The organism is Kluyvera sp. STS39-E (genome assembly GCF_040932435.1).
Lineage (GTDB): Bacteria > Pseudomonadota > Gammaproteobacteria > Enterobacterales > Enterobacteriaceae > Kluyvera.
Window position 1 is genome coordinate 403,510 of the sequence record NZ_JBFQGA010000004.1, and the last position, 103,574, is coordinate 507,083.

At 52.6% G+C, this 103,574-nt stretch carries 103 protein-coding genes, 4 tRNA genes and 1 pseudogene (1 of these 108 running past the window's edge); 41 read left to right on the top strand and 67 right to left on the bottom strand.

The window, feature by feature from the left end; translation table 11 throughout:
• Positions 1-190: the 3' end of a YfeC-like transcriptional regulator gene (locus AB4K05_RS11215; protein ID WP_368480052.1), read on the top strand. Its footprint begins 206 nt before the window's first position; 190 of the gene's 396 nt are visible here — the last part of the coding sequence; its start codon lies off the left edge, out of view; the stop codon is at positions 188-190.
• 39 nt (positions 191-229) lie between these two features.
• On the opposite strand, the gene gltX is transcribed toward AB4K05_RS11215, so the two are convergent.
• Entirely contained in the window at positions 230-1,645 is a 1,416-nt protein-coding gene (gene gltX, locus AB4K05_RS11220; protein ID WP_368480053.1) for a glutamate--tRNA ligase, read from the bottom strand.
• 247 nt (positions 1,646-1,892) lie between these two features.
• On the opposite strand from gltX, the gene AB4K05_RS11225 reads away from it, so the two are divergent.
• From AB4K05_RS11225 to AB4K05_RS11240, 4 genes are all read left to right on the top strand, one after another.
• Positions 1,893-1,968, top strand: a tRNA-Val gene (locus tag AB4K05_RS11225).
• A gap of 46 nt (positions 1,969-2,014) precedes the next feature.
• A tRNA-Val gene (locus tag AB4K05_RS11230) sits at positions 2,015-2,090 on the top strand.
• Positions 2,091-2,136: 46 nt separating this feature from the next.
• A tRNA-Val gene (locus tag AB4K05_RS11235) sits at positions 2,137-2,212 on the top strand.
• Between the two features lie 4 nt (positions 2,213-2,216).
• Positions 2,217-2,292, top strand: a tRNA-Lys gene (locus AB4K05_RS11240).
• 108 nt (positions 2,293-2,400) lie between these two features.
• Here the strand turns inward: AB4K05_RS11240 and AB4K05_RS11245 are convergent.
• The 4 genes and pseudogenes from AB4K05_RS11245 to xapA form a co-directional block, all read right to left on the bottom strand.
• The gene (locus AB4K05_RS11245; RefSeq protein WP_368480160.1) at positions 2,401-3,285 is read right to left on the bottom strand and encodes a LysR family transcriptional regulator; all 885 of its coding nucleotides are present in this window, start codon (positions 3,283-3,285) and stop codon (positions 2,401-2,403) included.
• A gap of 56 nt (positions 3,286-3,341) precedes the next feature.
• Positions 3,342-3,491: pseudogene (locus AB4K05_RS11250) on the bottom strand (XapX domain-containing protein); the annotation flags it as partial.
• A 57-nt stretch (positions 3,492-3,548) separates the two neighbouring features.
• On the bottom strand, positions 3,549-4,805 hold the full coding sequence (locus tag AB4K05_RS11255; RefSeq protein WP_368480054.1) for a nucleoside permease: 1,257 nt from the start codon (positions 4,803-4,805) through the stop codon (positions 3,549-3,551).
• 56 nt (positions 4,806-4,861) lie between these two features.
• The gene (gene xapA / locus AB4K05_RS11260) at positions 4,862-5,695 is read right to left on the bottom strand and encodes a xanthosine phosphorylase (RefSeq protein WP_368480055.1); all 834 of its coding nucleotides are present in this window, start codon (positions 5,693-5,695) and stop codon (positions 4,862-4,864) included.
• 225 nt (positions 5,696-5,920) lie between these two features.
• On the opposite strand from xapA, the gene AB4K05_RS11265 reads away from it, so the two are divergent.
• Both AB4K05_RS11265 and AB4K05_RS11270 read left to right on the top strand, forming a co-directional pair.
• On the top strand, positions 5,921-6,685 hold the full coding sequence (locus tag AB4K05_RS11265; protein ID WP_368480056.1) for an outer membrane protein OmpK: 765 nt from the start codon (positions 5,921-5,923) through the stop codon (positions 6,683-6,685).
• An 82-nt stretch (positions 6,686-6,767) separates the two neighbouring features.
• Complete coding sequence (locus AB4K05_RS11270; protein WP_368480057.1) at positions 6,768-7,109, top strand: FlxA-like family protein; 342 nt, start codon at positions 6,768-6,770, stop codon at positions 7,107-7,109.
• Here AB4K05_RS11270 and AB4K05_RS11275 read toward each other — a convergent pair.
• Positions 7,100-8,026, bottom strand: a complete 927-nt coding sequence (locus AB4K05_RS11275) for a LysR family transcriptional regulator (protein WP_368480058.1) — start codon at positions 8,024-8,026, stop codon at positions 7,100-7,102. The two genes, AB4K05_RS11270 and AB4K05_RS11275, sit on opposite strands and share 10 nt — an antisense overlap.
• A gap of 89 nt (positions 8,027-8,115) precedes the next feature.
• On the opposite strand from AB4K05_RS11275, the gene AB4K05_RS11280 reads away from it, so the two are divergent.
• Positions 8,116-9,111, top strand: a complete 996-nt coding sequence (locus AB4K05_RS11280) for a bile acid:sodium symporter family protein (RefSeq protein ID WP_368480059.1) — start codon at positions 8,116-8,118, stop codon at positions 9,109-9,111.
• On the opposite strand, the gene AB4K05_RS11285 is transcribed toward AB4K05_RS11280, so the two are convergent.
• From AB4K05_RS11285 to zipA, 3 genes are all read right to left on the bottom strand, one after another.
• Complete coding sequence (locus AB4K05_RS11285; RefSeq protein WP_052282371.1) at positions 9,108-9,320, bottom strand: DUF3820 family protein; 213 nt, start codon at positions 9,318-9,320, stop codon at positions 9,108-9,110. The genes AB4K05_RS11280 and AB4K05_RS11285 overlap by 4 nt on opposite strands.
• 1 nt (position 9,321) lies before the next feature.
• Positions 9,322-11,337: an NAD-dependent DNA ligase LigA gene (gene ligA / locus AB4K05_RS11290; protein ID WP_368480060.1), complete on the bottom strand. Its 2,016-nt coding sequence runs from the start codon at positions 11,335-11,337 to the stop codon at positions 9,322-9,324.
• Positions 11,338-11,407: 70 nt separating this feature from the next.
• Entirely contained in the window at positions 11,408-12,409 is a 1,002-nt protein-coding gene (gene zipA / locus AB4K05_RS11295; protein ID WP_368480061.1) for a cell division protein ZipA, read from the bottom strand.
• Between the two features lie 230 nt (positions 12,410-12,639).
• On the opposite strand from zipA, the gene cysZ reads away from it, so the two are divergent.
• The 5 genes from cysZ (at position 12,640) to crr (ending at position 17,491) form a co-directional block, all read left to right on the top strand.
• Positions 12,640-13,401, top strand: a complete 762-nt coding sequence (gene cysZ, locus AB4K05_RS11300) for a sulfate transporter CysZ (protein ID WP_368480062.1) — start codon at positions 12,640-12,642, stop codon at positions 13,399-13,401.
• A gap of 157 nt (positions 13,402-13,558) precedes the next feature.
• Positions 13,559-14,530 (top strand): cysteine synthase A, encoded by a 972-nt coding sequence (gene cysK, locus AB4K05_RS11305; protein ID WP_368480063.1) that lies wholly within the window; start codon positions 13,559-13,561, stop codon positions 14,528-14,530.
• Between the two features lie 380 nt (positions 14,531-14,910).
• Positions 14,911-15,168 (top strand): phosphocarrier protein Hpr, encoded by a 258-nt coding sequence (ptsH, locus tag AB4K05_RS11310; RefSeq protein WP_002913505.1) that lies wholly within the window; start codon positions 14,911-14,913, stop codon positions 15,166-15,168.
• A 45-nt stretch (positions 15,169-15,213) separates the two neighbouring features.
• Positions 15,214-16,941: a phosphoenolpyruvate-protein phosphotransferase PtsI gene (ptsI, locus tag AB4K05_RS11315; RefSeq protein WP_368480064.1), complete on the top strand. Its 1,728-nt coding sequence runs from the start codon at positions 15,214-15,216 to the stop codon at positions 16,939-16,941.
• 40 nt (positions 16,942-16,981) lie between these two features.
• Complete coding sequence (gene crr, locus AB4K05_RS11320) at positions 16,982-17,491, top strand: PTS glucose transporter subunit IIA (protein ID WP_052282364.1); 510 nt, start codon at positions 16,982-16,984, stop codon at positions 17,489-17,491.
• A 106-nt stretch (positions 17,492-17,597) separates the two neighbouring features.
• Here the strand turns inward: crr and pdxK are convergent, their stop codons facing one another.
• Entirely contained in the window at positions 17,598-18,464 is an 867-nt protein-coding gene (pdxK, locus tag AB4K05_RS11325; RefSeq protein WP_368480065.1) for a pyridoxine/pyridoxal/pyridoxamine kinase, read from the bottom strand.
• An 84-nt stretch (positions 18,465-18,548) separates the two neighbouring features.
• Here pdxK and ptsJ point away from each other — a divergent pair, with 84 nt between their 5' ends.
• The 3 genes from ptsJ to AB4K05_RS11340 are packed head-to-tail and all read left to right on the top strand — an operon-like array spanning position 18,549 to position 20,982.
• The gene (gene ptsJ / locus AB4K05_RS11330) at positions 18,549-19,844 is read left to right on the top strand and encodes a transcriptional regulator PtsJ (RefSeq protein ID WP_368480066.1); all 1,296 of its coding nucleotides are present in this window, start codon (positions 18,549-18,551) and stop codon (positions 19,842-19,844) included.
• A gap of 13 nt (positions 19,845-19,857) precedes the next feature.
• Complete coding sequence (locus AB4K05_RS11335) at positions 19,858-20,562, top strand: type 1 glutamine amidotransferase (protein ID WP_368480067.1); 705 nt, start codon at positions 19,858-19,860, stop codon at positions 20,560-20,562.
• An 18-nt stretch (positions 20,563-20,580) separates the two neighbouring features.
• Positions 20,581-20,982 (top strand): SgcJ/EcaC family oxidoreductase, encoded by a 402-nt coding sequence (locus AB4K05_RS11340; RefSeq protein ID WP_368480068.1) that lies wholly within the window; start codon positions 20,581-20,583, stop codon positions 20,980-20,982.
• On the opposite strand, the gene cysM is transcribed toward AB4K05_RS11340, so the two are convergent.
• The 5 genes from cysM to AB4K05_RS11365 form a co-directional block, all read right to left on the bottom strand.
• Positions 20,979-21,890: a cysteine synthase CysM gene (gene cysM, locus AB4K05_RS11345; RefSeq protein WP_368480069.1), complete on the bottom strand. Its 912-nt coding sequence runs from the start codon at positions 21,888-21,890 to the stop codon at positions 20,979-20,981. The genes AB4K05_RS11340 and cysM overlap by 4 nt on opposite strands.
• A 99-nt stretch (positions 21,891-21,989) precedes the next feature.
• The gene (gene cysA / locus AB4K05_RS11350) at positions 21,990-23,084 is read right to left on the bottom strand and encodes a sulfate/thiosulfate ABC transporter ATP-binding protein CysA (RefSeq protein ID WP_368480070.1); all 1,095 of its coding nucleotides are present in this window, start codon (positions 23,082-23,084) and stop codon (positions 21,990-21,992) included.
• Complete coding sequence (gene cysW / locus AB4K05_RS11355) at positions 23,074-23,949, bottom strand: sulfate/thiosulfate ABC transporter permease CysW (RefSeq protein WP_368480071.1); 876 nt, start codon at positions 23,947-23,949, stop codon at positions 23,074-23,076. Before cysW ends, cysA begins: the two co-directional genes overlap by 11 nt.
• Positions 23,949-24,782 (bottom strand): sulfate/thiosulfate ABC transporter permease CysT, encoded by an 834-nt coding sequence (gene cysT / locus AB4K05_RS11360; RefSeq protein ID WP_368480072.1) that lies wholly within the window; start codon positions 24,780-24,782, stop codon positions 23,949-23,951. The genes cysW and cysT overlap by 1 nt, the downstream gene beginning before the upstream one ends.
• Positions 24,782-25,798, bottom strand: a complete 1,017-nt coding sequence (locus AB4K05_RS11365; protein ID WP_368480073.1) for a sulfate ABC transporter substrate-binding protein — start codon at positions 25,796-25,798, stop codon at positions 24,782-24,784. The genes cysT and AB4K05_RS11365 overlap by 1 nt, the downstream gene beginning before the upstream one ends.
• Before the next feature lie 197 nt (positions 25,799-25,995).
• Between AB4K05_RS11365 and AB4K05_RS11370 the strand changes: the two genes are divergently transcribed.
• Entirely contained in the window at positions 25,996-26,358 is a 363-nt protein-coding gene (locus AB4K05_RS11370; protein WP_368480074.1) for an endonuclease domain-containing protein, read from the top strand.
• Between the two features lie 111 nt (positions 26,359-26,469).
• Here AB4K05_RS11370 and AB4K05_RS11375 read toward each other — a convergent pair whose 3' ends face one another.
• The 4 genes from AB4K05_RS11375 to AB4K05_RS11390 all read right to left on the bottom strand — a co-directional run bounded on the left by AB4K05_RS11375 (position 26,470) and on the right by AB4K05_RS11390 (position 28,964).
• A complete protein-coding gene (locus AB4K05_RS11375) occupies positions 26,470-27,369 on the bottom strand; it encodes a Dyp-type peroxidase (protein ID WP_368480075.1) in 900 nt (299 codons plus the stop codon).
• 96 nt (positions 27,370-27,465) lie between these two features.
• Complete coding sequence (locus AB4K05_RS11380; RefSeq protein WP_368480076.1) at positions 27,466-28,041, bottom strand: RpoE-regulated lipoprotein; 576 nt, start codon at positions 28,039-28,041, stop codon at positions 27,466-27,468.
• 61 nt (positions 28,042-28,102) lie between these two features.
• On the bottom strand, positions 28,103-28,552 hold the full coding sequence (locus AB4K05_RS11385; protein WP_368480077.1) for a DUF2919 domain-containing protein: 450 nt from the start codon (positions 28,550-28,552) through the stop codon (positions 28,103-28,105).
• Positions 28,539-28,964, bottom strand: coding sequence for a GNAT family acetyltransferase (locus AB4K05_RS11390; protein ID WP_368480078.1), 426 nt, complete (start codon positions 28,962-28,964; stop codon positions 28,539-28,541). The genes AB4K05_RS11385 and AB4K05_RS11390 overlap by 14 nt, the downstream gene beginning before the upstream one ends.
• Positions 28,965-29,177: 213 nt before the next feature.
• Between AB4K05_RS11390 and amiA the strand changes: the two genes are divergently transcribed.
• Both amiA and hemF read left to right on the top strand, forming a co-directional pair.
• Complete coding sequence (amiA, locus tag AB4K05_RS11395) at positions 29,178-30,047, top strand: N-acetylmuramoyl-L-alanine amidase AmiA (protein ID WP_368480079.1); 870 nt, start codon at positions 29,178-29,180, stop codon at positions 30,045-30,047.
• Positions 30,047-30,946, top strand: coding sequence for an oxygen-dependent coproporphyrinogen oxidase (gene hemF, locus AB4K05_RS11400; RefSeq protein ID WP_368480080.1), 900 nt, complete (start codon positions 30,047-30,049; stop codon positions 30,944-30,946). The genes amiA and hemF overlap by 1 nt, the downstream gene beginning before the upstream one ends.
• A gap of 56 nt (positions 30,947-31,002) precedes the next feature.
• On the opposite strand, the gene maeB is transcribed toward hemF, so the two are convergent.
• From maeB to aegA, 4 genes are all read right to left on the bottom strand, one after another.
• Positions 31,003-33,282, bottom strand: a complete 2,280-nt coding sequence (gene maeB, locus AB4K05_RS11405; RefSeq protein ID WP_368480081.1) for an NADP-dependent oxaloacetate-decarboxylating malate dehydrogenase — start codon at positions 33,280-33,282, stop codon at positions 31,003-31,005.
• A gap of 252 nt (positions 33,283-33,534) precedes the next feature.
• Entirely contained in the window at positions 33,535-34,584 is a 1,050-nt protein-coding gene (locus tag AB4K05_RS11410; RefSeq protein ID WP_368480082.1) for a DUF1176 domain-containing protein, read from the bottom strand.
• Positions 34,585-34,688: 104 nt separating this feature from the next.
• Complete coding sequence (gene nudK / locus AB4K05_RS11415) at positions 34,689-35,264, bottom strand: GDP-mannose pyrophosphatase NudK (RefSeq protein WP_368480083.1); 576 nt, start codon at positions 35,262-35,264, stop codon at positions 34,689-34,691.
• 58 nt (positions 35,265-35,322) lie between these two features.
• Complete coding sequence (aegA, locus tag AB4K05_RS11420; protein ID WP_368480084.1) at positions 35,323-37,305, bottom strand: formate-dependent uric acid utilization protein AegA; 1,983 nt, start codon at positions 37,303-37,305, stop codon at positions 35,323-35,325.
• A 324-nt stretch (positions 37,306-37,629) separates the two neighbouring features.
• On the opposite strand from aegA, the gene acrD reads away from it, so the two are divergent.
• A complete protein-coding gene (gene acrD, locus AB4K05_RS11425) occupies positions 37,630-40,743 on the top strand; it encodes a multidrug efflux RND transporter permease AcrD (protein ID WP_368480085.1) in 3,114 nt (1,037 codons plus the stop codon).
• Positions 40,744-40,868: 125 nt separating this feature from the next.
• Here acrD and ypfM read toward each other — a convergent pair whose 3' ends face one another.
• Positions 40,869-40,928: a protein YpfM gene (gene ypfM / locus AB4K05_RS11430; RefSeq protein WP_001386977.1), complete on the bottom strand. Its 60-nt coding sequence runs from the start codon at positions 40,926-40,928 to the stop codon at positions 40,869-40,871.
• 357 nt (positions 40,929-41,285) lie between these two features.
• On the opposite strand from ypfM, the gene AB4K05_RS11435 reads away from it, so the two are divergent.
• The 3 genes from AB4K05_RS11435 to AB4K05_RS11445 are packed head-to-tail and all read left to right on the top strand — an operon-like array spanning position 41,286 to position 43,057.
• Positions 41,286-41,645 (top strand): ArsC family reductase, encoded by a 360-nt coding sequence (locus tag AB4K05_RS11435; protein WP_368480086.1) that lies wholly within the window; start codon positions 41,286-41,288, stop codon positions 41,643-41,645.
• A gap of 53 nt (positions 41,646-41,698) precedes the next feature.
• Entirely contained in the window at positions 41,699-42,826 is a 1,128-nt protein-coding gene (gene dapE / locus AB4K05_RS11440; protein ID WP_368480087.1) for a succinyl-diaminopimelate desuccinylase, read from the top strand.
• Positions 42,827-42,856: 30 nt separating this feature from the next.
• On the top strand, positions 42,857-43,057 hold the full coding sequence (locus AB4K05_RS11445; RefSeq protein WP_368480088.1) for a YpfN family protein: 201 nt from the start codon (positions 42,857-42,859) through the stop codon (positions 43,055-43,057).
• 126 nt (positions 43,058-43,183) lie between these two features.
• On the opposite strand, the gene ypfH is transcribed toward AB4K05_RS11445, so the two are convergent.
• From ypfH to dapA, 6 genes are all read right to left on the bottom strand, one after another.
• A complete protein-coding gene (gene ypfH / locus AB4K05_RS11450) occupies positions 43,184-43,882 on the bottom strand; it encodes an esterase (protein WP_368480089.1) in 699 nt (232 codons plus the stop codon).
• Between the two features lie 76 nt (positions 43,883-43,958).
• Positions 43,959-45,959: a tRNA(Met) cytidine acetyltransferase TmcA gene (locus AB4K05_RS11455; RefSeq protein ID WP_368480090.1), complete on the bottom strand. Its 2,001-nt coding sequence runs from the start codon at positions 45,957-45,959 to the stop codon at positions 43,959-43,961.
• 16 nt (positions 45,960-45,975) lie between these two features.
• Positions 45,976-46,848: a neutral zinc metallopeptidase gene (locus AB4K05_RS11460; RefSeq protein ID WP_368480091.1), complete on the bottom strand. Its 873-nt coding sequence runs from the start codon at positions 46,846-46,848 to the stop codon at positions 45,976-45,978.
• A gap of 209 nt (positions 46,849-47,057) precedes the next feature.
• Positions 47,058-47,771, bottom strand: coding sequence for a phosphoribosylaminoimidazolesuccinocarboxamide synthase (gene purC / locus AB4K05_RS11465; protein WP_368480092.1), 714 nt, complete (start codon positions 47,769-47,771; stop codon positions 47,058-47,060).
• Positions 47,772-47,880: 109 nt separating this feature from the next.
• Entirely contained in the window at positions 47,881-48,915 is a 1,035-nt protein-coding gene (gene bamC / locus AB4K05_RS11470) for an outer membrane protein assembly factor BamC (protein WP_368480093.1), read from the bottom strand.
• Positions 48,916-48,931: 16 nt separating this feature from the next.
• Positions 48,932-49,810 carry a 4-hydroxy-tetrahydrodipicolinate synthase gene (dapA, locus tag AB4K05_RS11475; protein WP_368480094.1) on the bottom strand — a complete coding sequence of 293 codons (879 nt, stop codon included), beginning with the start codon at positions 49,808-49,810 and terminating at the stop codon, positions 48,932-48,934.
• Positions 49,811-49,964: 154 nt separating this feature from the next.
• On the opposite strand from dapA, the gene AB4K05_RS11480 reads away from it, so the two are divergent.
• Positions 49,965-50,537 carry a glycine cleavage system transcriptional repressor gene (locus tag AB4K05_RS11480; protein ID WP_368480095.1) on the top strand — a complete coding sequence of 191 codons (573 nt, stop codon included), beginning with the start codon at positions 49,965-49,967 and terminating at the stop codon, positions 50,535-50,537.
• The gene (gene bcp / locus AB4K05_RS11485) at positions 50,537-51,007 is read left to right on the top strand and encodes a thioredoxin-dependent thiol peroxidase (RefSeq protein WP_368480096.1); all 471 of its coding nucleotides are present in this window, start codon (positions 50,537-50,539) and stop codon (positions 51,005-51,007) included. The genes AB4K05_RS11480 and bcp overlap by 1 nt, the downstream gene beginning before the upstream one ends.
• Before the next feature lie 113 nt (positions 51,008-51,120).
• Here the strand turns inward: bcp and AB4K05_RS11490 are convergent, their stop codons facing one another.
• Positions 51,121-52,194, bottom strand: a complete 1,074-nt coding sequence (locus tag AB4K05_RS11490; RefSeq protein WP_368480097.1) for an AI-2E family transporter — start codon at positions 52,192-52,194, stop codon at positions 51,121-51,123.
• Positions 52,195-52,412: 218 nt separating this feature from the next.
• On the opposite strand from AB4K05_RS11490, the gene bepA reads away from it, so the two are divergent.
• Positions 52,413-53,876: a beta-barrel assembly-enhancing protease gene (bepA, locus tag AB4K05_RS11495; RefSeq protein WP_368480098.1), complete on the top strand. Its 1,464-nt coding sequence runs from the start codon at positions 52,413-52,415 to the stop codon at positions 53,874-53,876.
• 11 nt (positions 53,877-53,887) lie between these two features.
• Entirely contained in the window at positions 53,888-54,247 is a 360-nt protein-coding gene (gene arsC, locus AB4K05_RS11500; RefSeq protein WP_368480099.1) for an arsenate reductase (glutaredoxin), read from the top strand.
• Positions 54,248-54,253: 6 nt separating this feature from the next.
• On the opposite strand, the gene AB4K05_RS11505 is transcribed toward arsC, so the two are convergent.
• A complete protein-coding gene (locus AB4K05_RS11505; protein ID WP_368480100.1) occupies positions 54,254-55,099 on the bottom strand; it encodes a helix-turn-helix domain-containing protein in 846 nt (281 codons plus the stop codon).
• Between the two features lie 166 nt (positions 55,100-55,265).
• Between AB4K05_RS11505 and celB the strand changes: the two genes are divergently transcribed.
• Genes celB through AB4K05_RS11520 form a run of 3 tightly spaced genes read left to right on the top strand, consistent with a single transcriptional unit; the run spans position 55,266 to position 59,006 of the window.
• Positions 55,266-56,582 carry a PTS cellobiose transporter subunit IIC gene (gene celB, locus AB4K05_RS11510; protein ID WP_368480101.1) on the top strand — a complete coding sequence of 439 codons (1,317 nt, stop codon included), beginning with the start codon at positions 55,266-55,268 and terminating at the stop codon, positions 56,580-56,582.
• Between the two features lie 3 nt (positions 56,583-56,585).
• On the top strand, positions 56,586-57,539 hold the full coding sequence (locus AB4K05_RS11515) for a N(4)-(beta-N-acetylglucosaminyl)-L-asparaginase (protein WP_368480102.1): 954 nt from the start codon (positions 56,586-56,588) through the stop codon (positions 57,537-57,539).
• A 3-nt stretch (positions 57,540-57,542) separates the two neighbouring features.
• A complete protein-coding gene (locus AB4K05_RS11520; protein ID WP_368480161.1) occupies positions 57,543-59,006 on the top strand; it encodes a M17 family metallopeptidase in 1,464 nt (487 codons plus the stop codon).
• 238 nt (positions 59,007-59,244) lie between these two features.
• Here the strand turns inward: AB4K05_RS11520 and AB4K05_RS11525 are convergent, their stop codons facing one another.
• The 5 genes from AB4K05_RS11525 to bglK form a co-directional block, all read right to left on the bottom strand.
• Complete coding sequence (locus tag AB4K05_RS11525; RefSeq protein ID WP_072129040.1) at positions 59,245-59,946, bottom strand: DnaA inactivator Hda; 702 nt, start codon at positions 59,944-59,946, stop codon at positions 59,245-59,247.
• Between the two features lie 95 nt (positions 59,947-60,041).
• Positions 60,042-61,331 (bottom strand): uracil permease, encoded by a 1,290-nt coding sequence (gene uraA / locus AB4K05_RS11530; protein WP_368480103.1) that lies wholly within the window; start codon positions 61,329-61,331, stop codon positions 60,042-60,044.
• Positions 61,332-61,419: 88 nt separating this feature from the next.
• The gene (upp, locus tag AB4K05_RS11535; RefSeq protein ID WP_035891452.1) at positions 61,420-62,046 is read right to left on the bottom strand and encodes a uracil phosphoribosyltransferase; all 627 of its coding nucleotides are present in this window, start codon (positions 62,044-62,046) and stop codon (positions 61,420-61,422) included.
• Between the two features lie 174 nt (positions 62,047-62,220).
• A complete protein-coding gene (locus AB4K05_RS11540; RefSeq protein WP_368480104.1) occupies positions 62,221-63,651 on the bottom strand; it encodes a 6-phospho-beta-glucosidase in 1,431 nt (476 codons plus the stop codon).
• Positions 63,652-63,678: 27 nt separating this feature from the next.
• A complete protein-coding gene (bglK, locus tag AB4K05_RS11545) occupies positions 63,679-64,554 on the bottom strand; it encodes a beta-glucoside kinase BglK (protein ID WP_368480105.1) in 876 nt (291 codons plus the stop codon).
• A 287-nt stretch (positions 64,555-64,841) separates the two neighbouring features.
• Here bglK and purM point away from each other — a divergent pair, with 287 nt between their 5' ends.
• The 4 genes from purM to ppx all read left to right on the top strand — a co-directional run bounded on the left by purM (position 64,842) and on the right by ppx (position 70,384).
• Entirely contained in the window at positions 64,842-65,879 is a 1,038-nt protein-coding gene (purM, locus tag AB4K05_RS11550; RefSeq protein ID WP_368480106.1) for a phosphoribosylformylglycinamidine cyclo-ligase, read from the top strand.
• Positions 65,880-66,521: a phosphoribosylglycinamide formyltransferase gene (gene purN, locus AB4K05_RS11555; RefSeq protein WP_368480107.1), complete on the top strand. Its 642-nt coding sequence runs from the start codon at positions 65,880-65,882 to the stop codon at positions 66,519-66,521. It abuts the gene before it with no gap.
• Positions 66,522-66,772: 251 nt separating this feature from the next.
• Complete coding sequence (gene ppk1, locus AB4K05_RS11560) at positions 66,773-68,833, top strand: polyphosphate kinase 1 (protein ID WP_368480108.1); 2,061 nt, start codon at positions 66,773-66,775, stop codon at positions 68,831-68,833.
• A gap of 3 nt (positions 68,834-68,836) precedes the next feature.
• Positions 68,837-70,384 carry an exopolyphosphatase gene (gene ppx, locus AB4K05_RS11565; protein ID WP_368480109.1) on the top strand — a complete coding sequence of 516 codons (1,548 nt, stop codon included), beginning with the start codon at positions 68,837-68,839 and terminating at the stop codon, positions 70,382-70,384.
• On the opposite strand, the gene AB4K05_RS11570 is transcribed toward ppx, so the two are convergent.
• Positions 70,337-72,622 carry an EAL domain-containing protein gene (locus AB4K05_RS11570; protein WP_368480110.1) on the bottom strand — a complete coding sequence of 762 codons (2,286 nt, stop codon included), beginning with the start codon at positions 72,620-72,622 and terminating at the stop codon, positions 70,337-70,339. The genes ppx and AB4K05_RS11570 overlap by 48 nt on opposite strands.
• Before the next feature lie 352 nt (positions 72,623-72,974).
• Here AB4K05_RS11570 and AB4K05_RS11575 point away from each other — a divergent pair, with 352 nt between their 5' ends.
• Positions 72,975-73,178, top strand: coding sequence for a YfgG family protein (locus AB4K05_RS11575; protein ID WP_368480111.1), 204 nt, complete (start codon positions 72,975-72,977; stop codon positions 73,176-73,178).
• Between the two features lie 406 nt (positions 73,179-73,584).
• On the opposite strand, the gene AB4K05_RS11580 is transcribed toward AB4K05_RS11575, so the two are convergent.
• The gene (locus AB4K05_RS11580; protein ID WP_368480112.1) at positions 73,585-74,469 is read right to left on the bottom strand and encodes a LysR family transcriptional regulator; all 885 of its coding nucleotides are present in this window, start codon (positions 74,467-74,469) and stop codon (positions 73,585-73,587) included.
• A gap of 98 nt (positions 74,470-74,567) precedes the next feature.
• Between AB4K05_RS11580 and AB4K05_RS11585 the strand changes: the two genes are divergently transcribed.
• Positions 74,568-75,761, top strand: a complete 1,194-nt coding sequence (locus tag AB4K05_RS11585; protein WP_368480113.1) for an MFS transporter — start codon at positions 74,568-74,570, stop codon at positions 75,759-75,761.
• Positions 75,762-75,972: 211 nt separating this feature from the next.
• On the opposite strand, the gene AB4K05_RS11590 is transcribed toward AB4K05_RS11585, so the two are convergent.
• The 6 genes from AB4K05_RS11590 to AB4K05_RS11615 all read right to left on the bottom strand — a co-directional run bounded on the left by AB4K05_RS11590 (position 75,973) and on the right by AB4K05_RS11615 (position 80,075).
• A complete protein-coding gene (locus AB4K05_RS11590) occupies positions 75,973-76,455 on the bottom strand; it encodes a DUF2514 domain-containing protein (RefSeq protein ID WP_368480114.1) in 483 nt (160 codons plus the stop codon).
• Complete coding sequence (locus AB4K05_RS11595) at positions 76,452-77,078, bottom strand: glycoside hydrolase family 19 protein (RefSeq protein WP_368480115.1); 627 nt, start codon at positions 77,076-77,078, stop codon at positions 76,452-76,454. The genes AB4K05_RS11590 and AB4K05_RS11595 overlap by 4 nt, the downstream gene beginning before the upstream one ends.
• A complete protein-coding gene (locus AB4K05_RS11600) occupies positions 77,068-77,373 on the bottom strand; it encodes a phage holin family protein (protein ID WP_368480116.1) in 306 nt (101 codons plus the stop codon). Before AB4K05_RS11600 ends, AB4K05_RS11595 begins: the two co-directional genes overlap by 11 nt.
• A complete protein-coding gene (locus AB4K05_RS11605; protein WP_368480117.1) occupies positions 77,360-77,764 on the bottom strand; it encodes a putative holin in 405 nt (134 codons plus the stop codon). The genes AB4K05_RS11600 and AB4K05_RS11605 overlap by 14 nt, the downstream gene beginning before the upstream one ends.
• 125 nt (positions 77,765-77,889) lie before the next feature.
• On the bottom strand, positions 77,890-78,270 hold the full coding sequence (locus AB4K05_RS11610; RefSeq protein ID WP_368480118.1) for a tail fiber assembly protein: 381 nt from the start codon (positions 78,268-78,270) through the stop codon (positions 77,890-77,892).
• Positions 78,267-80,075, bottom strand: coding sequence for a hypothetical protein (locus tag AB4K05_RS11615; protein WP_368480119.1), 1,809 nt, complete (start codon positions 80,073-80,075; stop codon positions 78,267-78,269). The genes AB4K05_RS11610 and AB4K05_RS11615 overlap by 4 nt, the downstream gene beginning before the upstream one ends.
• Before the next feature lie 157 nt (positions 80,076-80,232).
• Here AB4K05_RS11615 and AB4K05_RS11620 point away from each other — a divergent pair, with 157 nt between their 5' ends.
• The 3 genes from AB4K05_RS11620 to AB4K05_RS11630 all read left to right on the top strand — a co-directional run bounded on the left by AB4K05_RS11620 (position 80,233) and on the right by AB4K05_RS11630 (position 81,773).
• A complete protein-coding gene (locus AB4K05_RS11620; RefSeq protein WP_368480120.1) occupies positions 80,233-80,529 on the top strand; it encodes a hypothetical protein in 297 nt (98 codons plus the stop codon).
• Between the two features lie 314 nt (positions 80,530-80,843).
• Positions 80,844-81,530, top strand: coding sequence for a Bro-N domain-containing protein (locus tag AB4K05_RS11625; protein WP_368480121.1), 687 nt, complete (start codon positions 80,844-80,846; stop codon positions 81,528-81,530).
• 90 nt (positions 81,531-81,620) lie between these two features.
• The gene (locus AB4K05_RS11630; RefSeq protein WP_368480122.1) at positions 81,621-81,773 is read left to right on the top strand and encodes a transmembrane anchored protein; all 153 of its coding nucleotides are present in this window, start codon (positions 81,621-81,623) and stop codon (positions 81,771-81,773) included.
• A 41-nt stretch (positions 81,774-81,814) separates the two neighbouring features.
• Here AB4K05_RS11630 and AB4K05_RS11635 read toward each other — a convergent pair whose 3' ends face one another.
• The 17 genes from AB4K05_RS11635 to AB4K05_RS11715 all read right to left on the bottom strand — a co-directional run bounded on the left by AB4K05_RS11635 (position 81,815) and on the right by AB4K05_RS11715 (position 98,663).
• The gene (locus tag AB4K05_RS11635; RefSeq protein ID WP_368480123.1) at positions 81,815-82,093 is read right to left on the bottom strand and encodes a hypothetical protein; all 279 of its coding nucleotides are present in this window, start codon (positions 82,091-82,093) and stop codon (positions 81,815-81,817) included.
• A gap of 282 nt (positions 82,094-82,375) precedes the next feature.
• Positions 82,376-84,850: a hypothetical protein gene (locus AB4K05_RS11640; protein WP_368480124.1), complete on the bottom strand. Its 2,475-nt coding sequence runs from the start codon at positions 84,848-84,850 to the stop codon at positions 82,376-82,378.
• A 4-nt stretch (positions 84,851-84,854) separates the two neighbouring features.
• On the bottom strand, positions 84,855-86,657 hold the full coding sequence (locus AB4K05_RS11645; protein ID WP_368480125.1) for a hypothetical protein: 1,803 nt from the start codon (positions 86,655-86,657) through the stop codon (positions 84,855-84,857).
• Positions 86,654-89,170, bottom strand: coding sequence for a hypothetical protein (locus AB4K05_RS11650; RefSeq protein ID WP_368480126.1), 2,517 nt, complete (start codon positions 89,168-89,170; stop codon positions 86,654-86,656). The genes AB4K05_RS11645 and AB4K05_RS11650 overlap by 4 nt, the downstream gene beginning before the upstream one ends.
• Positions 89,170-89,745: a hypothetical protein gene (locus AB4K05_RS11655; RefSeq protein ID WP_368480127.1), complete on the bottom strand. Its 576-nt coding sequence runs from the start codon at positions 89,743-89,745 to the stop codon at positions 89,170-89,172. Before AB4K05_RS11655 ends, AB4K05_RS11650 begins: the two co-directional genes overlap by 1 nt.
• Positions 89,745-90,209, bottom strand: a complete 465-nt coding sequence (locus AB4K05_RS11660; protein ID WP_368480128.1) for a hypothetical protein — start codon at positions 90,207-90,209, stop codon at positions 89,745-89,747. Before AB4K05_RS11660 ends, AB4K05_RS11655 begins: the two co-directional genes overlap by 1 nt.
• The gene (locus AB4K05_RS11665; protein WP_368480129.1) at positions 90,209-92,671 is read right to left on the bottom strand and encodes a hypothetical protein; all 2,463 of its coding nucleotides are present in this window, start codon (positions 92,669-92,671) and stop codon (positions 90,209-90,211) included. The genes AB4K05_RS11660 and AB4K05_RS11665 overlap by 1 nt, the downstream gene beginning before the upstream one ends.
• Complete coding sequence (locus AB4K05_RS11670; RefSeq protein WP_368480130.1) at positions 92,671-93,276, bottom strand: hypothetical protein; 606 nt, start codon at positions 93,274-93,276, stop codon at positions 92,671-92,673. The genes AB4K05_RS11665 and AB4K05_RS11670 overlap by 1 nt, the downstream gene beginning before the upstream one ends.
• Entirely contained in the window at positions 93,276-93,599 is a 324-nt protein-coding gene (gene gp10 / locus AB4K05_RS11675; protein WP_368480131.1) for a capsid staple protein, read from the bottom strand. Before gp10 ends, AB4K05_RS11670 begins: the two co-directional genes overlap by 1 nt.
• Before the next feature lie 48 nt (positions 93,600-93,647).
• The gene (locus tag AB4K05_RS11680) at positions 93,648-94,001 is read right to left on the bottom strand and encodes a hypothetical protein (protein WP_368480132.1); all 354 of its coding nucleotides are present in this window, start codon (positions 93,999-94,001) and stop codon (positions 93,648-93,650) included.
• 10 nt (positions 94,002-94,011) lie between these two features.
• Positions 94,012-94,449, bottom strand: a complete 438-nt coding sequence (locus AB4K05_RS11685; protein WP_368480133.1) for a Bbp16 family capsid cement protein — start codon at positions 94,447-94,449, stop codon at positions 94,012-94,014.
• 53 nt (positions 94,450-94,502) lie between these two features.
• Positions 94,503-95,489, bottom strand: a complete 987-nt coding sequence (locus AB4K05_RS11690) for a major capsid protein (protein ID WP_368480134.1) — start codon at positions 95,487-95,489, stop codon at positions 94,503-94,505.
• A gap of 14 nt (positions 95,490-95,503) precedes the next feature.
• A complete protein-coding gene (locus AB4K05_RS11695; protein WP_368480135.1) occupies positions 95,504-96,199 on the bottom strand; it encodes a peptidase in 696 nt (231 codons plus the stop codon).
• Positions 96,200-96,210: 11 nt separating this feature from the next.
• Positions 96,211-96,453 (bottom strand): head fiber protein, encoded by a 243-nt coding sequence (locus tag AB4K05_RS11700; RefSeq protein ID WP_368480136.1) that lies wholly within the window; start codon positions 96,451-96,453, stop codon positions 96,211-96,213.
• A gap of 4 nt (positions 96,454-96,457) precedes the next feature.
• Positions 96,458-96,751 (bottom strand): hypothetical protein, encoded by a 294-nt coding sequence (locus AB4K05_RS11705; RefSeq protein ID WP_368480137.1) that lies wholly within the window; start codon positions 96,749-96,751, stop codon positions 96,458-96,460.
• The gene (locus AB4K05_RS11710; RefSeq protein WP_368480138.1) at positions 96,748-98,433 is read right to left on the bottom strand and encodes a portal protein; all 1,686 of its coding nucleotides are present in this window, start codon (positions 98,431-98,433) and stop codon (positions 96,748-96,750) included. The genes AB4K05_RS11705 and AB4K05_RS11710 overlap by 4 nt, the downstream gene beginning before the upstream one ends.
• A gap of 14 nt (positions 98,434-98,447) precedes the next feature.
• The gene (locus AB4K05_RS11715) at positions 98,448-98,663 is read right to left on the bottom strand and encodes a hypothetical protein (protein ID WP_368480139.1); all 216 of its coding nucleotides are present in this window, start codon (positions 98,661-98,663) and stop codon (positions 98,448-98,450) included.
• An 819-nt stretch (positions 98,664-99,482) separates the two neighbouring features.
• Between AB4K05_RS11715 and AB4K05_RS11720 the strand changes: the two genes are divergently transcribed.
• Together AB4K05_RS11720 and AB4K05_RS11725 are read left to right on the top strand one after the other, a co-directional pair.
• A complete protein-coding gene (locus AB4K05_RS11720) occupies positions 99,483-99,665 on the top strand; it encodes a hypothetical protein (RefSeq protein WP_368480140.1) in 183 nt (60 codons plus the stop codon).
• A gap of 68 nt (positions 99,666-99,733) precedes the next feature.
• A complete protein-coding gene (locus AB4K05_RS11725; RefSeq protein WP_368480141.1) occupies positions 99,734-100,015 on the top strand; it encodes a hypothetical protein in 282 nt (93 codons plus the stop codon).
• Here the strand turns inward: AB4K05_RS11725 and AB4K05_RS11730 are convergent.
• The 5 genes from AB4K05_RS11730 to AB4K05_RS11750 form a co-directional block, all read right to left on the bottom strand.
• The gene (locus tag AB4K05_RS11730) at positions 100,006-101,478 is read right to left on the bottom strand and encodes a terminase (protein ID WP_368480142.1); all 1,473 of its coding nucleotides are present in this window, start codon (positions 101,476-101,478) and stop codon (positions 100,006-100,008) included. The two genes, AB4K05_RS11725 and AB4K05_RS11730, sit on opposite strands and share 10 nt — an antisense overlap.
• Positions 101,475-102,080 (bottom strand): terminase small subunit, encoded by a 606-nt coding sequence (locus tag AB4K05_RS11735; RefSeq protein WP_368480162.1) that lies wholly within the window; start codon positions 102,078-102,080, stop codon positions 101,475-101,477. The genes AB4K05_RS11730 and AB4K05_RS11735 overlap by 4 nt, the downstream gene beginning before the upstream one ends.
• Before the next feature lie 383 nt (positions 102,081-102,463).
• A complete protein-coding gene (locus tag AB4K05_RS11740) occupies positions 102,464-102,802 on the bottom strand; it encodes a hypothetical protein (RefSeq protein ID WP_368480143.1) in 339 nt (112 codons plus the stop codon).
• On the bottom strand, positions 102,802-103,008 hold the full coding sequence (locus AB4K05_RS11745; protein WP_368480144.1) for a hypothetical protein: 207 nt from the start codon (positions 103,006-103,008) through the stop codon (positions 102,802-102,804). Before AB4K05_RS11745 ends, AB4K05_RS11740 begins: the two co-directional genes overlap by 1 nt.
• Positions 103,008-103,544 carry a hypothetical protein gene (locus AB4K05_RS11750; RefSeq protein WP_368480145.1) on the bottom strand — a complete coding sequence of 179 codons (537 nt, stop codon included), beginning with the start codon at positions 103,542-103,544 and terminating at the stop codon, positions 103,008-103,010. Before AB4K05_RS11750 ends, AB4K05_RS11745 begins: the two co-directional genes overlap by 1 nt.
• Between the last annotated feature and the right edge of the window lie 30 nt (positions 103,545-103,574).

A 103,574-nucleotide genomic window follows, 5' to 3' on the forward strand; every position in this document is an offset into this window, starting at 1 on the left:
CACCGTTAATCAGATTGACGAACCCGCTCGTACCTACAGCACCAATGAAGCGGATCGCCTATGGCAACAAAATGCCGACATCCTGCAAAATCTGCTGCCTATTGAACAACAACGGCTAAACGCCCTACTCAAACGCGAAGGCATTGTCGGATTCATCTCGCGGCTTGGCCTTAGCGACAAACAGGCATAAAAAAAGCGGGTTTCCCCGCTTTTATAACGTAACTTTTGATTACTGCTGGCTTTCACGCTCAGCGATAAAGCCCAGAGCTTTATTAATACGCTCAATGCTGCGGGATTTGCCAATCGCATGAACGGTCACGTCGAGACCTGGTGATTGGCCGGCACCGGTAACCGCAACACGCAGCGGCATTCCAACTTTACCCATACCCACTTCCAGCTCATCGGCGGTCGACTGAATCGCGTGATGCACGTTTTCTGCCGTCCACTCGCTGATGGCGGCAATTTTGTCGCGGACCACTTCTAGCGGCTGACGAGCAACCGGACGCAGGTGTTTCTTCGCCGCATCGGCATCGAACTCAGCAAAATCTTCGTAGAAGTAGCGGCAGCTCTGCGCCATCTCTTTCAGCGTTTTGCAGCGTTCGCCCAGCAGGGTCACCAGCTCGGACAGCTGCGGGCCGACGCGAGTATCAATATTTTCCTGCTCAATGTGCCACTGCAGGTGCGTTGCCACATACTCTGGCGCCAGGGAGTTAATGTAGTGATGGTTCAGCCACTGCAGTTTTTCGGTATTGAACGCACTTGCGGATTTGCTGACCGCGCCGAGAGAGAATAACTTGATCATCTCTTCGCGCGTAAAGATCTCCTGATCGCCGCTGGACCAACCCAGACGCACCAGATAGTTCAGCAGCGCTTCCGGCAGGTAGCCGTCATCGCGATACTGCATCACGCTGACCGCACCGTGACGTTTGGACAGTTTTTTACCGTCGTCACCGTTGATCATGGAAACGTGCGCATAGACCGGCACCGGCGCATTCAGCGCTTTCAGAATGTTGATCTGACGCGGTGTGTTGTTGATATGGTCTTCGCCACGAATAACGTGGGTGATTTCCATATCCCAGTCGTCAACAACCACACAGAAGTTGTAGGTTGGAGAACCGTCGGTACGACGAATGATCAGGTCATCCAGCTCTTGGTTGCTGAATTCAATTGGCCCACGGATCTGGTCGTCAAAAATAACGGAGCCGTCCTGCGGGTTAGCAAAACGCACCACGCACGGTTCATTATCCGCATGATGCTCGTGACCGTGACGGCAACGACCGTCATAACGTGGTTTTTCACCCTTCGCCATTTGCTCTTCACGCAGGGCTTCTAGACGCTCTTTGGAGCAGTAGCATTTATATGCAGTGCCCGCTTCCAGCATTTCATCAATGACCGCATTGTAACGATCAAAACGCTTGGTCTGATAATACGGGCCTTCATCCCACTCCAGGTTCAGCCAGTTCATGCCATCCATGATGGCTTCAATGGCTTCCGGCGTTGAGCGCTCGAGATCGGTGTCTTCAATACGCAGCACAAACTCACCGTCGTGGTTACGTGCAAAAAGCCAGGAATAAAGAGCAGTACGAGCACCGCCGACGTGCAGATAGCCAGTCGGGCTAGGCGCGAAGCGAGTTTTGATTTTCATGAAATGGCCTTACGTTTATAAACATGCCGACAACCGGCAAATCCTGGAAATACAAGTGGGCAATATTCTATCACTCCCACTCGGTTGTTCCCACCGCCAGCGCATGCTTTGCTGATTTTGCTTAGAATTCATACATCATAGGATGTTTTGCGGTCGCTTTGTTTAATTTTACGACGAACGAACAATTTCTTTAGAAAATGCGTTGACTCATTTTCAACTCTCCCTATAATGCGACTCCACACAGCGGGGGTGATTAGCTCAGCTGGGAGAGCACCTCCCTTACAAGGAGGGGGTCGGCGGTTCGATCCCGTCATCACCCACCAACTACTTTATGTAGTCTCCGCCGTGTAGAGTAAGAAATTGAGAAGTGGGTGATTAGCTCAGCTGGGAGAGCACCTCCCTTACAAGGAGGGGGTCGGCGGTTCGATCCCGTCATCACCCACCACTTTCTCGCCAGCTGGATTTCTTGCAAAAATGTGAAGTACCGAAGTGGGTGATTAGCTCAGCTGGGAGAGCACCTCCCTTACAAGGAGGGGGTCGGCGGTTCGATCCCGTCATCACCCACCACTTCGGGGCGTTAGCTCAGTTGGTAGAGCAGTTGACTTTTAATCAATTGGTCGCAGGTTCGAATCCTGCACGCCCCACCAAATTTAGAAAAAAGCGCCTTCAGGCGCTTTTTTTGCTATCTGACGTTTAGATATCTTTCTCCTAGCACCCTTCTCCTAAACCCTTTTCTGCATCAGATTTCCCGTTTGTTATTGAATGAGCGTTTCCACGAGCTTTATCAGCGCGGGCGTAGCCTGCTGGTGTTCATAGACAATATAGAGATCTGCCGGGATCCGCACCGCCAGCGGGCGGAACACCACGCCAGGCCAGTTCATCTGCGCGTAACTATCTGCCATTAAGGTAATACCAATCCCCATACTGATCATCGCCAGCACCGTTTGCGGCTCCACCACTTCACGCACAATCATCGGCGTAAAACCGGCTTGCTGACAGATAATCTGCAAAAATGCCCAATCCGAATGTACTGACGGTAGCGTAACGAAGTACTCGTTACGTAACGCATCCAAAGGAACCCGGTCACAGGCAGCTAGCGGATGTTCTTCCGGCATGGCCACAAGGAAGGCCGCTTCGTGTAGGCGTAAGCTTGTGAAATGCTCAGGCACGAAAGTCGCCATTCTCCAGATCCCTGCATCCAACTCTCGCCTTTCCAGTAGCGCCATTTGCAGACCTGGTGACTTTTCACGGAACATCACTTCAACGTTAGGGTTTTCTTTTATGAATCGATGCATTACCGGTCGCATACGCCCCCACATGGCCGTTCCTACCACGCCCAGTTCAATACGCCCTGCTTCGCCCCGGCCAATTTTCTCGACCCTCGCCAGCGCCTGGTTAGTGCTGGCAATTAAGCGTCTCGCCTCTTCCATCAGTACTTTCCCGGCATGTGTCAGGGCGACGCTACGGGAATGTCGGACAAACAACAACGTACCAAGCTGCTGTTCAAGCTCTTTGATATGAATACTCAGTGGAGGCTGAGACATGTTCAGGCGGGCTGCGGCGCGGCCGAAATGCAGTTCTTCCGCTACCGCAACAAAATAGCGTAATAATTTAAGATCGATACGATGATCACGTCCCATCACTATTACGCCTCGTATAAAAATAAGACGATCAACTTATCATGGAACGACTGGCAAAGATATTTCATCGCCAGATAACAAAAACACATAAACATTATTGATAAAACACCGGGCAATATATATGGGTCGAAAATGGGTAAACGGCACAACGTGAAGATAGCACCAATACCAAAGCCAATTTCTGAAGACATCACAATGTCTTTCACAGCCATTCCTTATAATGTAAATCTACTGACGACTACGTTCCGTCAGCGATAAGATCATTAATGCGCCGCCGATGCTAAAACCGTCTTTTCCGGTTCATGTTTATATTTAAAGAAGATGGCAAAAACCACCGCTAACGCCAGTGCATAAGCCGCGAAGACCAACCAGATAGTTTGCCAGTCTTTTACGCCATCTATCGAAAAATAATCCACGGCCAAGCCGCTGAGTAACGAACCAATCCATGCTCCAACACCATTAACCATTGTCATAAATAGCCCTTGGGCGCTGGCACGAATGTTGGCACTCACTTCCTGTTCGACGAATACCGAACCTGAAATGTTGAAGAAATCGAATGCACAACCATAAACAATCATCGACATCAGTAACATAGTGAAACCAAACGGTGACGGATCGCCAAAAGCAAAAAAGACAAATCGCAGAGTCCAAGCCACCATGCTCATCAGCATGACGGTTTTAATCCCAAAACGTTTAAGAAAGAACGGGATAGTCAGAATAAAGCCCACTTCCGCCATCTGAGAAACAGAAAGCAGGATGGAAGGATACCTCACGACAAAACTATCGACATATTCGGGATTCCGCGCAAAGTCATGTAGGAACGGGTTACCGAATACGTTGGTGATTTGCAGCACCGCTCCAAGCATCATGGCAAATAAAAAGAACAGCGCCATCCGTGGATTCTTAAACAATACAAATGCATCCAGCCCGAGCTTGCTGACAAGGGTGGTTGCCACTTTCTTCTCGGCGACCGGGATTTTAGGCAGGGTTAAAGCATACAGTGCTAACAGCACTGAGGCGCCCGAAGCGATATAGAGTTGGACGCTACTTAATTCAAGATGCAGCAGACTCACCGCCCACATAGCGGCAATAAAGCCCAGCGTACCGTACACGCGAATGGGTGGAAAACTGGTGACCGGATCGCGTCCCGCCTGTGCTAGGCAGGAATACGACACGCTATTCGACAGCGCAATCGTCGGCATAAATGCCATCGCGTTAATCAGCATCACCCAAAACATGGTGCTTGAATCGGTAACTGAGGCGGCATAAAACAGCACGACCGCACAGACCAGATGGCAAAGCAAATAGGCTCGTTCTGCGCGCAGCCACTTATCGGCAATAATCCCCATAATTCCGGGCATAATAATCGCGGCGAGGCCCTTAGAACTGTAAACCATGCCAACATCCGCACCGGTAAAATGTAGCGTATTGATCATGTAGGAGCCAAGAGTCACCAGCCAGCTTCCCCAGATGAAATACTGTAAAAACGACATGATTTTTAAACGGGATGTGATATCCATTATCATTTCCTTGTCGTGAAATAGGCTCTGATTTGAGAGCCGTATCATTAGGGAAGTCAGGCGAGTTTGCGCAGAAAGCCGCAGATGAGATTGATAAAGTTCTGCCGGGAAAGCTCGGCCGCCGCCAAGGTTTGCGTATGCGACAATTTCACATCGCTAAGCCCTTCAGCCATATTGGTAATGGCAGAAACGGCGACCACCTTCAAACCACAGTGGCGCGCGGTAATCACTTCAGGAACCACGGACATACCGACAACATCACCGCCGATAATTTGCATCATGCGAATTTCAGCCGCCGTTTCAAAGTTTGGCCCCGGATAGGAGACAAACACCCCCTCACTCAGCGGGAAGCCCTCTTCCTTAGCGACGCTTTGCAACACCGCGCGATAGTCAGCGTCATAAGCGTTAGCCAGCGAGAAGAAGCGCTCGCCGAAACGCTCATCGTTTGGCCCAACCATCGGCGTACTCGGCATAGTATTGATATGATCTTTTAGCGCCACCAGCTCTCCGGTCCCCACTTCCGGACGCAGTGATCCCGCCGCGTTAGTGCAGAATAACAGCTCACAGCCTAACTGCTTGAAGGTACGAATGGCATCGGTCATGACGCTCATCCCGCGCCCTTCATAGAAATGCCCCCGCCCCTTCATACAGGCCACTGGCACCCCCGCCAGCGTCCCTAGCACCAGCTCTCCAGCGTGGCCGTGTACGGTACTTACGGGAAAACCAGGAAGGTTTTCATAGGAAATAGCGACAGCATCTTCAATTTGTTCAGCCAACGCCCCCAGCCCGGATCCAAGAATAAAAGCCACCCGAGGTGTAAAATCCGGTTTATAGCCATGAATAATATCAACGCAGTACAGTGGATTATCTGAAAAATGAGCAGTAGTCATAACGTTCCTTAAACAGTGTGAAATAATCAGATTAATGACTGTTTATAACGATATTTATCTGTCGCAGACCAATACTCTTTATTGCCACCATCAATAGGCTCTCTATATCAATTGATACCTATAGTTTTCAACTATTAATCTATCGCCAATACGGTATTGGTAAAGAATCCAAATACACCATAAAAATAGGCAGGTTTTATTATTTCTTAAAAACGGAAATTAACGATGAAAAATAAAAGAATAACGCTTGCTCTTACCTCTGCGCTCTTGCTCCCTACCATGTCTCATGCTGAATTTAAAAGCGGCTTTGCTGATATCGGGCTTCATTATCTCGACTGGTCAGGGAGAACAACTGAAAAATCCAGTAATAAAACACACAAAGATGATTTTGGTTATCTGGAACTTGAAGGTGGCGCCAATTTTAGCTGGGGCGAGATGTACGGCTTCTTTGATTGGGAAAATTTTTATAACGGCCGTCACGATAAACCAGGCAGTGAGCAACGCTTTACGTTTAAAAATACCAACCGGATTTACCTCGGCGACACGGGGCTAAATTTATACCTGCACGCCTACGGTACCTATGGCTCACCCAACCGCGTGAATTTCCATGATGATACGTTCCTCTACGGCCTAGGCTATAACTTTGCTGGCAACGGCTACTGGTTTAAGCCATTTATCGCCAAACGCTATACCGACCAAACCTACTATACCGGTGATAACGGCTACATTGCCGGATGGGTCGCTGGTTACAGCTTTATGTTAGGGCAGGAAAAATTCACCTTAACAAACTGGAATGAATACGAATTCGATAGAGACGCCAGCTACGCCGCCGGAAATGGCGGTAAAGAGGGGCTTAACGGTGCCGTGGCGGTTTGGTGGAATGCAACAGCCCATCTAACAACTGGCATTCAGTACCGCTACGCTGACGATAAGCTCGGCGAAAGCTGGTATCAAGATGCAATAATCTACTCGATCAAATTCAACTTCTGACCGCATATTGATGGGAAGCAACCCTCAAGCTTCCCGCCTCCCAGCCGATAGTGTTTATATTTCTTCTGATAAGGCAGAAACCATGACCACCATCAGCACCACCTCCATCGCTTCGCTGCAAACCACGACCAGCAGTGCGACGCCGAGCGGTAACGACATACCTGCGCAAATAGCGCGCATTACGCAACAAATCATCAAGCTGACCCAGCAGTTCAAAGAGATTGCTGACGGTAGCGGCAGCAACGAAGAAAAACAGAAAAAAGCAGAGCTGATCCAGCAGCAGATCGCCATGCTGGAATCCCAGCTGGCGCAGCTACAGAACAAACAAGCGGAAGAAGCCCAGCAGAAGCAGGAAACGTCGGCCGCCGTCGCCACTGGTATCAATCGCCCCAGCGACGAGAATCAGGTAGATATTTACATCTGATAGAGCGGATTTTGCTGGCGGTCATCCATCAGAGATTGTCCCTGCTCACGCGCCACATCCCACAACGCTTGCGCGGCGGTGGAAAGCGAACGCTTTTTACGTCTCGCCAGCATCAACTGCCGCTCGACGCCCGGGGTCAGTCTCTTCACCACCAGCGGGCTGCCTTCCGGCAGCGGCAGCGCCAATGCCGGAATAATGCTAATGCCAATACCTGCGGTGACCATCGGGAACAACGTCGCCGGATGACCGATTTCCTGCACAATATCCGCCTCAATCTGATGGAGACGAAGTGCCGCATCAATCAGCATACGGCTACCGGAGGCATAGTCCTGCAATACCAGCTTCGCTCCCTGTAGTGCCTGCCAGTCGACGTCGGATAACTCTGCAAACGAATGGTCGTTTCTGCACAGTAAAAAGAACGGCTCCGACAGTACGGTCTCACACTGCAAATCACTCACCACACCAGGGTCAATGACAATGCCAAAATCCACGTCGCCTTGACGAATACTTTCGAGCACCCACTGTTGAGGACGGTCGTGCAGTACAAAGCGGATATCTGGATAGCGCTGGTTACTCTCGGCAATGCATTGGGGGATCAGGTGTGCCGAAATAGTCTGGCTTGCCGCTACCCTCACCGTTCCACTCATTTTCTGACCAATACGTCCCGCCTCGCGCAGCGTGCTATGCAACTCATCAAGCTGGCGTTCGAGCCGCTGCGCGAGCTGCTGACCGGCCTCGGTTAACACCACTTCACGAGTGGTACGATCCAGCAAACGTACGCCCGTTTGATTCTCCAGTTCCTTAACGCTGTGGCTAACCGCCGACTGGCTAAGGCCTATAATCTCCCCCGCCCGGCTAAAGCTTTTCGCCTGCGCCACCGTGACAAACACCTTTAACTGCCGTAGCGAATAATTCATCTATTTAATTCATCAATGGATGCAATAAATCAATTTTATTTCTCAACAATAAAAAAGCAAAATGTTTGCATCGATTTTCAGGAGCTTTTATGAAACTTTTCCGTATTCTGGATCCGTTTACGCTGACCCTTATCGCCGTCGTCCTGCTGGCTACCTTCTTCCCAGCACAGGGGGATTTCGTTCCCTTTTTTGAAAACTTAACCACCGCCGCCATCGCGCTGCTGTTCTTTATGCACGGCGCCAAGCTGTCGCGTGAATCCATCATCGCCGGGGGAAGTCACTGGCGGCTACATCTTTGGGTAATGTGCAGCACCTTCGTGGTCTTCCCGGTACTCGGTGTACTCTTTGCCTGGTGGGCGCCGATTAACGTCGATCCGCAGCTGTACGCTGGTTTTCTGTATTTGTGCATTCTGCCTGCTACCGTGCAATCTGCCATTGCTTTCACCTCACTTGCCGGTGGTAACGTTGCCGCTGCCGTGTGTTCCGCATCGGCTTCCAGTCTGTTGGGGATTTTCCTATCGCCACTGCTGGTCGGCCTAGTGATGAACGTCCACGGCGCAGGCGGTAGCTTGGAGCAAGTAGGCAAAATCATGCTGCAACTGCTGCTGCCGTTTGTGCTCGGCCATCTTTCCCGTCCGTGGACAGCGGCGTTTGTGGCGAAACATAAAAAATGGATCGCCAAAACTGACCAAACCTCCATTTTACTGGTGGTTTACTCAGCCTTCAGCGAAGCGGTGGTTAACGGGATCTGGCACAAGGTGGGTATCGGTTCACTGTTGTTTATCGTGGTGGTGAGCATCGTTCTGCTGGCGTTAGTTATCCTCATTAACACCGTGGTGGCTCGTCGGCTGGGCTTCAATAAAGCGGATGAGATTACGATTGTCTTCTGCGGGTCAAAAAAGAGTCTGGCCAATGGTATTCCCATGGCTAACATTCTCTTCCCAACGTCAGTACTGGGGATGATGGTACTGCCGCTGATGATCTTCCATCAGATCCAGTTGATGACCTGCGCGGTACTGGCGCGTCGCTACAAAGCGCAGGCGGAAAAACTGCAGGCCCAGGAACAGGCCCGCGTAGGAAACTAGCGCTTCAGGGGCTGAACCAGTTGGCTCAGCCCTTCGGTTTTAATCAGCAGCGTCAGTTGCATCAGTTCGCCAAGATGCCCGGCGGGAAACTCATCCTTACGGGCAAACCACAGCAAATACTCTTCAGGCACATCAATCAGACGCCGCCCTTTATATTTGCCAAACGGCATTTCGGTGTTCGCTATCTCAATGAGCTGCTCTTTATCCACCTTAAACTCCTAACAGGCGCAGCATTTCGGCTTCATCGATCACCTCAATACCCAGTTCCTGCGCTTTCACAAGCTTGGAACCCGCCGCTTCACCGGCAATCACGAGGTCCGTTTTCTTCGACACGCTGCCGGCCACTTTCGCCCCCAATTCAACCAGCCGCGCTTTCGCATCGTCACGGGACATCTGGCTCAGACTGCCGGTGAGAACCACGGTTTTCCCAGCGAATGGGCTGTCGATCTCTTCGGCGTTGATTACCACCGGCGCAGGCCAGTTCAGCCCCTCTTTGAGCAATTGCTGAATGACTTCACGATTACTCTCTTCGGCAAAGAAGTTAAACACATGGTTTGCCACGACTACGCCAACGTCAGGCACTTTTTGCAGTTCATCAATAGACGCCGCTTCCAGCGCTTCCAGTGAACCAAAGTAGGCAGCCAACCCCGCAGCAGTAGCCTCACCGACCTCGCGAATGCCTAAAGCGTAGAGGAAGCGGGCAAAGGTGGTATTTTTGGCTTTTTCCAGCGCATTCACCACGTTCTGTGCCGATTTTGGTCCCATACGATCAAGACCGGTGAGTTTGCCCGCCGTCAGGGTAAACAGATCCGCTGGCGTATGGACGTACTCTTTCTCAACCAGCTGGTCGATGATTTTATCGCCCATGCCGTCAACGTCGAGCGCACGGCGAGAAACAAAGTGTTTGAGCGCTTCTTTGCGCTGCGCACCGCAAATTAACCCGCCGGTGCAACGCGCTACGGCTTCGCCTTCGACGCGCTCGACATCTGAATTACATACCGGACAATGCGTTGGGAACACAACCTCCTGCGTATCATCCGGGCGCTCTGACAGCACCACGTTAACCACCTGCGGGATCACATCGCCCGCGCGTCGGATCACCACTTTGTCGCCAATACGCAGGCCCAGACGTTCGATTTCATCGGCGTTGTGCAGCGTCGCATTGCTGACCAGCACACCCGCAACCTGAACCGGCTCAAGACGCGCTACCGGCGTAATTGCTCCGGTACGTCCAACCTGAAATTCCACGTCGCGAACAAAGGTCATTTGCTCTTGAGCCGGGAATTTAAACGCCACCGCCCAGCGCGGCGCACGCGCCACGAAGCCGAGCTGTTCTTGTAAATCCAGCGAATTGACCTTAATGACCACACCGTCAATATCAAAACCCAGCGTTGGTCGGTCAGCTTCAACTTGATGATAGTAAGCGAGTACTTCCTCCGGCGAATCACACAGCTTCACGCGGTCGCTAACCGGCAAGCCCCACTCTTTAAATTGCAGCAAACGCCCCAGATGCGTATCCGGCAGCTCGCCGCCTTCCAGAACGCCTACGCCGTAGCAGAAGAAAGTAAGCGGTCGCTTCGCGGTAATACGCGGGTCAAGCTGACGCAGCGAACCGGCGGCGGCATTACGTGGGTTAGCAAACACTTTGTTGCCAGTGCGACGGGCCTCTTCGTTGAGCTTTTCAAACCCCGGCTGCGGCATAAAGACTTCGCCACGCACTTCTAAACGCGCTGGAATATTGTCACCGCGTAGCTTCAGCGGAATGGCGCGAATGGTGCGCACGTTGGAGGTAATATCTTCACCGGTCGTCCCGTCGCCGCGCGTCGCCGCGCTCACCAGCACGCCGTTCTCGTACAAAATGCTGACCGCCAGGCCATCTAACTTCAGCTCGCAGCACCAGGTCAGTTTATCGGTGCTTTTCAGACGGTCTTGGACGCGTTTATTGAAAGCGAGGAAGCTCTCTTCATCAAACACGTTATCCAGCGACAGCATGGGCACTTCATGACGGATCTGGCTGAACGCCGCCAGCGGCTGTGCGCCAACGCGCTGCGTAGGCGAGTCGGAGGTGACAAGCTCAGGATGCTGCGCTTCCAGTTCGCGCAGTTCGCGCATCAGGCGGTCGTATTCAGCGTCGGGCAGCTCTGGCGTATCTAAAACGTGGTACAGATATTCATGATGGCGAAGCGTCGCTCGCAGTTCATTCAGTTGTTGTTCTATTGGTTGCATATCACACCATCAATGATAAAAAACCCCCGACAGGCGGGGGTTCAGGAAAGATTGGAATAACGCGGACCTATCAGGCGTTGGCGTCGATAACTTCGCGGATACGATCCTGATATTCACGCATCTTTTGCGGGGTCATCATACGGCGCTGATCGTCAAGCACCACGCCGCCCACTTCATCGGCAATATACTGCGCAGATTGCAGCATCAGCTTGAAGTTTTGCAGTTCGTCACCATAGGCCGGAACCTGCATGAAGATGGTCACGCCTGGCGTTTGCATCTCGCTCATGTTTTCCGGATCAAAGGTCCCAGGCTTCAGCATATTGGCCAGGCTAAATAGCGCAGGGCCGCTGCCGTCCGGACTGAGATGACGATGGAAAATATTCATGTCGCCGAATTTGAAACCAGCCTGTTGAATGCTGTTTAGCAGTACCTCGCCATTAATGTGCGAGCCCTGGTGCGCGGAGACGTTCATCACGATAACCGTCTCTTTACGCTCTTTCACAGGCGGCACCGGTTCTGGCGCTGGCGCTTCAACCGGCGTAGGCGCTGGCTGCGGTGCTGACTGCACCACCGGCTTTTCTACCGGAGCAACGGGCTGAGGAGGCACTGGCGTGTGCTGCACAGGCTGCGACTCAACCACCGGCTGACGTACAGGCTGCTGTATCGGCGGCTGAGGTGGAACTGGCGCATGCTGTACCGGCTGCTGCACCGGATGATGCGGCTGTTGTACCGGCGGCTGTACCTGCGGTTCTTGCGGACGCACAGGCTGGGGCGCCTGACGCTCGTAAGGCGGCTGGTACTGGTGTTGAGGCGAACGAGGCGCGTCCTGCTCCCCAGCAACCCCAGGGGCGTGATTGACCTTGTGGACACGAACTTCACCCACGCCTTCAACATTGTCATCAAAGTCATCTTCCGACTCATCGTCGGCATTACGAGACTTCATACGTTTTATTGGGCGATCGCGAAACATCGAAGAACGTTCTTTACGGCTCGTCCAAAAACCATGAACCAGTAAAGCGAGTATGGCGATCGCGCCAACAATGATTAATATCAGACGCAAATCCTGCATCATTATATTCTCTGTTGTTCTAACACCTTGCCACCACGGCAAACATTTACTTACTAAGAGTATTTGCCCATCACGTCAAGTGCAAGTGCACTTGAGGCTTTCACCGCATAAAGATGAATTAAATCGTGCTTTTTGCTGTTTTTTCGAACATTTCCTAACTAGCCATTGTCGAACAAGCCGATAAAATATAGCGATGTTTTTAATGCAGTCACATAAAGGAGCACCACCTGACCATGGTTTCAACGCCCACCCCTGCCGCACGAAGCGGCCTCTATTATTTCTCTCAGGGCTGGAAACTGATCGGCTTGCCGGGCATCCGCCGTTTCGTCATTTTACCGCTGTTGGTCAATATTGTTCTGATGGGCGGCGCCTTCTGGTGGCTGTTCAGTAAACTAGGAAGCTGGATCCCTTCATTAATGAGCCGCGTCCCCGACTGGCTGCAGTGGCTGAGCTACCTACTCTGGCCAGTCGTCGTTCTATCCATTTTACTGGTCTTCGGTTACTTCTTTTCCACCCTCGCCAACTGGATTGCCGCACCGTTTAACGGTTTGCTGGCCGAACAACTCGAGGCACGTTTAACCGGCGCGATGCCGCCTGATACCGGCATTACGGGCATCCTGAAAGACCTGCCGCGCATCATGAAGCGCGAGTGGCAAAAGCTTGCTTGGTATCTTCCCCGCGCCGTAGTCCTCCTGCTGCTGTACTTTATACCGGGCATCGGTCAAACAGTGGCACCGGTATTGTGGTTCTTATTCAGCGCGTGGATGCTGGCAATTCAGTACTGTGACTATCCGTTCGATAACCATAAGGTGCCATTCAAAACCATGCGCGAAGCGCTGCGCACCCGCAAGGTCACCAATATGCAGTTTGGTGCGTTGGCAAGCCTGTTCACTCTGATCCCGGTACTTAATCTGGTGATCATTCCGGTGGCTATCTGCGGCGCGACGGCGATGTGGGTGGATTGCTATCGCGATAAGCATGGCATGTGGAAGTAACCTCTAAACAAGGCAGTGGCTTATGCCCTGCCTTATTCCATCCAGCTCACCATTATTTCCCTTCAGTATATAGATATGCGAAATCCTTACTTCCGCAGAATCTTTAAGCAGGTATGCTGGTCCAGTACCCCAAATTTCATACAGTTAAGGACAGGCCATGAGTAAGATTTTTGAAGATAACTCCCTGACTATCGGTCATACGCCGCTGGTACGACTGAACCGCATCGGTAACGGGCGCATCCTGGCGAAGGTTGAATCACGTAACCCAAGCTTCAGCGTCAAATGCCGTATCGGTGCCAATATGATTTGGGATGCCGAAAAACGTGGCGTACTGAAACCTGGCGTTGAATTGGTTGAGCCAACCAGCGGCAATACCGGTATCGCTCTGGCCTACGTTGCCGCCGCTCGCGGTTACAAACTGACGCTGACCATGCCGGAAACCATGAGCATCGAACGCCGCAAGCTGCTGAAAGCGCTGGGCGCGAATCTGGTGTTGACCGAAGGCGCGAAAGGCATGAAAGGTGCCATTCAAAAAGCGGAAGAGATTGTCGCCAGCAATCCAGAAAAATTCCTGTTGCTGCAGCAGTTCAGCAATCCGGCGAACCCGGAAATCCACGAAAAAACCACAGGCCCAGAAATCTGGGAAGATACAGACGGTCAGGTTGATGTATTTATCGCTGGTGTCGGCACCGGTGGTACACTGACCGGCGTTACGCGCTATATTAAAGGCACAAAAGGTAAAACGGATCTGATTTCCGTCGCCGTTGAGCCAACCGATTCCCCGGTTATTGCCCAAGCGCTGGCAGGCGAAGAGATAAAGCCAGGCCCACATAAGATTCAGGGAATCGGCGCAGGTTTCATCCCAGGTAACCTCGATCTGAAGCTGATTGATAAAGTGGTCGCCATCACCAACGAAGAAGCCATCTCCACGGCGCGCCGTCTGATGGAAGAAGAAGGTATCTTAGCGGGCATTTCATCTGGTGCGGCTGTTGCTGCAGCGTTAAAACTTCAGGAAGATGAATCCTTTACCAATAAGAATATTGTGGTTATCCTACCTTCTTCGGGTGAGCGCTATTTGAGCACAGCATTGTTCGCGGATCTCTTCACTGAGAAGGAACTGCAACAGTAATGCCAGCACGTTAAAATCGTGTGAAAAAGCACCCTTTCGGGTGCTTTTTTGTGGCATACATCAAACTTTTACCCCCCCTAGCATTGATTCACCTCCGTAGGTCTGGTATTTAACCATCATATTTATTTTGAGCCGCGAAATTATTCATTACAGCTTTTCCTGTGCTGAATCGATTTTATGATTTGGTTCAAATCTTGCTTTCACGGCATAATGTTTAATGATAAGCGAAACGTCAAAGGCCAGAAGCGTCTGCGTCGGGTGTTTGTCTCGATGGTAGTGCTGATTAGTGGGCGTCGCTTGATGAGTAATACAGGCTAAAGTGTAGCCACCAGGCTAGACTTTAGTTCCACAACACTAAACCTATAAGTTGGGGAAATACAATGTTCCAGCAAGAAGTTACCATTACCGCTCCGAACGGTCTGCATACCCGCCCTGCTGCTCAGTTTGTTAAAGAAGCTAAAGGCTTCACTTCAGAGATCACTGTGACTTCCAACGGCAAAAGCGCGAGCGCAAAAAGCCTGTTCAAACTGCAAACTCTGGGTCTGACTCAGGGTACCGTTGTCACCCTGTCCGCAGAAGGTGAAGATGAGCAGAAGGCAGTTGAACATCTGGTTAAACTGATGGCTGAACTCGAGTAAGTTCAAAGAGTTCTTTTCAATATCAGTCACAAGTAAGGTAGGGTTATGATTTCAGGCATTTTAGCATCCCCGGGTATCGCTTTCGGCAAAGCACTGCTGCTGAAAGAAGATGAGATTGTTATCGACCGGAAGAAAATTTCTGCCGATAAGGTTGAGCAGGAAATTGAACGTTTTCTGAGCGGTCGTTCTAAAGCGTCCGCGCAGCTGGAAACTATCAAGACCAAAGCTGGCGAAACTTTTGGTGAAGAAAAAGAAGCCATCTTCGAAGGGCACATCATGCTGCTTGAAGATGAGGAGCTGGAGCAGGAAATCATAGCCCTGATTAAAGATAAGCACATGACGGCTGACGCAGCTGCACATGAAATTATCGAAGGTCAGGCGACTGCCCTAGAAGAACTGGATGATGAATACCTGAAAGAGCGTGCGGCTGACGTACGTGACATCGGTAAGCGCCTGCTGCGCAACATCCTGGGTCTGGCGATTATTGACCTGAGCGCGATTCAGGACGAAGTTATCCTGGTTGCCGCTGACCTGACGCCGTCTGAAACCGCACAGCTGAACCTGAAGAAGGTGCTGGGCTTTATCACTGACGTCGGTGGCCGTACTTCCCACACATCCATCATGGCCCGTTCTCTTGAACTGCCAGCGATCGTGGGTACCGGTAGCGTCACCACTCAGGTGAAAAATGGCGACTATCTGATTCTGGATGCCGTAAACAATCTGGTTTACGTCAACCCAAACAACGAACAAATCGAAGAGCTGCGTGCCGTACAAGAGCAGGTTGCCTCTGAGAAAGCTGAACTGGCGAAACTGAAAGATCTGCCGGCAATCACCCTTGATGGCCACCAGGTTGAAGTTTGTGCGAACATCGGTACCGTGCGTGATATCGACGGTGCTGAGCGTAACGGTGCGGAAGGCGTTGGTCTGTACCGTACTGAATTCCTGTTCATGGACCGCGATGCGCTGCCAACTGAAGAAGAACAGTTTGCTGCTTATAAAGCCGTTGCTGAAGCCTGTGGCTCGCAAGCGGTTATCGTCCGTACCATGGACATCGGTGGCGACAAAGAGCTGCCGTACATGAACTTCCCGAAAGAAGAGAACCCGTTCCTGGGCTGGCGTGCCGTGCGTATCGCAATGGATCGTAAAGAGATCCTGCGTGACCAGGTGCGCGCAATCCTGCGTGCCTCTGCTTTCGGTAAACTGCGCATTATGTTCCCAATGATCATCTCCGTTGAAGAAGTGCGTGCACTGAAGAAAGAGATTGAGATCTACAAACAGGAACTGCGTGACGAAGGTAAAGCATTTGACGAAACAATCGAAGTTGGCGTGATGGTGGAAACACCGGCTGCGGCGACAATTGCTCGTCATTTAGCCAAAGAAGTTGATTTCTTTAGTATCGGCACCAATGATTTAACGCAGTATACTCTGGCAGTTGACCGTGGTAATGATATGATCTCGCATCTTTACCAACCTATGTCGCCATCCGTTCTGACGCTGATTAAGCAAGTTATTGATGCTTCTCATGCTGAAGGAAAATGGACCGGCATGTGTGGTGAGCTTGCAGGCGACGAACGTGCTACACTTCTGTTGCTGGGGATGGGTCTGGACGAATTCTCTATGAGCTCCATTTCTATCCCGCGCATTAAGAAGATTATCCGTAACACGAACTTCGAAGATGCGAAGGTATTAGCAGAGCAAGCTCTTGCTCAACCAACAACGGACGAGTTATTAGCTCTGGTTAACAAGTTCATTGAAGAAAAAACAATCTGCTAATCCACGAGATGCGGCCCAAATTACTGCTTAGGAGAAGATCATGGGTTTGTTCGATAAACTGAAATCTCTGGTTTCTGATGACAAAAAAGACACAGGAACAATTGAGATTATTGCACCGCTCTCTGGCGAAATCGTCAACATCGAAGACGTGCCGGATGTAGTGTTTGCTGAGAAGATCGTGGGCGATGGCATTGCCATCAAACCGACTGGCAACAAAATGGTTGCGCCGGTTGACGGCACCATCGGTAAAATTTTTGAAACCAACCACGCTTTCTCTATCGAATCCGATAGCGGCATCGAACTGTTCGTTCACTTCGGTATCGATACCGTTGAACTGAAAGGCGAAGGTTTTAAACGTATTGCGGAAGAAGGCCAGCGCGTTAAAGTTGGCGATACCGTAATCGAGTTCGATCTGGCCCTGCTGGAAGAGAAAGCCAAGTCTACCCTGACTCCGGTTGTTATCTCCAACATGGACGAGATCAAAGAGCTGACCAAGCTTTCCGGTAGCGTAACCGTAGGTGAAACTCCGGTTATCCGCATCAAGAAGTAATTCTTGCTGCATAGAGAAATGGCGCCGATGGGCGCCATTTTTTTTACTGCAATCGTGCAAAGCGGTACCTGATACCACTTCATCTATCATGCCTGCCGCAGGGTCTTCATACGGTTTCTTGCGGCGGGAGAATCAGCTCGTCACAACCGCATTTTTGCGTCCAGCGCATCACCGCCAACACTCGCTCCGCCGCATCGCGCGCCGCGTCAGACAGCGTTTTTTGCTGCACAATCCCGCTAATCAGCTCAGCACAGAATAGATCGCCAGTGCCTTTTAAGTCCGTTTGCAGTCGAGGATGATCAATCACCGCCGTCGACTCCGCAGTAACAACAACTACCGTAATATTATCAGCCGTTTGCGCCGGCGCACTGGTAATCACCACCCATCTGAGCGTATCAGACAGCAGCGACTGCGCGGCGGAAATAGCCTCATTTAGTGTGTCACACGGTTTGCCGCTCAGCATTTCCAGTTCGAATACGTTTGGCGTTAGCCCCTGCGCCAGAGGCAGCAAATGCGTCCGGTAAGCTTCCGGAATTTCTGCTTTCACATACATCCCGCTGTCGACATCGCCAATCACCGGGTCGACCAGAATGCAGATATCCGGATGGGAAACCTGTACCGTCTTCAGCCACTGCGCCAACAGCGCAATCTGTTCGGCGCTGCCCATATAACCAGTAGTGACAGCTTTCAGCTCTCGCAGCGCATCGCGTTCGTTCAGCGCTTTTAGATAACCGCCAAACCATTCGCCAGGAATAATGCCGCCATAATAGGTTTCGTAGTGCGGCGTATTGCTGAACAACACCGTCGGCACCGCGGTGACCCGCAGGCCGTGGGCTTTAATTGCCGGAACGGCGATACTGTTGCCAACGCTGCCGTAGACAACCAGCGACTGCACGGCGACGATGTCCGTCTGTAGCGCGCGGTGCTTATCATTAAAGAGCACCGACTGTATTTCATCACTCTCCTGCCCCATCACCTTCTCCTCTGACTCTAGACAGCGGGCTCACGCCTCACTATTATCGTCACATGCTAAAATTCATTTTGTCATAGGTCAATAATGATCGCCGGAAAAAGCGCCAACGAAATCTTTGACAGCATCCGCCAGCATATCACCAGCGGGAAACTAGCGAAGGGGGAGACGCTGCCATCAGTCCGCGAACTGGCAGCGCTGCTTGGCGTCAACCGAAATACCGTGGCTTCAGCCTACAAACGTCTGGTGATCAGCGGGCTGGCGCAAAGCCTTGGGCGCAACGGTACGGTGGTTAAAGAGGCACTGCGGCCCGTCGCGCTAGAGGGTGGCTGTCCCCACACGCCCCTTGCCGATCTTTCCAGCGGTAACCCGGCGGCCGATAGGCTCCCTGATCTCAATCACTATTTGTCTCATATTAACCGTACGCCGCGACTGTACGGTGACGCCCCGGTATCGCCATCTCTGCAACACTGGGCTCGTGACTGGATGCAGGAAGCCATGCCCGCCGCCGGTGAAATCGACCTAACCAGTGGGGCCATTGATGCCATAGAGCGCCTGCTGTGCGCCCACCTGCTGCCCGGCGACAGCGTAGCGGTAGAAGACCCGTGTTTCTTAAGCAGCATCAGCATGCTGCGCTATAGCGGTTTTAATGCCAGTTCGGTAACCATTGATAGCGAAGGCATGCAGCCTGAAATGTTGGAACAGGCGCTTAGCAAAGGTGCCCGCGCTGTGATCCTGACCCCACGAGCGCACAATCCAACCGGATATAGCCTAAGCGAGGCGCGCGCCGCTGCGCTACGTCAAGTTATTAGCCGTTATCCGCAGGTTTTGGTCATTGTCGACGACCACTTCGCCCTGCTTTCCTCCCAAACGTGGTATCCGGTAATCCCCCCACAAACGCTGCATTGGGCGGTGGTACGTTCGATGTCTAAAACGCTAGGCCCAGATATACGGCTGGCATTCGTTGCCAGCGATAGCGCAACTTCAGCGAAGCTGCGCCTGCGCCTCAACTCCGGCAGCCAGTGGGTGAGCCATTTGCTTCAGGATCTGGCCTACGCTTGTTTAACCGATGAAAACTATCAGCAAGCGCTAGCCCAAACTCGACGGTTTTACGCCAGCCAACAGCAGCAGATGGCACAGGCGCTACATACACAGGGCGTTGACGCGGTCATTCCCGGGGACGGCCTTAATCTGTGGCTGCCTCTGACAACAGCCAGCCACACCACGGCCTTCGCGCTCGCTAAATTGGGCTGGCTGGTGCGTGAAGGCGAAGCGTTTGGCGTTAGTGAGGCCGCACACGGTTTGCGGATCACGCTTTCAACGCTCAACGACACCGATATCACTCAGCTCGCCGCTGATATCAAGCGAGCGCTTAACCCATAGCAGGAGAACACGCGTGCGAGTCCATTTTGTTATTCATGAGTCTTTTGAATCCGCTGGCGCCTATCAAATATGGGCGCAAATGCGCGGCCATGATGTCACCAGCACTTGTATCTACAACAGTGAATGCCTGCCGGACAACGCCGACGGCTTCGATATGCTGGTGGTTTTTGGCGGCCCACAGTCGCCACGTACTACCCTTGCCGAGTGTGCTTATTTCGACTCAAAAGCCGAGCAGCAGCTGATTAACCGGGCGATTACCGCTGGGCGCATTGTGGTGGGTATTTGCCTTGGTTCACAGCTCATAGGCGAAGCGCTGGGTGCGGAAGTATGCCAAAGCCCGGAAAAGGAGATTGGCCACTATCCTATTACCCTGACCGATGCCGGCGCGCAGCACCCACTGTTTGAACACTTTGGCTCACCGCTAACCGTTGGCCACTGGCATAACGATATGCCGGGACTGACTCCCCAAGCCGTAGTTCTCGCCTCCAGCGCCGGATGCCCACGCCAAATTGTGCAGTACAGTGATAAGGTCTACGGTTTTCAGTGTCATATGGAATTCACCGCCGATGCGGTTGAAGGACTTATCCAGCACTCGGAACAAGAGTTGGCGGAGGCCAAAGGCAAACCCTTTATTCGCTCGGTCGATGAAATGCGGGCTTTCGATTACCAGCAAATGAATGAGAAACTGTGGTTCTTTCTCGATAAGCTATCCCGGTAATCCACTCAAGGAAACTCCATGTCAAACACATCCTTAAAAGACGTTATCGAAGCCTGTGACCGTGCCATCACGCAGGAGGATTACGCTACGCTGATGGAATACTATGCCGATGACGCTACTTTGGTGGTGAAGCCAGGGATGCTGGTTAGCGGTAAAGAGGCCATCCGCAAAGCGTTTATCGCCATCGCGGACTATTTTCAACATCGGCTAGTGGTGACTCAGGGACGGATGGAAATTATCGAAGGCGGCGACAATGCGCTGGTGATTATGGAAACTCGGTTAGATATTCCACAGGCCGATGGCGGAACCACGCAGGTCACCCGCCGTGCAACCTATGTGTTTAGCAGGCAATCGGGACGCTGGCTGTGTACCGTAGATAACTCCTACGGTACCGACCTGTTGGATTGCGCGGAGGATTAAATCCCCGCGCCTTGGCTAAAGTGCTCTTCGCCAAAAACACCGGTGGAAAGGTAGCGATCGCCGCGATCGCAGATGATCGCCACCACTACCGCCCCGGGGTTTTGTTCGGCAATGCGTCGTGCACCAGCAACCGCGCCGCCGGAGCTGACGCCGCAGAAGATGCCTTCTTTCACTGCCAGTGCGCGCATGGTGTTTTCCGCATCATTCTGGTGAATGTCCAGAACGCTATCAACCAACTGAGCGTTAAAAATCCCCGGCATGTATTCCGCAGGCCAGCGGCGGATGCCTGGGATGCTGCTACCTTCTTCCGGCTGTAGCCCAACGATAGTCACCGTTTTTTGCTGCTCACGCAGAAAGCGTGATACGCCGGTGATGGTGCCGGTGGTACCCATGCTCGAGACAAAATGAGTGATACGACCGTCCGTCTGCTGCCAGATTTCCGGGCCTGTCGTCTTGTAATGTGCGTACGGGTTGTCTGGGTTATTGAACTGGTCCAACAGCGTACCTTCGCCGCGCTGAGCCATTTCCAGCGCTAAGTCACGCGCCCCTTCCATGCCCTGTTCTTTGGTCACTAGAATTAGTTCGGCACCGTAGGCACGCATGGCGGCACGACGCTCTTGGCTCATGTTATCCGGCATTAGCAGCTTCATTCGATAGCCTTTCAGCGCTGCAATCATCGCCAGCGCAATACCGGTGTTACCGCTGGTCGCTTCTATCAGCACATCGCCTGGCTTAATTTCACCACGCTTTTCTGCCTCAACAATCATCGACAGCGCGGCGCGGTCTTTCACCGAACCCGCCGGATTATTGCCTTCCAGTTTGACCCAAATTTCGCTGCCGTTATCCGGCCCCAGACGCTGTAATTTTACCAACGGCGTATTGCCGATAGTTTGTTCTAATGTATTCACTTCTGCTATCCAATAAAAAAACCCGGCCGCTTCACGCGTACCGGGCTGTAAGCCGGGTCAGCGTAGTGCCACCCGGCAACACCACGTGCAATTAAGCTATCAGGCCGTTTCTGCCAGAGCAAGCGTCGGTTGGGATTCGATGCGCTGGTCACCATGGTACAGACGCGCATTTTGCAAACCAACGAATAAGCGGTCGCCGCGTTGCGGCGTATCATCACCGCGCATCACTACCGTCAACGGATCGTTGTACCACCCGAGAGGCTGCACGACTAATTGGGTGTAGTGGCCTTTCGGGCTCGCTTCCAGAACCTGTACCGGCAACGGCGAATCAAGGCTAGTTCGGCGGCTGACGTCCACTTCCCACGGACGGAGGAACAAGTCGACCGGCCCCTGATAAGACGGCGTATAGCCCAGCGGCCAGCGATGTGCACCCACGTGGAACTGTCCACCGCGAATGGTGCCCTGCAGACGGTTAACCTCGCCCATAAACTCCAGAACAAAGCGAGTTGCAGGTTCACGCCAAACCAGCTCAGGTTCATCAGCCTGCTCAATATTACCCTGACTCATCACCACCACGCGGTTGGCGACTTCCATCGCCTCTTCCTGATCGTGGGTGACGAAGACGCTGGTGAACTTCAGCTCTTCATGCAGCTGACGCAGCCAACGTCGGAGTTCTTTACGCACCTGTGCATCCAACGCGCCAAACGGTTCGTCGAGCAGCAGGATCTGAGGCTCCACCGCCAGTGCGCGAGCCAGTGCCACGCGCTGCTTCTGCCCGCCAGAAAGCTGCGCCGGGTAGCGTTCTGCCAAATGGGCGAGTTGCACCATCTCCAGCAGCTTGGTTACTTTTGCCTTGATAGTTGCCGCATTTGGACGCTCGCGACGCGGCAGAACAGTCAGACCAAACGCGATGTTGTCGAATACGGTCATATGGCGGAACAACGCATAATGCTGGAACACGAAGCCAACTTTACGATCACGCGCATGCAGGCGACTGACATCGGTACCTTGGAAACGAATATGCCCGCTGGTCTGGTGCTCAAGCCCTGCAATAATACGCAGCAGCGTCGTTTTACCGGAGCCCGACGGCCCAAGAAGCGCCACCATCTGACCGGAAGGGATATCCAAAGAGATATCATTCAGCACCTGGGTGCGACCAAAAGACTTCTTAATATTGGCAATCTCAATGCTCATGATTTCCCTCCTGTTGCGCGCGTTTTTCCTGATTATGTAAACGCCACTGCAACGCACTCTTTAAAAATAAGGTCAGAATCGCCATCAGCGTCAGCAGCGCCGCCGCGGTGAAGGAGCCGACGGTGTTGTAATCTTGTTCCAGCAGTTCAATCTGCAACGGCAACGATAAGGTCTCACCGCGAATCGAACCGGATACCACTGATACCGCGCCAAACTCGCCAATCGCACGGGCATTGGTTAATACCACGCCGTACAGCAACGCCCAGCGAATGTTAGGCAGCGTTACGCGTCTGAACATCTGCCAGCCGGATGCGCCAAGCAACACGGCCGCTTCATCTTCATGGCTGCCCTGACTTAACATTACCGGCACCAGCTCGCGCACCACAAACGGACAGGTGACGAAGATAGTGACCAGCACCATGCCCGGCCAGGCGAACATAATTTGCAGGTTATTGGCTTCCAGCCAGCCGCCCAGCGGGCCATTGGATCCGTAAAACAACAGATAAACCAAACCGGCAACTACCGGTGAAACGGCGAACGGAATATCCAGCAGCGTTAACAGCAACTGGCGGCCGGGAAAGTTAAAGCGCGTCACCAGCCAGGCGAGCAGCACACCGAAAACGAGGTTTATCGGCACGGTAATCAACGCAATCATCACCGTCAGCCAGATAGCGTGCAGCATGTCCGGATCGGCCAAGTTTTGCAGCACCGGCATCAGCCCTTTGCTGAAAGCCTGCACAAAGATGTAAATCATTGGCACCAGCAGGATAAAGGCAGAAACCAGCATCCCGGTACCAATCAGAAACCATTTTCCCCAGTTAAAACGGGGTGCGTCATAGCGCTTCAATTGAGCAACTTCCGCCATTAATGACCTACCACACGCCGACCAAAGCGACTTTGCAATGTATTGATAGAGAACAACAGCAGCAATGATGCCGCAAGGATCACCGAAGCAATCGCGCTCGCTGCGGGATAATCAAACTCCTGCAAGCGGACAAAAATCATCAGCGAAGTCACTTCCGTTTTCCACGCAATGTTGCCTGCAATAAAGATGACCGCGCCGAATTCGCCGAGGCTGCGGGTAAACGACAGCGCCACACCCGCCAGCAGCGCAGGAGAAAGCTCCGGCAGAACCACTTTGCGGAAGCTTTGGATACGGGTCGCGCCTAGCGTTTCTGCCGCTTCTTCATACTCTGGGCCCAACTCTTCCAGCACCGGCTGCACGGTACGCACCACGAATGGAATGCTGGTGAAAGCCATGGCGACAGCAATACCAAGCCAAGTGTAAGTCACCTTGATGTCAAACTTCGCCAGCCATTCACCGTAAAAACCGTTCACCGAAAACAGCGATGCCAGCGTCAGGCCCGCGACCGCCGTCGGCAGTGCAAACGGCAGATCCATCAGGGCATCCAACAGCGTGCGGCCCGGGAAACGATAGCGGGTTAAAATCCACGCCATCAGCAGGCCGAATACGCCATTAAAGATTGACGCAACAAACGCCGACAGCAGCGTCACCTTATAAGCAGCAACCACCTGCGGATTGGTGATAACTTCCCAATACTGCGCCCAGCTCATGGCAGACAGTTGGATAACCAGCGCGCTCAGCGGTAGCAACAGAATCAAACAAACAAACAGCAGACTGGTGCCGAGGCTCAGGGTAAAGCCCGGCAGCACGCGTCTGGAAGAAACTGCAAACATTACTTACGCCCCGCCGCTAACAGCTTGTCTAATTCACCACCACTGGCGAAATGGGTTTTCATCACTTCAGGCCAAGCGCCAAACTTGTCTTCTACACGGAAAAGGTCAGTCTGCGGGAATTTGTCCTTCAGCTTGTCCATCACCTGCGGGTTGTTCACGCGGTAGTAGTAGTCGGTAATAATGGCCTGTGCCTGTGGACTGTAGAGATAGTTCAGGTAGGCTTTTGCCGCCTTCTCGGTACCGTTAGCTTTGACGTTTTTATCGACCCACGCGACCGGGAATTCAGCCAAGATATTGGTTTTAGGGATAATGACCTCAAAACCCTGAGCCTCATACTGCTTGCGAATATTATTCACTTCGGATTCAAAGCTAATCAGTACGTCGCCCAGACCGCGCTCAGCGAAGGTCGTGGTGGCGCCACGGCCGCCGGTATCAAAAACTTCGACGTTTTTCAGGAACTGAGTCATAAACTGCTGAGTTTTTGCCTTGTCGCCGCCATCGGCTTTATCCGCTGCACCCCACGCAGCCAGATAGGTATAACGCGCATTCCCTGAGGTTTTTGGATTTGGGAAAATCAGCTTCACGTCCGAGCGCACGAGGTCGTTCCAGTCGTGGATATTTTTCGGGTTTCCTTTACGAACCAAGAACCCCATGGTGGAGTAGAACGGCGAGCTGTTGTTCGGCAAACGCGCCTGCCAATCAGCCGGGATCAGATTGCCTTTATCGTGCAGAACCTGCACGTCAGTCACTTGGTTATAAGTTACAACGTCAGCTTTTAAGCCCTGCAGAATTGCCAATGCCTGTTTAGACGAACCGGCGTGGGACTGCTTGATAGTCAGCTTGTCGCCGCCGTTGTCCTTCGCCCATTGCTGTTCAAACGACGGATTCAGGGCGGCAAACAGCTCGCGGGAAACATCGTAAGAGCTGTTTAACAGCTCAGTCGCCTGCGCCTGTGCAACCAGCAGCATGGAAGCTGCGAGCGTCAGATATCCTTTTTTGATTAAGTTCATCGCCATTGCGCACCCTATAGTGTGAGGACTTTCTAGGCTTCAGTGTATTTATAACGGGTACTAAAGGAGTAACGGTTTTATATACCGTTTGGTGATTTGGAAGTTGAAAAGGGAATAAGACAACCGGAGAGCTTTCTGAAGCGTGATTCCAGAATCGTAACAGCATTCTGACAACCGAAAAACATCCGGGCAAATTGCCTACTATGGAAAATACATATCGTTTTGCGCGTCAGCTAAGGCGAGAACTCACGCCTCAAGAGCGCCGCTTATGGTATCAGCTTCGCGACCGCAGATTTGCGCGGTTTAAGTTCCGCCGTCAGCATCCGGTTGGCCCATATTTTCTTGATTTCACGTGCTGCTCTGCGCATTTGGCTATTGAGCTAGACGGCGGGCAACATGATAAAAGAGAGGGATATGATACACGGAGAACAGCATGGTTGAGGTTGCAGGGATGGCAGGTGCTGAGGTTCTGGAATAATGAATTGCTGGAGAATGAAGAGGCGGTGTTAGGGAGAATTTTGGAGGCACTTGAGTGGTTTGTACCCTCACCCCGGCCCTCTCCCTGAAAGGGAGAGGGGGAAAACCTGATTCGTCTTTGGTTTCATAATATCAAACCGCACCAGACGGTCCCCTCTCCCCTATGGGGAGAGGGCTAGGGTGAGGGGTTCAGCAGCAAACTACAACGCCACCAGCTTATCCAACGAAGGCGCAAAGTAATACCCACCGGTCACTGGTTTGGTAAAGCGCAGCATTGCATCGCGTTTACCGTCGGTGTCGCCAAACATGCTCAGCAACTGCTGCTCAATATTGTGCAGACGCGCACAATAGGCGCAGAAATACAGGCCATGCGTACCGCTCGCCGTCCCGTATGGCAGGCTCTGACGGACAATTTTCAGCCCCTTGCCATCTTCTTTAAGATCAACACGAGTCAGGTGAGAGGTTTCCGGGCGCTCGTCTCCGTCGATCTCCTCGTTGGCTTCTTTGGTGCGGCCAAACATCATTTCCTGATCCGGCACGCTCATGCGGTTAAGCTGCTTGAGATTGTGCTCCCAGCGCTGTACGAATACATAGCTACCGCCAGCGTCCACGCCGTCTTTGATGACCGCCACTTCGCGACGCGTCTCTTCCCCTGCTGGGTTTTCAGTACCGTCGACAAAACCGCTCAGGTCACGCTCTTCTACCCAACGGAAACCGTGGACTTCTTCCTGCACATCCAGCGTATCGCCAAATGCGGCCAACGCGGCCTGAGCCACGGAAAAGTTCACGTCATGACGCAAAGAAAGAATGTGGATCAGCACATCATACTGCGTGGATGGAGCCAGTCCTTTGCCATACGGAGGAAAATCTTTCAGCTCTTGCGCGCCGACACCACCGCTTAATTCGCGCCAGGTGTTGTGGCCAAACGCGACGACCGCACCTAAATGGGCGTCCGGGAATTTCTCCTCAAACGCCGCCAGCTTTTCGGCAAAAATTTTGCTGCCGGCACGCAGGGCGTTGACGTCCCCTTTTACATTGGCTTCAATCCAAATCGCCGCGCGGCAATGTTCCGGCAAAATGCCGCTCTGAACCTGAGACATCGCTCCTCCTGAAATAAAATGCCACGACATCGTGGCATATAAAAACCTTACACATTGTACCCGCTTTTCAGCAAACCGGGGCAATTGGCCGCAAATTTAACGCCGCCAGATAATTTTCGACAGCGTCCAGTTCTTCAGCACGTCATCCGGTGGCATCAGCCCCTGAGGCCCCTGCCAGCTACCGGAGAACTGGTAGCTAATATGGTTGCTGTCTTTGGCCTTACATTCCACAACGTTGCTTTCATCAGAGGTAGCAGACTGACAGTTGCCGAAGGCCTTGTCGTAAACGTCGCTGAACGCCGTGCCCACTTTCACGCCATCAGACGCGCTAATATCGCTATCCAGTACATCGATACGGCTCACGGTGCCGCTATCCCCATTGATGACCAGCGCCAGCTTGTCACCACGCAACGCTTCAAAATAATGCACCACGACGCCTTTTTGCGCCTTCATGCCGCTACGCAGACGGTAGTCGCTCCCCAGCGCATCACCAATAGCCTGTTCATTGAGAGCAGTCGCCCCGGTCAGGCCGCTTACGCCCTGTTCGCTTACGGTCGCAGAAGAACCAAACCAGTTCCACGGATAGGCCGACGACCAGTTCACCGCAGAGAGCGTAGAGCAGCCGGTAAGAGTCAGCGGGAGAGCGCACAACAGTAAACGCAGCGATTTCATTGATACTTCCTATTTATCTAAGTCAGGCCTATTGGAGTCCAGAAAATCCAATAAGTGCCGTTTAATCTATGGCTTCATTGAAACAGGCACGCAGCCGAGTGTTTGTCAGTAGCCACCACAGCGCAAAAATATCCAGCATCAAAAGAGTTAAACCAATGCCGGAGACCGCTTCACCACTTAGCCAAAGGCACGGCTGCCACAACAACAGAATAAGCTGGGCCGCGATTAGCGCCGGCCTCAGCAGGCGCCAGAAGCGCGGATAAACGTGACGTCGCCCGCTCAGTAAAAAGGCAAAAACCGCTGGAACGCCGGGCAGCAGCCCTATCCAGAAAAGGCTGTGGTCGGGATAAAAGAGATTCAGCAGCACGTCGCCTTGGTCGCGCGATGCGCCCGCCATCAAAAATAGAACCCACGTCCGGGCCTGCAACAGTAACAAGCACCAGAACAGAAATGGGAGGCGCAGGCGGCCGTGCGAATCTAAATCGAGGTGCGAGAAATCAGTACTCTTCATCTTCAATCAGGCGCTTACCTAAACTTTGCGCATCCGCGTGTTCGTAGCCCAGACGTTCATACATACCCAATACCACATCGTTATCTTCGCGCACCATAATCTGGATTTTAGGGCAGCCACGAGCGATGAGCTTTTTCTCTAAGCGATTAAGCAGCGCGTTAGCGATACCGCGCCCGCGATATTCCGGGTGCACGCCAAGATAATAGGCCGAACCACGATGACCGTCGTAGCCGCCCATAATGGTGCCAACCACTTCACCGTTGACTTCTGCGACCAAAAACAGGCTAACGTCGTGATTGACCTTGCGCTCGATATCCATTTCCGGATCGTTCCATGGGCGCAGCAGATCGCATCGCTCCCACAGCGTGACGACTTCTTCAAAATCTGCCTGGCGAAAAACGCGTATCTCCATGGTATTGACCACCTTTTCAGGTTTAAAAACGTGATTATGGCGCGAACGGTCAATTTAGCCAATATCTGACGCGGTAGTGTGAAAAAAATGGCATAATAAAGTACAGACACGTATTGAAATGAAAAGTAAAACAATTCTCATCACGAACAGTCGTAACGGAAAACGCGATACGATATAACATATATATTCTTGTTTTTCACAACTCAGGCCGGAATGAGCACTTTTAAACCTTTAAAAACACTGACTTCGCGCCGTCAGGTGCTAAAAGCCGGATTGGCTGCGCTAACATTGTCCGGCATTGCCGCTCAGGCAGCGGCGAAGGACGCCCCATTAAAGACCAGCAACAGTCACAGCAAACCCGCTAAAAAATCGTCGAACCGACGCCTTGTCATGCTCGATCCCGGTCACGGTGGTATTGATACCGGCGCTATCGGTCATAGCGGCTCAAAAGAGAAACACGTGGTATTGGCCATTGCCAAAAACGTCCGCGCGATTCTGCAAAAAAATGGTATCGACGCCAAGCTGACTCGCTCTGGTGATACTTTTATCCCCCTGTACGATCGGGTTGAAATTGCCCATAAGCACGGGGCCGATCTCTTTATGTCGATTCACGCCGATGGCTTTACCAACCCATCCGCAGCCGGCGCATCGGTCTTCGCGCTGTCCAATCGCGGGGCGAGTAGCGCGATGGCGAAATACCTGTCGGATAAAGAGAACGCCGTTGATGAGTTGGCGGGTAAAAAAGCAAAGGATAAAGATCACCTGCTACAGCAGGTTCTGTTCGACCTCGTACAAACTGATACCATCAAAAACAGCCTGACCCTCGGCTCGCACGTGCTAAAGAATATTAAGCCGGTTCATAAGCTACACAGTAAAGGCACTGAACAGGCGGCATTTGTGGTGCTGAAATCGCCATCCATCCCATCGGTGCTGGTTGAAACCTCGTTTATTACCAATCCGGCGGAAGAGCGTTTGCTTGGCACCACGGCGTTTCGACAGAAAATTGCCAATGCAATCGCCTCCGGGATCATCAGCTATTTCCACTGGTTTGATAACCAGAAAGCCCATGCTAGGAAACGCTAATGCCGATTGATGTTGAGCAAATCAAAGCGTTTCTTCTCAAGCTGCAGGATGATATCTGCCAGCAGCTTGCCGAGGTAGACGGCAGCACGTTTATTGAAGACAACTGGCAACGTGAGGCTGGCGGCGGTGGGCGCAGTCGGGTATTGCGCGACGGTGCGATATTTGAACAGGCCGGGGTTAACTTCTCCCACGTGCATGGCGATGCCATGCCAGCCTCTGCCACCGCGCATCGCCCAGAACTGGCCGGACGTAGCTTCGAGGCCATGGGCGTTTCTCTGGTAGTCCATCCACGCAACCCCTACGTGCCCACCAGCCACGCCAACGTGCGCTTTTTCATCGCCGAAAAGCCCGGTGCAGAGCCCGTGTGGTGGTTCGGCGGCGGCTTCGATTTAACCCCCTTTTATGGTTTCAACGAAGATGCCGTTCACTGGCATACTACCGCCCGCGACCTGTGCCAGCCGTTTGGCGAGGATGTCTACCCGCGTTATAAAAAGTGGTGCGACGACTATTTCTACCTCAAGCATCGCAACGAACAGCGCGGTATCGGCGGTCTGTTCTTTGACGACCTAAATACGCCAGATTTTGACCACTGTTTTGCCTTTATGCAGGCGGTGGGGACAGGTTTCACCGAGGCCTATCTGCCGATAGTCAACCGGCGCAAAACCACGGCATACGGCGAGCGCGAACGCGAATTCCAGCTCTATCGCCGTGGACGCTACGTCGAGTTCAACCTCGTATGGGATCGCGGTACGCTGTTCGGCCTGCAAACGGGCGGGCGCACGGAGTCGATATTAATGTCGATGCCGCCGCTGGTACGCTGGGAGTATAACTATCAGGCGCAAAACGGTAGCCCAGAAGCGGCGCTTGATGAGTTTATAAAAGTGAAAGCGTGGATTTAAAGCCGCGCGGAATAAACGTGCGATAAAAAAGCCCCGGATATCCGGGGCTTTTTGTTTTATAGCGGTTGGGTCTGTGCTTCAACAACCGCCAGCGCCACCATATTGACGATACGGCGGACGGAGGCAATTGGTGTCAATACGTGCACCGGTTTTGCCACGCCCATCAGTACAGGCCCTACGGTTACGCCTTCGGCGCTGGAAACGCGCAGCAGGTTATAGCTGATACGCGCCGCTTCCATGTTCGGCATCACCAAGATATTCGCCGAACCTTTCAGTGGGCTATCCGGCATACGATCGTTACGAATGCTCTCGACCAGCGCCGCATCGCCGTGCATTTCCCCATCGATCATCAGCTCAGGAGCACGCGCTTTCACCAGCTCCAACGCATCGCGCATTTTGCTGGCGGACGGGCAATCGGAAGAGCCAAAGTTAGAGTGCGACAGCAGCGCGACACGCGGTTCGATACCAAATCGACGTACGGTTTCCGCCGCCATCAGCGTGATTTCAGCAATCTCTTCCGGCGTTGGATCGTTGTTAACGTAGGTATCTGCAATAAAGGTGTTGCCGCTTGGCAGCAACAGCGCATTCATGGCCCCGGCGGTGTGAACGCCTTCGCGATAACCAAACAGCGGTTTGATCATGTTGAAGTGCTCGTGATAGTCACCAATGGTGCCGCAAATCATGCCGTCCGCTTCACCGCGCTGAACCATAATGGCGCCGATAGCGGTGGTGTTGCTTCTCATCTCACGCTGCGCCTGTTCTTGCGTAATACCGCGGCGTTTCATCAGGCTATAAAATTCCTGCCAGTACTCTTTAAAGCGTGGGTCAGACTCGTTGTTAACTATTTCGAAGTCGATGCCTGGCTTGATTTGCAGACCCAGCTTCTGGATACGCATCTCAATGACGCCCGGGCGGCCAATCAGAATCGGTTTCGCCAGACCCAGCGTGACCAGCTCCTGCGTGGCGTGCAGCACGCGGTTATCTTCACCTTCTGCCAGCACGATACGCTTGGGCTCTTTACGTGCCTGCGAGAAAATCGGCTTCATGAACAGGTTGGTTTTGTAGACAAACTCGCTCAGTTTTTCGATATAGGCATCAAAATCGGCAATCGGACGATTTGCCACGCCGGAGTCCATTGCCGCCTTCGCCACGGCTGGGGCGATCTTGACGATCAGGCGCGGATCGAACGGTTTAGGAATGATGTATTCCGGGCCAAAGCTCAAATCCTGGTCGCCGTAGGCAGAGGCCACCACTTCGCTTTGTTCCGCGTGGGCCAGTTCCGCAATCGCGTGTACCGCCGCCAGCTTCATCTCTTCGTTGATTGCCGTCGCGCCCACATCCAGCGCGCCGCGGAAGATGAACGGGAAGCACAGCACGTTGTTCACCTGGTTCGGATAGTCTGAGCGACCGGTGCAGATAATCGCATCCGGGCGCACTTCTTTTGCCAACGGCGGCAGAATTTCCGGCTCCGGGTTGGCAAGAGCCAAGATCATTGGCGCGCGCGCCATCTTCTTGACCATCTCCTGAGTCAGCACTTTCGGGCCAGAGCAGCCGAGGAAGATGTCGGAATTGGCAATTACATCGTCCAGTGTACGTTTGCCATCATCTTTCACCGCATACGCCGCTTTGGTTTCAGCCATGTTCGGCTCGCGGCCTTCGTAGATCACGCCCTTGGAGTCGCAGACCACGATGTTGTGTTTCTGCATTCCCAGCGCTACCAGCAGGTTCATACAGGCAATGGCGGCGGCACCCGCGCCGGAAACGACCATGCGCACGTCGGAGATATTCTTCTCTACCACGCGCAGGCCGTTGAGGATTGCTGCAGTGCTGATGATTGCGGTACCGTGCTGATCGTCGTGGAACACCGGAATGTTCATCCGTTCACGCAGCTTTTGCTCAATGTAGAAGCACTCCGGCGCTTTAATGTCTTCTAGGTTAATCCCGCCGAAAGTCGGTTCCAGTGCGGCAACCACATCAATAAATTTATCAGGATTGAGCTCATCCACTTCGATATCGAAAACGTCAATACCGGCGAATTTCTTGAACAAAACGCCCTTGCCTTCCATGACCGGTTTACCGGCCAGTGCGCCGATATTACCGAGACCCAGTACGGCAGTACCGTTTGATACCACCGCCACGAGGTTGCCACGCGCCGTATATTTATACGCCGCTAGCGGATCTTTTTCGATTTCCAAACACGGCGCGGCCACGCCCGGCGAGTAAGCCAATGCAAGGTCGCGCTGGGTCGCCAGCGGCTTGGTTGGCACTACCTGAATTTTTCCTGGAATGGGGAATTCATGAAAATCGAGGGCACTTTGTTTTAATTGGTCGTCCATTTAGGGTTCCTTTCACGTATCGAACTAAAAAGGTGAAGCGCAGTGACGTTCCTGATGCACTCCAAAAGCAAGCGCCTAGTATCGCCTTTGACCGCCTAGTAAACTTTGAAGGCCGCCATACTCTTGCGAACACACCATATTTTGTTATTTATTTATTATTTGCATGTTATCAATTATCGATAGCAAGATCATGATTTCCAGATATGCTTTTTTGTTATGCCAGCCATAACCAAACTGACATAGCGTCAGTCTCTAGCCGGAAACCCACTGGGTAGCCCACGCATCTGCACCCTGCCAGCTATCACACTGCGGTTGCGCCGCGTAGCGCACCAGACGAAAACGCTGGCCGTCATAACGCCAGCGCGTCTGAACGCCGCAATCCCCTAAACCACGTCCTTTCTCCAGCGTAATGAGTTCTCGGCTTTTTTCGTTGAAGGTTAGGTTGACCAACTCGATATCACGCTCGTCTTTGTCAGTCGGTAAAAAAGGCAAACGTAGCCGTATCGGTGTGGTAACGAACGGTTGCTTACGCGACACCAGCCAGGCGCGGTAAATGGTGTTGTAAGCGCCAGACTCACAGCTGGTCATCATCAACGCTTTATCGTCAGTGAGCGCGGTGATCCACACCTCGCGGCGAAGTGGGTCCAGCGAGCATTGGTTATTGTTCATTCGCCAAGTACCGAAATCGAGCAGATCGTTATATTCGTCATGCCCCAGTGGCGTAGGTTGCGGATTCACCTTCGCCACTGATTTTAACGCCGGTGCTGGCGGCACGCTCATTGGCGGATCGTCGCCTTTGCGGATCCATGCGGTTTCATTGCCGACGCGCTTTTGCTGAGCATCGATAAACAGCAGCGCCGCCTTCAGCCCCTGAAGCGACATGACCTGCACGCCTTTCACCAACGTAATAGCGCTCGCGTCCTGAATCTGCTGTAAGAAAGCATCAATCGTCGCCCCATCGCTGGTGGTTAACAGCTTCGGCTGAATTTTCCAGTGCTCACCATTTAGCTTTAGCGGTTTGTCATCCAGCAGTAAACGCGGCTCAATGGCCGGCGCCGCTGCCACTGGATTCACCAAACCGCCCAGCTCGATACGCAACTGGGCTTCGGTGCGCGCACCCGCGCTACGGCTTAGCGTCATCACCAAACCGTGATGCAACCCAACGTTGCGGGTCACGCAAAAGTTCTGGTTGTTGCAGGTGACTAACCAGTCGGAGAATAGCTGCTGCGCCGGGGCCGCCCACGTCAACGACGTCGGGAGCAACCCGATGCAGAAGAATAAAAGGAAAACGCGGTAACGCATGAACGGTACGACCCCAGAAGAAAAAAGCATCAACTTACCGGGGTATCTTCACGACCGAAACCATAATGCTCAATCGGATTTGTCGGATTGAGCATTATGCAGAGCTACGCCATAAGGCCAGAATGTTGCAGATATTGAAGCAAAATCACCGTCTTACCGTCGCAAATCTCACCGCTATGAATCATCGCTAGCGCTTGGCTAAACGGCAGCTCCAGCACCTCAATCGCCTCATCCTCAACGCCGCCTCCGGCATTTTCACGCAGGCTATCGTCATATTCGGCAATAAAGAAATGGACAATTTCCGTCACTCCGCCCGGCGACATGTACAGCTGGAAGACCTTGCGAACATTTCTGACCTGATAGCCGGTCTCTTCAATCGCCTCTTTACGGATGCAATCCTCCGGCTCATCGTCATCTAACAGCCCGGCGCAGGTTTCAATAAGCATCCCGTCGGCGTTGCCGTTCACCCAAGTCGCAATGCGGAACTGCCGCACCAACACCACACTTTGTTTTTCACGGTTGTAGAGCAGTACGGTCGCACCGTTTCCCCGGTCATAGACTTCACGTTTATGCTGGACTATCTGGCCATCCCGTTGGCTTAAATCGTAGGTAATATTGCGCAGGACAAAGTAGTTTTCAGAGAGGATTTTATTTTTGATAACGCTGATGTTAAGGGACATGCTGGCTCCACTGCGATAATACGTATTGAGCATATTACGCCGTGGAGCCCTGCTAGCGTCAATGCGCGCGGGTAATTTTAACCTCCAGCCAATCGAGGATCCCCTGCGCGGCGTGGCGGCCTTCGGCCATCGCGGTCACCACCAAATCTGCACCACGGACCGCATCGCCACCGGCGAAGATTTTCGGGTTGCTGGTCTGATAGCGGTAGCGAGAATTAACATCAGCGCGAATGCGTCCCCAATCGTCAACCTCAACGCCTTCAGCATTGAGCCACGGCATTCCGTGCGGATGGAAACCAAAGGCCATGACCACCGCGTCGGCGGGCATCACGAATTCACTACCGGGGATCGGTGTTGGCCGACGACGCCCGTTGCTGTCCGGTTCCCCAAGCTGAGTGCGCAGGAAACGAATACCGCTCACCTGCCCCTGAGGATTCAGCTCAAGCGTTACCGGCTGGACGTTAAATTCAAATTCAGCGCCCTCTTCCTTGGCATTCTTCACCTCTTTTTTCGAGCCCGGCATGTTGGCTTCATCGCGACGGTAGGCGCAGGTCACTTTATCCGCACCGTGGCGCAGTGCAGTGCGCACGCAATCCATCGCCGTATCCCCGCCACCGAGCACAACAACGTTTAGCCCTTTGGTGTTGATATACGGCTCGCCGGGTATCTCATCGAGGCCCATCACATTTTTAGTATTGGCAATAAGGAACGGTAGCGCATCATAGACGCCTGGCGCATCTTCGTTTGGCAGATCGGCCTTCATCGAACGATAGGTGCCAACACCGACAAAGATGGCGTCGTACTCATCGAGCAGCGTGCTCAGCTTAATGTCTTTGCCAATCTCGCAGTTGAGCTCAAATTGAATGCCCATGCCGGTGAAAATCTCACGACGCCGCGCCATCAGCGATTTATCGAGCTTAAAGGAGGGAATACCGAAGGTCAGCAGGCCGCCAATTTCCGGGTGACGGTCAAACACCACCGGCGTTACGCCCTGACGAACCAAAATATCCGCACAGGCAAGACCCGCCGGTCCGGCACCGATAATTGCCACGCGCTTACCGCTGCTGATAACGTTGTCTATCGTCGGACGCCAGCCTTTAGCCAGCGCGCGATCGGAAATGTAGCGTTCAATGTTGCCGATGGTCACCGCGCCATGCTCGTCACGAATAGTACAGGCACCTTCGCAAAGCCGGTCCTGTGGGCACACTCGGCCGGTAATTTCTGGCAGCGGATTAGTTTGATGCGATAATTCCACCGCCGCATCGATATCTCCGGCATTAACGCGTTCAATCCATTGAGGAATGTGATTGTGTAGCGGGCAGGTCCACTCGCAAATACTGTGTTCACCGCAGGTCAGGCAGCGTGATGTCGCCTGTTTAGCCTGCTCTTCACGAAGCGGCAGATAGATTTCAGCAAAACCGGTCTTACGCGACGCCAGATCCAGCTTGTCAGCTTCACCGCGTGGAGCCGTTTCAGCCATCTGCTGCACTTTACTGCGTACCGTCTGCGAGGCTATCGCTCGCGTATCGCTATGCCACGGCTGCGCTTCACGGCACGCCGTTTGCAGACGACGCGCGCTGGCAACATTGTTGAGCTGCTGTTCGGTCATTAATTGCAGCGCATCGGCGGGACAGTTCTCCACGCAGGCCGGTCCCGCCGGGCGCTCATGGCACAGATCGCACTTATGAGCACTGGCTTTAACCCGCCCATCTTTCGCGGGAGTCAGCACTATTTGCATGGTGCCGAATGGGCAGGCCACCACGCAGGATTTGCAGCCGATGCACTTGGCCTGATCGACTAAAATGGCATTGTCTGCATGACGAATGGCCCCATTTGGGCAGCTACGCGCACAGGGCGCATCTTCACAATGGTGGCAGGTTGCTGCTCCGCGCTGGTGGTTCATTTTCACCACCGTGATCCGCGGAACGAACTGGGAGACGTTAAGGACATGCTGTTCTTCGTTATGCGACATTACACAGGCAACTTCACATGCCTTGCATCCAATGCATTTTTGGCTATCTACCCGAATAAAACGGTTCATGTATTCTCAGCCTATGGTGATATAACCTTATTTTTATAAGTCCTACTTATTAGCTGAGTCATCCCGGTGCAGGCAATGTCCATTTGTCCAGAAATGACGACTATTTGTCAGTATGATGTGGCAGATCAATAAATTTCAGCTTCAATGAAACTACGTTTCAGGCGTCTAGTGAAAGTAGCGTAAGGATGTGCAAACCGTTTCGGCAAAGCGGCATGATAATTTACATGATCTCCTTTTTTTCTCCACGATTGCTGGAAGCCTTACGGCTACAGTACTGGTCACAATCCAGTACATAAAAATGAACAACACGAGGTTTGGAGCCTGATGGCGAATTTCTTTATCGATCGCCCCATTTTTGCTTGGGTGCTGGCTATCCTTTTGTGCCTAACCGGTGCGCTAGCGATTTTTTCATTACCCGTTGAGCAATACCCTGACCTCGCGCCACCGAACGTTCGCGTCACCGCCAACTACCCCGGCGCATCGGCACAAACGCTGGAAAACACCGTTACCCAGGTTATCGAACAGAACATGACCGGCATCGATAACCTGATGTACATGTCGTCTCAAAGCAGTGCCACCGGCCAGGCCAGCATTACCCTGAGCTTTGTTGCCGGTACCGATCCGGATGAAGCCGTACAGCAGGTGCAAAACCAGCTGCAAACCGCCATGAACAAACTCCCACAGGCGGTACAAACGCAGGGTGTCACGGTGCGTAAAACCGGCGATACCAACATTCTGACCATCGCATTTGTTTCTACCGATGGCAGTATGGATAAGCAAGATATCTCAGATTATGTCGCCAGTAACATTCAGGACCCGCTCAGCCGCGTTGACGGCGTGGGCGATATCGACGCCTATGGTTCCCAGTACTCCATGCGAATCTGGCTCGATCCGGAAAAACTCAATAGCTTCCAGCTCACCGCTGATGATGTCACCAGTGCCATCAAATCGCAGAACGCACAAATCGCCGTCGGCCAGCTTGGCGGCACGCCTTCGGTCGATAAGCAGGCGCTGAACGCTACCATCAACGCCCAGTCCTTGTTGCAAACCCCGCAGCAGTTTCGCGACATCACTTTGCGGGTAAATCAGGACGGTTCTCTGGTGACGCTAGGTGACGTCGCCAGCGTCGAAATGGGGGCAGAAAAATATGATTATCTCAGCCGCTATAACCGTAATCAGGCGTCGGGTCTTGGTATTAAGCTGGCCTCCGGCGCCAACGAAATGGCCACCGCCGAGCGCGTGATCCAGCGTCTGGATGAACTCAAACAGTACTTCCCGCACGGGCTGGAATATAAAGTAGCCTACGAGACCACCTCTTTCGTAAAGGCATCGATTAAGGACGTGGTAAAAACGCTGCTGGAAGCCGTGCTGCTAGTGTTCCTAGTGATGTACCTGTTCTTGCAAAACTTCCGTGCCACGCTTATCCCGACCATCGCCGTACCGGTGGTTCTGCTGGGGACATTCTCGGTTCTCTACGCTTTCGGCTACAGCATTAACACCCTAACGATGTTCGCCATGGTGCTCGCCATCGGGCTGTTGGTGGATGACGCCATCGTGGTGGTAGAGAACGTCGAACGAATAATGAGTGAAGAGGGGCTGACGCCGAGGCAGGCCACACGTAAATCGATGGGGCAAATCCAAGGGGCGCTGGTTGGCATCGCCATGGTGCTGTCGGCAGTGTTTATCCCGATGGCCTTCTTTGGCGGCACCACCGGGGCAATTTACCGTCAGTTCTCGATAACTATCGTGTCGGCGATGGTGCTCTCGGTGCTGGTGGCGATGATTCTGACGCCTGCGCTATGCGCGACGCTCCTAAAGCCTATCCATAAAGGAGAAGTGCACGGCACTAAGGGTTTCTTCGGCTGGTTTAACCGTAAGTTTGACGCCAGCTCCCGTCGTTATGAATCCGGCGTAGCAAAAATACTCCAGCGCAGCGTCCGCTGGATGCTGATTTACGTGCTGCTGCTTGGCGGTATGGTGTTCTTATTCCTGCGTCTGCCTTCTTCATTCCTGCCGTTGGAAGACCGAGGAATGTTCACAACTTCCGTTCAATTGCCCAGCGGCGCAACCCAGCAGCAGACGCTGAAAGTGGTAGAAAAAGTTGAAGACTATTTCTTCAAAAATGAAAAGGACAACATCACTTCAATCTTCGCGACTATCGGCTCTGGCCCCGGTGGTAACGGTCAAAACGTTGCGCGCATGTTCGTGCGCTTAAAAGACTGGGACGAGCGAGACAGCACCACCGGCACCTCATTCGCCATTATCGAACGCGCCACCAAAGCGCTGAACAAGATTAAAGAAGCGCGCGTCTTTGCCAGCAGCCCACCGGCGATAAGCGGTTTGGGCAGCTCTGCCGGGTTTGATATGGAACTGCAGGATCACGCCGGTGCCGGACACGATGCGCTAATGGCTGCGCGCGATCGTCTGCTGGAGCTGGCGGGTAACGATCCGCAGTTGACCCGCGTGCGTCACAACGGCCTCGATGATAGCCCGCAGCTTCAGGTCGACATCGACCAACGCAAGGCACAGGCATTAGGGGTCGCGATTGACGATATCAACAATACGCTGCAAACCGCCTGGGGCTCGAGCTACGTTAACGACTTTATGGATCGTGGCCGCGTGAAGAAAGTGTATGTTCAAGCAGCTGCCAAATACCGCATGCTGCCAGACGACATTAACAAGTGGTATGTGCGCAATAACGCCGGCCTGATGGTGCCGTTCTCGGCCTTTGCCACTTCGCGCTGGGAAACCGGTTCACCGCGACTGGAACGCTACAACGGCTACTCGGCGGTGGAAATTATCGGGGAAGCTGCGCCCGGAGTCAGCACCGGTACGGCGATGGACGTGATGCAGAATCTGGTGAAACAGTTGCCTACCGGCTTCGGTCTGGAGTGGACAGCAATGTCTTATCAAGAGCGGCTTTCCGGTGCGCAAGCCCCTGCCCTGTACGCCATTTCACTGTTGGTGGTGTTCCTGTGCTTGGCGGCGCTGTATGAAAGCTGGTCGGTGCCATTCTCGGTGATGCTGGTGGTACCGCTCGGGGTTATCGGCGCGCTGCTAGCGACATGGATGCGTGGTCTCGAGAACGATGTTTACTTCCAGGTTGGGCTGCTGACGGTTATCGGGCTATCGGCGAAAAACGCCATTCTGATCGTCGAGTTTGCCAACGAACGAAACCAGCAGGGTGAAGATCTGATGTCGGCAACACTGGAAGCCTGCCGTCAGCGACTGCGCCCTATTCTGATGACCTCACTGGCCTTTATTTTCGGTGTGCTGCCAATGGCGCTCACGACCGGCGCGGGCTCTGGCGGCCAGCATGCGGTAGGTACCGGCGTGGTTGGCGGGATGGTATCGGCAACCGTGCTGGCGATTTTCTTCGTACCGCTGTTCTTCGTACTGGTACGCAGACGGTTCCCGTTAAAAGAGAAGCCAGAGTAAGAAACAGAAAAGGCGACATTAATATGTCGCCTTTTTTACTTTGAAATGTGACCCGATTACTCTGTACGACAACACACCATCATGGTTATTGAAAGAACACAGCGCTTCACTCACATTGCTGAAAATTATTTACGAAGCATCACTTCAATAAAGTCTTTCCAGTTCCCTAGTTCACGTTCAATCATAACTACCTCTCTTATTATTATGCGTATTTTACGTACGATTGTATGACCTGTGAATACGGTTTATCCAATTACTTTGATTGCCGCTGCCAACATATCTTTACTGCATGTGCTCACTATGGTCCGGAACTTTGACATTTAATGTGACCTACAGCAACATTCTGAAATAGTTATCATGGTGTGAATTATATGATAATGATTTTAAGTAAGGCAATACGAAAACACTACGACTTAAGTTGTATTTAGCATGTTAAACTGATTGAATTTTAACCGTTTTATATAACCAAAATTAAAACGGGCGACGCCTAGAATAACGTGTATATTCAAATCCCCTAAAACCTGATGATATAAAGGTGGAACATGACAATCCTCTATGGAATAAAGAACTGCGACACAATTAAAAAAGCCCGTCGTTGGCTGGACGACCACCAGGTTGAATATCGTTTTCATGACTACCGCGTTGATGGGCTAACACCTGACCTGCTGGCAACCTTTATCGCCGAGCTTGGCTGGGAAGCCTTGCTGAATACCCGTGGCACGACGTGGCGCAAGCTTGATGAAAACGTGCGCGCCTCGGTAAACAACGCCGAAGCTGCCGCCGCGCTGATGCTCGAAATGCCCGCTATCATTAAACGCCCATTGCTCTGCGCGCCGGCACAGCCTATGCTGCTGGGTTTTAGCGACGCCAGTTACGGCCAGTGGCTCGCGCAGACGCGCTAACGCCGTTGCCCTGTATTACTTTTTGCAGAAAACGAAAATAACGAGGTCTAGTTATGTCTTGCCCAGTCATTGAGCTGGCTCAGCAGCTTATTCGCCGCCCTTCTCTTAGCCCAGACGATGCGGGATGCCAGGCGTTAATGATCGAGCGCCTGCGTGCGATTGGATTTACCGTTGAACCCATGGATTTTGGTGATACCCAAAATTTCTGGGCATGGCGTGGCAAAGGGGAAACCCTGGCGTTTGCAGGCCACACCGACGTGGTGCCTACAGGTGATGCTGACCGCTGGATAAACCCGCCGTTTGAGCCCACTATTCGTGACGGCATGCTGTTTGGCCGCGGTGCGGCTGACATGAAAGGCTCCCTCGCCGCGATGGTTATCGCCGCAGAGCGTTTTGTCGCCCAGCATCCCAACCACAAAGGTCGTCTAGCATTCCTGATAACCTCCGATGAAGAGGCCAGCGCAACCCATGGCACGGTGAAAGTGGTGGAAGCGCTAATGGCACGCAAAGAGCGTCTGGACTACTGTCTGGTGGGTGAACCCTCCAGTACCGAAGTGGTGGGTGACGTTGTCAAGAATGGTCGTCGCGGTTCCATGACCTGCAACCTGACCATTCACGGCGTGCAGGGCCACGTGGCTTACCCGCATCTGGCGGATAACCCAGTTCACCGCGCGGCGCCATGGATGAATGAGTTGGTGTCAATCGAGTGGGATCAGGGTAACGAATTCTTCCCGCCGACCAGCATGCAGATAGCGAACATTAAAGCGGGCACCGGCAGTAACAACGTGATCCCAGGCGATCTGTTTGTGCAGTTCAACTTCCGCTTTAGCACCGAGCTTACAGATGAGATGATCAAGGCGCGCGTCGTTGCGCTGCTGGAACAATATCAGCTGCGCTATACCATCGACTGGTGGATCTCCGGGCAGCCGTTCCTGACCGCACGGGGCAAACTGGTTGATGCAGTGGTAAACGCCATCGCACACTATAATGAAATTGAACCGCAGCTGCTGACCACTGGCGGAACATCCGACGGGCGCTTTATTGCCCAGATGGGCGCCCAGGTGGTGGAATTGGGTCCGGTGAACGCCACCATTCATAAAATAAATGAGTGCGTTAACGCCGCCGATCTGCAAATGCTAGCGCGGATGTATCAACGGATAATGGAACAACTTGTCGCCTGAGGGCGCAACGGTAAGTAAGAGGTAACACGCATGGATTGGCTGACAAAATACTGGTGGATTCTGGTTCTGGTGTTTCTGGTTGGAGTGATGATCAACGTAATTAAAGATCTTAATCGCGTCGATCATAAAAAATTCCTCGCCAATAAACCCGACCTGCCGCCGCATCGTGACTGCAACGACAAGTGGGACGATGACGACGATTGGCCGAACAAAGATCAACCTAAAAAATAGAAAGCGGTTGACCTTAGCGGCACTGCGCTCGACTGGCCTACTGATGTAGGCCTGATAAGCGCAGCGCCATAAGGCAAAAATGCGGTTGGCTGCCGGATGGCGACTTTGACTTATCCGGCCTACCGTTTACATCATCTCAATCACATCATCGTCTTTCGGCGTTCCGCCGCTTAACGCTTCATCAAAATAGTGCTTCGGCACGGTATAGCGCAGATTATCCAACGCAAACTGCATACTGCGATCGTCGATGGCATGACCTAAATCCTCAACGATATCCAGCGTCACATCGCCGCCAGCAGCCAACAGTGCTTCCTGTCCCTTCACCGCCCATGCCAGATCGATAACCCTGTCTTCGCCACCATGGATCAGGTGAACGGTCGTCGCCGAGCTCACTTTCTGCGGCATGGTGGCAAAACGACCATTGAAGGCTATCACTCGTGAAGCAAGACCTGGCTCGGCCTTCAGGCTTTCAAGTGACATAATCGCCCCCTGCGAGAAGCCGATCAGTGCCGTTGCCTGCGGGCCTACGCCACTGTGTTTTTGCCAGTAACGCACCGTATCGATAAACGTCGGCATGATGGCATCAATACGCGCCTGACGGTTTTCTTCCGTCACCCCTTGCACAGAGAACCATTGACGGCCCGGTGCGGGTCCGCACGGCTCAACGCCGCCAACGCTAACGATTAACGCATCCGGGAACAGCGGCGCAAACCAGCTGCCGATTTGTCCCATTGCCACCGGATTATCGCCCACGCCATGAAACAACAGCAGCAGCTGTTGAGCGGGCTTCGCGGGGCTTTGAACAACAAAATGATCGTGTGTCATGGCTGTCTCCTTGGTTTTGTCGGTCAGTTTACGCCGCACCAAAATAATGACCATGCCATTTAACTGAATGAGTCAGTTAAAAAAATTGCAGTTGTTGAATCCGTTCCATGAGCTGATTTGTACGATAGCCATCCAGCGCGTACATCGCCTGTTTTGCTTCGTCACGCAGCCGTATCAGCAGAGACTTGCGTCCATTGATGCGCAGGCGCGCGTTGAGTTCACTTTCCTCTTCACCGTTCAAACGACCGCGAAGCGCGGGAAGGGGTAACGCTACCTGTTCGACAAGCAGATTCAGGCTTGCCAGCGTCGCCAGCAGCGGGCGATGTGCGAAGGCAAAAGCGGCCAAATCCCACCAGTCATCATCAGTAAGAATAGCTTGCGCGATTTCGGGGAGTGCCATTTTTTCATCGACCCAGTGCTGAAGCCAACGCCATTCCCGACACAGGCGAGTGTGTTCGCGCTGCATCAACGCCTCCCCTGCTGCCGTCAGCGGCCGCAGCGCCATCGCGGCATAACAACCGCTACTCGCTTCACGCTGAGTTCCAATACGCACCAGCATGAAGCCACAGCGCTGCCAGAAGCGCCAAAGTTCGTGGGTATAGCCAAAGCTGACCGACAGATAATCACAGTCGGCGGCATCTTCCCATGCCCGAGTCACCAGTTGTTGACCAATACCTTCACGCTGGCGAAGCGGATGCACCGCAATGCGGCTGATGCGCCGCCCAACAAGCGTAGCGGCGAACCGACTGCCACCGTGCGCTGCCAGCGACTGCGCCACAAGATTACCTCTGGGACGGCGGAAACCGGCCCACACGGCTTGGCTTAATTCAGGCGTTAACCCGCCCTCTTCTACCAGCCACAATGCACCAGCAGGTCCACTGACGCTCTGCGCCGTCAGGAAATGTTGCCCTGGCGCATCCATCATTCGGCGCAGATCGACAGGCGAAGTGCGGTAGTGAGCCCCAGAAAGCAGTTGATAGAGCGCGCTAGGCAGTGCGGGTTTTGTTCGCCAAGCTGATTGCGCCACGGGCAGCAACGTCAGCTCACCGTACGGATGCGTGGTAAATGCGTCATCATGGAAGATGAGCGCATCGTTAACGAATGCTTCAAGCGGACAGCCTGACGCCCAGCGAATAGGCTGCGCGAGGCTATATGCTTCGCGCTGCGGAAATTCAGCGCAAAATTTAAGTAAAAAACCCCGGCCGGTGCCTTCATAACCCTGTACCGTGGTGGTCAACAGCGTGTGAGGGAAACGGGAAATCAATTTTTTCAGCAGCGGCGCAGGAATCGCCGCCGCTTCATCCACCACCAGCCACTCGGCTGCTGCATCAGAAGCCAAAAGCGCGTCGGGCGCCATAAAGCGAAAACGCTCGCCGGCAAACGCGGCAATCACATCGGTCGATGCGCGCGTAGGCGCGGTGACAATCGCCTCGCCGCACAGCCGCTGAATGTGCATTCCCGCCAGCGCCGACTTCCCTCTTCCTCGCTCGGCGGTCACCACACAAACCTTTGCTGAAGTGCCAGACAATGCCGTCAGAATAGCCTGCTGCTCGTGCTCAGGCTGGCCATTTGCTCGCTGCCAGTCGGGACGAAAAACGTCGGTGAGCGGCGGCATCGGCTGCCCTTGTCGCCAGACAAGCGTCTGCGGGCTGGCAGCAAGGGTTCGACCAAAGTGGTCAACAAAGTGCGGGGTGGCGATAGGTTCCGGCGCATCGCTCCAGCGTAGAGAATCGGCATCCGCATGCTGGCGCCATCTCGTCCACTCCGGCACCAGCAGGATTAACCAGCTTCCGGCACAAAGCGTGCCGGCCAGCGCGGCGAAAGCCGAAACATCAAAACCATCGCGAGCATCAAAAACGGCATGCTGAAACTCACGTCCTAGCAGCGTTTTCAGTTTAGAAGGGAGACAAAAAGGTTCATCGACGGGCTGAGAGCCAACCCATAAAACATCGGTGTTCAAAGCATGGCGGAACGCAACGGCTTGTCGTTCACACCATGCGGCTTCACCACTCACAACCAGCAGGCGGCGAATACCCGCCTGTGCCATTCGCGCGGCCTGCGCGAGCAGTTCATCCATGACGTCTGGTATCCGTTTAGAGTGATTTACTGAAGGTATTGCATTGACCCGGGTCACCGCTATCAAAGCCGCGTTTCAGCCAAGTGTAGCGCTGTTGGGAGGTCCCGTGGGTAAAGCTGTCCGGAACAACGCGCCCCTGGCTTTGCTGCTGGAGACGGTCATCACCAATCGCTTCGGCAGCGTTCAGCGCCTCTTCCAGATCGCCCGCTTCGAGGATGCCCTGTTTTTGCATATTGTGGCCCCAGACCCCAGCAAAGCAGTCGGCCTGCAGTTCCATGCGCACCGACAGGCGGTTAACTTCCGCTTCGGAAGCGTTCTGCTGCATCTGGCGAACCTTCGGTTCAATGCCCAGAAGTTTCTGCACATGGTGGCCGACTTCATGAGCAATCACGTAGCCCTGAGCAAAATCACCGCCTGCGCCGAGCTTACTTTTCATGTCATCGTAGAAAGAGAGGTCGATATAGACCGTGGTATCAGTCGGGCAGTAGAAAGGTCCCATGACGGATTGCCCAGTGCCACAGCCGGTACGGGTCGCGCCACGGTACATTACCAGACGCGGTGGCTGGTAGGTTTTGCCCATTTCTTTGAACTGTTGTGCCCAGGTGTCTTCGGTCGTCGCAAGGATCACCGAGGTAAACTTGGCGGCTTCATCATCGTTGGGGTTACTGACGCGCTGCTGGGAAGATTGCTGCTGGCCTATCGGCTGGCCGGTCATTAGGCCGGTTAAATCGACGCCATAATATCCCGCTACCACCACGACAATCAGCAAAATGATGCCACCTTTGCCGCTAGGAATGCGAAAGCCTGGGCCACGCCCCATTCCCGGAGCATCGGAACTGTTCCGCCGGTCTTCTACATTGTCGCTTTCACGACGCCCTTGCCAACGCATAACTACCTCGGTTTATCTTATCAATATACTGATATGATCGTAGGCGGTTACGGGCGGGATTACCACTGAAAATGTCTTGAGGGGAATACCGGCGATGAGGATGCAGGCCTGATAAGCGCAGCGCCATCAGGCAAGCAACGCGCACCTTGCCGGATGGCGGCGTAAACGCCTTATCCGGCCTACGCGCAGGGCGAGGCCGGGGAGTGCATCTAGTCCAGCTTGACGCCTAAGCGATGCGCCACTTCTTCGTACGCTTCAATCAGGCCACCCAAGCTTTGACGGAAACGGTCTTTGTCCATCTTGTCCATGGTCTTTTTATCCCACAGGCGGCTACCGTCTGGAGAGAACTCATCGCCCAGCACCACTTCACCTTTGAACAAGCCAAATTCCAGTTTGAAGTCGACCAGAATAAGCCCGGCGTCATCAAACAGTTTTTTCAGTACGTCATTGGCTTTAAAAGTCAGTTCCTGCATGCGCGCCAGATTCTCTTTGCTCACCCAGCCAAAGGTTTCACAGTAGGATTCGTTGACCATCGGGTCGTGCATGGCGTCGTTTTTCAAGAACAGGTCGAACAGCGGTGGATTCAGCTCGATGCCTTCTTCAATCCCTAAACGTTTCACCAGGGAACCGGCTGCGCGGTTACGTACCACACACTCTACCGGCACCATATCCAGTTTTTTCACCAGACATTCGGTATCGGACAACAGCGCTTCCATTTGAGTCGGAATACCGGCATCTGCCAGCTTGCTCATAATGAAATGGTTGAACTTGTTGTTCACCATGCCTTTACGGTCAAACTGTTCAATACGAGCACCATCTCCTGCTGACGTATCGTTACGGAATTCGAGTACCAACAGATCCGGGTTTTCGGTGCTGTATACGGTTTTCGCTTTACCACGATACAACTCAGCTAGCTTTTGCATCTTTGTCACTCCAGTGATGATTTAAAGATAAATATTGTGCTTTTCTGCTGACGCACACGTTTGCGTCACTATACAGAAAAAAGGGCTGGATTGCTCCAGCCCTGATAAATTACTTGGTAAATGCTGCCTGGAATGCGGCTACCAGGGCGTCATTTTGCGACTGCGTCAGCGTATGGCCTTTCGGATCGATGAACTGCAGGCTACTACGGTTGTCCAGGTCGCCGACCTGAAGTTTGTAGTCGCCGGACACCAGACCCGGGTCACTTGCGCCGAGGTCACGCCAGCGGCTGTCGGACAGCGGCTTATAGGTGACGGCAACGCTACCCTTCGAACGGGTGCTGTCGGTCACTTTCATGCCCACTTTTTCAAGCGTCGCTGGCAGACGATCCCACACCTGGTTAAACGGTGCACGCACCACCAGCATTGGCAGACCGGTATCATCAGATGCGCTCTGAACGTCGTAAGTCACGCCCGCAGTGCCGCGTGAAGCGTTCGCTGCGTCGGTCGCATTCTTATCCAGACCCGCGGAGATAACGTTCAGCATTTCAGCGCTGTAGCGCTGCAAGGACGCACGATCGGCAACCGCTTTGCCAGCCTGTTCTAGGTTGACCAGCTTCACCATCACCGCCTGCTGATAACCCTGCGGCTGCACGGAGATTTGATAACGACCACGGTACTGCTGATCTTCATCAAGACGGTTCCAGTCAACCCAGTCCGTGGTCAGCGTTTGGCTTGCATCATCACGCTTGGTAATGGTGTAGTTTTTCGCCTGAACGATGCTAACAACCTGTGGCCACAGAGAACCGCTGCGGCTATTTTCAACCAGCAGCATAGCCGTATCGCCAGTAAACTGGGTACGCGCACCGGAGACCAGCGCCAGCGCCTGAGCCGGAGGACGAATATCCAGCGCTTTACCTACGGCGCCACTGCCGTTAGCGACCGGGATGTTATAGTCGCCATTTTCAATCGGCAGGATCATCCCCGCAGGGGCGTGAAGTTCACCTAACGGTGTTGCGTCCAAGTAGGATTCATCACCGCTCACCTGGCGCTTATAGCGCGAGTCGGAACTACAGGCTGCGAGCAGTAGAACCAACGAAACACCCGCGACCTTCGCCAGGCGCGACTTCTGTACTGAGTAAGCCATCAAATCTCCCTAACCTCTACAGCAAACCGGCATGCTTCAATGCGGATGCCACTACATCACGACCGTGGTCAGTGATTGGCGTCATCGGCAAGCGCATGGTATCGGTCGCCACAAGTCCCAATTCCTTACATGCCCATTTAACCGGGATAGGATTGGGTTCGACAAATAATTTATTGTGTAGCGGCATCAAACGCTGGTTGATGATACGCGCCTGTTCAAACTGACCAGTTGCCGCCAGTTTGCACATTTCAGCCATATCACGTGCAGCAACGTTTGCCGTTACCGAAATAACGCCATGCCCGCCCAGCTGCATGAAGTCCAGCCCGGAGGCATCATCACCGCTAAGCAGAATGAAATCGTCTGAAACCAGCTCTTTGATCTGGTGAACACGACTTAAGTTCCCCGTGGCTTCCTTAATTGCGATAATATTTTTGACTTTCGCAAGGCGACCTACGGTTTCCGGCAGCATATCGCAGCCGGTACGCGACGGCACATTATACAGGATTTGCGGCAGGTCAGTATGTTCGGCAATCGCTTTGAAGTGCTGGAACAAACCTTCCTGAGTCGGACGGTTGTAATACGGGGTGACCGTCAGGCAGCCGACAACGCCGGAATCGTTAAAACGCTGGGTCAGGCTAATCGCCTCTGCGGTTGCATTTGCCCCCGTTCCGGCAATGACGGGAATGCGGCCATCGGCCAGTTCCAGTGTGGTCATCACCACGTCGCCATGCTCGTCGTGGCTGAGCGTTGCGGACTCGCCGGTAGTCCCTACCGACACGATCGCCGAGGTTCCGTTGGCGACATGGTAATCAATCAGTTTTTTCAGGCTTGAACGGTCGACATTACCTTTTTCATCCATCGGCGTGACAAGCGCTACAATACTTCCCGTGAACATGGGCCATCCTCTGTGCTGACGTGCGGACATGAGTCTCAATGGTACGTTTGGTCCTGTAATAAAAGCAATAGACTGAAGCCCTTCAGAATGTTGTATGCCGGTTTTTTTTATGCTTTCCTAGGGTATACCGCACCTTTTTAAAGGAAGAACAGGTTTGACAGCCTCATTACAACACTATCTGGTCATTACAGCCCTGGGCGCGGATCGCTCTGGCATCGTCAATACGATCACTCGTCACGTCAGCAGCTGTGGCTGCAACATTGAAGACAGTCGTTTGGCTATGCTGGGAGACGAGTTCACTTTTATTATGCTGCTTTCCGGCACCTGGAACGCGATAACCTTGATTGAATCGACCCTACCGCTAAAAGGCGCCGAGCTGGATCTGCTGATTGTGATGAAGCGAACTACCGCTCGCCCTCGCCCAGCGATGCCTGCCACCGTGTGGGTTCAGGTCGAGGTTCCCGATTCACCGCATATCATTGAGCGTTTTACCGCGCTATTCGATAGCTGGGAGATGAATATCGCCGAGCTGGTTTCACGTACTCAACCCGCCACCGAAGCACAGGCCGCGCAGCTGTTTATTCAAATCACCGCGCATAGCCCAGCTACGCAAAATGCATCAAATGTTGAGCAAGCCTTCAAAGCACTCTGTACAGAATTGAAAGCGCAAGGCAGTATAAACGTTGTCAATTATTCACAGTATGATGAACAGGATGGAGCTTTGTAATGAACCCACTGAAAGCCGGTGATATCGCACCGAAATTTAGTTTGCCCGATCAAGACGGCGAGCAAGTAAATTTGACCGACTTCCAGGGACAACGTGTTCTGGTCTATTTCTACCCGAAAGCGATGACTCCTGGCTGCACCGTGCAGGCCTGTGGCCTTCGCGACAACATGGATGAACTGAAAAAAGCGGGGGTTGAAGTGCTGGGTATCAGTACGGATAAACCAGAAAAACTGTCCCGTTTCGCGGAAAAAGAGCTGCTTAATTTCACGCTGCTTTCTGATGAGGACCATCAGGTCTGCGAACAGTTTGGTATCTGGGGTGAAAAAACCTTTATGGGTAAAACCTATGATGGCATTCACCGTATCAGCTTCCTTGTCGATGCTGATGGCAAAGTTGAACATGTGTTTGATGACTTCAAAACCAGTAATCACCACGACATCGTGCTGGCTTGGTTACAGGCTAACGCCTAACCCCTTCGTGTAACCCGGCAAAGCTTAGCGACGCCGGGTTTTTTGTAGGCCTGATAAGTGTCACACCATCAGGCTCACCGGATAACGGCACAAACGCCTTATCCGGCCTACAGTCATGTTGTCTCTTCGTCATCCACGGCCAGTCCATCCGGCCAGGCGTGCACCACCGCTTTAATGAGCGTTGCCAGCGGAATCGCAAAGAACACGCCCCAGAAGCCCCACAACCCACCAAAAATCACCACTGACAGAATGATCACCAGCGGATGCAGATTGACCGCTTCGGAGAACAGCACCGGCACCAAAAGATTGCCATCCAGCCCCTGAATAATCAGATACACCGCAAACAGGCTCCAGAACTCCGTGCCGAGACCAAACTGGAACAGCGCCACGCAGACCACGGGAATGGTGACCACAAACGCGCCGATATAGGGGATTAACACCGACAGCCCGACCAGCACCGCCAGCAACAGCGAGTAGTTCAGGCCAAACATCAGGAAGCCCAGCCAAGTAGCCACCCCGACCACCACCATTTCCAGCACTTTGCCACGAATATAGTTGGTAATCTGCTGGTTCATCTCTTTCCACACCTGCCCTGCCAGACCGCGGTTACGCGGCAACACGCGACGGACTGCGTTGAGCATCTGCTCTTTATCTTTGACGAGGAAAAAGACCATCAGCGGCACCAGCACCAGATAGACCGCCAGCGTCAGCAGCCCCACCAGCGAGGCGACGGAATACTTCACCACCGAGTCGCCCATTGTCAGCATTCGGGTGCGCATGTTCTCAGCCATCGCGTCGATAATCCCAGCATCCATCAGCGCCGGGTAGCGGCGTGGCAGGGTTGCGGCGAAGTCAGACAGTTTGTTGAGCATGCCCGGCATATCATGGATGAGATTAATGCCCTGCTGCCAAGCAATCGGCATCACCACGAAGGACATCAGCAGTAAAATGCCGACAAACAACACCAGCACCACGCTAGTTGCCCAGGTTCGTGACCAGCCCAGACGCTCCAGACGCACGGTCGGCCACTCCAGCAGGTATGCTAGAACCAACGCCACCAGCAGTGGGGCCAACAGGCCGCTGAAGAAAAACAGAATACAAAAACCGGCCAGCAAAATGACCAGCAGCGCTATCGCTTCCGGGTCGCTAAAACGGCGACGATACCACTGCATCAACATCTCAAGCATAACTCTAATTCCCTGAAGCTTTTTTTGCTTTCATACCGAACTCGAAGTGTATCGAAATGTCACAAAAAAGACTCCGCTTTTTATAATTATCCAACAATCTGGCAATTATCATTTTCAATACCTATGCAGATAGATACACTCGCAGAGCAGCCCTTTACGAAACGTAACGGTATGATGTTGGTCAAATCAGGCACACCCCACACTACAGGACAGAGGATATGTTCAAGCAGTTGAAAAAAACGCTGTTGGCATCCCTTATTGCGGCAGTATCGCTCGGTCAGATTGCTCCCGCATTTGCGGATTCAGAGGACAATTTGCCTGATATCGGTACGTCGGCAGGAAGCACGCTCTCCATTGGTCAGGAGATGCAGATGGGGGATTACTATGTTCGACAACTGCGCGGTAGCGCACCGCTGATTAACGACCCGCTGCTGGTTCAGTATATTAATTCGCTGGGTATGCGGCTGGTGTCGCACGCCTATTCCGTCCGTACCCCGTTCCATTTCTATCTGATCAATAACGACGATATTAACGCCTTTGCCTTCTTCGGCGGCAACGTGGTACTTCACTCGGCGCTGTTCCGCTATTCAGATACAGAAAGCCAGCTCGCCTCGGTCATGGCGCACGAAATTTCACACGTCACCCAACGACACCTGGCGCGCGCCATGGAAGACCAGAAGCGTAATGCCCCGCTGACGTGGGTCGGCGCACTCGGTTCTATCCTCTTAGCGATGGCCAGCCCGCAGGCCGGTATGGCGGCGCTAAGCGGCACCCTTGCCGGTACTCAGCAAGGCATCATCAGCTTTACTCGCCAAAACGAAGAAGAAGCCGACCGTATTGGTATCCAGGTTCTGCAGCGTTCGGGCTTCGATCCGCAGGCCATGCCGGCGTTTATGGAAAAACTGCTCGATCAATCGCGCTACTCGTCGCGCCCGCCGGAAATGCTGCTGACGCACCCCCTGCCGGAAAGCCGACTGTCAGATGCGCGAAACCGCGCCAACCAGATGCGTCCCGTCGTGGTGCAATCTTCTGCAGATTTCTACTTCGCCAAAGCGCGTACGCTTGGCATGTATAATTCTGGGAAAAATCAGCTCGGCAGCGATCTGCTCGACGGTTGGGCAAAAGGCAACGTTCGCGAGCAGCGCGCCGCTCAGTACGGCCGGGCGCTCCTCGCCATGGAAGCAAAAAACTACGCCGAGGCCAGTAAACAGCTACAACCGCTGCTGAGCGCCGACCCGCAGAACGCTTGGTATCTGGATCTGGCGACAGATATCGACCTGGGTCAGAATAAAACGGCAGAAGCCATCAGCCGGTTGAAGAATGCCCGTGAAGTCCGCACGAATCCCGTTCTACAGTTGAACTTGGCCAACGCCCTGTTAGAGAGCGGCCAAGCGGGAGAAGCGGCAACCATCCTCAATCGCTACACCTTCAACAATAAAGAAGATACCAACGGCTGGGATCTGCTAGCCCAAGCGGAATCGAAACTTGGTAACCGCGACCAAGAACTGGCCGCTCGTGCGGAAAACATGGCATTGGTAGGTCGATTAGATCAGGCTATCTCTTTGCTCAGCGCCGCCAGCGGCCAAGTGAAATTACGCAGCCTGCAGCAGGCCCGTTACGATGCGCGTATCGACCAGCTACGCCAGCTACAAGAACGCTTCCGCCCTTATCAGAAAATGTAACAGGAGAAACTATGACGGATTCGGTGACCCTCTACCATAACCCGCGCTGCTCAAAGAGCCGTGAAACGCTGAGCCTGCTTAAGGAAAACGGTATCGACCCGAACGTTGTGCTCTATCTGGACACGCCGCCGGATGCCGCCACGCTGCGCCAGCTTCTAAAAATGCTCGGCATGACCAGTGCACGTGAACTGATGCGTCAGAAAGAGGATCTCTATAAGGCGCTTAATCTCAGCGACAGCCAGCTCAGCGAAGACGCATTAATTAAAGCAATGGTCGAAAATCCTAAGCTGATTGAACGCCCGATAGTCATCAGCAACGGTCAGGCGCGCATTGGCCGTCCGCCTGAACAGGTTTTGGACATTGTTGGCTAATGTCCGCTAAGGCCGCAGCGCTTCTAAAAAGGCCTGCGGCGTCATATTCCCCAGTTTTTTCTGCTGTTTTCCCGTATTGAAGATAAAGCACAACCTGACGGCCAGTTCGTCTGGCGTGCAGACTCGCACCGCTGGGATGATCTCCGCCAACGGCTGCGTGACCTGCACCGCTGAACGTTTATTTTCCACCGGCATCACACGCCCGATAATTCCCCGATCCGCTAGCCGCTGATCCAGCCCTTCGCTTAACCCTTCGTTACTTTGCATCTCAACGGATTGGATATCACCCGGAAACTGCGCCAGTACCTCATCCAGCCAATTCACCACCAGCGAAGGAGACATGCCAGAGTAGACACGCGCATAGCACCAGCCGCTCACCGGCTCTCGGGCCCATAGCAAATGATGGTCGCCATCATCATCCATATGCAACGACATAAAACGGTAGTGCAGCGTCAACGACTGCGCCTTATGACCGGCCTTGAGCGCTTTTTTGCCGCAGAGTATTTCACTACCGCCACGGTGATACGAAGGCTTCAGATAGCGACTTAACGTCGCACGCGACAGCGGGATTTCCAGTCCCTCAACCACCATAAACAGCAGATCGTCGAGCGGAGCCTGAAGAATTTCCCGCAGAGCATTAATTAGAATAACTTGTTCTTGTCTCATCGCCTTGTGTACTACTACTGGCGTGGTACTGCGATCCGCCGTCTGCTCCCTATTGCGCCAGCGCCGTACCGTTGTCACAGAAATCCCTAGCTCACGCGCCAGTTCACGGTCATTTTTATCCGATTCCTGTAAATAGCGTCTGACTCTTGGCGTTGTCGTTGCGTTGGCGTGCAGCTTTATTTCCATAACAGTCCTATGCGGTTCAGTAACCAATCATATGAGATTTATATATATCAAGTCGGTACGATGTGACCCGTTTCACCTTTCCGTCTCCGGCTTTCTTCGATAATCCTTTCGTCGTTTTCTAATACATAACACACACAATGTCCGTTAATCTTATACGGAGTTCACAATGAACAATGTTCTGGGATTTTTAGAAGAGAAATTGATGCCGATTGCCGCGAAAACCGCACAGCAACGTCATCTCGGTGCCATTCGTGGCGCGTATGTCTCCTTCATGCCTTTCATCATCGTCGGTTCTATCCTGCTAGTTATCTCGTCGTTCCCGAACCAGAGCTATCAGCAGTTTATGTCTCAAAGCTTTGGTGCCAACTGGAGCGCCATTATCGAGATCCCGTTTAACGCGGTGTTCTCCACTATGTCGTTGTTTATCAGTTTCCTCGTCGCCTATCGACTGGCCGAACATTACGAAGGCGATCGCATCTCCTGCGGTATTCTTGCGCTGGTGAGCTTCCTGATCCTGACGCCGTTTATCAAAGTGGCTGAAAATGGCGGCATCACCGTCATGCCGGTGGAATGGATTGGCACCAAGGGGCTGTTTGTCGCCATGATTGGTTCTCTGCTGTGGACCGAGCTGTTTTGCTGGCTGAAACGCAAAAAGCTGGTTATCAAGATGCCGGAAGGCGTGCCGCCAGCGGTGCAGGAGTCGTTCGCCGCGCTGATCCCGGCGCTGGTGGTCATGATAATCGTGCTGGCTATCCGCATCGGCTTTGAAAATACCCATTACCAGACCATTCACCAATTCATCTATGACGTCGTTGCGACACCGGTTCGTCACTTCGGCACCTCCTATTTCGGTGCGCTGATGACGGTCTTTAGTATCACCATTCTGTGGTCAGTTGGGATCAACTCCGGTTCGATGGTCAACGGCATCATTCGCCCACTGTGGATGGAAAACCAGACCGATAACATCGCCGCCATTCAGGCCGGGGTCACCCCGCCACATATCATCACTGAACAATTTTTCGACATGATCTGGATGGGCGGCGCCGGGGCCACGTTGTCACTGGTTATTGCCATGCTCATTTTTGCCCGCAGTAAAAGCATGCGCGAAGTGGCGCGACTTGGCGCAGGTGCTTCGGTATTCAACATCAATGAACCGGTGCTATTTGGTCTGCCGGTTATCATGAACCCTATCATGCTGATCCCGTTCAACCTCGTACCGCTGGTGCTGGTCACCATTCAGTATGTCGCCATGAAAATTGGCATGGTTGCGGTAACGACCGGGGTCTTTATTCCGTGGACGCTGCCACCGGTGATCAGCGGATTTATCGTAACCGGTCATATTTCCGGCAGCGTGATGCAAATACTTAACCTGCTGATTGGCGCGATGCTGTACCTGCCGTTTATGCGCATTCTCGACAAACAGTACCGCGCGGCGGAAATCAGCGAAGTACAGAACACCAATACGCTAGCAAAACAGGAGTAAGAGATGTGGGGAATAATTGCAACTTGGCGTATGGCGCTGGAAGGGGTTAGCGAGTCGGCTACGGCGTTGGCTGGCGGAAAGCTAGCGACGACATCGGTTGTCGATGCCGTGGTCGCCGTGGAGGATTTTCCATTCTATAAATCGGTCGGCTACGGCGGCCTGCCGACCGAGAACGGCGAGGTCGAACTTGATGCCGCGTGGATGGACGGCGATACGCTGGCCTTCGGTGCGGTCGGCAATCTGGTCGATATCGCTAATCCGGTAAAAGTGGCTCATGCGCTGGGACGCCAGCGCTACAACTCATTGCTGGTGGGGCAAGGCGCGCGCGAATGGGCGCTAAGCCAAGGTTTTAGCGATAAGAAAATGCTGACCGAACGCGCCATGCAGCACTACCGTAAACGCTGTCGCGAAACGTTGGATAAAGGGCTTAGCCCCTACGACGGTCACGACACCGTTGGCGTTATCGCCCTCGATAAAAAAGGCTCAATGAGCGTGGCCACCTCCACCAGCGGTCTGTTTATGAAAAAACGCGGACGGATTGGCGACTCGCCGATTATCGGCTCCGGTTTTTACTGTGACAGCGAAATTGGCGCGGCAACGGCAACCGGCGTCGGCGAAGATTTGATGAAAGGCTGCACCAGCTACGAAATCGTCCGCCGCATGGAGCAAGGCATGACGCCGCAGCAGGCGGCCGACTCCGTGGTGTATGAACTAGAAGATAAGCTGATGTCGCGCTTTGGTCGCGCCGGCGATCTCTCCGTAGTTTGTATGAACCGTAAAGGCGAGTTTGGCGCCGCCACCAATATCAAAACGTTCTCTTTTGTTGTCGCCACGGCAACCCAACCGCTGACGGTTTTCCGCGCGGAACGTGTGAAAGAGAAAACCCACTACCAGCCGGTGGACGACGCCTGGATGCAGGCTTATGCCGATCGCATCCGCGCGCCCATCGAGGAGTAAATGATGATTACCTACCGTCTATTCACCGCGCTTTCCAGCGAACTGGCGCAGGGCCATCTGATTACCTTTCCCGGCAGCGCCCTCCTTGAAGAGGCTTGGTTGCAGGAAAATCCACTCATTGCCGAGATGACAACGCTCGCTGAACAGGGCAAGCTTGCGGATACCCGCTTCGGCTGCGGGCCATTTGCCCGCATCACGTTGATTCCGCTGAACGCTTGGCAAGATAGTTTTACCGACACGCTGCTGGCATTCCTGCGGCCACTGTTTGCGGCGCCGGTCTGTAATAATGTCCTTTTGGATTGCAGCAACATCGACGACACGGTGCTGATGAAAACCCTGCGTTTTCTCTTCAACCAAGCACATAACCTCTCAGACCTTGGTTTGAAAACCCTGCCCGCCGACAGCTTAAGCCTTCGCCACATCAGCGCCTACTGCACGGGAACGGACGCCTCGCGCCTAGAAACGTTATTCAGCCAACAGCAAGCCATTGCCAACGGCATGGTGGCTGCGCGTCGGCTGGCGGATATTCCCTCAGAACAGTGTACGCCGCAGTTTGTGGTGGAAGAAGCCCAGCGCCTGTGCGCCGCCCTCCCGGCTCTGTCCTGTGAAGTGCTTAACGAGCACGATATCGTCGAGCAGGGGCTAGGTCTCCTGCATGCGGTAGGTAAAGGCGCCAGCCGCCCTCCTCGCCTGCTGGCTCTCCACTATGAAGGTATCAGCAGCGGCCCAGTGCGCAGCTATGTCGGTAAAGGCGTAACCTTTGATACCGGAGGGCTGTGGCTGAAAGAAGGCGCAGGCATGTACACCATGAAGTACGACATGTGCGGCGCGGCCAACGTGCTGGGGCTGATGCTGAGCATTGCCGAACTCAACCTGCCGGTTCGCGTGATGGGCGTGCTGGCGCTGGCCGAGAACGCAATTGGTCCTGACGCGATGCAGCCAGGCAGTGTAGCTCGTGCCTGTAACGGTATGACCGTGGAGATCAACAACACCGATGCCGAAGGTCGGCTGGTGCTCTCCGACGCCATCGCCTGGGCCAGTCAGCGTCACGAGAAAACACGTTACATCATTGATTTAGCCACGCTGACCGGTGCGGTAGTCAAAGCGCTGGGCTACGAATTGAGCGGCTTGATGACGCAGGATAACGCGCTGCGTCACGCACTGACCGTAGCCGGTGAACAAAGCGGCGATGAAGTCTGGTCGCTGCCGCTGGATGCGCGGCTGAAAAAGCAAACCGACAGCGCGATTGCTGATTTGTGCAATACGCCAACCAACAACGCCGCTATCAGCGCATCTGCGGCATGGCTGCTGCATCACTTCTGCCCGCAAAATATTCCGTGGGCGCATCTTGATGTCAGCGGAACGGCACTGTGGCGTGAAGGAGGTAAAAGTGTGGCGTCAGGGAGACCGATTCCGCTGCTGATGCAGCATCTGCTCAATGATCTAGCCGCTGAGGAATATTCGTAGGCCGGATAAGTCAACGCCGCCATCCGGCAATCTGCTCCGCTCTGCCTGATGGCGCTACGCTTATCAGGCCTACGCTAAATTACAGCGCCATATCATGCGCTGGCTGTTCGGTTGGCCTTTTTGTAGGCCGGATAAGGCAAAGCCGCCATCCGGCAATCTGCTCCGGGTGCCTGATGGCGCTACGCTTATCAGGCCTACGATGGTTGCCCGGCCGAACATCACGACGCCGGGAAAGACGCTAGAGCTTTAGGATCTCTTTGACAAACGGAATAGTCAGTTTGCGCTGAGCGGTAATAGACGCATGATCGAGCTGATCGAGCGTCAGGAATAGCGTGCGCATTTCACGATCGAGCCGTTTAAGCAGGAAACGGCACACGTCTTCCGGCATCTCAAATCCCCGCAGGCGTGCACGCAGCTGCAACGCCTGCAGCTTATCTTCGTCCGAGAGCGGCTGAAGCTTGTAGATTTGCCCCCAGTCCAGACGTGAAGCCAGATCCGGAAGGCCCAAGTTAAGCTGACGCGGTGGGCGATCGCCGGTGATCAAAAGTCGAGTATTGCCAGATTCAAGAATTCGGTTATACAGGTTGAAAATCGCCATCTCCCACAGCTCATCACCGGCAACGCACTCAATATTATCGATGCAAACCAGTGAAAGCTGCTCCATCCCATCCAGTACTTCCGGCACAAACCAGGTACGCTTATCCAGCGGCACGTAGCCGACCGCATCGCCGCGCTGGGACAGTTCGGCACAGGCGGCATGCAGCAGGTGGCTGCGGCCAGCGCCTTCACGCGACCAGATATAGATGTATCCGCTATGTTCTTGTCGCAGTACGTTTTGTACGGCAGCAAGTAAAGAGGGGTTATCACCCGGCCAGAAACTCGCAAAAGTTTCATCATCGGGAAGATAAAGTGGCAAAGAGAGCTGTGCCGGTGCGTTCAGAGAGACCTCAACATGGGCTTACGAAAAAACCCGCTGAGTTTACCACACAAATGGGGACAGAGAGAACCGGGCGGCGATCCCGCCCGGCTTTAGGATCAATGAGAAGGTTGATCGCTATCTTCAGCGTCCAGCACCACTTCTTCCGGACGCAGTACGCTAATCAGTTTAAACACCAAGCTCAGGCAGATCCCGACGATAGTTGCCAGCGCCATGCCTTTCAACTCAGCGGCACCAATATGCACTTTCGCGCCGCTCACGCCGATAATCAGGATAACGGAGGTCAGGATCAGGTTTTGCGCTTTGCTGTAATCAACTTTGGATTCAATCAGCACGCGGATACCGGATGCGCCGATAACGCCGTACAGCAGCAGAGAAACGCCGCCCATCACCGGCAGCGGGATAATCTGAATCGCTGCCGCCAGTTTGCCCACGCACGACAGCAGAATGGCGATAATCGCCGCACCACCGATAACCCAGGTGCTGTACACGCGGGTAATCGCCATGACACCGATGTTCTCACCGTAGGTGGTGTTCGGCGTTGAGCCGAAGAAACCGGAGATGACCGTCGACAGGCCGTTAGCAAACATCGAGCGATGCAGGCCTGGGTCACGGATCAGATCTTTCTTCACGATATTCGCCGTCACCACCAGGTGACCAACGTGCTCGGCAATCACCACCAGCGCCGCAGGCAGGATGGTTAAGATAGCAAACCATTCAAAGCGTGGAGTGTAGAAGGTTGGCAGCGCGAACCAGTGCGCTTGCGCGATAGGCGTCGTATCAACAACCCCCATCACGAAGGAGAGTGCGTAACCCACCAGCACCCCGATAAGAATAGGGATAATAGCCAGGAAGCCGCGGAACAAAACGGAACCAAAGACGGTTACGCCAAGCGTGACCAGCGAGATGATGATGGTTTTCGTATCCGCAGACTGACCGTCCGGTGGCAACAGGCCGGCCATATTCGCCGCAACGCCAGCCAGTTCCAGACCGATAACGGCAACGATTGCGCCCATTGCCGCCGGAGGGAACATCACGTCAAGCCAGCCGGTACCGGCTTTCTTAACGATAAAGGAGACGATACAGAAAAGTACGCCACACATGATAAAGCCGCCCAGCGCCACTTCGTAACCCAGCGGCAAAAGCAGCAGCACAGGAGAAATAAAGGCAAAGCTGGAGCCCAGATAGGCCGGGATTTTACCTTTACAGATGAAGAGATACAGTAATGTCCCAAGGCCATTAAACAACAGCACGGTGGCCGGGTTAATGTGGAACAGAACCGGCACCAGCACGGTTGCGCCAAACATGGCAAATAAATGCTGCAAGCTAAGCGGGATAGTTTGTAAGAGCGGCGGTCTTTCACTTACCCCAATGGCACGGCGCGTCATGGTATTTTTCCTCTGTTGTGTTATTAGCCCAGTTGTTTTTATTCAAAAAAAAGCCGACTTTCAAAGTCGGCTCTTTTTAATTTTTCGTTTACTTGGTACCAAAGATCTTATCGCCGGCATCGCCGAGGCCCGGAATAATGTATCCGTGCTCGTTGAGGCCTTGGTCAATTGACGCCGTGTACAGCTCGATGTCCGGGTGCGCTTTTTCCAGCGCGGCAATACCTTCCGGTGCCGCAACCAGTACCAGCACCTTGATGCTAGAGCAGCCCGCTTTTTTCAGCAGATCGATGGTCGCGATAACGGAACCACCGGTAGCCAGCATAGGATCGACGATCAGCGCCATGCGCTCATCAATGTTGGAAACCAGCTTCTGGAAGTAAGGTACCGGCTCCAACGTCTCTTCGTCGCGGTACATACCGACAACGCTGATACGTGCGCTTGGCACATTTTCCAGAACACCGTCCATCATGCCGAGACCTGCGCGCAGGATTGGCACAACGGTAATTTTCTTACCTTTGATCTGGTCGATTTCTACCGGACCGTTCCAGCCTTCGATCGTTACTTTTTCCGTTTCCAGACCGGCGGTAGCTTCATAAGTCAGCAGGCTGCCGACTTCGGAGGCGAGTTCACGGAAGCGTTTGGTGCTGATGTCGTTCTCGCGCATCAGGCCCAGCTTGTGTTTGACGAGTGGGTGTTTAACTTCCACAATCTTCATTCTCTTTCTCCTTTGAATGGGCAGCCACAAAAAAAATCGCCGGATTATACCGCTTTTTTTCGATTGCGCCATACCCACGGGATCAAGCAAAGCGGCGAATGGGACTGCAGAGAGTATAAGTCAGGATAAAAATAAACCCCGCATAACGGGGTTTTATTATTCATATTCAGCTAGTTACAGCTCACTTCCGTTAGTCGCAATCACCTTTTGATACCAAGCAAAAGATTTTTTGCGGCTGCGCGCTAGCGTGCCGTTGCCTTCGTTATCTTTATCAACGTAGATAAAGCCATAGCGTTTTTTCATCTCACCGGTGCCGGCAGAAACTAGGTCAATACAGCCCCACGGGGTGTAGCCCATCAGATCCACGCCATCTTCTACCACCGCTTTTTTCATTTCAGCAATGTGCGCCGAGAGGTAGTCTATACGGTACTGGTCATTCACCGTGCCGTCGCTCTCCAGCACATCGATAGCGCCAAAGCCGTTTTCTACGATAAACAGCGGCAGTTGATAGTGGTCATAGAACCAGTTCAGTGAGTAACGCAGGCCCACCGGGTCAATCTGCCAGCCCCAATCTGATTTTTGTACATACGGGTTGGATACCAGGCTGGTGGTTTCATCGTAGTCCAGCTGTGGATTGTCAGGCGTGGCTTTTGTTGCAAACGACATGTAATAGCTAAAGCCAATATAATCGACGCAGCCTTGGGTCAGTGCCTGATGGTCTTCTTCGGTGATATCCAGTGCAAAACCGCGACGCTCGAAGTAGTTCAGCAAATGCTGTGGGTACTTACCGCGTACATGAACATCGGTGAACCAGTAGCGGCGATGCATGGCGTTCATCGCCATCATCATGTCATTTGGCGCACAGGTCAGCGGGTAGATTGGGCACATGGCTATCATGCAACCGACCTGCAGCGCAGGGTTGATCTCACGCGCCGCTTTTACCGCTAGGGCGCTGGCCACCAGCTCATAGTGTGCCGCTTGGTACATCACCGGCTCACGGTCCTCGCCCGGCAGGTACTTCAAACCGGAGTTGGTGAACGGAGCAAAATCTTCGTGGAAGTTAGCCTGGTTGTTGATTTCGTTGAACGTCATCCAGTACTTCACTTTGTGCTGGTAGCGGGTAAATACCACTTCAGCAAAACGGACGAAGAAATCAATCAGCTTACGGTTACGCCAGCCTCCGTATTCGGTCACAAGGTGATACGGCATTTCGAAGTGCGACAGGGTGATAACCGGTTCAATACCCAGCTTCAAGCACTCGTCAAACAGGTCATCATAGAATTGCAAGCCTGCTTCGTTTGGTTCCTGCTCGTCGCCATTAGGGAAAATACGCGTCCAGGCAATGGAGGTACGGAAACATTTGTAGCCCATCTCAGCGAACAGTTTCAGATCGTCTTTATAGCGATGGTAGAAATCGATGGCTTCATGGTTTGGGTAGTTTTTCCCCGGCAGCACGCCGTCGGTGATTTCACGCGGTACGCCGTGGGCGCCAGCGGTCATGACGTCCGCCACGCTAACGCCCTTGCCGCCTTCTTTCCAACCGCCTTCCAGTTGATGTGCCGCTACCGCGCCGCCCCAGAGAAAATCAGCTTTAAATCCAGACATATCTTTCCCTCTTTAATCAGTTAGTTATCACTGCTTATACTGCTGATTGAAATGATAAACCGCGCCGATAAGCCCGGCGTCATTACCGTGGCTGACCGTATCGATGTAGTCGGCAATGCCGAACCAGGCCAGATGCTCCCGCATCAACGCCAGAAAACCGGGGCGCTCAACGATACCGCCGCCGATGAGAATAGTTTGTGGGTCAAACAGATTGACCAAGTTGTAGAGCCCGGTGCCCAGACCATTGAAGAACTCGGCGACCAGTCGCTGGCAGGCGGCGTCTCCCGCGTCGAAGCGGTCGAAAATCTCCTCGCCAGTCACCTCGTCCAACGATTTGCCAAGATGCTGCGCATAGCGATAGCGCAATACGCGCAAAGTGCAGTTTTCATTCATGGTGTAACGGCGAACATCGCGAGAACCGGGACGTGAAGTTTGCATATAACCAAATTCACCCGCGCGGAATCTCGCGCCGTGGACCAGCTGGTTATTACAAAAAATTGCGCCACCGATGCCGGTGCCGATGGTAAGCACGAGAAAGTTTGCCATCTCCGTCGCCTTGCCCTGCCAACGCTCGGCGAGCAGCACGCAGTTAGCGTCATTTTCGATGGCGACGGGCAGCCCGCAACGCGCTTCCAGCCACGCTTTAATGGCGAAGTTATCGAACCGACGAATAGCACCGCCCATCTCGATATAACCAGTGTGGGGGTTAACGTAACCCGGCGCGCTAATGGCGACGCCGGTGCATTCGGGATGCGCGGCGATCCAAGCTTCAATTGCCGCGAGAATTTGCTCGCCGTCGCTATCGCTGATCGGGCATTTGCCTTTTTCCAGCAGCTCACCGTGTTCATCGACAACGCCCATTTTTAACGCGGTACCGCCAATATCAAAGGCAGCTATTTTCATTCCATTCATCCCTTCTGGCTGCGTTCAAATCTGTTCATTGGGCATCTGCAACAAAAACAGAAACCGGTTTCATTCATATGATGTGGATTCTGTACAATGGATGCAAGGACAAGGATATACCCGGCTTCATTTTCGTGAGCAGTATCATATTTGACCGATTAAATGGCGGAAAAGCGGGAAAAATCAGGGCCAAAAAAATGGGTGCAGAATAGGCTCGCAAACGTTTGCCTGGACTGATAGAATTGCGCCGATTTTTCTTGCTAACGCAAACGCGTGGAGACTTAGCAGTGACCGACAAAACCTCTCTCAGCTATAAAGATGCCGGTGTTGATATTGACGCAGGAAACGCTCTGGTTGACCGTATCAAAGGGGTGGTGAAGAAAACTCGCCGTCCAGAAGTGATGGGTGGACTGGGTGGGTTCGGCGCATTGTGCGCGCTGCCGCAAAAATATCGCGAACCGGTGCTGGTTTCTGGCACTGACGGCGTTGGCACGAAATTGCGCTTAGCGATGGATTTAAAGCGCCATGACACCATCGGTATCGATCTGGTGGCTATGTGCGTTAACGATCTGGTGGTTCAAGGCGCCGAACCGCTGTTCTTCCTCGACTACTACGCAACCGGCAAACTGGACGTCGATACCGCAGCAAGCGTTATCAGCGGCATCGCGGAAGGCTGTCTGCAGTCCGGCTGTGCGCTGGTCGGCGGCGAAACCGCCGAAATGCCAGGCATGTATCACGGTGAAGATTACGACGTCGCCGGCTTCTGCGTTGGCGTGGTCGAAAAATCTGAAATCATCGATGGCAGCAAAGTTGCCGACGGCGACGTGCTGATTGCCTTAGGTTCCAGCGGCCCACACTCCAACGGCTACTCGCTAGTGCGCAAAATTGTTGAAGTCAGCGGTTGTAACCCGGATACCACGCAGTTGGAAGGCAAGACCTTGGCCGACCACCTGCTGGCACCAACCCGCATCTACGTGAAATCCATTCTGGAACTGATTGCCAGCGTTGACGTTCACGCCATCGCCCACCTGACCGGCGGCGGCTTCTGGGAAAACATCCCGCGTGTTCTGCCAGATAACACTCAGGCTGTCATCGACGAATCTTCTTGGCAGTGGCCTGCGGTGTTCAACTGGCTGCAAGACGCCGGTAACGTTAGCCGCCACGAGATGTATCGTACCTTTAACTGCGGCGTCGGCATGGTAATTGCCCTAGCAGCAGATAAGGCTGACGAAGCGATTGCGCTGATGAATGAAAAAGGTGAAAACGCGTGGAAAATCGGCTATATCAAAGCCACTGATTCCGAACAGCGTGTGGTCATCGAATAAATGAAAAACATCGTGGTGCTGATTTCCGGCAACGGCAGCAACTTGCAGGCGATTATTGACGCCTGTGAGCAGAAAAAAATCCAAGGCACCATTCGAGCGGTTTTCAGCAATAAGGCCGACGCGTTCGGCCTTGAGCGCGCGCGCGATGCGGGCATTCCTCAGCATGCGCTGGCGGCTAGCCAGTTTGCCAGCCGGGAAGCCTTCGACCGCGAGCTGATGCATGAGATAGACGCCTACGCGCCGGATGTGGTGGTGCTGGCGGGCTACATGCGTATCCTGAGTGCCGAATTTGTTCAGCACTATCAGGGGAAATTGCTCAACATCCACCCTTCCCTGCTGCCAAAATATCCCGGCCTCAACACCCATCGACAGGCGCTGGATAACGGCGATACTGAACACGGTACTTCGGTGCATTTTGTCACCGAGGAATTGGACGGTGGGCCGGTGATTTTACAGGCCAAAGTGCCGGTTTTCGACGGTGACGACGAAGATGAAATCACCTCGCGAGTTCAGGTGCAAGAACATGCGATTTACCCCCTGGTTGTCGGCTGGTTTCTCGATGGTCGCCTGAAAATGCAGGATAATCATGCTTGGATTGATGGCGTCAGGTTGCCTCCGGCAGGCTACGCGGCGGATGAGTAACATCTTGTAAGCACACGATATCAGAGGGCCACTACGGCCCTCTTTTTTATGCCTATATTCTGCCTATTTAGAGTCAGTGAAAAAGGTAAAAAAGACTTAGATATCAAAAAGAATAATGACTATTTTCTTATGCTAAATAGGATAACTGTCATACTTAGCTGACACCATTGGACATCGTCCGGCAAAGCTAGCAATATAATTAGTGAGACGACTTTGCCGCGTCCCGTGAACAAACCGGAGTGTGAGTAGTAATGGGTCAGGAAAAACTGTACATCGAAAAAGAGCTAAGCTGGTTGTCATTCAACGAGCGCGTCCTCCAGGAAGCGGCAGACAAAAGCAATCCGCTGATTGAGCGCATGCGTTTTTTGGGGATTTACTCCAACAACCTCGACGAGTTCTATAAGGTCCGCTTCGCAGAGCTAAAACGGCGGATCATCATCAGCGAAGAACAGGGCGTGACCACGCATTCCCGCCATCTTCTGAGCCGCATTCAGGCACGCGTGCTGAAGGCCGATCAGGAGTTTGATGGCCTGTACAACGAGCTGCTGCTGGAAATGGCGCGCAATCAAATCTTCTTGATTAACGAACGCCAGCTTTCCCCCAACCAGCAGGGCTGGCTGCGCAACTACTTTAAACAGCATCTGCGCCAGCACATCACCCCGATTCTGCTGAACCGGGAAACCGATCTGGTGCAATTCCTCAAAGATGATTACACCTATCTGGCGGTAGAAATTATCCGCGGCGATGAAATTAACTATGCGCTGCTGGAAATTCCGTCGGACAAAGTTCCACGCTTTGTCAATTTGCCACCGGAAACACCGCGACGCCGTAAGCCAATGATCCTGCTAGATAACATCCTGCGTTATTGCTTGGATGATATTTTCAAAGGCTTCTTTGATTACGATGCCCTAAACGCCTACTCCATGAAAATGACCCGTGACGCCGAATATGACCTAGTCCACGAGATGGAGTCGAGCCTGATGGAGCTGATGTCCTCTAGCCTCAAGCAGCGTTTAACCGCGGAACCGGTACGCTTCGTTTATCAACGCGATATGCCAGATGCAATGGTCGAGATGCTGCGTAAGAAGTTCACCATCTCCCGCTATGACTCTATTGTTCCAGGCGGTCGCTACCACAACTTTAAAGACTTTATCGGCTTCCCGAACGTCGGCAAGGCCAACTTGGTCAACAAACCGATGCCAAGACTGCGCCACATCTGGTTTGATAAATTCCGCAACGGTTTTGACGCCATTCGCGAACGAGACGTGCTGCTCTATTATCCGTATCACACCTTTGAGCACGTGCTGGAACTGTTGCGTCAGGCGTCATTCGACCCCAGCGTTCTGGCTATCAAAATCAACATCTACCGTGTGGCAAAAGACTCGCGCATTATTGATGCGATGATCCACGCCGCCCATAACGGTAAAAAAGTCACGGTGGTGGTTGAGCTGCAGGCGCGCTTTGACGAAGCGGCAAACATCCACTGGGCAAAACGACTCACGGAAGCTGGCGTTCACGTTATCTTCTCGGCACCGGGTCTAAAAATTCACGCCAAGCTGTTCCTGATTTCGCGTAAAGAGGGTGATGATGTGGTGCGTTACGCCCACATCGGTACCGGTAACTTTAACGAAAAAACCGCGCGCATTTACACCGACTACTCGCTGATTACCGCCGACGCGCGCATCACCAACGAAGTGCGCCGGGTATTTAACTTTATCGAAAATCCGTACCGTCCGGTGAGCTTCGACTATTTGCTGGTGTCACCGCAAAACTCCCGTCGCCTGCTGTACAAGATGATCGATCAGGAAATTGCCAACGCCCAGAACGGGATTCCGGCTGGGATCACCCTGAAACTCAACAACCTCGTGGACAAAGGGCTGGTCGATCGCCTGTATGCCGCATCCAGTTCTGGCGTGCAGGTGAACCTGTTGATCCGCGGGATGTGCTCTCTGATTCCTGAACTCGAAGGGATCAGCGATAATATTCGCGTGATCAGCATCGTCGATCGTTTCCTTGAGCACGATAGGATCTATATTTTTGATAACGGCGGCGATAAGCGCGTATATCTCTCTTCCGCTGACTGGATGACCCGTAACATCGACTATCGTATTGAAGTGGCGACGCCGCTCCTCGACCCGCGTCTCAAACAGCGAATCCTCGATATTATCGAGATCCTGTTTAGCGATACGGTGAAAGCCCGTTATGTCGATAAAGAACTGAGTAATCGCTATGTGCCGCGCGGTAACCGACGCAAAGTCCGCGCGCAGCAAACGATCTACGACTATCTCAAATCACTTGAGCAGCCTGACTAACCTATGCCAATAAAAAGCAAAGCACCCCGGCCGCAGGAGTTTGCGGCGGTTGATCTTGGTTCAAACAGTTTTCATATGGTCATTGCACGCGTCGTTGACGGCGCGATGCAGATTATTGGCCGTCTGAAGCAGCGTGTTCATCTGGCCGACGGCCTTGACGAAAACAATATGCTGAGCGAAGAAGCGATGGAACGCGGCTTGAGCTGCTTGTCGCTGTTTGCTGAACGACTGCAAGGCTTTTCGCCTTCCAGCGTCTGTATTGTCGGTACGCACTCGCTGCGTCAGGCGACAAATGCCACCGAGTTTCTCAAGCGGGCAGAGAAGGTTATCCCCTACCCGATTGAGATAATCTCCGGTAACGAAGAAGCGCGTCTGATCTTTATGGGCGTCGAGCACACGCAGCCGGAAAAAGGCCGCAAGCTGGTGATTGATATCGGCGGCGGCTCGACGGAACTGGTGATTGGCGAAGATTTTGAGCCAATGCTGGTGGAAAGTCGCCGCATGGGCTGCGTGAGCTTCGGTCAGCAATTTTTCTTAGCGGGCACCATCAACCGCGAAAACTTCCAGCGCGCGCGTCTTGCGGCGGTTCAAAAGCTGGAAACGCTGGCATGGCAGTATCGTATTCAAGGCTGGAACGTGGCGATGGGCGCGTCTGGCACCATCAAAGCCGCGCATGAAGTGCTGCTGGAAATGGGCGAGAAAGATGGCTTTATCACCCCTGAACGCCTTGAGATGTTGGTCGAAGAGGTGCTGAAAAGCAAAAACTTCAGCTCACTGAGCTTACCAGGACTTTCCGAAGAGCGGAAAAACGTGTTTGTGCCGGGTCTGGCAATATTGTGCGGGGTATTTGACGCGCTGGGCATTAAAGAGCTGCGCCTTTCCGACGGCGCGCTGCGTGAAGGCGTGTTGTATGAAATGGAAGGCCGTTTCCGCCATCAGGACGTCCGTAGCCGCACCGCGCAAAGCCTTGCAAACCAGTACAATATCGACCGTGAGCAGGCGCAACGGGTGCTGGAAACCACCACGCAGATATACGATCAGTGGCTGGAGCAAAATCCGAAGCTTGGCAATCCACAGCTGACCGCGTTACTGAAGTGGGCATCAATGCTGCATGAGGTCGGGCTCAATATTAACCACAGCGGTATGCATCGCCATTCCGCTTATATTCTGCAAAACAGCGATCTGCCGGGCTTTAATCAGGAACAGCAGTACCTGATGGCGACACTGGTGCGCTTCCATCGTAAGGCTATCAAGCTCGATGAGCTACCGCGCTTTACGCTGTTTAAGAAAAAGCAGTTCCTGCCGATGATTCAGCTACTGCGTCTTGGCGTGCTGCTGAACAATCAGCGCCAGGCGACCACCACGCCGCCAACGCTGAAGCTGACTACCGAAGCCAATCACTGGACGCTGTGCTTCCCGAATGACTGGTTTACCCAGAATGCGCTGGTGCTGCTCGATCTGGAGAAAGAGCAGCAGTATTGGGAGAGCGTCACCGGCTGGTTGTTAAAAATCACTGAGGAGCGTGCGCCCAACGAGGTGAACGTCGCCTGATACCTCAGGCTCTCGCTTATCCGGTGCAGCCAGCTCCTCTAGGGGAGTTGGCTCACCGATGGCAAATCCCTGCAGATAATCAATACCTAGCGCAATCGCCGCCGTGCGGATATCGTCATTTTCCACAAATTCCGCCACTACGCGCATTTTCTTCATCCGCGCCAGATGGCAAATCGATGAAACAATCTGGTAATCGAGACTGCTGGTCGCGATGTTACGCACAAAGCTGCCGTCAATTTTGAGAATATCAGCGCTGATGTGCTTTAGGCGCGCGTAGCTAGCATAGCCGGTTCCGAAGTCATCAATCGCCACTCGGCAACCCAGCTCCTGTAGGTCACGTAACGTCTGCCGTGCTTGTTCCACGTTGACCAATGAATGGCTTTCCGTAATCTCAAACACCAACTGCCACGCTTCAATATTGTGTTCTTTCAGCAGCTCGGAAACCTTTTGTGCAAAGCCCAAACCGCTGGCAGTGGACGGTGCCAAATTGACTGCTAGGCGAATACCGGGATGGCTTTCGCGACGGCTAGCCATAAAGCGCAGCGTATTTTCAAGTACCCAAAGGTCGATGCGTGATGCCAAACCAAATTCGTGGGCAACCGCTAGAAATAGCGATGGAGAAAGCAGTTCATCATCATCGCCCAACATCCGCAGCAAGACTTCATGATAATCATCGCCGCGAATACCGACGATCGGCTGAGCCATCAGACGGAAGCGGTCGGTTTCTAGCGCCTGCTGCACCCGGACCATCATCGCAATCTTATCTTTGAGCTCCTGCTGCAGGTGCAGCGCACCTCGCCGCTGCATGTTTTCCGGGCGGTCGGTGACCAGCGACAGCTCCGCCACCGTATTGAGTTCCCCCAGCATCAACGGAAATTGGGAGAGAGGCGACTGGATATAGCAGTAGCTAAGGCCTATCTGCGGCTGCAACGGCATTCCGTTCCAGTTGTAGCGGAACAACTTCAGACGCGCGTACAGCTCATCAATGCGCTCCTTGTAGGATTCCGTATGCAGCAGCACCGCCAGATCGCTACCAGCCAGTTGGTACACCTCTTCCCCAGGCCGTAAAACTTCACGCAGATATGCCGCTAAATTCTGTTTGTAGTTGATACGCAGCATAATGCCGTAGTGGCGCGCCAGAATCTCGAGATCCGGCATGCGTAGAAAACACAGTACCGACCACGGCGCTTTATTAATCGCCCGGCTCAGAGCACGCATGTTTGGCAGATTCACAACCGGGTCGATAAAGGCCATACGCCTTACGCGTTCGTGAATAGCGCGCTGGCGGCTGGAGAGCATCGCCATGTAAGCGATAATGAACGAGAAGATCAGGAAGCTTGATGAGGTAATAGCCAGCTGCGAGCTGTATTCACCATCGTGCGGCACAAAGTGATAATGGTAATGAATAGCCACAATCAGCATCAGCGTCCAGATAATGGAAATAAAGCGATAGCCAAAGCGCATTGAGCCCCACAGCATCACCGGCAGCAGCAGGGAAATCGTGTAGTTGGTGCTGAAAATGGTACTGTTTTTGTTGATCGGTGCCATCAGCATGGAGAATATGCCCAGCACAACGGCCCCCCACGCCAGCATTTCAGGCCATTTGACCTTCGGCTCGAAATCACGACGCACTTGCGAAATAAAGCTGCGAATATAGTACGGATTGCGAATTAAGCGGATGAGCAAATAGCACAGCGGTACGCCGGTCAGGTAGCCCATCAGCAACGACTGATAGTTAATCAGGTTACGCTCGGTCAACGGCGAGTTCAGTTGGGCATAGCTAAGGCTTGGATAAACGCCGATATACAGCGTCACCTGTATCAAGAACATAAACAGCGTGGCAGGAACAAACATCTGCCAGAACAATCGGTGAGCCATCAGGCGAGTATCACCGTGCGAAACCATTTTCCGACGATCGTGGAAAAACTGATATCCACCCCACGCCACAAGCGTAGGTATAAGAAACTGCAGCGTAAGGCCTATCTCTTCAGCGGCGCGTAGATCACGAGTCAGATAGCAGCTGATGCCGGCAATCAGTCCGGGCAGCGCTTTCCAGCCGAAAAATAGCATCATGCAGAGTAGAAAAGGCAATGGCAGGTAATAAAGGTAAGTTTTGCCACCACCAACATAGGTGTATGTATTAGCGTTTTTTATTATTGGTAATACCAGAAGAGGCAGGAACAGGGGTAACCCCCACCAACAATCACGATATTGTTTATACCATTTACATAAATTCATAGATGCTCTACGGATACCCCAAATCCAGCTGGGTATTTTTAGACAGGCATCCAACCTGGCTTAAAAAGTCCGCGAGATCAGATAATACGCGGGTCAGACGATTTATTTTAGTTAGCAACTCCGAATGAAGCTTGATATGAGTCAAAAAAACTCACACCTCTAAATAATAAATGAATGTTTCGTGCTTTTACGCAGACGTTCTTTTATGTTTGTGAATACGTATAATATCTTATATAACATTAATTAATGTTTTCCCTGACGGTTTTTTACATTCAATGCAATTGACCCTTACGCCGCTCTGTGCCTTAATGTATCAATCGCCCGTCTTTGGGTATTGCTAAAGGACCCCTTTGTGAGCCAGGTTACCAGCCTACGAAAACGACACCAATTTAATGGTCGCATGATCCGAATCATACTGCTTATCAGCTTTCTCTTCTTCTTTGGACGCTTCGTCTACTCCTCTATTGGTGCGTGGCATCACCACCAAGACAAAAAAGAATCCCAGCAAAGTAGCCAGTCGCAGCAGACCCCTTCAGTACAAGCCAACGACCGCTAACTGTCGTTATCTCTGTTGTTTTTCTGTTTCAAGATCCTTTACCGAATGGCTAATAGGCCAACGTTTAACCATCCGGTAAGGGATTTGAGTTCCCTTCCTCCTTTGAAATTTTGTCCATTTTTTAGCTAGTTGCCCCACCATTTTCCCGCACAATGACGCAAGAATTTATTTGTCATCATGCTATGACATCGTTGTTTTTCACTGCAGATTATTTGCAATAACGACGATAAATACAGCCTAAAGAGCGGCATTTCATAACGCATGAAAATATAAGCGATAAATACATTTCTAATTTACATATGCTAATTAATTTTTACTTGAATATTTGCATGATAATTTTAAAGGCGATGAAATAATACCCTAAACGGCTTTAAGCTATTCGCCAAAATATGCAACCACGCTAGGGTTAACTCGTACTCTGCAACAAGCGTATAATTTCGCTAATTCCTTTGCTAAGAATCCTGTCTTTACGCATGACCACCGCCAGTTGCCGATACAGCGACGGCGTCAGTGACCTGACATGTAACCCTTCCCTATCACGAGGCGTTTCTACCGCCATTTGGGGAACAATGCTGTAACCCAGTCCTACTCCCACCATGCGCTTAATCGCCTCAATGCTGCCAAGCTGCATAATGGGTCGCGACTGAATACCGGCTTGGCAAAACCAGTCGTCAATCAAGTCACGCGTTCCGCTTCCCTGCTCAAAGGCGATTAACGGTAACGCCTGCAATCCGTCGGGCGTCAATTCCATAATCTGCTCGCTGTGCGCTTCGGCAATAATGAGCACAAACTCTTCGCGCTGCGCCGGCATCACCTCCAGATTTCGTCCGCTGGCGGGCAGCGTCACCAGCCCAAGATCGAGTCGGTTCTCTTCTATCGCCCGCACAATATCGGTCGTATTACCGGTGCTCACACCAACCGTCAACAGTGGATAGCGCTCACGCAGCTGTTGCAGCATCGGCGGCAGCAGGTGGATACACGCCGTTGCCCCAGTCCCCAGCAACACCGAGCCGCTGACGTTTTCACTGCACATATTTACCGACTCTACCGCTTCATTCACCGACTGCTCTATACGCTCTGCATGCAACAGCAGCGCCATGCCTGCCGGTGTCGTTTTAATCCCCCTCCCCGTGCGCTCAATAAGCCTCGTCTTGAGAAACTGTTCAAGCTGTCGCACCTGCAAACTGACGGCGGGCTGAGAGATCCCCAGAACGTCGGCGGCTGCGGAAAAGCTGCCACGCAGCGCCACCAGGCGGAAGGTCGCCAGATTTCCCAGATTCATCGTCGTCATTGCAAAGTTTCTCTTATCAAGGTCATAACCGGAGGGCTCTGCCTGCACAATAGCGTGCACGTTATGCTCTCAGCAACTACATAACTTGCGAGAATATAATGCAAACCCCAACCGCACCGCACCGCGTGACCTTGGCCGCCGGAAGCAACCAGCTCATTAATTGGGGGATCTCATTTTACCTGCCGGGGACCTTTGCCCGCGCCATCGCGCAGGATACTGGCTGGATGCAGCCTCAGATTTATTTTGGACTTACGCTGGCCATGCTGATGATGGCGCTCATATCGCCATGGGTGGCCCGCCTGCTGGCGCATTTTGGCGGCCAGCGCGTGGTGGTGAGTGGGACGCTGATGATTGCCGCAGGCTGCCTTGCGATGTCGGAAATCCAAACGCTTGCAGGATGGTACTCCGCCTGGCTTGTGACCGGCATCGGCATGCGGCTGGCACTATACGATGGCCTATTCGCCGCGCTGGTGAATCTCTACGGCCAGCAGGCCAGAATAACAATCTCTCGCGTCACGTTACTGGGTGGGCTAGCCTCCGGCGTGTTCTGGCCGCTGGGAGCGGTCTTGTTGACAGTAACCGACTGGCGACACGCGCTGCAGGTGTATAGCCTGCTGGGTTTGTTCAGTGCGCTGGCGCTCTGGAGGATACCGAATCAGAAACGCGCCCACACGTATTCTCCCAAGCCAGTCACTCACTCGTCGCATGATCGGGTAATGGGCTGGCTGTACGCTGTGCTTATCGCGCTGGTGACCTTTATCTCCAATGGCACCTCAACGCATCTGCCGGAGTTTATCGCCGCCCATGGGCTACCCGTTGCCATTGGAATGCTGTGGGGAATTGGGCAGACCGGTGCGCGCTTTCTAGAAGTGGCTTCTGGCTCGACGCTCACGCCAATGAGGCTCACCCTGATCACCACGCTGCTTATCCCATTATGCTTCGCGCTCGGCATGGCCAGCTCTCACATGGTGTGGGCCGCGAGCGGTTTTGTCCTCGGCTATGGCGCAGTCAACGGCCTGACGACGGTATTTAAAGCCACATTGCCGCTACAGCTCTTCACGGCGGGAGAGTACGCCCGCCGCACCGGGGTGCTACTCATTCCCGCCCAACTGTTAGCCGCCACCTCGCCGCTGGCCTACGCGTGGCTAAATGAAATGGTGGGGATTCAGGGGAGCCTCGTGGTTTCCGCCACGCTGGCTTTGATCGCCGCCGGATTGGCGGTATCGATGGTGATATGCCAAGCGGGTCGCATAAAGACCCCTTCCGACGAACACGCCTATCGGCAAGAATAATCATGGCAATCCCGCCGAGGGGAATCGCGGGCATAAAAAAACCCTCTGCTCAGCAGAGGGTTTTTAGCGCTAACGCAAAGGGGGAATTATTCCCACTCAATTATTTACGACACGCATAACCAATTGACTGATAACAAAATTCCTAAACACAGATTTCACCGTACCGTTTTATATACCGTCACCAGAAATTAGTACCATGAAAAATGCCATGTTATCTGGTTAGTGAGTCGTACTGTTTTTCACAGACTCTTCCAGCTTCTGCGGCCCGATCAGCGTACTCTGCCAGTTGTCGGTTTCGCTCGAGAGATTTGCTGAGCACGTCGGCAAGCAAAACCCCGGTGTCTGCGGCTGACGACCCAGCGCCGATAGTGGCGTTATACTGCCTGAGCTGCTCACGGATGGCAACGAGCTGTTGCTGCATCCTACCAGCACGAGTGGCAACATCAATAGCATCATTGCGCGCCTTATCGATCCTCTGCTGCGCTTCACGTTCATTGGTCGCTTTCTCCTGTTCGTCGAGATGACGAGCTTTCTCATCTTCTGCTTGGCGGTCTGCCTTTGCCTGCGCATACCCGGCTTCGTACTGATGGTCACCATGGATATTCCAGGCAACGATACCTACAGTGCCCAAAGCAGCAAGCAGAGAGATAATAAGCAACTGTTTCCAGTACGCTTTGACGAATGCCCAGATCATAACAGCACCTTCCGGGCAGCGGCATATCGTGCCCGTCGGTCATCGATACCATTCTGCCCACCATTAATGATCTGCGTGACGCGAACCAGGTCGCCGGGATACTTCATGCAGCCTTTGGTGGAGAAGAACCACGCTGCACTGCGGGCTGCATATTCGTCCTGTGCAAGCAGTTCCGGCTGCTTAACCAGATCCACCTTCAGGCCGTTGCCGCAGTCGCGGTAATTATTCAACCCGGTGATCTGGATAAGCCCACGCCCGCGGTAAAACCATCCGTCAGTAGGACCGTTGTTCCCGTTGCGTTTGCTGTAAACCAGATTTGCGATCGCGCGCTGTCGTTCAATCGGTAAGGATGGCTCACCTTGGCGGCGGCCCAATGAGTTAGCCTGGCCTTGTGTAATTCGTCCGGCACGAACAAAACCAGCCAGGCCGGTAACGCTGTAGTTAAAGTTTTCAATCAGGTGATTGAAGCCTGTACTTTCATGCCCTACCTGGGCAATGAACATCGCCTGATCTTCTGGTTTGGTAATTCCGAACTCTTTCATTGCGGCATCGATATGCGGAAACCACCTGATAGCCAGTGCCTCATTGACGCCAGATGCCTTCTGAAACTGGTTAATGTCCATCTTGTGACCTCGTAATTTTAAAGATTTGAACCACGTTGCCGCGCGTTTTTAGAACGGCGGCGAGCATTACCGCATTGATAATCACCTCTGATAAATCAGCGGCCATTGGTGTCTGATACCAGAGGGAATAAGCGGCACGGATGGGAATGCTGGCTGACGCAACTATCAGGAAATAGGCTATCCAAGATCCCCACCGCCGATGGCGGGAGCCGTTGCGCTGGAATGACATCACCCTGACGGCAATGCCTGCGCAGATAATCGCGTTTAACAGCAGGAGCAGATCATGACTTGTCATCGTCTTTACTCCCGGGGAAAAACTCTCGTGGGTTATCGGAACGGTGATAGAACCAGATGCCCACCCTGACAGCCGCGATTGCAGACACAAAAGCGCCAGCCGAAAAGACAATTCCTTTTTCGAATGACTCTTGAGTGATGGTCGGGATTAGACTGGCTACACCAATGAGGATTGACGCTGTTGGTTTATAGAAGAGAAGTCCGCAGATAAAACTGAGGAAGGCAAGGAGAACACGCCGCCTCATTTTATATTCAATTGCCGAGGTAACAAATATCACCGCGCCGGCAAGTGAACCAAGCGCTACCTCTGGCGGTACTCCGACCAATACTGCCGCAAGCGCGCTATAGCTAAGACCCTGATTAAGCACATCTGAGCTTAATGATGGAGGCATAGCGGCCACCGTTGATTGTGCATAATGAACCTCCTGTGAGTTGGTGAGTTCATCATACACAATAATCCAAATCTGAATAATAATTACCAACAATGAATAAACAAAACAACCTGAAAGGTAATTAATTATTCCGGAGTATCAGGCCATATGACATTTGGCGCACTGGAGGTATCAACGGCTTTTACATCCTTGACGTATTGGCGCCAGGCCAGAAGTTTTGCCCTGTCGTCATCGCTAATAACACCGAGTTGGAGATCGATAATCCAGTCTTCCATTACTGTGTTTGCGCTGTCGATCAACCGCTGACGCTCAGATTCAGCTTCTCGCACATAATCTTCATGTGTTGGCACATAAGGCGGATCGGTGATCCAATTCCCGGTTTCAGGGTTATACGTTTTATTCCCACCAGAGAAATTATCTGGCACCTCAACTTGTATTGTTTCCCAGCCAGGAATGGGTGAGTAACTGATACTCCGATAATTATCGGTTGAGACATAGATAATCATGCTGTCACCTTCCAAACATGAATGCGAACAGGAGATGGAGTGGCGTAATCGCTAGTAAATTCTTGAGAAGCGCCACTGTTCTGTGTTAGTGCTACGAACGCGGCCCTCCCAGCCCTGCACACAATTCCCTCTCCTTCTGCGTATGCAGAATTAATTCCATATGCGTTAGGTGCACTAGAATACATCCATGGGGTTGTGACCCACTTCTGTAATGTAGCGTGAAATATTTCAGTCATACACCATACCGGGGTGTTATTCCCAAATGGGTTTTGGAGAACAGTTCTGCTATTTAGGGCAGGGTTTATCACGCTAAGCAGCGCATACCCAATGCGCGCATTAGTCGCAATATTCTTGGCCTGCAGATCGCTGTTTACTGATTCGATTCTTGTCGCAAGTGTGAGGGCGTCGAGCTCACCAGCGTTTTGAGCATGACCGGCAAAGCGAATTACAAAGCAGCCAGGCAGGGAGTTCATGCGCGCTTCAGTAAGACCGTCCTGGAACACGGTGTTGCCTTTACTGAAGTCAATACCCACCCTTGTATAGGTTCCATTTGGAGCATTAGGCTGCAACTGCCCCGCTGACGAACTCCCTGGGTTTGATAGGGTCTTCGTCATATAGGCAGGGTCTTCATCTACAACAGACCCGTTAGTTAAAACCGCTCGGAAATCTAAGAATGTCTTGACGTTAGGCACACCAGATTTTTGTACGCTACCGGCAGCCAGTGTTGCACCGTCACCACGCAGTACCGGCGCTTTAATACTCCCACTCTGCACACCGTTTCGGTCAGGAAGACGCATCTTTCCGGTTGCTGAGTTAAGGACATAGCAGCCGCGCTTCGTGGGGTCTGCTTGCCATTCTGCTTCTGTGCACGACGGTCTATTGCCAGCAGCGACATCAGCGTACAGGTCTGCAAACGGGCCAACCTGGTCAACTTGCTGCCCATCAGCAGCTACTGTTCCGTCTGGAACTTTCGCCCGGTTGTCATGCCAGAATGTTTCTCCAAGATAGCCGTAGGTGATCCCAAGGTTTTCTCTGGCTTCAGCAGGGTCTTCGAGATCCGACAGATTGTTAGCGGCCTTCAGTGTGCCATCCAGTTCTTGCTGCACCGTCTTGCCCGAAGTAGCGCCAACAAGCCCAGCGCCAGTAGGCTTTGCTAATTCCAGATAGACTTCAGCAGCAGAACCGGACGGCGCGGGGATAACTGTCGGGTTACCGTCATTATCAAATGCCGGTATTTTGTTCCGGCGATCCACGGCCGCGGGGAGTTGAGGGACGGCCTCCGGCGTTCGCAGAGTGTGAGACAAACCATCAGCAAGCGAGGTATCAGCGTAGTTCTTTGTAGCCGCATCCTGCGGTTCTTTAGGGTCTCTGACGTTGCGAATATAATTCCCCTGGGCATCGAACCAGTTTGCAACAGTCGATGGTTTGCGAAGGGCTGAGGTGTACATGCTCCGGATTTGCTGAACCAGCATCGTCAGTTTATCGAATGCAAGCTCATGAACTTCTGCAAAAAACTTCCCCTGATTTCGTAGGTCAGTTTCCTGGGTAATAGGAAGGTCGCGAGAAATTGAGATTTTCCAGCCAGTCGCCAGTGGCACCATCAGTATCACGTTGCCACCAGTGTACCCACCGGCCCCGGTTACGGTGTAGTCCGTATCGGGGGTGAGTTCCGTCAGGTTCTCGTCGAGATCCACAACGGTGACAACCAGGTCTGATTTGCTGAATATCCTGAATGTGTATGGGAAGGTCGTCGTGACGCCGTTCCCGATGTAATCGTTATGGTCAACTTCTGTTGAAACCGTCATGACATTTCTCCATATCGCTGCAGCCGCCTGACAGCCCGCACACCCCGTAATTCTATTACCCATGAGCGCTGATATGAATGAAAAGCATACGTTAATGCAAAGTTATTACCCTATAGGTAATTGAAAATTACTGGAAGAGTCCGCCCTCATCTGGTATATGTATATATATACAGTATTTATGGAGAGCCGTAAGATGTCATGTCGGTACCATCATCCATTGGTTGAGGGATTTGCTGAGCAAGTGCACACGCCGGGAGGCGTCAGATCACTCGTAGAAAACTCTCATCTCATGGATCTGCTCAGGGAACTGGAAGGAGATGGGTATGATGTTAGTGGGGCCACAGCAGAGCTTATCGCTCTGGTGAACTATGTTACTTCAACACAAATGTCGATGAAGGATTTGCAGACACATTTGGACTACTGCACGCTGCAGCTCAGGCAGCAGTTGAAATAGCCATTGATTGGGTAACAATTTGGATTTATTGTTACCTCTGAGGTGCATTTACTTACCTTATTTTCTGCGCCATAGTAATCAGGCACTGGCAAAATCCAGTGCCGGGATTGGCGTCCCGGATTACTAAAAGGCGCATACACCGCGCAAGCGGTTTTTTTATGCGTTAAGCACGGCCACATTCGCATTATGGTGGGTTGTGTGGGGGCGGAGAAATCCGCGCCGGGTCCTTTTAGCCGGTTACGCCAACCCTGCACAGCTCACCACCATCTGATTGGCGTCAGAGGTGGTGATTACCTGACTAAAAGGAGATCACCATGTCTAAAAAGTTAAAGCCTTCCGTATTTAATTTCGAGTCAGAATGTCCAGTCAGAGCCATTATTATTAATGGTGAACCTTGGTTTGTTGCCATGGATGTCTGTCGTGCAATCGGCATAGCTAATCATCGTGATGCAGTGAGAAAGCTCGATGCTGATGAAAAGGGAGTCGGTTCAACCGACACCCTTGGTGGCGAACAGGAAGCCACTATCATCTCCGAGTCCGGCCTCTACACTCTCGTTCTTCGCTGCCGCGACGCAGTTACCCCTGGCACTATCCCCTACCGTTTCCGCAAATGGGTAACCAGTGAAGTCCTGCCACAGATCCGCAGGACTGGTCGCTACGTGCGGGAAGAGTTATCGCCAGCTGATAAAGCGCAAAAGGTTGTGGCCAGCTTTATGCCAGCTATCCTGGAAGCGATGAAAGAGGAAAACAAACCGGTCTATAGCTACCCGCTCAAGCCGAACTACCGTGATCACATTCATACCTCTGAAGGCGTACTGATTCTTGTCGAGAACTCAATGGTTATGGATCTGCTACGCGAGATGGATGCCGATGGCCACAATGTAGATGCTGCGTTAGCTGAAGTAACGACTATGCTCAACTACATTGTTGGTGCCAGCTCCTACCTTCGTGAAGCTAAAACTCATATGCAGTATATGGTAGACAAGATTAAAAATTTCTAATGTGAACGTAGTGTTTATTGTTGGGGATGCCGCGCGAAAGCACTACACTATCAAAGCCGCATACCGCGGCTTACACATGGTAAGCAAAAAATGAAAAAAGCTTTTGCTGTGCTCTTTGTTCTGTTATCTCTTGGTTCCGCTACACAAGCCTTTGCAGGTAACTGCCAACACTCGACTGATACCGCATCTGATGGTTCTATTTGCGGTGGCCGTTCAGCCGATTCTCGTCCTGGCGGGAAGTAAAAAAACAAAGGCCGCTTCGGCGGCCTTTGTGACATGTCACGCTATTTATCTTGAAGCTCTTTTATCCGCTTCTCTTCCTCAAGTTTTTTCCTCTTTATCCATAATGATAATACGCCATCGGTTCCACCTATAGCGCTCACCATCATGATAAGAAAATAAAGAGAAATTGCAGACGAAACGAACATGAAGATCCAAGGAAAAACCTCTTCAAAGCGTCCATAATTTAGCATTCTGAAATTTCTTTCTGACAAAGCCAAAGCAGACAAAATTAGCGTTACTGTATAAATTGCAATTAATAGACGTTTTAAATAAATGTTCATTGTCCAACCGCTTTCCCTAAGTCAGGTGCTCTACGCGGCATTGTTTCGCCAGGTTCCCACCAACTCGTTGTGTTGAATTCCCGCTGCGCGCGGTGTTTACCATCCAGCAAAAATAAGTGGTTTCCCTTCAATAAGGCTAGCTACAAGAACAATTCCCTGCACAACAAAGACGAACCAGCAAATAGCCTGAACTGGAGGGCTAAGAAAATACTTGTAACGGTCAGCAAATAGCAATCCGCCAGAAACTAGCACAGTCAAAATGATTAAAAACAAGACTCCCCCTTATTGCGGCGTTACGTCCTGCGGTCGCCACCAGTATGTTTGGTTGAATTCTTTCTTCGAACGCTGCTCCATCTTACGCAGATAGCCAGGGGAAAAATACTCCTGCATCTGGTTAAAAATCATATGGTCAAGCGCTGCCTTCAGGTACCAGATGTTGGCGCCAGGAGTCAGGCCCTTTCCAAGCTTAACCAGATCACCACCAGTCTGCTCGCTCTTACCCTCTACCGCATTCAGCGGGATGCCCTGCCCGATCTTAATGACATCATCAACGAGACCAGCTACCGGACCAAGCATAGACGCCAGCGCGCCACTCCCGTACCGGGTGTGATCAGAAAGAAGGAAATCACCGTACAGGCCAAGCCCTCCACCTTTAAGCAGTGCACCGAGCCAAAATTTAGCGGCATCATCCCCCGTCATTTCTCTTGGGTTACGGCCAGATGCAACATCATTAAGTTGTTGTGAAAGGGCACCAAGAATGGTTGTGCTCGCAATGAATGTCGCAATATATGCCGCCCGACCGCCAGCGGAAGGCATACCCATTGCGCGGGCCCAGTGACGCATTACCACTGAGATAGGGAATGATTTAAACAGAAACACGCTGCGGGTTAATTCACCCTTCCAGGTTCCACGTTGAATACCTGAACCAGTAAGCATCTGTTCACGGGCCCCTGGTGTTATAACTGCCATATCAACTTCCTCGGTTACAGCTCCGAGTAGTTTACGCATTGCCTCAAACTTAATGCGCTCTGGTGCGCCAAGATGCTGCACCTCTGAATCAGGGATCCGCATGATGCTTTCGGGTGTAAGCATCGTATTATTTCCTTTCCCCCAGTCTTCTTGCTGCGCTAATTTCCAGACGCTCCAGTCAGTTTCTGTGATGCCTTTGCTTTTAAGAATACGGAAATCAGCATCATCGAGGCTACGTAGATCCGGAGTACGAGATATGACATCACCAAGGCTTCCCATCATAGTAACGCCATAGGCGCGCTTATGAGCGTCGGACCATGCAGTCAACCCACTGGCGCGCATAACCGCAGTCGCCGCCCACCTGGATACCGACGGGCCCATATTATCCATTGCCCAACGATTAACGCTGCCAAGTAATGACTCCATCGCCAGCCCAGCTCGTCGCGCCTGAGCCAACTCAGTGCGGTTAGCAGGATTCATCGCCTCTAACTGATTTCGAAATAGCTGGTTCATTGGCAAATTAGTAACCTTGGCAGAAAGATACATAGTCCCAAGGTCAGAGAAAGACGCGAGCAATGCAGAGCCAAGACGGCTTGCCACCATCCAGTTGCGGATATTGTCAGACCAACGAGCGATATGTGGGTTCGCCACTGGCTGCGTCTTCCCGGATATAAAGTTGTAAAGGTTCTCGGTACTATTCGCCTGGCGTTCTACCGCGCCCGTCTTATTAGGATTGGCCGTTGCCGTCTCTGATTTGGTCTGGTCAAGCAAAGAGCGAAATACGTGATCAGGATTTGGCCCGTATGTTTCAACCAAGGCAATATCCTTACTGATCCCCTCCAGGTGGCCAACCATAATTTCCCATAGAGATCGGTCGCCGTAGAGTTGCTGGTATTGAAGATATGAATCTGCATCTTTGAAATGGATCTGACGTGATGCGTTACCACGATTTGCACGCGCCCCTGAAATACGCATTCCATTATCGGTTAGCTTATTCAGCCCGCCAGTGGCAATCGTGTTATATGCTTCACCGAGAAAAGCAGACAACTCAGTATCACTCATAAGCTGACCATCGGCGCGGGTGTAATATTTACGGTCAAGTTTCCCGATAACATCACTAACCCATTTATCACGAGTGACCTGCCCTACTTTCTCCATCGAGTGATGCTGCGGTATCCCCCAGTTTTCCAGATAGCCTATATCGCCACCGGCATCATTGAAGCGGCGCCACAGTAGTTCGGTGACATCTCCCCATGCCTTCGCCCCTTTACTGGCTTTAACATTCCCGGTTTTCTGTCCTCGAATCTCAAAGACAAGATCACGTACCCCAGCATCATCTTCGAACAGACCGAAGAACCGAGGATCAACTGCCTCGAAGGCCTCCTGTAACTGACTAAGTGCATAGTCACGCGTAGCCTTAGTCCTTGACTCAACAGACAAGAAATTTGATTTACCATCAGCACTGAAAGCTATTGTCCGGTTGAGCGCGCCAAGCTTGCCATCTTCCCCTTGGTAGCTGTTGATAAACTTATCAAGCCTCTGCCGCGCAGCAATGGTCAAAGCGACACGGCGTTTTTTCAGGGCTGCTTCTCTCTGAAGTTCATCTGATGCGAGTTGACCGGCGCGACGTAATCTTTCAGCATCAGTAAGCTGGCGCCATGACATCGGGTCATCTCTGGCAAGTGAGCGCATGTTACGGTAGATACGATCTTCAATATCCTGAATTTCGCGTGCTGTTAGTGTGCGTTTGGCTGCCTGTTGTACTGCCTGAATGCATTCCTGTCTCATCAATTTACCCTCTCAAGAAACACGAGACAGCCACATCAAAGAGGCTGGAATCCTGTATTGCCTGTTCATTTTCCCTGCTTGCCTCATCCAGAACCTCGCGCGCATTACGCGGCTGCGGGTTACCATCCTCATCAAGAACAGTGATCACCATGTCAGGTGATTCACTTAATGAGTCCTCGGCAATACGGAGGTCGATATCACCGGACTGATCAGCAGTTGGTTTCTGCTCAACCTGTCGTAAAGACGCTGCTGTATCAAACGGCGCAGCCTCGTCAGCGGTGCGCACTTCGGCGGTTTTATAGAATGAAAGTGCCTGAGTGTTAAGATCACTTTCTGCCTGCTGGCGTCTTGCTAGCTCGGCCCTGGCTTCAAAGAACCGACCGCCTTTTTCATGCGGCGCCAGAGTGTCACGAGCAGAGTCAAGCCTGCTTTGAGCGTCAGATATATTTTGGTCCACGTCACGTAGGCGGGCTTGCTTATCAGCCCTGGAACGAGCCAGTTGTTTCCCACTTCCTGCCGGTTCTTCCGCCAGAATTTTTTCTCTTTGGGAATTGAGGTTATCAATAATCCTTTGACTATTAGCTATTTCTGACTGATATACCTGCCGATCCCCTCTGGGCAATACTTGCGCTGCATCGGCCTCAAGTGCTCGAAGTCCAACTGATATTTGCGTGCTGCCTTCATCCGCACGATTAAGGTTCTCATCAATGGCTTGAGCTATTAAATTTCTTCGCCCTGGGATATCACTGAATGATGCCGGTTCAGCTATGCTGCTAACGTCAACAGCACGCCCCTGGCTGACATCAGACATTGCCTTTTGCAACGCCTGAACATGAGCATCTCGCGAAATAACATTGATTGGGACGCCGGGGGCAACATCTATTTCAGCGTGATGTGATGCGTTTGCAGCCAATGCAGCATCTACATCAGTTGGTGAAAATTCTGGTACGTTACCAGCCTCTCCACGAGAGTTTATGAAACGACCAACACCACCAAATGCCACGCCAAGAACAGCGTCGATAGCCATGGCTTGACTATCAAGCACCTGATATTGGCTTGCCATTTCGTTATAACCGCCATTGCGAAGCGTCTGCGCCGTCAAACCGCGCTGCGCCATGCCGAACGCAATGTTGGTGCCAGCAGCGTATATAATATCAGGAACAGCTCTCACTGCTGTTGCAGCGGCATTACGCACTGCACTTTCGCCAGCCTTTGAGAGCTGTGCGCCAATGCCTTCAGCCAACGCACCGCCGGCACGCAATCCCAGACTCATTGGAATAAGCGTACCAGCCCCAGCGGTTACCCCCTCAATTAGCCCTGCTTCCTGAGCGGTTCTGAAGTCAACACCTTGAGCGGTAAGCCGCTCAAACGCAGAAAAACCCTGCAAAGAAGTAACGGCCGCAGCGCCACCCGCAGGGCCTGCTAATGCGGTCCCGACAACAGCTTGACCACCCATGTCGAATAAACCATTGAGGATCTGACCTGCTGTACCGGTAGTGGCAGAGTCTGGAGTAAGTCGCTTAACCTGCTGTTCTGCTAACTTTCGTTGCTCGGCAATATACGTCGCCGACGTGTCGTTGAGCGGGGTGTTCTCATTCACAAGTTGAGCAACAGGAGATACCAACTTGTCCATGCCAGCCCATAGCAACTCATCTGGTTTTGCCACCAACCCGGAATACAGGCCCGACACAGCAGCGCCAACAGCATTATCAAAAAAACCGACATCACTGTTAAAACCCGCTGGGTTAGATGCTGCTTCGTCAAGTTGCTGATTTTGATTTACCTGGTCAAGGCCAAAGTAACTCATTGTGGAATGCCTCCAGAGAATCGCTGGCGCTGCTGGGTAAGATCGATGACGACTGGGGTTCCATCCTGCTTAAGCAAATAGCCGGTTCCAAGCTTCACTAAGTACTGACTATCCCCATAGCTTTGCAATCCGTACTGCCCAGGAGGGGCTTTAATTCCTGCCCCAGTCACCTGGGTCTCCCATGCCTGATTTACCTGCTTGTCGAATTGATCTGCAGACATCCCCCATGGCAAAAGAACATTCCCCTGCCCGTTGTAGTCATGCACACCACCAGTAGCTACGTTAACAGCCTGCTTCCAGGTGTCACTGTCAATCTCTCCTGATACAACGCCCTTCTTCGCCATTACCCCTGCGTAGTAGTCTTTCGCGATCTCATACGCCATAGATGCCCCTTGTGCATCACCGGCAAATGCATCTTTCACCATGTCAGAAAACTCGAGGCGCAGGTCGGTATCCTTCGGCATTGGGATTCCCTTCGCATCATCAGATCCCTTTCTGGCAGCCGCGCCTGACAAAATAGTCTGTGCCGCTGATTCTGGGGATATAGAAACATCAGGATTAAACCAATTCTTCTCAGCCACTACGCCACCAGGCTTATCCATAAGGATCCCCGCAACCGCGGCAGATGGTGCGTTAGCGCTAATTTGCTGGAGTGCTGACATGTACACCTGCCCACCGCCGGTACTCTGCCGGATGGTATCGAGATATGCAGACTGTTGTGAAACCGGAGCGTCACGGAAGAAAACGCCGATCTGATTGGCTTCATCCTTTGAAAAGAACGTCAAAGGTGTCGCATAAGATTTTGATAGCTCTCCAACCTGAGATGCGCGCAGCGCAATGCTCTGCCCAAAATTACTCTGGTTTGACATATCGATAGGCTTTGTCTGTCCTGCCGAAAGTGAGAACTGTACAGGGTCAGCCTGGCGCTGTTTGATTACCTGATTTGCAGCGGTAACCACATTGTCATAAAGCGCGGCGCGTGACGCGTATCCTTCGCCAGTTTCACCAGTGTCAGGACGCAACTGATCGACGTATGCGGTAATGCTGTTGGTAGGCATATTGCGGAACGAGCCTATGTACTGCCCGGCGATCTGCGTATTTCGGAATTCGGTGTAACGCAGGTTGCCTTCCCGAACTCCATACGCAGCCATGAAATCTGCTTCGCCGGGAGGATTAGGAAACTCAATGCCACGCATATAAGCAGCATTTGCATCGCGTACCTGGCTGTCAATCGTGGTTCGGTATTCAGCCTGCTGTTGTTTACGAATTTGGTCAGCCTGCCGTAGGAAGGTTGCCTGAGCTTCTGGAGAAGCTGCATCAAAAGCCGCACTACCGGTGTATCGTTTATTGCTCGCAGGCAACTGAGACAGCCCCAGCGCCGCGCTTACTCCTGTAGATAGCTGATCATTGCTATATGGCTGGCTACCATTTTCGTGATGAATGATTGCTGCACAAAGGGCCTTTAAGGTATTCGGATTAGATGCATCAATTGGCTGATCAGCAGTCACACCAACCTGCGCACAGACAGCTCTGATATATGCATCCGTATCGTTATTGTCCGATGCAGGTGCCCACCGGTTGATAATGTCACTGACTGTATCAATGCCCTGCCGTTGATACGAAAGTAGGTTGCGGCCAAGAGCACGAATACCATGCTCTGGCGTTTCGAACTTAGCAAAACGACCATCATCACCAGTCTGCCCAACCCAAGGGTTAGAAGCACTGAACTCAAGGTTTCCCGGATTATTGTTGCGGATCCCTCTTGCGCCTTCTCCAGTCGATTCTCCGCCACCTAGCGTTGCGCGACGAGAACCTGTAACCGTATCACTCAGTTCACCATTGCTCTGAATGAACTCAATTGAATTACTTGCTGACCACTGGGAGAGAGCCCTGTCGGCTACCTTCTCTTTAAATTCGACCTTCTTGGCCTGAATCTGTTCATCACTCCAGCCATGTGCTGCGCCGAAATCATCAATTTGCTGAAACGCCTGCCGGTTCGCCAGTACATAACTGGTATTATCGCCATACATCTCTGACGCCGTCTTAGCGCCAGTATCAAGAGTGGCCTGAAACTGTCCCTGTTCATACGCGTTCAGCTGGCTAATTTCATGTCTTCCAGCCTGTGAGGTGAACTGAATCCTCTGTTGCTGCGCTTGCTGCATGAATCCAGAACGTGCTGACTCAGGAAGTTGCATTGAGAGTTCCTGAGCTTTTGCATCAAAAAGTTGTGTGTACTCCTGCCCCTTTCCAAGCGCATTTTTGCCCTGCAGGTTAAGCAAGCCATTCTGAGGGTTAGTCATCAGGTCGCTGGCTGCCTGCGTCAATTGAAGCGATGCATCCTGCGACATGGCCACATCAGCTCGCTGCTTAGCCTGAGCAAATACATCAAGAGCCTGGCCGCCAACTTTTACGGCAACATCCCCAATATTTGGACGTTGAAATGACTGAATCTCTGGAGCATTAACGCCGATGCTTTCAACCTGGCGACCAGATACTGTAGGTACAACTGGCATTAGTAACCCCCTATTTTAAATTGGGAATTGCTATTAACTCCGCCAGATAGCATTGGTGTTGAACCGCCACCTGCCGATACCGACGTTTTAAACGGATTCCACGAACCACCGAGAGCGCTGTATGCCCCATACGCATTAATTGGTGCCGTAAGCAGGGTCGTCATCGCTCCAGCGTTACCTTGCGCGCGCGCAGATTTGGCCTGGTTTTTATAGTTGGCTGACTGAACCTGTAATCCATATGCCTCGCGCTGTGCATTGTTTACTGTCGTAAGCGCATCAAGTTGGCCGAATTGCGCGGTATCACCGAAGATATCCAGTGAACTACCCGAACTAAGATCCCCACCACTCGCCGCCATAGTGGCAGCCTGAGTACCAAGCTGCTGTCTCATCTGCGAACGTCGGCGATCGGCCTCAATGTTCCCGCGGTTAATTGCATCATCAGCTTGCGCCTCAGCAACCTGCGCGTTCTGCTTTGCTACTGAAGATTCATATTTCCCCTGCTGATACTGGTTGTATGCAGACATGGCACCTAATGCGAGCGTTGCACCAGCTATTATCGTGGTTGGTTCACACATTATTTTTTCTCCCTGTAAAAGTGATGGAAGTTCATGCCAAGGACGCCGTAAGGGGCTGCTTCATCGAGCGTGAAACCGATCCAGTGCAACCATGCTTTAGCGACGTGGTTGCGTGCATCTACATAATTTTCAAGATACGGGTAAACCATGTGCATTGCATTGACCACTTTTTTGCAGTGGCGAAGGAAAGTACGCTGATATGTTTCAAGCTCATCCGTTCCAACCAGCCACGGAATGCCGTTCCCGCCAATCATTGATGCCGGCGCAACACCAAAGATGGCAATCACCTGTCCATTAATCAGACCAGCACAGGTGAAGGTAGAGGTTTTCAGGCCTGTTTCGAGTACCCGGCGAGCATCCCATCCATTAGCTGCCAAAAACTCGTCTTTATCCGCTTCACGAACCCGGGGGATGATTTCTTCAATATGGGCCTGCGTTGCTGGAATAATTTGCGCATCGATCATCAGAAGCCTCCAACTGTTATCCGAGGAATAACCGCCAGCACCGATACAGGAAGCGGGTCTGTTTGACGGATTTTTACTCTGCCGTTGTTGTCCCAATTGCTGTCGAGTTTCACCTCAACCTTTCCTGTTGCGTCGTCAACCGGGTCGTCATAAAACTCGAATTCCCGTTGCGGATATTCATACCAGGTCCCTCCAGGTGTGGACGCCCAAATACCGCGGCTGGCGTTAACAACGAGAGTCACAGTGGAAATAAGCTGCTTCTTATCCAGTAAGGTTTCCTGGCCACTGATATTGATGTCCAGCGTTTCAAACTGAGCGCTGATTGGGAGCCCGATGTGAACTACGCCGCCGGGAGATTCCAGGGTGACAGCTCCACCAGTGACCACTTTTTGCGGTTCAACGTTGGCGTCTGAGAGAATATTGACCTTCTGCCCTTCAAGGTGGCCAAGCCCAGAAAAGGTGCTGCGAGCCATGCGCCAGTCTTTCGTTGCCACATTACGGAGCGCTTCAGGAACATTTCGGTTCACCATTACCGTGACCGTGTTTCCATCGATAACCGATGCGATATCACAACGCAGCTCCATGTCGACGGCATTACCATCGGGATCCTTACCGACATAAGGAATCTGTATCTGGGCGCCGATATCGGTAGACGAAAAGTAACTGTCCCCGCTCATCGTCAGGGTATAGGGAGTTTCGTAATTCCAATCCTCGCTGCCGCCAGTGATCACCACGGTGTTTGTTCCGGCATTTCTGCCGTCGTAGCTCAGCCCACTATCCACAAAGAAAGCATCTAAATCACTGGTGAACTGGCGACTTGCCAGGCGCTCAATGTAACGCTTCGTTTGCCCATTAATGGTTCTGTTAACGATGAAGTAAACTGCGTCCTCATCGCCTTCGCTGATGCAGCATGTACTCTCGTATTTACCCGCGCTACTCTGCGGAGCCCATGCGAAAACCTGCTGATCACGCAGATAGGTAAGAACAAGTAATTTCCCGTCATCCCGCACACAGAAAGCGCTGGAATACGGAACAATGCAGAATGACCAGTCAACAACGCTGTGACGCTGAAACAGGTGATTTGCCAGAATGGTCAGGTCAGAACCTTGATACCCGTCGACGTCAAACGAATATGCAAGATCACGAACTACACTGCCCTTTTCCTGGATGAATAGAGCAATGTTGGCCACGGCGATTGGCGGAAGGTTGCTGCTACCGTTTGAGCCCTGAGAGCTGAAAGTGAATGCCGACGGGGTGAGCACCTTATTCTGATCACCACCAATGACGTACTCCCCGCCGGAGGTCAGTGCGACAAGGGAACCGATATCAATCAGATGCCTGATTTCATTAACCTGGCGTCCCGCATAGGTGAATATGATCCGGTCATCATCCTGGATAGGATTGCTCTTCCCAAAATCCTTATAATCACCAGTACGGCTTGCCCATATGGTTTGTGGGAACCCGGTTGACGCAGCGAAATACAGACGCTGCTGATAATAGGTAACCGTTGCCGGGTACCCATTTACGCTATTCCATGCGAATTTTGCCCACTTATAACTGGCCTTTGAACTACCGACGACGTTCTCTGGGATCCGGGAAACAACCGTTGCGGTCGCTGTTTTTCCGTCGGTACCCACTGCCGTTATTTTGGCAATGCCAAACCCACTGTGCAGATACTCCCACTGAATACCAGTATCGCCACTCCACCCATCCCAGGACATACCTTCAGTGTGTGATGGTCTAAGCGTACCGGTTTTTCCTGAAGAGTTTGCTCGATAATAATTGCTGTCCGCGCGCCGGACATTGCCAGTAGAGGTGTCTTTACTGGTTTCCCAGACCGGTACGGCATCAATCGCTGGCTGCTCGAGATAGAAAAGCTTACCGACCTGCTCAGCACCGAAAATTGCAGAGCTGGCCGTCAGCGTTACGGTGCCGGCTGTGGCGCTTGAATACACCGTAATGGTGTCATCAACATTGATATCTTCAAATGGCCCGTTCTTTGTTTCGACGTCCACGATTTCCCAATTGTCATGGGCATGCCGACGTAATTCTTTTGGCGGGTAAGCTGGATGAACCAAGGTCAGAACGTCGGCACTCTGCGTGAACTTAATGCCGAAAATATCATCCTCGCCATATGGCATCGCCAACTCATAAATGACGTTGCTGCTATCCAGCACAAGCGCACCATCTTTAATAACGCGCATGTATTGGTGGCCGAACTCCAGCGCATAAGTCTGGATCGTGGAAAACTGGAATGGGATGAGCCGTGACTTACGGTCAGGATATTTAGCCGCGGCAATAAACTGAGTGCCAGGCCTGTTTTCAACACCGCCGTACTGACGAACGATGAAGTTATCGCACTTGCGCAGAGCAACCTGATACTTCGCCATATCAATGCGGCCGTACAACGTAGGCCCGATTTCGCCGCCAGCAAAACTTGGTTGAATCCAGCTGATAGCCATTATGACAACCTCGCGATAGTGAACTCATCAACGGGAGGCTGCGGCTCCTGAGTTTCGTTGAGGCTATGAGAACCCGCTGAGGCGATGACCCGGCTGTACATATTTAGTGCGTTATTGCCGAGATCAGCATTACCAGTGAGCGACATGTTCACCGCGGCGGCCAGTCGCCAGGATAATGCTTCCTGGAAGATTGACTCAAACACGTTCACGTCAGAGATTCGGGCCACATACTTCAACCATGCTGCTGGCTGGTCCGTATAAATCAGACGCCCGGTACCATCACCGTTAGATCCTGTTTCGTACTGGATACGCATCATTTCAGACGGGTTCCGGTTCCCGGGTACTGGGATCTCAATAATTCTCAGGCAGTCTGTAGGATAGGTGTACGCATACGCCCAGTCGGAAGGTGGGTTATTGGTATCAGCAAGTGCAATGCGCTTCGTCGCGAAGTTCCAGGGGAAATCAGCCAAAACCGCATCGCGTGTTGACTCATAGTACAAAGAGCACTGGCCTGCTTCCTTGCTGGCCTCACTCAGACTGTTGATCGTGCGGTTGTTTCCGAGATTGCTGAGTGCGCGGTTGCAGATGTCGATAACGGATGCCATTAATCACCCCCGGTGCCATACAGTGTTTCAGCCGCTGATTTTGGTGCCTCACCAGCAACTGGAGATATGGCCATGTCGGTGATCTGAAGATCTGCGCTACGGTCAACGCCATTGTCATTCTCACGGGCCGAAACACCGCGAATCACCGCTTTGGCAGTAATCATGATTTCGCTACCAACAGCCTGCGGTTGAGCATTCAACTTTTTCAGCGTGTCGTTGTTTAGCGTGATGCAAAGCCCCCATGGATAATCATCACGGGTCTGAGTTTTCCCGCTTTCGTCCTGGTAGCTATCGGTGCCAGTTTTAAGGTTGACCAGATCCATAACCGCTCCTGTAAGAAAGGGGCCGAAGCCCCTGTTTATTAGCGAGGCTTACAGCCCGAGTTCTTTACGCTTATCGGCGATCTTCTCGCGGATAGTCTCGGCTTTGGCGTTGTGATGCGGCTTCTCATTGAATAATGCTTCGTACTCTTCGCGAAGCTTATCCAGATCGCCGTTAACACCTTCGTTCACTGGCCCCAGCACAACTTCAGGAATAACGACTGCAGGCTTGGACTTAGAGTTGCCCGCGATAGCTTTTTCCTTTGCTGCCTTTGCCGCTTCGTTCACTGGCTCCAGCGCGCTACCGGGAATGCCGTCATACTCAATTTCTGAACCTTCAGGCCAGAGGTTGTTATGAATATGCGACAGACGCAGGACGCGATACTTTGCTTTTTCACCTGACATCAATTCCCCCTTAGCCAGTCACTTTCGAGCGGGTTGGATAAGGCGTATTAGCGTCAACATCCAGGTTAATACCTGAAGTGAACGCGCCAGCAGTCAGTGGGCCGGTGGCAACGATGTAATTCACGCGCAGATAACGCAGAACGCCAGCAGGAACTTTGGCAGACGCAATACGCTTACCGGCTGCCAGATTAGCCAGCGCCAACGCGCCGCTATCGTAAATCGTTGACCATGAGCTATTGTCCGCGCTGGTCTGCAACTGAACGTTTAACGTCGCTGCGCCGGCGGCGGCCGCGGTGGTGTTGACGGTCGCCCAAAACTCAAGAGGATAACCAACACCAATGTCGCGGCGGGTTCCATCCATCGGGCCCAGGTCAATCACATCAGTTGAAGCTGCAGTAGCCGTAACCGCCTGCGCTTCGGAGAACATCAACAGTTTGTCGAGGATCATCTTTCTTTCTCCAGTTAGCAGCCCGTCACCGGGCCGCCGGTTATTGTCAGGGGTTAAACCACGCGCGCTTCAGTTTCCAGAATCGCGTCAGTTTCACGAATAGGGATGCCGCGGAAAGCAGTCCACCATTCGCCTTCTGTTTCCTTCACGCTGATAGCGAGAGAGGATTTTTCCAGAGACTGCAGATCCAGAGCCTGCCCCAGCGTACGGTTCATGTAGAACACAGGGCGACCCATGCCACGGTTAGGAATGCGGTGCAGCGCTTTTACCATCAGTTTGGCGATGTTGGCTGCGGCGGTAGGGTCTTCCAGATCGCTAATGTCGATGTTCGCGACGCGAACGACATAACGCCAGTCTCGAAGAGTCAGGCCGTTATCCCACTTGTAGTGGGTGCGGTAGCCTTCGTACTGACCGTTATTGGCATCTTTCAGCGTCTGTTGCCCTTTATCTTCCATCTGCAGACCAGCCTTCTGGCCTTTAGGGAAGATTCCATGCACGGTGTTTTCACCCCATACGATCAGCCAGATAGAGGTGTTGTCAGTACCGGTGCCGCCAGCATCAATGATGTTCTGGGCATTCCCGGCTGACAGGCTGGAGTAACGGGATGCCAGCCCCATGAACTGCTGAGGATTAACACTGGAGTCACCATAGAAAAGAACCTGAGCCATCTGCTGGTTCATCGCTTCAATAAACGCACGGTCCTCAGACAGACGGAATTCAGCCGTGTTGCCGTTCAGATCAGCCAGCGTCTTATCAACTTCAGAGTAAGTCTCCAGCATGCCTGTCGAATCAGTTACCTGTACGGTGGTTGATTTGCTAGGCTGCACACCATAGTTAAGTAAGCGCCAAGTTGCCGTCGGCAGGCCTGAGCGGATGGTGGTACGGTGACCCGTTGGCAGGTTGCCCTCAACAAATGGCATGTCCTGCAGGATCGGGTTGGTTTGGGAGAGAAGCTCGATAATTTTATCAACCTTCCCGTTTGGATCGATGCGCTTACCCCAGTCAGCCAGCGTCAGCGCAGTTAAGCCTTTAACAGCCATGATTATATCCTCTCTTATTTGCCATAGAGCACTTCGGCCGTACTACGCTGGCCAGTATTACCACCGGAAACCATGCCGTCTTCTGACATGGCTTTGCCGATTTTGACGAACGTCTTCACTAGGTCAGGGTGATTACCCAGCCCGGTAGCGTTCAGGTATTCTTTCAGCTCAGGCGTGCCGAACTGGTCAAGCGCTCGCTGTGCAACGCCGATGTTTGCCGTTAACTTATCGCCGCCGATTTCTTTGTCGGCTTTAACTGTCGCGGCCCATTCTTCAGTCTGTGCCTGCCATGCTTCGGTCTGTCGCTGCTGCACACCTTCAAGAATCTTTGGATAGGCATCTACCAGCTTCTGCGCCTGCTCGTTGGTCAGGTTTAGTTCGCGCGCAACAGGTTCAAAATCAGCCAGCGCAGCGCTGTCTAATTCAACACCTTCACCGGTGCTGAACTCATACTTGTCTGGCGCTCCCTCGGGCTTTTGCTCCTGGCTGCCATCTGGTTTACCTTCTGCATCAGGTTTTCCGCCCTCGGATGGTTCTGCGCCCTGCTCGCTTTGCTGGTTGCTGGCTTCACCGCCTTTCCCATCTGCAACTGGCTGAGGGTTATCACCAGCCGGAGCGGGGTCAGCAGATGCGGCCGCTGGCGCTGCGCCACCCTCAGCAGGTTGTTCATTGCAAAGACGGCGATGGATCAAACGTTCAAATAAATTCATCAGGTGTCACCTTAGGTATTTGGAATTTCCAGAGCGCCTGAGATCCTGAGTTTCGCGAGAAGTGAGTTCAGCGCAGAAACAACACCGGCTACATCAGTAGCAGTTGAGTCGTTCTGAAAAGTTGCCATCTTCACGCCGCCGATCTCTGCGGTTGTTGCTTTCGGAAGCTGATATGAATCGCCATCCAGAAGCTCCATTTCTACGATTGTGCTGTTTCCTTCCAGGCGAACAGCTCGCATACGATAAGTAGCCATGTCGTTACTCCTTCTTACTGGCCTCGTCAGCCATCTTCAGATACTGGTCAGGGCAATGCGCCATCACTTGCTGAAACAGCGAAAGAGCTAAGTTGCGCTGCCCTTCGTTAAAAGCTGTCGCGTATGGGTCAACACTGAAACAGATGCCAAAAACGCCGCCTTTCTCAAGCAGTGACCACACAACACGGCGGCCCCGCTCCGAATTCATTACATGCTGGATATCATCGATATCTCGCTGCTCCAGCAGAGCTTGTTTGCGCTCATCTGCGCCAGTTTCAGCATCATCAATCTCAGTCATTGCTGTGGTGCTCCTGAGTTACCTGCAGCTGCCGATAGCGCTGATAAAACAGATGGATCTGACGTTTGCGCCTCGCTGAGTGTTTTAGCTCCCTGCGCTGCTGCCATACCCATTTCCATCGCCTTCTGCTGCTGTTGCTGTTGGGCTCGGTCTTGGCGAATCTGTTCGACCTGCTCCTGCGGAACGATAACTGTTGGAGAAACACCGGACATTTCAGCAAAAGCATCAACCGCTTGGTCGGCGTCGAGTTTGTCCAGCGCTTCAGTTTTGCCAAGCGCTGCAAGTTGGCCGATAAATCCGACAGTTGATGCAAGACTGGAAAGCCCAATGGATTTTTGAGCCTGAGCCATCACAGATATGTATTCGATGCTGAGCGGCATTCCTTCGAGGATATCCGGCGGAGGTGGGAGCATCCCTTTACGGACCATGATGGAGAACGTGCGGTCGATAAGCGGGTTCAGGCATTCATCGTTAAGACGTTCTAGTACTGGCCCCAGCATCAGCAACTTCTCTTCTTTCATCTCGATCACTGCTTCAACAGGCATTGAGCGAGTGTTGATGCTTTGCAGCATCATGAAGAGGTCAACGAAGTACGCGCTGTTGATGACCTGCCGCGTATCCTGAATATCAGCCAGCAAGTCAGCAGTGTTTGGATTCACGAGGTAGGCAGGTCGTAACCCATCCTGCCCCTGCATCGTATCGATGTAGTTGATTGCCCCAGGAATGAGCGAGACACGTTGCGTCTTAAGGCTGCTTGGGCCAACCATCGGTGGGTTGGTGGCTTTATCAATCAATTGGCTTTTACGCTTCTGCTCAAGCTGCAGCGCTTTAACCTGCCCAAGGGCAATCATTCCAGGGCACGATGAACCGTAGACATCCTCGCCGTTTACTTCCCAGCGCGGCGCCATAATCGGGAACTCATCAAAGCCAGACTCACGTAACAACTTGTCGTTGTCGCCGCCGACCTCGAAATACACGGATTTGATTGGCTTGTTTTTGCTGTCGAGCTTCGCTGTATCGCGGTCAATGTTTGGATAAACAGCGTGAACAACCTCGATCCACGTTTCGTACGTGCCGGATTCCCACATGCTCTTCACTGAAGAACTGACATTGTTCAGGCCGAACTCCATCACCAACTGGCGAACGGTCATAGTGAACTTGCGATAACTGGTATCAACACTCCCGCGCGGGGAGTTTGCAAGGTAGTAGCTACCGATCGGAAACATCATCGTACGAATGACGTCTTGGTCATCCTCCAGCACAGCCATCGCGCCAGTGCTGTATGTGCCAAGGCTGCTGTAAAGCAGAGGCAGTGACTGATAGAGGTTCGACTTGTTGTACACCTCGTTCATACGGCGTTGAACGACTTCGAGCCAGAGCTTCACCGGCCCGTAATCCATCATATCCGGGTCTGGTGTTGCCAGTTTGAACCACGGTCTTGCAGGTGAAGTGATGCCTGACATCATCCCGCTTGAAAGCGTACGGTTTGCCAGGGTTGCGTTTGGGTCAACAATCTTACTATTACGGCGGTCATCTCGGTTTACATCGGTGACCAGGAAGCGGGAACCACGAGGGTTAATGAACTCACTTAGTTCGCGCCAGTGTGACTCGAACGAAGATCGATCAGTGGTTAACTGAGACATCTGCTTTTGCAGTTGCTCTTTCAGGGTTTCCGCAGCCATGCCTGATTCTCCAGTTACTGACCGAGCAGAGTTTTGCCGCTGGTGTTTGCGGTAGACGTATCACCACGGGCACCAGTCAGCATTGTCGATTTTTGCCCAGCAGCTGCACGGCGGCGGCGCTGTTCCTCATCACGCGATTCAACAACGGCCTGATCCTGCTCTTGTGGAGCGGCCTGCACTTCTGGTGCAGCGACTACTGCTGGCGTAGATGGTTTGCTGCCGACACACATAGCGATACTCCAAAGCGATTAAGTTATTACCAATTTAACCACATATGAATTATTTAGCGTAGGATATTGACTTTGCACGATGCAATTATTACCTTTTAGGTAACTACAAAGTTGTTTTCTTATCAGCTTCGGCAATGACGGGATTACAGCAGAGGTGTTAGCTGAGCATGGCAGCAGCCCACCATGTGAAAAATTGCGGAGGTGTTTATGTGAACGCCAAAGCATCACGGCATATGGCACATGTGTCGCAGCGGTCTGACAGATTTCCTTGCGGGGTTTCCCTTGTCTGCCAGGTAGCCGGAATGTGCAAGCCAGTGTCAGGTATGCACGGACAGACGACTCACCATCGTGGCGATACGGTGTGACACCTCGGAAGAGACGAGGGCATAACAGGTAAGAGCATTGACCATGCTGAAATGGGCCGCGCATCAACTCGGTGCGCGCGAGTAAATACCCGCTACAGATTACCAGTGCTCTTCCCGTTGTGGTGAATGCGCAGGCTGATGCGCAAGTGTAAGACCTGATGGGTAGTAGATATCGTTGGCTTTAGTCGGTTGAGTAAGCGCGTTGCAAGCCAGCACTGACCCAATAAACGATTTGCGAAACCTTCGCCCCGGTGAAACTCCGGTGTCAACTAGCAAGTCGCATAGCCAAGTCGGAGATCAGCACCGACCACCACAACCCAATCACGCCTTAGGACCGTGATACCCGTAGTGCCTGTACCATCCCTTGTGAATAGTTCGCCCACTTCGGTGGGCATTTTTTTGCCTCTCGCTTACCTAACAGGTATTATCGAGGTTCACACAGCAAGGAGGTTTCATGTCAGAACAAGCTTATGATTTAACTAAAATTAAAGAGATAGATCAGACCGACGATGCCCAAAAAGCAAATTTTCTTTTGGGTAATGGATGGGTTTTACTGAAGGTCACAGAATCACAGGCTCATAACTCTAATGGTGCCTTGTATTCAACCGTTTGGTTCACCGTTGGGCGACCTGAGTAACGTAACTAATGCCCGCTATCAGGCGGGCATTTCGAAACAACTTTCAAATAAGGTGAGGCAAGGTGGTCATGAAGATAAAGCAGAAGATTGTTGATATTTTCGTTAACTCAACTCACGATTGGAATCAGGCGATGCATAATGCCATTGAAAGAAAGGTTTTTGAGGGATACAACAATACTTTTCCAAATGGGATGCAAGACCCTGAACAAACTGAAGAGAGGATAGAGTCGATGCGCACGTTTTACTATCAGCGCATGATGAATACTGCTTCGCTACTGCTCACTGCGGTATCTCTAACGGTCGCATTCATAGCATTAATGGTTGCCATTATTGCGATCCATTATGCGTAAGGATCGTACTCTGTTATCGCCTGCCCCTGCATACCTGGGGCGTTAAACTGCTTCTTCACCACCGGTGCTGCATACGTCAACACATAGGCGTCGGCGTTGTTCGGTGAGCGGCCCAGCAAATCCTTCACCTCATCCTTGTCCTGCAATATCTTCCGGCTGTCCTTCAATCGTACTTTGTACTCTGGCGCGCTCAGTTCGTCGGCCAACTCCTGACTATCCAGCTGCGCCCCGAGCTTCAGTGCGTCACGGGCTGATTTGTACATCTCGCCGCGCTTATTGCCCATCTCAGGATCTGCCGTTCCGCTGCCGAACTGTATCAGAGTCCAGTTTCGCCCCCAGTTATCGCCAACAGACTTCAACCCGGTGCCGTAGCCATAGTCGATAAATACCGCGTCAGCGCCATACTGGTCTTCAAAGTCGGCAATCACACGCGCAAACAGTACATCGTCTGTGGTGCGCTGCCATTCGCCAAGCTTCTTGCAATGGAGTCCCTTGCGCAGATAAATAACGGCCGGGTCTTTGCCCTGGTGTGATGAGTCAACGCCAAGAACGGTAGCAGCGTGGGCCACCTGCGCTTCAGTGATAACGCGACCCACCGCTGGCTGCGTCAGACCTGACGGTATAAACTGGTTTTCTGAGGCGTCAGGGAACAGTCCGCGCACACGTACTTTAACGAAGTCGCTATCCTCGCCGTAGTCGTCCACCCATTTTTGCAACTGCTCTTTGTTCGTGCCTTCGACGGTGCGGCTGTCTATCTGCTCGCAGTCCCAGCGATGGCGAAATTTTCGGAAGCATTCACGGAAACGCCCGGTGTTACGCGTCGGGTTACCAAACGCTACCCAGATAATTTCAGTGTGCTCGTCGGTGAGTGCCCCCTCTGCAACCTCCCACACCAGATCTGCAATGTTAGACGCTTCGTCGAAAATGAGAATGATGCGCTTACGCTCGTTGTGCAGCCCAGCGAATGCCTCGGTGTTGTTCTCAGACCATGGGATAGCATCTGCACGCCAACTCTTATCGTGCCCTGGGTCGGTGCTGTATATCGCGGTTGCTGTAGGCTTGAACCAGTCGCTGTGGATTGCTAAGCGAGACCACTTTGTTATTTCTGGCCAAGTCTTGGTGCGAAGCTGGTTCTCGGTATTGGCGGTCACCACCACTTTGCAATCTTCGCAGGTGGCCATGCCCCAGTTGATCAGCATCGAGATGAAAGCGGACTTACCGATACCGTGGCCGGATGCCCTGGCAATCATCAGCGGCTGATGGCGGGTGTTAGGGTTTTGCAGGTGCTTTCCAATTCTCCTGAAGGTATTCTCCTGCCACTTACGCGGCCCGGTAGCATGCGCCAGCTCTGTGCCGTCTTCTCCCCACGGGAACGCATACAGCGCATAGCCGAGCGGGTCATACGTAAACGAGGCAATATCCTCGACGAGTTGCTCTTCCGGCGACATGGCTGCGGCTGTCATTCTTCACCTCCAGCCTGCTCTTTTACGCGGCGGCGTGCGGCTGCCATGCGGTCAGCAATGGTGACGGTGCCGGAAACTTCCAGCCGCTCTTTGAACGCCATCACATCAACATGTTTCCCGATTAGCTCGAGGTTCTTCACCTTGTCCGGCCACTTAATCTTCTTGAGCATGTTCTCAAGTGTGGTTTCGTCAAAGTTGGTGATTGTTGTCGAAATGTCCAGCCCGCTTAATGTGGTGCGCCATATCTTCGGCCACTGGCTTATTGGTTTCAGTCCGCCGTCATCGTTCAGAATATCCAGCACATCCATCTGGTCGATCTCCACTAGGCGAAGCAGGACATAATCGGCACTAACGCGAAGACGCTTATTGCGCTCTTCCATCAGCGCGGCAATACGTTTTTGCACACGCTCATCACGCATGTTCTGGCTTGCGAACTTGGCTGCAGTGTTTGGTGAGTAGCCAGCATTAATAGCCGCCTGAGTCTGGTTCTCAGGTGCTTTGATGTATTCCTGACAGTAAGCCTCCTGCTGCGCTGTCAGTGGCTTGAACTGCGTCGATTTGCGCTTGTATTCCTTTGGCATGGTAACACCCGAATTAATCATTACCGATTTGGTAATACTAACACGCAAAACAAAGCCGCCATAGTCGGCGGCCATTGCTAAACCAGTTTAAACTCTTCTTCGAATACTTGGCCCCTTTGCTCCATCGCACCGTATGTCACGACGTACTGGACACAATCGAATATCGACATTGGCCTTTCAAACTCAAGCCAAAAGCAATCGTTGTATGCCCTGCCCAACCAAAAGCCGCCGCCGCATTCCTTTGCACGCTGAATGATAAGCCACGTGCCCTCAATAACACTTTCGATAAACTCACCGCGGCGAACTACTGTGTAATTAAGATCTTTCCCGCCCATAATTTCCGCTCATAAAAACTGTATATACATACAGTAGTTCATAGCGAGAATGTTTTCAATCGTGACATGTCACACAACTAATTTAGTGCTGTGCCAACCGCGCGTAACCCAGCATTGCGAGTCACCATCACAGGGGCATGAATCGACAGGCAAAGCGTCGCCACACTTTCCACAGCGCTGCTTGCTGATGGACTTGATGCGGAGCCCGACGCGCGCATTATCCTGGCGGATCAGCATCGCAATGTATTCGCCCATTTCATACGGCGCCCTACCAGGGCGACGGGCGGCGCAGTTCTGCTCCAGCATTGCCTGCTCTTGCTCATCAAGAACTAATTCAAGCTTGCGTTCACCGGCGGCGGACTGGCGCGCACGCTGAGCCGCCTTTCGTTCTGCGGATGATTTAGGCATCAGTCGCCGCCATCAGCGAGCTTTTGCATCGCGCCGGCGTATCGCTTCATCCCATGGTCAAAGGCAGACGCAATCACCACATCCTCTTCAGCAAGAGCATCGCGGAACGCCACTGCAACAACCTTGCCGCCAAATGCTTCCATGTGCGCATGTACTGGAGGCTCTTTGCCATCCTCAAACTCAATGACGAAAGTTAACACAGCCATCACTTCACCTCCTGTGGCGCTGCAGCAAGCATGGCGCTCCACTGATGGTCTGGACTTACAAAGCTATCAGCCTCATCATTTGCCTTATGAAAGGCTTTGCGCATATCAACTGTAGGCTCAACCGGAACTAGCCTCCACCCATCCGGAGTTACCGGAGAGTTGCTGGTGCCCATTTCGCCATTTTTTGGCAAAGAATCCAGTGTTGACGCTGGTTTGATGCTGGTTAGCGGCGCAGATTGATACAGAGCGGCTCGGCTGTCATTCCAAGCTATCCACGCCAAATCGACATGAGGGTCGGCGTAATTTGCACCGCCGTTTGCACGATTCAGGGTGACGATTGTACCTTCCTCGCCGTGGTGGAACTTGAACCACTCTTCGAACTGGTCGCGACCATCACTTTTCGCCTTCCGCACCGCCCGCAGTTCTCTCATCAACGACAGCATCTTGGGCGTCATGCCGTCACGCTCTAACTTCCAAATCATCTGGTCGAGTTCTTCGTCTGGTACCAGTGCAGGGTCTGTTAAGTTGGTTGTCATGCTGCACGCTCCTGTTGAATTCCCATGCGC

Excerpts from the sequence above, each read along its gene's own strand:
- gltX (WP_368480053.1), bottom strand. The coding sequence starts at position 1,645 with ATGAAAATCAAAACTCGCTTCGCGCCTAGCCCGACTGGCTATCTGCAC.
- AB4K05_RS11245 (WP_368480160.1), bottom strand. The coding sequence starts at position 3,285 with ATGGGACGTGATCATCGTATCGATCTTAAATTATTACGCTATTTTGTT.
- AB4K05_RS11255 (WP_368480054.1), bottom strand. The coding sequence starts at position 4,805 with ATGGATATCACATCCCGTTTAAAAATCATGTCGTTTTTACAGTATTTC.
- xapA (WP_368480055.1), bottom strand. The coding sequence starts at position 5,695 with ATGACTACTGCTCATTTTTCAGATAATCCACTGTACTGCGTTGATATT.
- AB4K05_RS11265 (WP_368480056.1), top strand. The coding sequence starts at position 5,921 with ATGAAAAATAAAAGAATAACGCTTGCTCTTACCTCTGCGCTCTTGCTC.
- AB4K05_RS11270 (WP_368480057.1), top strand. The coding sequence starts at position 6,768 with ATGACCACCATCAGCACCACCTCCATCGCTTCGCTGCAAACCACGACC.
- AB4K05_RS11275 (WP_368480058.1), bottom strand. The coding sequence starts at position 8,026 with ATGAATTATTCGCTACGGCAGTTAAAGGTGTTTGTCACGGTGGCGCAG.
- AB4K05_RS11280 (WP_368480059.1), top strand. The coding sequence starts at position 8,116 with ATGAAACTTTTCCGTATTCTGGATCCGTTTACGCTGACCCTTATCGCC.
- ligA (WP_368480060.1), bottom strand. The coding sequence starts at position 11,337 with ATGCAACCAATAGAACAACAACTGAATGAACTGCGAGCGACGCTTCGC.
- zipA (WP_368480061.1), bottom strand. The coding sequence starts at position 12,409 with ATGATGCAGGATTTGCGTCTGATATTAATCATTGTTGGCGCGATCGCC.
- cysZ (WP_368480062.1), top strand. The coding sequence starts at position 12,640 with ATGGTTTCAACGCCCACCCCTGCCGCACGAAGCGGCCTCTATTATTTC.
- cysK (WP_368480063.1), top strand. The coding sequence starts at position 13,559 with ATGAGTAAGATTTTTGAAGATAACTCCCTGACTATCGGTCATACGCCG.
- ptsH (WP_002913505.1), top strand. The coding sequence starts at position 14,911 with ATGTTCCAGCAAGAAGTTACCATTACCGCTCCGAACGGTCTGCATACC.
- ptsI (WP_368480064.1), top strand. The coding sequence starts at position 15,214 with ATGATTTCAGGCATTTTAGCATCCCCGGGTATCGCTTTCGGCAAAGCA.
- crr (WP_052282364.1), top strand. The coding sequence starts at position 16,982 with ATGGGTTTGTTCGATAAACTGAAATCTCTGGTTTCTGATGACAAAAAA.
- pdxK (WP_368480065.1), bottom strand. The coding sequence starts at position 18,464 with ATGGGGCAGGAGAGTGATGAAATACAGTCGGTGCTCTTTAATGATAAG.
- ptsJ (WP_368480066.1), top strand. The coding sequence starts at position 18,549 with ATGATCGCCGGAAAAAGCGCCAACGAAATCTTTGACAGCATCCGCCAG.
- AB4K05_RS11340 (WP_368480068.1), top strand. The coding sequence starts at position 20,581 with ATGTCAAACACATCCTTAAAAGACGTTATCGAAGCCTGTGACCGTGCC.
- cysA (WP_368480070.1), bottom strand. The coding sequence starts at position 23,084 with ATGAGCATTGAGATTGCCAATATTAAGAAGTCTTTTGGTCGCACCCAG.
- cysW (WP_368480071.1), bottom strand. The coding sequence starts at position 23,949 with ATGGCGGAAGTTGCTCAATTGAAGCGCTATGACGCACCCCGTTTTAAC.
- cysT (WP_368480072.1), bottom strand. The coding sequence starts at position 24,782 with ATGTTTGCAGTTTCTTCCAGACGCGTGCTGCCGGGCTTTACCCTGAGC.
- AB4K05_RS11365 (WP_368480073.1), bottom strand. The coding sequence starts at position 25,798 with ATGGCGATGAACTTAATCAAAAAAGGATATCTGACGCTCGCAGCTTCC.
- AB4K05_RS11370 (WP_368480074.1), top strand. The coding sequence starts at position 25,996 with ATGGAAAATACATATCGTTTTGCGCGTCAGCTAAGGCGAGAACTCACG.
- AB4K05_RS11375 (WP_368480075.1), bottom strand. The coding sequence starts at position 27,369 with ATGTCTCAGGTTCAGAGCGGCATTTTGCCGGAACATTGCCGCGCGGCG.
- AB4K05_RS11380 (WP_368480076.1), bottom strand. The coding sequence starts at position 28,041 with ATGAAATCGCTGCGTTTACTGTTGTGCGCTCTCCCGCTGACTCTTACC.
- AB4K05_RS11385 (WP_368480077.1), bottom strand. The coding sequence starts at position 28,552 with ATGAAGAGTACTGATTTCTCGCACCTCGATTTAGATTCGCACGGCCGC.
- AB4K05_RS11390 (WP_368480078.1), bottom strand. The coding sequence starts at position 28,964 with ATGGAGATACGCGTTTTTCGCCAGGCAGATTTTGAAGAAGTCGTCACG.
- amiA (WP_368480079.1), top strand. The coding sequence starts at position 29,178 with ATGAGCACTTTTAAACCTTTAAAAACACTGACTTCGCGCCGTCAGGTG.
- hemF (WP_368480080.1), top strand. The coding sequence starts at position 30,047 with ATGCCGATTGATGTTGAGCAAATCAAAGCGTTTCTTCTCAAGCTGCAG.
- maeB (WP_368480081.1), bottom strand. The coding sequence starts at position 33,282 with ATGGACGACCAATTAAAACAAAGTGCCCTCGATTTTCATGAATTCCCC.
- AB4K05_RS11410 (WP_368480082.1), bottom strand. The coding sequence starts at position 34,584 with ATGCGTTACCGCGTTTTCCTTTTATTCTTCTGCATCGGGTTGCTCCCG.
- nudK (WP_368480083.1), bottom strand. The coding sequence starts at position 35,264 with ATGTCCCTTAACATCAGCGTTATCAAAAATAAAATCCTCTCTGAAAAC.
- aegA (WP_368480084.1), bottom strand. The coding sequence starts at position 37,305 with ATGAACCGTTTTATTCGGGTAGATAGCCAAAAATGCATTGGATGCAAG.
- acrD (WP_368480085.1), top strand. The coding sequence starts at position 37,630 with ATGGCGAATTTCTTTATCGATCGCCCCATTTTTGCTTGGGTGCTGGCT.
- AB4K05_RS11435 (WP_368480086.1), top strand. The coding sequence starts at position 41,286 with ATGACAATCCTCTATGGAATAAAGAACTGCGACACAATTAAAAAAGCC.
- dapE (WP_368480087.1), top strand. The coding sequence starts at position 41,699 with ATGTCTTGCCCAGTCATTGAGCTGGCTCAGCAGCTTATTCGCCGCCCT.
- AB4K05_RS11445 (WP_368480088.1), top strand. The coding sequence starts at position 42,857 with ATGGATTGGCTGACAAAATACTGGTGGATTCTGGTTCTGGTGTTTCTG.
- ypfH (WP_368480089.1), bottom strand. The coding sequence starts at position 43,882 with ATGACACACGATCATTTTGTTGTTCAAAGCCCCGCGAAGCCCGCTCAA.
- AB4K05_RS11455 (WP_368480090.1), bottom strand. The coding sequence starts at position 45,959 with ATGGATGAACTGCTCGCGCAGGCCGCGCGAATGGCACAGGCGGGTATT.
- AB4K05_RS11460 (WP_368480091.1), bottom strand. The coding sequence starts at position 46,848 with ATGCGTTGGCAAGGGCGTCGTGAAAGCGACAATGTAGAAGACCGGCGG.
- purC (WP_368480092.1), bottom strand. The coding sequence starts at position 47,771 with ATGCAAAAGCTAGCTGAGTTGTATCGTGGTAAAGCGAAAACCGTATAC.
- bamC (WP_368480093.1), bottom strand. The coding sequence starts at position 48,915 with ATGGCTTACTCAGTACAGAAGTCGCGCCTGGCGAAGGTCGCGGGTGTT.
- dapA (WP_368480094.1), bottom strand. The coding sequence starts at position 49,810 with ATGTTCACGGGAAGTATTGTAGCGCTTGTCACGCCGATGGATGAAAAA.
- bcp (WP_368480096.1), top strand. The coding sequence starts at position 50,537 with ATGAACCCACTGAAAGCCGGTGATATCGCACCGAAATTTAGTTTGCCC.
- AB4K05_RS11490 (WP_368480097.1), bottom strand. The coding sequence starts at position 52,194 with ATGCTTGAGATGTTGATGCAGTGGTATCGTCGCCGTTTTAGCGACCCG.
- bepA (WP_368480098.1), top strand. The coding sequence starts at position 52,413 with ATGTTCAAGCAGTTGAAAAAAACGCTGTTGGCATCCCTTATTGCGGCA.
- arsC (WP_368480099.1), top strand. The coding sequence starts at position 53,888 with ATGACGGATTCGGTGACCCTCTACCATAACCCGCGCTGCTCAAAGAGC.
- AB4K05_RS11505 (WP_368480100.1), bottom strand. The coding sequence starts at position 55,099 with ATGGAAATAAAGCTGCACGCCAACGCAACGACAACGCCAAGAGTCAGA.
- celB (WP_368480101.1), top strand. The coding sequence starts at position 55,266 with ATGAACAATGTTCTGGGATTTTTAGAAGAGAAATTGATGCCGATTGCC.
- AB4K05_RS11515 (WP_368480102.1), top strand. The coding sequence starts at position 56,586 with ATGTGGGGAATAATTGCAACTTGGCGTATGGCGCTGGAAGGGGTTAGC.
- AB4K05_RS11520 (WP_368480161.1), top strand. The coding sequence starts at position 57,543 with ATGATTACCTACCGTCTATTCACCGCGCTTTCCAGCGAACTGGCGCAG.
- uraA (WP_368480103.1), bottom strand. The coding sequence starts at position 61,331 with ATGACGCGCCGTGCCATTGGGGTAAGTGAAAGACCGCCGCTCTTACAA.
- upp (WP_035891452.1), bottom strand. The coding sequence starts at position 62,046 with ATGAAGATTGTGGAAGTTAAACACCCACTCGTCAAACACAAGCTGGGC.
- AB4K05_RS11540 (WP_368480104.1), bottom strand. The coding sequence starts at position 63,651 with ATGTCTGGATTTAAAGCTGATTTTCTCTGGGGCGGCGCGGTAGCGGCA.
- bglK (WP_368480105.1), bottom strand. The coding sequence starts at position 64,554 with ATGAAAATAGCTGCCTTTGATATTGGCGGTACCGCGTTAAAAATGGGC.
- purN (WP_368480107.1), top strand. The coding sequence starts at position 65,880 with ATGAAAAACATCGTGGTGCTGATTTCCGGCAACGGCAGCAACTTGCAG.
- ppk1 (WP_368480108.1), top strand. The coding sequence starts at position 66,773 with ATGGGTCAGGAAAAACTGTACATCGAAAAAGAGCTAAGCTGGTTGTCA.
- ppx (WP_368480109.1), top strand. The coding sequence starts at position 68,837 with ATGCCAATAAAAAGCAAAGCACCCCGGCCGCAGGAGTTTGCGGCGGTT.
- AB4K05_RS11570 (WP_368480110.1), bottom strand. The coding sequence starts at position 72,622 with ATGAATTTATGTAAATGGTATAAACAATATCGTGATTGTTGGTGGGGG.
- AB4K05_RS11580 (WP_368480112.1), bottom strand. The coding sequence starts at position 74,469 with ATGACGACGATGAATCTGGGAAATCTGGCGACCTTCCGCCTGGTGGCG.
- AB4K05_RS11585 (WP_368480113.1), top strand. The coding sequence starts at position 74,568 with ATGCAAACCCCAACCGCACCGCACCGCGTGACCTTGGCCGCCGGAAGC.
- AB4K05_RS11590 (WP_368480114.1), bottom strand. The coding sequence starts at position 76,455 with ATGATCTGGGCATTCGTCAAAGCGTACTGGAAACAGTTGCTTATTATC.
- AB4K05_RS11595 (WP_368480115.1), bottom strand. The coding sequence starts at position 77,078 with ATGGACATTAACCAGTTTCAGAAGGCATCTGGCGTCAATGAGGCACTG.
- AB4K05_RS11600 (WP_368480116.1), bottom strand. The coding sequence starts at position 77,373 with ATGACAAGTCATGATCTGCTCCTGCTGTTAAACGCGATTATCTGCGCA.
- AB4K05_RS11605 (WP_368480117.1), bottom strand. The coding sequence starts at position 77,764 with ATGCCTCCATCATTAAGCTCAGATGTGCTTAATCAGGGTCTTAGCTAT.
- AB4K05_RS11610 (WP_368480118.1), bottom strand. The coding sequence starts at position 78,270 with ATGATTATCTATGTCTCAACCGATAATTATCGGAGTATCAGTTACTCA.
- AB4K05_RS11615 (WP_368480119.1), bottom strand. The coding sequence starts at position 80,075 with ATGACGGTTTCAACAGAAGTTGACCATAACGATTACATCGGGAACGGC.
- AB4K05_RS11620 (WP_368480120.1), top strand. The coding sequence starts at position 80,233 with ATGTATATATATACAGTATTTATGGAGAGCCGTAAGATGTCATGTCGG.
- AB4K05_RS11625 (WP_368480121.1), top strand. The coding sequence starts at position 80,844 with ATGTCTAAAAAGTTAAAGCCTTCCGTATTTAATTTCGAGTCAGAATGT.
- AB4K05_RS11630 (WP_368480122.1), top strand. The coding sequence starts at position 81,621 with ATGAAAAAAGCTTTTGCTGTGCTCTTTGTTCTGTTATCTCTTGGTTCC.
- AB4K05_RS11635 (WP_368480123.1), bottom strand. The coding sequence starts at position 82,093 with ATGAACATTTATTTAAAACGTCTATTAATTGCAATTTATACAGTAACG.
- AB4K05_RS11640 (WP_368480124.1), bottom strand. The coding sequence starts at position 84,850 with ATGAGACAGGAATGCATTCAGGCAGTACAACAGGCAGCCAAACGCACA.
- AB4K05_RS11645 (WP_368480125.1), bottom strand. The coding sequence starts at position 86,657 with ATGAGTTACTTTGGCCTTGACCAGGTAAATCAAAATCAGCAACTTGAC.
- AB4K05_RS11650 (WP_368480126.1), bottom strand. The coding sequence starts at position 89,170 with ATGCCAGTTGTACCTACAGTATCTGGTCGCCAGGTTGAAAGCATCGGC.
- AB4K05_RS11655 (WP_368480127.1), bottom strand. The coding sequence starts at position 89,745 with ATGTGTGAACCAACCACGATAATAGCTGGTGCAACGCTCGCATTAGGT.
- AB4K05_RS11660 (WP_368480128.1), bottom strand. The coding sequence starts at position 90,209 with ATGATCGATGCGCAAATTATTCCAGCAACGCAGGCCCATATTGAAGAA.
- AB4K05_RS11665 (WP_368480129.1), bottom strand. The coding sequence starts at position 92,671 with ATGGCTATCAGCTGGATTCAACCAAGTTTTGCTGGCGGCGAAATCGGG.
- AB4K05_RS11670 (WP_368480130.1), bottom strand. The coding sequence starts at position 93,276 with ATGGCATCCGTTATCGACATCTGCAACCGCGCACTCAGCAATCTCGGA.
- gp10 (WP_368480131.1), bottom strand. The coding sequence starts at position 93,599 with ATGGATCTGGTCAACCTTAAAACTGGCACCGATAGCTACCAGGACGAA.
- AB4K05_RS11680 (WP_368480132.1), bottom strand. The coding sequence starts at position 94,001 with ATGTCAGGTGAAAAAGCAAAGTATCGCGTCCTGCGTCTGTCGCATATT.
- AB4K05_RS11685 (WP_368480133.1), bottom strand. The coding sequence starts at position 94,449 with ATGATCCTCGACAAACTGTTGATGTTCTCCGAAGCGCAGGCGGTTACG.
- AB4K05_RS11690 (WP_368480134.1), bottom strand. The coding sequence starts at position 95,489 with ATGGCTGTTAAAGGCTTAACTGCGCTGACGCTGGCTGACTGGGGTAAG.
- AB4K05_RS11695 (WP_368480135.1), bottom strand. The coding sequence starts at position 96,199 with ATGAATTTATTTGAACGTTTGATCCATCGCCGTCTTTGCAATGAACAA.
- AB4K05_RS11700 (WP_368480136.1), bottom strand. The coding sequence starts at position 96,453 with ATGGCTACTTATCGTATGCGAGCTGTTCGCCTGGAAGGAAACAGCACA.
- AB4K05_RS11705 (WP_368480137.1), bottom strand. The coding sequence starts at position 96,751 with ATGACTGAGATTGATGATGCTGAAACTGGCGCAGATGAGCGCAAACAA.
- AB4K05_RS11710 (WP_368480138.1), bottom strand. The coding sequence starts at position 98,433 with ATGGCTGCGGAAACCCTGAAAGAGCAACTGCAAAAGCAGATGTCTCAG.
- AB4K05_RS11715 (WP_368480139.1), bottom strand. The coding sequence starts at position 98,663 with ATGTGTGTCGGCAGCAAACCATCTACGCCAGCAGTAGTCGCTGCACCA.
- AB4K05_RS11720 (WP_368480140.1), top strand. The coding sequence starts at position 99,483 with ATGTCAGAACAAGCTTATGATTTAACTAAAATTAAAGAGATAGATCAG.
- AB4K05_RS11725 (WP_368480141.1), top strand. The coding sequence starts at position 99,734 with ATGAAGATAAAGCAGAAGATTGTTGATATTTTCGTTAACTCAACTCAC.
- AB4K05_RS11730 (WP_368480142.1), bottom strand. The coding sequence starts at position 101,478 with ATGACAGCCGCAGCCATGTCGCCGGAAGAGCAACTCGTCGAGGATATT.
- AB4K05_RS11735 (WP_368480162.1), bottom strand. The coding sequence starts at position 102,080 with ATGATTAATTCGGGTGTTACCATGCCAAAGGAATACAAGCGCAAATCG.
- AB4K05_RS11740 (WP_368480143.1), bottom strand. The coding sequence starts at position 102,802 with ATGCCTAAATCATCCGCAGAACGAAAGGCGGCTCAGCGTGCGCGCCAG.
- AB4K05_RS11745 (WP_368480144.1), bottom strand. The coding sequence starts at position 103,008 with ATGGCTGTGTTAACTTTCGTCATTGAGTTTGAGGATGGCAAAGAGCCT.
- AB4K05_RS11750 (WP_368480145.1), bottom strand. The coding sequence starts at position 103,544 with ATGACAACCAACTTAACAGACCCTGCACTGGTACCAGACGAAGAACTC.